The sequence below is a fragment of the Pseudomonas sp. NY5710 genome (assembly GCF_013305665.1).
Lineage (GTDB): Bacteria > Pseudomonadota > Gammaproteobacteria > Pseudomonadales > Pseudomonadaceae > Aquipseudomonas > Aquipseudomonas juntendi.
Genome location: NZ_CP045554.1, coordinates 2,744,996 through 2,856,687, shown reverse-complemented (window position 1 = coordinate 2,856,687; position 111,692 = coordinate 2,744,996). Strand labels below are relative to the sequence as shown.

Sequence of the window (111,692 nt, the reverse complement as noted above, 5' to 3'; positions counted from 1 at the left end):
GTGCCCATGGCGCAGGTGCTGTTCGTGGGCAGTGGCATTGGCGCGATGATCCTGCCGCTGATGCTGTTCCACCAGATCCAGTTGATGGTGTGCGCAGTGCTGGCGCAGCGTTATGCCAGCCGTGAGGAGGGTTTGCCAGAGGCTCTGGCAGGCGCTGAACGTGCTGCGGCGGGCACCCGCCAACCCCCCGCCAACCCGTGATCAGTCGCCCTCCAGCGCGCGTTCGACAAACGCGCGACTGGCGCCAAGCACCTGGCCTTGCACGCTTTCGCTGACCAGCATGCGGCCAACCAGCAGTGCACCCACGCACTGGCTGATCAATACCCAGGCCAACTGCTCATCCTCCAGGGTGGCGCTCCAGGCCTGGTGCAGCTGCAGTAACCAATGCTCGGCCACTTCCCGCACAGGCGCGTCAGCGCGGGCTATCTCCACCCCTAGCGGTGGCAATGGGCAACCCTGCTCGGCGTTGTGCAGGTGCGCCAGGCTAAGGTATTGCTGCAGGCAGCGGGCCAGGCGCTCGCGGCTGGCACCTTGGTTGGCCAGCCGGGCGAGTGGGCTGTTGCAGAGTTCCTGCCGGACCACCTCGGTGAACAGGTCATCCTTGGACGGGAAATGGTTGTAGAACGCCCCCCCGGTCAGGCCAATGGCTTTCATCAAGCCGGCGACGCCCGTGCTGGCAAAGCCTCCACGCTTGGCCAGCGCACCGCTGCTGGCGAGCAACCGTTCACGGGTCTGCTGCTTGTGTTCGTTTGAGTAGCGCATGGGCGTGCCTCTGCAAGACGGCTTGACGAAAGTCGGCATCATAGCATAGCGTTCGTTTACTAAACGATCATTTACCAATAGGTGCAAGCATGTCAGAACAACCGAAGGTCGTGCTGGTGATTGGTGCAGGGGACGCCACCGGCGGCGAGATTGCCAAGCGTTTCGCCCGCGAAGGCTATATCGCCTGTGTCACCCGGCGCCAGGCTGGCAAGCTGCAGCCGTTGCTGGAAGAAATACGCGCTGCCGGTGGCCAGGCCTACGGGTTCGGCTCCGATGCGCGCAAGGAAGACGACGTGGCGGAACTGGTCGAAACCATCGAGCGCGATATCGGCCCGATCGAAGCCTTTGTGTTCAACATCGGTGCCAATGTGTCATGCAGCATTCTGGACGAAACCCCACGCAAGTATTTCAAGATCTGGGAAATGGCTTGCTTCGCGGGCTTTCTGACTGCCCAGGCGGTAGCCCGGCGCATGGTCCGGCGCGAGCGCGGCACGCTGCTGTTCACTGGCGCCACCGCCGCAACCCGTGGCGCGGCCGGTTTTGCCGCCTTCGCCGGCGCCAAGCATGGCTTGCGCGCATTGGCCCAGAGCATGGCCCGCGAGTTGGGGCCGCGCAATATTCATGTCGCCCATGTGGTGGTGGACGGGGCCATCGACACTGCCTTCATTCGCGACAGCTTCCCCGAGCGCTACGCCCTCAAGGATGAGGGTGGCATCCTCAACCCTGCACACATCGCCGACAGCTATTGGTTCCTGCACGCCCAGCCCCGCGACGCCTGGACCTTCGAGCTGGACCTGCGGCCCTGGATGGAAAGCTGGTAAACCCTTTTCCCTGCAAGGACATGACCATGCACAAGCACGTCGATTTCTACTTTGATCTGGGTAGCCCAGCCAGTTACCTGGCCTGGACCCAGCTGCCGGCGCTATGCGCCCGCCACGGCGCAACGCTGCACTACCGGCCAATGCTCCTGGGCGGGGTCTTCCAGGCCACGGGCAACGCCTCGCCAGCGATGATCCCCGCCAAAGGGCGCTACATGTTCGCCGACCTGGCGCGCTTTGCCGCCCGCTACGGGGTGCCGTTTGGGCTGCCGCCGGCTTTTCCGGTCAATACGCTGCACCTGATGCGAGGCGTCATGGGTACGCAGTTGCGTTCGCCGGAGCGTTTCGAGGGGCTGCTGGCGGTGTTGTTCAAGGGTTTGTTTGTCCAGCAGTGCAACCTGAGCGATGTGGCGGTACTGGACGCCACCCTGGCTGAAGGCGGTTTTGACCCACACGCGTTTCACGCACTGGCAGCAGATGACCAAATCAAGGCAGCACTGCGGCAGGCGACCGAGGTAGCGGTGCAGCGGGGGGTATTTGGTGCGCCGACGTGCTTTGTCGGCGAAGACATGTTCTTCGGTCAGGACCGCCTGGACTTCGTCGAGGCAGCGCTGCAGCAGGGGGCGAGCAGCCCTTCCAGCTGAGTGCGTTCCCACTGGCTGAGCAGATCGCAGGGGTTGCTGCCATACCGTTGCCAGGCATCAAGCCCGGCCTGCGCCCCGCACGGGGCCGTGCAGTGGATGCACTGGGCAAGGACCTCGCTGTCCAGCGCGAGGGTCAGTTGCCAGCCGTCGATGATCACGTCCACCAGAGCGTGGTCATGGCGCTGGGCTATCGACAGGGTATGGACACCGAGCGCTGCGTCACGCAGGCGTTGATAGACCACCCGGCTGTTCATGCCGTCAGAAGTTCGCCGGGGTATTGGCGCTGATGATCTCGGCCTCGTCCGGGCCGATGTTCTTGAAGCTGTGCGGCAGCGTGGTGGGGATGTAGTAGCCATCACCCGAGTTGAGCACGCTGACCTGGCCGTCGACCCACAGCTCCACAGTCCCCCGCGTGACCAGCCCGCATTCTTCGCCTTCGGCATGCACGATCGGTTCGCCCGAGTCTGCGCCAGGCGCGTACAGCTCACGCAGCATGCGCATCTGCCGGCCTTCGACACTGGCACCGACCAACAGCATGCGCAAGCCGTTCCGGCCAAGGTCTGGCTGCTCGCCGCCGCGGAACACATAGCGCTCTTCACGTACCGGCTCGTCGAAGCTGAAAAACTCCGCCAGGCTCATGGGAATGCCTTCAAGGAGCTTTTTCAAGGAACTGACCGAAGGGCTCACGCGGTTCTGTTCGATCTGCGAGATCGTCGAGTTGGTCAGCCCGCTACGGCGGGCCAATTCCCGTTGGGAGAGGTTGTTGCGTTCCCGCACCAGTTTGAGTCGCGTCCCCGTGTCCATAGCCGCCTTGTAATCAGAGGTGTTTAAAATAACGAGCGATGCGCATTAAAACATACTCTGCCGCGTTGCGCGCTGTGCTTCTCAACGCCTTTGTTCACGCGGGATTGGCCACAGCCCGACCAGCAACAACAGCGTTGCCACGGCCAGGAAGGGCAAGCGCGGGTCCACGGCATAGACCAAGGTCCCGGCCAGTGGCCCGATGACCGCCCCCATGCCCTGGGCTGCACCTATGGAGCCGGCCGTGGCGCCTTGCTCGCTGGCCTGCATGGCATTGGCGGCCAGGGCCGAAAATGCCGGGAATACAAAACCCATGCCCGCCGCCGCCACAAAGTAGCAGGCCCATAGCCATGGGGCCGTGGTCGCCAGCGCGCCGCTGGCAAAGCCCAGCGCCGAAACCGTGGCACCGACCCGGATCATCTTCAGCGGTGGCCACTGCAGCTGGCGCAGCATGACCTGGGCCAGCATCAGCGCCACACCCACGGTGGTGAGGGCAATGCCGGCAGCCTGGGCGGCCTGGGCTGGCCCCAGCTGCAGGCGGTCAAGGGCGAAGAAGCCGACGGTGATCTGCGACACGGTCACACTCAGCATGGCGCTGAATGCCACCAGCAACGGCCGGCGCAGGCGGGGGTCGTTGAGCCTGACCGGGGTGGGCGGCTGGCTGTGTGCAAGCGCCTGTGGCTTCAGGGCCAATAGCAGCACAACGAAGGCGCTGGCAGGGAGCAGCGACATGACCAGAAACGGCAGGCTCAGGCTATGCCGCGCCAACAGCGCTGCCAGGGCTGGGCCGACCACCAGGCCCACGGCGTTGGCCGCCCCCAGCGAAGCCATGGCCCGTGCCCGCTGCTGCGGCCCGACATGGTCGGCGATCAGGGCGTTGCAGCCGACCGGAATGGCGGCATAGAAGGCACCGATGCAAGCGCGTGCGACCATCAGGCCGATGAAGGCCATTGTTGCACCTGGCATCCAGCGCAGTGCACCTTCGACAAACAGGCACAACAGCCAGTAGGCCAAGGTGAAACCCGCGCTACCCAGCAGCAGTACGCGCCGACGGCCAAGGCGGTCAGCTGCGCGGCCCCACGGGCGGGCCAGCAACACCCAGACCACGCCGGCCACGGTAATGGCGGCGCCGGCTTGCCAGGTGGCCATGCCCAACTGGCGGGCGATCGGGCCGATCAAGGCGACGAAGGCCATCATCGACATCGTACAGGCCATGTTGGCCAGCAGCAGCGGGCGTAGATCAAGGGTGCTGGCTAGGCTGAGCGTTGCAGGATCCTTTGCGAGGGTCATGGGGTTTCCAGGGCAGTAGGGCCGGTGACAGCCGGTCATTGATGGAGGTCGACCGCCCTGGGCTGCCTCAGATCATTGATTGCGGCGCAGGGGGCCAGGCCACATGCTACGCAACACGCCGTCGCGGCGCACCCAGGCATGCATCAGCGCCGCGCCTACATGGACCAATACGGTGGCGAACAGCAAGTAGCCCGCCCAACCATGGGCCTGGCGCAGCACGGCATACAGCTGCAGGTTGTGCGGCGCGATCGCGGGCAGGCCGAGCGGGCGCGGGTAGTCGCCGGCAGACAGCATGGCCCAGCCCAGCAGCGGCATCGCCAGCATCAGGCCATAAAGTGCCAGGTGCGACGCGCCGGCAGCCCAGCGCTGCACGGTTGGCAGGTCTGCAGGCAGTGGCGGGTGGGGTACGGCCAGGCGCACGCCGATACGCAGCACGACCAGCACCAGCAACGCCAGGCCGGTGGCCTTGTGCAGGCTTATCAGTACAGGGTGGCGCAACGACAGGTCGGCAACCATGGTCACGCCGATGAACAGCATGGCCAGGATCAGCACGGCCATCAACCAATGCAGCGCGCGGGCAAGGGGGTGGAAGGCTTCGGGCTTCATGGGCGGGCTCCGGTGCCGAGCGATTCACGGCTGCGGCGGTTGAAAGATTCCGAATAGGCGGCGGAACGGGCGGCGAGGATCGGGTCGTTGGAGGCTTCGATACCTTGCGGCAGGATCAGTGGGTCGAAGTTGATGTCGCGGCAGGCCCCTTGCTCAGGTGCATCGACCTGCTCCAGCACCAGGGTGCCGGCGTCTACGCTGCGCCGCTCCGCAGGCCAGGGGCGGGCCGGGTCATCCACCGCATCGCCCGGTTCCGCCAGCACCAGGCGCAGGGTCCAGCGCAACGGGCCTTGGGCCAGGCGCTGCTGCAAGTCGTGCTGGAGGAACAACTTGTCGTCGACCTGCCCAGGCAACGCGGCGAACGGCGCCTGTGGCTCCAGCTGCCAGCGTACCGGGTGGGCCGCGCCGGCTGCGTCGATCAGGCGGAAGGCATTGATGCTGTGGTACTGCGTGTTGGCGAAGCTGTCACTGGGCTTGTAACTGGCCGCCCATTGCCGAAACGCTGCGCTTTCCGGGTGCGCGGCGAAGAACGCCTGCAGCTTGGCCGGGTCGGGTTTGCCGGTAGCCTTGACCGGTGCGCTGGCCAGCACCTGCTCGTAGAACCCTTGGGGGTTGCTGACGGCAAGCACCGGCGGGTTGTTCATGCCGGTGCGCCAGACCTGGCCGTCATCGGTGCTCAGCTCAATTGCCAGGCTGCGGACTGGTATGCCGGTGTCCGGGGCGAACGGGTTGGCCCCGCCGATGGCGAAACGGCCGATGACCGGCACCCGCGGCTGGCTGAATGCGCGCGCCGTGGACAGGCTGGCCGCCTGGCCGCTGGGCTGGAAGTAACCGCTGACGCACAGCCCCTTGGCGTGGTTCTTGCGGTAGCCGGGGTAGTGCCCGGCCTGGGCCTCGAAGGTGTCGATGATGCGTTGCGGGGTCAACTGCGGTTGGCCCAGCCAGCCTGCGGCATACGCGAAGCCGGCACCTGCTGCCAGCATCACGGCGCCGATGGCGGCCAGGCGCAAGGCCTTGGCCGGGCCGTGCAAAGGTGAGTTCATGGTGTGCGTCCGGTTCAGTGAAGGTGCCAGTACGACGGGGTAGCGCGCTATTTATTCCCTCGGGGGGAATAAAATAGGTCTGCACGCGTCTGCCCATTACACTGACTGCCCCATAGGCCGGACCTGACCATGCACGACCTGGACAACCAGCAGTGGCGCGAGCTGCTCGCCCGCTTGCGCCGCTTTGCCTTATGGCTGACCCGTGAACCGGGCAGCGCCGACGACCTGGTGCAGGCTACCGTCGAGCGCGCCCTGAGCCGACGCGACCAGCAGCGCGACGCGCAGGCGCTGCGTGCCTGGCTGTTCACCATCCTGTATCGCTTGTACCTGGACGGCAAACGCCGCGAACGCCTGCATGCGCGCTGGCTGTCCTGGTTCGGTCGGGCCGAGCGCGATGACGAAGCCGTTGGTGACAACCTTGAAGCGATCATCCTGGCCCAGGCTGACTTGCAAGCGTTTTCCCGGCTGAGCGCCGAGCAGCGTGCCTTGCTGTTGCTGGTCAGCGTCGAGGGCCTGAGCTACAAGGAGGCCGCCCAGGCCCTGGGCATTCCTATCGGCACGGTAATGTCGCGCCTGTCGCGGGCGCGCAATGCCTTGCGTGAACTGACCGAAGGCTCACCCCAGCCACCGGCCTTGCGGAGATTGAAATGACGCGCCTTATCCCCACCGAAGATGAACTGCACGCTTATGTCGATGAGCGCCTGGACCCGGCGCGGCGCGCCGAGGTGCAGGCCTGGCTGGCGGCCAACCCGCAGGCGGCGGCACGTGTGGAAGGCTGGCGCGCCGATGCCCGGCGGCTGCGCACGGCGCTGGCCGGGCTTGGCGAGCCGGCCAGTGCCCCCGCGCTGGAACTGGGCCAGCTGCGGCGGCAACTGCGCCAACGCCGGCAGCGGCGCTGGGCGGCGGCAGCGGCCGTGGTGCTGGCCCTGGGTGTAGGGGGCTTGGGCGGCTGGCAGGCCCGCGATGCTACCCTGGCCAACGCCGAGCTGCCGATGGCCGATGCCGTGCAGGCGCACAAGTTGTTCGCCGCCAGCCAGGCGCTGGATATCCAGGCCAGCGACCCGGGGCAGTTGCGCGATTGGCTGGGCCGGCACTTCAACCGTGTCGGGCAGTTGCCAGACCTGGCGGGCTATGGCTTCAAACCGGTGGGCGCGCGGTTGCTCAGCAACGAGCAAGGGCCCGCAGCCTTGCTGGTGTTCGAGGACGGCAAGGGCCAGCGTATCAGCCTGTTCATGCGTTCACCCAGCGAAGGCTTTCGGCGCATGCCGAACGGGCAACGGGTCGATGGCCAGCTGGAGGCGCGATATTGGTCGCATGGGGCGTACAACTTTGCCTTGGTCAGCGCGGCGGACGATGTGCGCGGGGCGGGGGTAGGCGAGGTGCTGCGCCTGGGGTTGTAACCCAGGCTTTGCCGGCGCGGCCTTGTGTCGCGATCGAGCCGCCCCGGCAGGCATGTTGCGGTCACACGGTCAGCTCAACTCAAGCCAGATCGGTGCATGATCGGACGACTTTTCCATCCCGCGCAGTTCATAATCCACGCCTGCCGCCATGATCCGCGGCACCAGCGCTTGCGAGGCCATGATCAGGTCGATGCGCAGGCCGCGCTTGGGCTCGTCTTCAAAGCCGCGGCTACGGTAGTCGAACCAGCTGAAACGGTCGTTCACGTCTGGGTACAGGTGGCGGAAACTGTCCACCAGGCCCCAGCCTTTCAAGCGCTCCATCCATTCGCGCTCTTCCGGCAGGAAACTGCACTTGCCGGTCTTCAGCCAGCGCTTGGCATTGTCCGGGCCAATGCCGATGTCGCAGTCCTGCGGCGAGATGTTCATGTCGCCCATCACCAGCACTGGCTGGTCGTTGCGAAACTGGCTTTCCAGCAGTGCCTGCAGGTCGCTGTAGAAGCGCTGCTTGGCCGGGAACTTGGTGGGGTGGTCGCGGCTTTCGCCTTGGGGGAAATAGCCATTCATGATGGTGATCGGGTTGCCCTGGGCGTCGGCGAAGGTGCCCCAGATGAAGCGGCGCTGGGCGTCTTCTTCATCGCCGGCAAAGCCTTTGTGCAGGCTGAGCGGCGCCTGGCGGGAGAGCAGGGCGACACCGTAGTGGCCCTTCTGCCCGTGGTAGTGCACGTGGTAACCCAGCGCCTGCACGTCGGCCAACGGGAACTGCTCGTCGCTGACCTTGGTTTCCTGCAGGCCGATCACGTCTGGTTGGTGCTTGTCGATCAGCGCTGCCAGCTGGTGCGGGCGGGCTCGCAGGCCGTTGATGTTGAAACAGACGATCTTCATGGAAAGACAATCCCGGTAAAAGGCGCGATGCTAGCGGACATCGCCGGCGATCACCAGCGTGGCGGGGCCAAAGGCCTGCTGCTAACGTGCTGTAAGGGTGGAACGAAGCGCGGAGCGCAACCTCCAAGGCTCTGAACGCCCATTCCAGGAGGTCTGCCCGCAATGCCCGAAACCACAGCCGCTCCCGCCCGTGTCTGCCTGCTCGATGATGGTTACAGCCGCGAGGTACGGTCGCTGCTGTACAACGCCTACCGCAACGAACCCACTTTTGCCTACATCTTCGAAGCCCAGCGCCCAGGCTATGAGCGCCGCCTGCGGGTGATGGTGCGTGAATGGGTACGCCAGCACTTCTACCTGCAACTGCCTGCGATCGGCTTGTTGGTGGACGATCGCCTGGTGGCTGTGGCCCTGATCGTGCCCCCGCTGCGCCGCTTGGGTGTGGCGGACAGTTGGGCCTGGCGCCTGCGCATGATGCTCGGCACCGGCCTGCGCTGCACGCGGCGCTACATGGACTACCAGGCCGCTTTGTCGACCTGCCTGCCCAGTGATCAGGTGCATGTGCTGCCACTGCTTGGGGTGCACCCGCAGTTTCAAGGCAAGCAGTACGGCGAACAATTGTTACAAGCTGTGCATGACTGGTGCGCCGAAGACCCCGGTACTCAAGGCGTGGTGCTGGACACGGGCAATGAGCACTATCTGGCGTTTTACCAGCGCCAGGGCTACGAAGAAATTGGTGAGGTGGCCATAGGGCCGATCCGGGAACGGGTATTCTTTCACCCAAACCCCGTGGCTTCGACATCCGCTTTGGCCTGAACAGGCCGCAAGGCGGCTCCCTTGAGCGTTCGGGTCTGGTAGCATTCGCCGCATGACGTATTCAGGAAGATTGACCTGGGGCCTGGTTATCTGGGCGGCCAGTTTTGCAGCATGGGGCCAGAGCGAATTGCTGGTGCAGGTGAAACCGGCCAACAAGGCGCTCAAGGCCAATGTCGAAGGCTATATAGGCTCACTGGGTGACCGCGATGAAGAAGCACTGTTGCGCTTCAGTCGTGGTGCAGAGGAGCAGGCGCGCAAAGCCGCGCAGGCACTTGGCTACTATCAGGCGCAGATCGACAGCGAGGTCAAGCCTGCCAGCGATGCCGACCATTCTGCGCAGTTGATCCTCAGCATCAACCCGGGGGAGCCGATTCGGCTGCGCAACGTCACGGTGCGCATCGAGGGCCCGGCCAGTGACATGAAGGCCTTCCGGGTACCCGACAGCCGGGCGCTGCGCCCGGGTGAACAGCTCAACCACGGTACCTACGAGGATGCCAAGCGGCTGATCCAGAACCAGGCGTCGCGTTACGGCTTTTTCAGCGGGCGCTTCAGCCGCCAGCGCCTGGCGGTGGACCCGCAGGCCGGGGTGGCCGATATCGAACTGGTCTACCAAAGTGGCCCGCGCTACCGCCTTGGCGCAGTCACGTTTGGCGGCGACACGCCGCTGGACGAGGACCTGCTGCAGCGCATGGTGTCGTTCAAGCCGGGTACCCCGTACGACTCGGAGCTGATCGCCGAACTGAACAACGACCTGCAGTCGAGCGGTTATTTCGACGGGGTACGGGTGGATGCGGCGCCCACCGCCGCGGTGGGGGAAGACATACCGGTGGACGTGCGCCTGGAAACCCGCAAACCCCGCACCATGGGGCTGGGCCTGGGGTACTCCACCGACGTCGGGCCGCGCGGCAAGGCCAACTGGACCCGTCACTGGGTCAACCCGCAAGGCCACAGCTATGGCTGGGAAACCGAGCTGTCGGCGCCGCGTCAGAACGTGGGGTTGTGGTACGACATACCCCTCGACCCGCCGTTGACCGACAAGTTGCGCTTTGCCGGCGGCTATCAGAATGAAGAGCTTGCCGGTACCGACACCCTCAGCAAGCTGCTGACGGTGGGCCCCGAGTGGCACAGCAAGCTGCCCAGCGGTTGGCAACGGGTCATCTCGCTGAAATACCAACGCGAAGAGTACCGCCTGGGCGACGACAGCGGGTTGAGCAACCTGCTGATGCCCGGCGTTAGCTACTCGTTCCTGCGCAGTGACAACCGCATCGACCCGCACAATGGCTACCGCCTGCAATTCGATGTGCAGGTGGCCAAGGAAGGGCTGGTGTCGGACACCAACTTGCTGCACGGCAACGTGCTGCTCAAGGGCCTGACCACCCTGGGCCACAACCACCGCTTGCTTGGCCGCGTGCAGTTCGGCGGCAGCGCAACCAACGGTTTCAAGAACAATATCCCGCCGTCGCTGCGCTTCTTTGCCGGTGGCGACCAGAGCGTGCGCGGTTACGATTACCAGACCCTGTCGCCGGAAAACAGCGACGGTGACCGTATTGGCGGGCGTTACCTGGTGGCCGGCAGTGTCGAGTACCAGTACTCGCTGACCGAGAAGTGGCGGCTTGCCACGTTCGTCGACCAAGGCAACTCGTTCAACGACCTGGAACTGCCCAGCCTGAAAACCGGGGTCGGTTTTGGTGTGCGCTGGGTGTCGCCGGTGGGGCCGCTGCGCCTGGACCTGGCCAAGGCGCTGGATGACGACGGTGGCATTCGCCTGCACTTTTCCATGGGGCCCGAGTTGTGAAACGCGTAATCAGATATACCTTGCTGGGCCTGGCTGGATTACTGGCGGGCCTGGGCCTGGCCCTAGGCTTGCTGCTGGGTACCGAGGCCGGCAGCCGCTGGGCGCTGGGCAAGGTTCCCGGTTTGCAGGTCACCGACTTCCAGGGCCGCCTGGGGGGCAGTTGGCAAGCCAGCCGGGTGAGCTGGGCCGACGCCGGTAGCACGGTCGAGCTGCAGGCCCCGCAGTTGGCCTGGTCGCCTGCCTGCCTGCTGCGCGCCACCTTGTGCATCGACCGCTTGCAGGCACAGCGCATCGACATGGCCTTTGCCCCAAGCACCGAGCCGGCCGACAGCGGCCCACTGCAATTGCCGGCACTGCGCCTGCCGGTGGCCATCGAACTGGGCGAGGTGAAGGTGGGGCAGTTGCGCCTGGACGGCAGCGACCTGCTGGGCGACGTGCAGCTTGCAGCGCACTGGACCCGCGGCGGGATGCAGATCGACAGCCTGCACCTGCAGCGCGACGACCTGCTGTTGAACCTGCAAGGCCATATCCAGCCCGAAGGCGACTGGCCGACAACGCTGCAGGCGAAACTGCAGCTGCCGGCAGTAGAGGGCAAGCCCTGGCAGCTGGCGTTGAACGCCGAGGGTGAACTGCAAAAGACCTTGAACCTCTCGGGAGCCAGCAGCGGCTACCTGGACGCTACGTTGAGCGGCACGCTGCAGGCCCTGGCCGAGCACCTGCCTGCGACGTTGCAGATCCGTTCCGAAGCGTTCAAGCCGGCCGCTTCCTTGCCTGACACCTTGCAGTTGAACCAGCTCGATCTGGCAGCCAAAGGCGACCTGCTCAAGGGCTATCAGCTGTCGGGTAGCGCCAACCTGCCCGCAGAACAATCGCCGATCGCGCTGGCGTTGTCCGGCCTGGTCGACAGCAAGGGCGCCAGGCTCGACGCCCTCGACCTTACCGCCGGCGACACCCAGCGCGTCAAGCTGCAAGCCACGGCAGACTGGCAGCAAGGCCTGACCGCCGATGCCCAGCTGGACTGGCAGGATTTTCCCTGGCTGCGCCTGTATCCGCTGGAAACGCCGCCACAGGTTACCCTCAAGCGCTTCAATACCCGTGTGCATTACCGTGATGGCAAGTATCAGGGGACCTTTGCCGGTGATCTTGACGGCCCGGCAGGGGCGTTCACCCTGGCCAGCCCTTTCGAAGGCGACCTGGATCAGGTCAGGCTGCCACAATTGGCGCTCACCGCCGGCCAGGGCAAGGCTGCCGGCAGTGTTGCAGTGCGCTTTGCCGATACCCTGGCGTGGGATGTCGACTTGCAACTGTCTGCACTCGACCCGGCCTACTGGCTGGCCGAGCTGCCTGGCACCCTTGCGGGGCCATTGCGGACCAAAGGCGAGCTGAAGGATGACGTGCTGAGCCTGGATGCCCAGCTTGACCTCAAGGGGCGCTTGCGCGGCCAGCCGGCTGTGTTCAAGGCCGAGGCACAAGGGGCCGGGCAGCGCTGGACACTGGGTGCGCTGGCGATCCAGCTGGGGGACAACCGTATCAATGGCAGTGGCAGCCTGCAGCAGCGCCTGGCCGGGCGCATCGACCTCGACTTGCCCCGCCTGGGCCAGCTGTGGCCCCGGCTGCAAGGCCAGGTCAAGGGGCGCGTGGATGTCGCCGGCACGCTGCAGGCGCCGCAAGGCACCCTGACGTTGCAGGGCCAGCGCCTGGCACAGGCTGAGAACCGCCTGCAACAACTGAACCTGGATGCCAAGCTCGACAGCGCCCAGCGTGGGGTGGTCGAGCTCAAGGCCACCGGCATTCACCTGGGTGACACGGCACTGGGCACGTTGCAGGCCAGCGGCAAGGGTGACATTCGCCAGCAGGCCCTGAACCTGGCCCTGAACGGCCCGCAGCTCAAGCTTGACCTGGGGCTGGATGGCCAGTTGAGCAAGGGCGACTGGCGCGGGCGACTGGCCAGCGGGCGAGTCCAGGCCGGTGGCCAGGACTGGCAGTTGCAGGCCCCGGCGCGGTTGCAGCGGCTGGCCAACGGCCAGCTCGATTTCGGTGCCCACTGCTGGCGCTCTGGCCAGGCCAGCCTGTGTGGCGATGACCAACGCCTGGCGCCGGAGCCGCGCTTGCGCTACCACCTCAAGCAGTTCCCGCTGGGCAGCCTGGCGCAGTGGCTGCCCAAGGACTTCGCCTGGCAGGGGCTGCTCAACGCCGACATCAGCCTGGATATACCGGCCAGTGGCCCCAAGGGTAGCGTGGTGGTCGATGCCAGTGGCGGCACCCTGCGCGTGCGCGACAAAGGCCGCTGGATCGACTTCCCGTATCAGGCCCTGCGCCTGGACAGTACCCTGGCACCGCGGCGTATCGACACGCGCCTGGTATTCCGTGGCGAGCGGCTGGGTGAGCTGAACGTCAACACCCGGCTCGACCCGCTGGGCAAGAACAAGCCACTGTCGGGTGATTTCCGCCTGGCGGGCCTGGACCTCTCGGTGGCCCGGCCCTTCGTGCCGATGGTCGAGCGGTTGGCCGGCCAGCTCAATGGCAGCGGCCAGCTCTCGGGTACCTTGCTGGCACCGCAGGTCAACGGCAACCTGGCGCTCAGTGGCGGCGAAATCAGCGGCGCAGAGCTGCCAGCCAGCCTGCAGGCACTGTCTGTGCAGGCGCAGATCGCCGGTGAGCAGGTGCGCCTGGAAGGCGATTGGCGCAGCGGCGAAGCAGGGCGCGGGCAGTTGAGCGGCAACCTCACTTGGGGCCAGGCGCTGGGCATGGACGTGCGCTTGCAAGGCCAGCAACTGCCGATCACGGTGGAGCCCTATGCCACGCTGGAGGTCGCCCCGGACCTGACCTTGCGTTTGATCGACGACAAACTGGCGGTGACCGGCAAAGTGCTGGTGCCCAAAGGCAAGATCACCGTGCGCGAATTACCGCCTTCTACCGTCAAGGTCTCGGACGATACGGTCATCGTTGGCCGCCAGACCGAGGAGGGCAAGCCACCCATGGCGATGGCCATGGACATTGACGTCGAAGTGGGCCAGGACAAGCTGTCGTTCACCGGCTTTGGCCTTACCGCCAACCTGCTTGGCCATGTACACATCGGTGACAACCTCGACACACGGGGTGAGCTGAGCCTGGCCGATGGTCGCTACCGCGCCTACGGCCAGCGCCTGACTATCCGCCGCGCCCGCCTGCTGTTCGCCGGGCCGATCGACCAGCCTTACCTGGACATCGAGGCCATCCGCAAGGTAGACGATGTGATTGCCGGTATTCGCTTGAGTGGCAGTGCCGAACAGCCGACCAGCCAGGTGTTTTCGGAGCCGGCCATGAGCCAGGAGCAGGCATTGTCCTATCTGGTGCTGGGGCGGCCGTTGGGCACCTCCGGCGAGGACAACAACATGCTCGCCGAAGCGGCACTGGGCCTTGGCCTGGCCGGCAGCGCCGGTATCACCGGTAGCTTGGCGTCCAGCCTGGGCATCGACGACTTCCAGCTGGATACCGAAGGCTCGGGCAATACCACCAGCGTGGTGGCCAGTGGCAACCTCACCGAGAAGCTGAGCCTTCGTTACGGGGTAGGGGTGTTCGAGCCAGCGAACACCATTGCTTTGCGTTACAAGTTGAGCAAGAAGGTCTACCTGGAGGCGGCCAGCGGTTTGGCCAGCTCCCTGGATATCTTCTACAAGCGCGACTTCTAGGTTGAACGCAGCGGCGCCGTCAACGGACGGTGGCCGCGTCGATGAACTCATTGCTGTCGGGTGAGGGTGGCGGGGTGGGGGCGCGTACCGGGGTGATCAGGCTGGTGTACTCCTCGATCAGCCGGTTCAGCGCTTCAGGCGGCTCACTGGCCTGGAATTGCATGCGGATCTGCACTTCGTCAGGGTCACGGCTGTCACCCTGGCGACCCTGGCCACCGATGGTGACCTTGAAACTGGCGGCCTTGTTCTCGCTGGTGGGCAGTAGTGCCGGCTGTGCTTCGGTGCCTTTTACGCGCACCGACAGGTCAACCTGCATGCGCTCCAGCGCCAGGCCTTTGGGCGACACCAGGGCGAACAGCGGTACACGCATGATGTGCTGGCCGTCCATGGCCACTTCCACCATCTTGGCTTTCATGGGGGCGCCCAACGCTTCGCTGTCACACTCGAAGAACTGGTCGAACAGGTTGATGTACTGCTGCGCGATCAGGCTGTTGGTGGCACTGGCGGCTTCTTGCAGGCCGCGAGTGATCTCGCGCAGGTCGATTGAAGTCATGGGCGCGGGGGCCTTGTCCATTGCGTGGGTTCCTCAGGCCAGAATGGCCCCTTGTTGCTGATCAAGGGGCCAGGCGGAAGTGAGCGAAAAACATCAAGGTTTGGTTCAACCTTTTTTGTCAGCTTTGTCCGTGGGTTTGTTTGCAGCGCCGGGTGCTTTGTCGTTTTCCACCTTGAGCCCCGGTGTGTCGGCTGCCGGGTTCTTGAGGGTATCGCGCTGCGAGATCTGGTCTGGGCTTTCCAGGGCGGCGTTTTTGACCACCGTAGGTTTGGTCGCAGCGTCGGTGAGGAACTCGATCAAGCGCATGACCGCTTCCGGCGGCTCTTGGCGTTTGAGTGTGGTATTGAATGCATAGCGGGCGCGGGTATCGGTTTTGCGGGTTTGCGTGGATTTGTGGCTGACGCTGCCCCTGACGTTGAGCTTGAACGGCCCCCAGCCGATCGAGCCGCTTGCAGTGGCGTTCATGTCCTTGCTGGTCACGTCCTCCGACATCTGGTTGATGACCAGCTCGAATTCGACATTACCCTCCTCGATGGTAATGTTCGGGTGGGTAATGGCCGCCAGCAGCGGCACCTTCATGGTCTTGCTGACCACACCTTTGTATTCGCCCTGTTCGTCGACGATGGTTTCGTCATAGTCGAACTGGATGGCCACGGCCTTGCCGTTCTGGATGCATACCTGCATCAGGAAGTCGGCGTACGATTTACTCGCGGTAACCTGCGCCTGGACCATTGCTTGCAGGGGGCCGGCGATCATGCGATCCATGGGCAGGGCATTGATGACCGAGCCAATGAGGCTGTTGTCTATCGACATAGTGGGATGCTCTTTCTAGTGGGTTGGCGCCGCCGAGGGTGGTCTGGGCGGCAGGGGGGTTCAGCGGGCGCACGCCTCCTGGCGGCGGATGTTGCCAATCTGGCGCAGGCTCAGGCCGTACTTGTTGGCCAGCAGGCTGCGGGACAGGCCGTTGGCGCTTTCTTTCTGGATTTGCTGGTTACGCAGTTGGCGCAGGAAGTGGTCTGCCTTGGGAATCTCCAGGGCTACCCCGGCAAAGCGCTTTATCAGCGCATCGAGCGCTTCGGGCGGGAGTACGTCGGCGAGCTTGGTGCGCTCGCGGTGCTTGGGGATGTACTTGGGCCTGCCGCCGAACGCGCAGGTCAGCTGGTAGGCGTTGTCGATGCCGATGCAGGTGATCAGTGCCTGCAACGAGTGGGGCAATTGGCTGATATCGATCTGGCTCAAGTCTGGCGTTTGCATGTGGCGCTCCTTCGGGATAAGGGGATATGCGACCCGATCACCCGTGGCGTTATGTCGAAGGGTGTGAGCAAATTCTGTGCGACAGCCAAGGCGTGTCGCTAGGCGGCATATGGGTTGGCGGTTGTAGTTTCGGTGAACAGGTTTTGCAGGCAGCAATATCCGCGGATGTAGGAAATGGCGTTGTCGGTAGGCTGCATCGGGTGATTTCTCGCTCGCTCACTGCCGTTTTTAACGGAAGGGTGCTCAACCCTCAGTCGCAGGGAAAACTGCTCAGCAGACTGGCGCTGTGCAGGTAGGCTTGCGGCGCGGTTCGCATGCCTGCAGGCAACGTTCGCCAATCCACCAGCAGGCACAGGCTGTGCAAGGGCTGCCCATCACGCTGGCCGATCACCTGCCCGTCAAAGCTGCGTCGGTACAGGGCCTGGGACTGGCGTACGGCCTGCACCTGGTCGGCCTGGGCCAGGGTTTCGCGGGCCAGGCGGGGAAGGCGGGTGGTGGGCACGGTGAAGTTCACCGGCCTGTTGTTCCCGTCCAGGTAGCCGGCCTGGCGTACCCGTTGCCACAGCTGCTGCCATTGGCTGCTGCCGGCGTGGGTCGCGAGCTCGCGGCCCAGCTCCAGCAAGTGCTCGGCGGGTACCTGCTGGGTATCCAGGGCATGAACGTAGAAGGGGGAGAAAAACAGCGAAGTGAGGAGCAAGGGTTTGTACACGGTGCCTCCGGCATGGGTGCTTGGAGGTCTCATGCTTTCAGGCTGTCACCGCCTGACCCAGCAGGAAATGCAGCGCCGGGGCCGGTGGCCGTTGTATCATTGCCGCCGCTCATTGCGAGCCATTTGCCCCTGATGTTGCAAGGAACCTTCGATGACACACGTGCAGCGCCTCAAATATTCACTTCTGATCATACTGGTCGTACTGGGCCTGATGCTGGGCCTGTCCCACCTGCAGAAGCAGGGCACTATCAGTGAACAGACGTTCCAGATGCTGGCCATCGCCATTGCCGTGGTGGTGGTGGTGATCAATGGCATCCTGCGGCGCAAGGTCAAGCCTTGACCTGCGCGGGCCGGCCAAGCCTGGCCGGCCAGGCGTTCAGCGCGCGGGCACTTGTTCCAGTATGGCGCGTGCCTGCGGGGCAAGGCTGTAGCACTTGTCGCTGCCCAGCTGGATCACCCCCTCGCTGCACAGGCGCTTGAGCACTTCGCGCACGCTGAGGAACGACAGCGGAATATCCAGTTGCTCCAGTTGCGCATGCACGCCACGCACGCCAATGCTGCGGCCATTGCGGTCGGCGGCGTGCAGGGCGTCGATTACCTTCAGGCGGATCAGGCTGGTGCGCAGGCCGAAGGTACGCAGCAATTCACGGATCTGCTCGTTGCCGGTGCGTTCGTCAGCAAATGCGCCCTGTCCCTTGGGCGCCTTGCCTGGGGCGCGCCCAGCCAGTAATGAGGGTTGCGGGTTGTACATGTGAATGCTCCTTTTCGTGGACGAACCCGAAATGTGGTTGCCTCACTTACTAGGACGAATGAGAGCGCAAAAACTGCAACGCACGCGTTAAAAAAATGCCTGTTTTTCATCAAGACGTTCCATCGCCCTGTAAAACGTAAAATTTTCATCTGGCCATTCGTCTGAACGGGATAACCCGCGACCCCGAGGAATGCCCGTGTTTTCACTGTTCCGCCCCATGACATGCGCCAGCCTGGCGACCGCCCTGGTGGCCTATAGCGCCACTGCGCCGGCGCAGCCTGCTGCAGCCGACGCCAGCGCCCAGATCCGCCGCACCAGCTTCGGCGTGCCGCACATCGTGGCCAAGGACGAGCGCGGCCTGGGCTACGGTGTCGGCTATGCCTACGCCCAGGACAACCTGTGCCTGCTGGCCAATGAAGTGTTGACCGTCAATGGCGAGCGCTCGCGGTACTTCGGCGCCACGGGCAAGACCCTGGAGCAACGCGACAACCTCAGCAGCGACCTGTTCTTCACCTGGCTCAACAGCCCGGCCGCTGTCGGCGCTTTCCTCCAGGCGCAGCCGGCGCCGGTACAGGCACTGCTGGCCGGTTATGCCAGTGGCTATAACCGGGCGCTGGCCGAGCGCCGCCGCCAGGGCTTGCCGGCCGAGTGCGGAACGGGTGAGTGGGTGCGGCCGATCAGCAGCCAGGACCTGGTCAAGCTGACCCGCCGCTTGCTGGCCGAAGGCGGGGTTGGGCAGTTCGTGGAGGCACTGGCGGGGGCGCATCCGCCAGGGGCAAGCAGCCAGCTCGCGGCCGCCGGCTATGCCACCGCCCTGGCCCGGCAGGCGCGGTTTGCCACGGAGCGTGGCAGCAATGCCGTGGCGGTGGGTGCCCAGCGCTCGGCCAATAGCCATGGCCTGTTGCTGGCCAACCCGCATTTCCCGTGGGTGGGTGGCATGCGCTTCTACCAGATGCACTTGACCATCCCCGGCCAGCTTGATGTCATGGGCGCGGCGCTGCCAGGCCTGCCGCTGATCAACATCGGTTTCAATCAACACCTGGCGTGGACCCATACCGTCGATACCTCCAAACACTTCACCCTCTATCGCCTGCAGCTCGATCCCAAGGACCCGACCCGTTACCTGCTCGACGGCGAGTCATTGCCGCTGGCCCGGCAAACCGTCAGCGTGGCAGTCAAGGGTGAGGATGGGCGACTGAGCCAGGTACAGCGTGAGGTCTACAGCTCGCAGTTCGGTCCGGTGGTGCAATGGCCTGGCCGCCTGGACTGGGACGCTCATGCGGCCTACAGCCTGCGTGACGCTAATCTGGACAACACCCGCGTGCTGCAGCAGTGGAACCAGATCAACCGGGCCGAAAGCCTGGCGGCCATGCGCGGCTCGGTCGAGCAATTGCAGGGCATCCCCTGGGTCAACACCATTGCCGTGGACCAGGCGGGCAGGGCCTTGTACCTGAACCAGTCAGTGGTGCCTTATGTGGACCAGCAGATGCTCGACAGTTGCAGCAACCCGCAAGCGCCGGGCAGCCTGGTGGTGCTGGACGGCTCACGCAGCGCCTGCCAGTGGAAGGTCGATGCGCAGGCGGCACAACCGGGTATTTTCCCGGCAAGGTTGCTGCCAAGCCTTGAGCGCGACGATTACGTGCAAAACTCCAACGACCCGGCGTGGCTGGCCAACCCGGCGCAGCCCCTGACCGGGTTTTCGCCGTTGGTCAGCCGCAGTGACCAGCCGTTGGGCATGCGCGGCCGTTTTGCCCTGCAGCGCTTGCAGGGCAAAGCGCGGTTGGGCGTCGATGACCTGCAGCGCATGGTCACTGACGACGAAGTCTATCTGGCCAGCCTGGTGCTGCCGGACTTGCTGCAATGGTGCCAGGGCGCCAGTGCAGACGTGCAGGCCCTATGCACCAGCCTGGCGAACTGGGATGGCAAGGCCGACCTCGAGAGCGGCGTTGGCCTGGTGCATTTCCACAACCTGGTCACGGCCTTGGCTGAGCACCCGGGCAGCTGGCGGGTTGCGTTCGACCCGGCTGACCCGCAACACACCCCGCGCGGGCTGGCCGTGGAGCAGGCGGCCGTGCGCAAGCGGGTGCACGAGGCGGCACTGGCCTCACTGCAGCAGGTGGCCGAGAGCGGTATGGCGCCACAGGTGAAGTGGGGGCAGGTGCAGCAGGCACTCGATGGTACGCCGGTACCGGGTGGCCCGCAGGCCCTGGGCGTGTACAACGCGATGTACAGTGTGCCGCACGGGCAGGGCAAGCGCCTGGTGGTCAGTGGTACCAGTTATCTGCAATTGGTCAGTTTCACCGACAAGGGGCCAGAGGCCCGCGGGTTACTGGCGTTTTCGCAGTCCAGCGAGGCGGCTTCGGCACACGCCAGCGATCAGACCAAGGCCTTTGCGGCCAAGCAGCTGGCGGTAATTCCCTTTACCGAGGCACAGATCAAGGCTGACCCGCAGTACCGCGAAGTGGTGATCAGTGAAGCCGACAAGGGCCCAGTGGCACAGCACTAAGGCAGTTTGGCCCGATCGCCGGCGAGCCAGCGCCCACAAGCTCCCCAGGGTATTGAGGGCCTGGAGGGAATTGGGGGCCGGGTTGCCGGCGACATTGCCTTCAGGAAAAGTCAAACGGCGCCAGCTGGAACCCTTGCTCGTCAACCTGCAAGGCCCAGCCCCGGCGGTCCCAGTCGCCCAGCACGATGCGCCGGGCCGGTTGGCCGTCCACGACCAGCTTGTGAATCGCTGGCCGATGGGTGTGGCCATGCACCAGGGTACGCACGCCATGCGCCGCCATTACCTTGGGCACCTCTTCTGGCGTGACGTCGACGATTTCGGTGGATTTCATCCGCCCCTGGGCGCGGCTTTCGCTGCGCAGCTTGCGTGCCAGTTTGTAGCGAGCCGACAGCGGCAGGTGGCGCAGAACCCACAAACTCAACGGGTTGCGCAGCAAGCGGCGCATTTTCATGTAGCCCACGTCGCGCGTGCACAAGGTGTCGCCGTGCATCAGCAATACCTGCTCACCGCCCAGCTCGATCACGCAGGGGTCGTCGAGCAACGTGCAGCCGGCCGCCTCGCAGAAACGCTGGCCAAGCAGGAAGTCACGGTTGCCATGCATCAGGTAGATGGCCGTGCCGCTGTCGCCAAGCTGCCGCAGGGCACGGCAGATCGACTGCTGGAACGGCGTCATGGCATCGTCGCCTATCCAGGCCTCGAAGAAATCGCCAAGAATGTACAGCGCCTGGGCGTGGCGCGCGCGGCCATCGAGCAGATCAAGAAACGCCCGGGTAATGTCCGGGCGTTCTTCTTGCAGGTGCAGATCAGAGATCAGCAGAATCACTCAATGATCTCGGCTTTCTCGATGATCACGTCGTCTTTCGGCACGTCCTGGTGGCCGGCTTTGGAACCGGTGGCGACTTTCTCGATGGCATCGACCACTTCACGGCCTTCGATCACTTCACCGAACACCGCGTAGCCCCAGCCCTGCACATTCTTGCCGCTGTGGTTGAGGAAGTCGTTGTCGGCAGCGTTGATGAAGAACTGGGCCGAGGCAGAGTGCGGTTCCATGGTGCGGGCCATGGCGATGCTGTACTTGGTGTTCTTCAGGCCGTTGTCAGCTTCGTTCTGGATGCTGGCGCGGGTTTTCTTCTGGCTCATGCCAGGCTCGAAGCCACCGCCCTGGATCATGAAACCTTTGATCACACGGTGGAACACGGTGTTGGTGAAATGGCCGTCTTTGACGTATTGAACGAAGTTCTCAACAGTTTGCGGAGCTTTTTCGGCGTTCAGTTGCAGGACGATATCGCCGTGGTTGGTGCTCAGTTTGACTTTGGACATGCTGAAATTCGCTCTTTCAAGGCATACGGGAATGAGGGCGCGCAGGGCGCGTGCTTACACCTGACGCAGGCTCGGGCGCTCGCGACACATGGCGCGCATTGGCCATTTTGCCACGCCACGGCAAAAAGCCGTGATAAATCACGCCAGTTTATCCGGGCCCGACTGTCGGCAGCTTGACTGCTTCGGCTATGATAGGCCCTTTGATTCAATCGGCCTACCCAGGCCGGACACGTGCATTCAAGGATCCTATGAGCAAGCCCACTGCCGACAACGCGCCCAACGCCGCTGCCAAAGGCGCCCCCGCTGTCCCTGCGAACTTCCTGCGGCCGATCATCCAGGCCGACCTGGATTCGGGCAAGCACAGCAGCATCGTCACCCGCTTCCCGCCGGAGCCCAATGGCTACCTGCACATCGGTCACGCCAAGTCGATCTGCGTCAACTTCGGCCTGGCCAAGGAATTCGGTGGCGCCTGTCACTTGCGTTTCGACGACACCAACCCGGCCAAGGAAGACCAGGAGTACATCGACGCCATCCAGCGCGACGTCAAATGGCTGGGTTTCGACTGGGCCGGTGATGTGCGCTATGCCTCCGACTACTTCGACCAGTTGCACGACTGGGCGGTCGAGCTGATCAAGCGCGGCAAGGCCTATGTCTGCGACCTCACCCCCGAGCAGGCCAAGGAATACCGCGGCAACCTCAAGGAGCCAGGCAAGAACAGCCCGTTCCGCGACCGTAGCGTGGAAGAAAACCTCGACCTGTTCGCCCGTATGAAAGCCGGTGAATTCCAGGACGGCGAGCGCGTGCTGCGGGCCAAGATCGACATGGCCTCGCCGAATATGAACCTGCGCGATCCGATCCTGTACCGCATCCGCCATGCCCACCACCACCAGACCGGTGACAAGTGGTGCATCTACCCCAACTACGACTTCACCCACGGCCAGTCGGACGCCATCGAGGGCATCACCCACTCGATCTGCACCCTGGAATTCGAAGGCCACCGCCCGCTGTACGACTGGTTCCTCGATAACCTGCCCGTGCCGGCACACCCGCGCCAGTACGAGTTCAGCCGGCTGAACCTTAACTACACCATCACTTCCAAGCGCAAGCTCAAGCAGTTGGTGGACGAAAAGCACGTCGACGCCTGGGACGACCCGCGCATGTCGACCTTGTCCGGCTTCCGCCGCCGTGGCTACACCCCAGCCTCGATCCGCAACTTCTGCGAAATGATCGGCACCAACCGGTCCGATGGCGTGGTCGACATGTCGATGCTCGAGTTCAGCATCCGTGACGACCTGGATCGCACCGCACCGCGTGCCATGTGCGTGCTGCGCCCGCTGAAGGTGGTCATTACCAACTACCCGCAGGGCCAGGTCGAGCAACTGGAGCTGCCACGCCACCCGAAGGAAGACATGGGCGTGCGTGTGCTGCCGTTCTCCCGCGAGCTGTACATCGACCGCGACGACTTCATGGAAACGCCGCCCAAGGGCTACAAGCGCCTCGAGCCAGCCGGTGAGGTGCGCCTGCGGGGCAGCTACGTGATCCGTGCCGACGAAGCCATCAAGGACGCCGACGGCAACATCGTCGAGCTGCATTGCTCGTACGACCCGGACACCCTGGGCAAGAACCCGGAAGGCCGCAAGGTCAAAGGCGTGATCCACTGGGTGCCGGCCGAAGGCAGCGTCGAGTGCGAAGTGCGCCTGTACGATCGCCTGTTCCGCTCGGCCAACCCGGAAAAGACCGAAGAGGGCGGCAGCTTCCTCGACAACATCAACCCCGACTCGCTGCAAGTGCTCAGCGGTTGCCGTGCCGAGCCGTCGTTGGCCCAGGCGCAGCCCGAGGACCGCTTCCAGTTCGAGCGCGAAGGCTACTTCTGCGCCGACCTGAAAGACAGCCAGCCGGGCCGCCCGGTGTTCAACCGCACCGTCACCCTGCGTGACTCCTGGGGCAGCTGAGGAACCGCCGTGCTAACCATCTACAACACCCTGACCAAAGCCAAGGAAACCTTCAAGCCGCTGGATGGCAACAAGGTGCGCATGTACGTCTGCGGCATGACCGTCTACGACTACTGCCACCTGGGCCACGGCCGCAGCATGGTGGCGTTCGACCTGGTCACCCGCTGGCTGCGCAAGAGCGGTTACGAACTGACCTATGTGCGCAATATCACCGACATCGATGACAAGATCATCAACCGGGCCAACGAGAACGGCGAAAGCTTCGACGCCCTGACGGCGCGCATGATTGACGCGATGCACGAAGACGAGCGCCGCCTGAACATCCTGCCGCCAGACCAAGAGCCACGGGCCACCGACCATATCGCCGGCATGCACGCGATGATCCAGACCCTGATCGACAAGGGGTATGCCTACGCGCCGGGCAATGGCGACGTGTACTACCGCGTCGGCAAGTTCGTGGGCTACGGCAAGTTGTCGCGCAAGAAGATCGAAGACCTGCGCATCGGCGCCCGCATCGAGGTCGACGAGGCCAAGCAAGACCCGCTCGATTTCGTGCTGTGGAAGGGCGTGAAACCGGGCGAGCCAAGCTGGGAGTCGCCATGGGGCCCGGGCCGTCCGGGCTGGCACATCGAGTGCTCGGTGATGTCCACCTGCTGCCTGGGGGAGAGCTTCGACATTCATGGTGGCGGCAGCGACCTGGAGTTCCCGCACCACGAGAACGAGATTGCCCAGAGCGAGGCGGCCACCGGCAAGCAGTACGCCAACGCCTGGATGCACTGCGGCATGATCCGTATCAATGGCGAGAAGATGTCGAAGTCGCTGAACAACTTCTTCACCATCCGTGATGTGCTCGAGAAGTACCACCCGGAGGTGGTTCGCTACCTGCTGGTGGCCAGCCACTACCGCAGTGCCATCAACTATTCGGAAGACAGCCTGCGCGACGCCAAGGGCGCCCTGGAACGCTTCTACCACGCCTTGCGCGGTCTGCCACGCGTGGCGGCCAAGGGCGGCGAGGCCTTTGTCGAGCGCTTCAGCGTGGCGATGAATGATGACTTTGGCACCCCCGAGGCCTGCGCTGTGCTGTTCGACCTGGTGCGTGAGATCAACCGCCTGCGCGACAGCGATGTAGACGCTGCTGCCGGCCTGGCCGGTCGCCTGCGGGAGCTGGGTGATGTGCTGGGTGTGCTGCAGCTGGACGCCGATGACTTCCTGCGTGCGGGCGCCGAAGGCAAGGTCGACGCGGCCGAGGTCGAGGGCCTGATCCAGGCGCGCCTGCAGGCGCGGGCAGACAAGAACTGGGCCGAGTCCGACCGCATTCGCGACCAGCTGACCGCCATGGGCGTGGTGCTGGAAGACAGCAAGGGTGCCACTACCTGGCGTCTGGCTGACTGATCGGTGCAATGGGGGCCGCTTTGCGGCCCATCGCGACACAAGGCCGCAATGCCGGACTCGAAGATGACACGGTTCTTGTGGGAGCGGGCGTGCCCGCGAACACCGGCGAAGCCGGTGCCAGACACCGCGTCGCCTGCTTCGCGGGCAAGCCCGCTCCCACAATGAATCGCGCAGGCTTTTCAAATTTGGAGAAAGGCCGTTGCGCCTCCAGGTGATTGGATAACCCTAAGCGGCCTTGTTCTTGTGGGAGCGGGCGTGCCCGCGAACACCGGCGCAGCCGGTGCCAGACTCCACATCGCCTGCTTCGCGGGCAAGCCCGCTCCCACAATGAATCGCGCAGGCTTTTCAAATTTGGAGAAAGGCCGTTGCGCCTCCAGGTGATTGGATAACCCTAAGCGGCCCTGTTCTTGTGGGAGCGGGCGTGCCCACGAACACCGGCGCAGCCGGTGCCAGACTCCACGTCGCCTGCTTCGCGGGCAAGCCCGCTCCCACAATGAATCGCGCAGGCTTTTCAAATTTGGAGAAAGGCCGTTGCGCCTCCAGGTGATTGCATAACCCTAAGCGGCCTTGTTCTTGTGGGAGCGGGCTTGCCCGCGAACACCGGCGCAGCCGGTGCCAGGCACCGCGTCGCCTGCTTCGCGGGCAAGCCCGCTCCCATAATGAATCGCGCAGGCTTTTCAAATTTGGAGAAAGGCCGGTGCGCCTCCAGGTGATTGCATAACCCTAAGCGGCCTTGTTCTTGTGGGAGCGGGCTTGCCCGCGAACACCGGCGCAGCCGGTGCCAGAAACCGCGTCGCCTGCTTCGCGGGCAAGCCCGCTTCCACAATGAATCGCACAGGCTTTTCAAATTTTGAGAAAGACAGTTGCGCCTACAGCGCGGCCTTGTGTCGCGATGGGCTGCAAAGCAGCCCCGATGGTTACTTGGCCAGCCCGGCCAATGGGCAATGCAGTACCAGCTTGGCCCCACCCAAAGGGCTCTCGCCAATTTCCAGACCAAACCCATGCAGGTCGACGATCGCCGCAACGATCGACAGCCCCAGGCCGAACCCGGCGTGGCGGTGGCCTTCATCACTGCGGTAGAACCGCTTCAGTACCGCCGTGCGTTCTTCTGCCGGAATACCCGGCCCGCTGTCTTCGATGGCGACGTGCACGCCGGTATCGTCCTGGGTGGCAGCCACGCGCACCTGCCCACCTTCCGGGGTGAACTTGATCGCGTTACCTACCAGGTTGGCCAGCGCCTCGAACAACAGCTCGCGGTCGCCGTGCAGTGCCGGCAAGTGCCCAGGTTGGTGCAGCTCCAGGCGAATGCCACCATCTTCAGCCAGCGGCAGGTAGAAATCGTGCAGCTCTGTCAGTAAACCCTGAGGGTCAAGCTGCACGAAGCCGGCACGGCGTTGGCGGTCTTCCAGTTCGCTGATGCGCAACAACCCACGGAAGCGCGCCATCAGGGTGTCGGTTTCGCCGATGGCCTGGTCCAGTGCCTCGGCTTGCGCGGAATCGTTGTCGCTTTGCTGGCGGATGCGGTACAGCTGGGCGCGCAGGCGGGTCAGTGGGGTGCGCAGGTCGTGGGCAATGTTGTCGCACACGCCCTTGACCTCGTGCATCAACCGCTCGATGCGGTCAAGCATGGCATTGACGATGGCGGCCAGCATGTCCAGTTCGTCGCGCCGGGCCGACAGCGGCAGGCGGTGCGTGAGGTCGCCGGCGACGATCAGCTCGGCCTGGGCCTGAATGGCCCGGATGCGTTTCAGCGGGCGGCGGCGCAGGAGGTACCAGCCGGCGAACCCAGGGATCAGGGTGAAGGAAATACCCCAGAGCAAGGCGTCGAGAATGATCCGCGTGACGACGAACAATGAGCCGTTATCGCGAAAAAGGACCAGCCAGCGACCATCCTGCACCTTGATGGCCACCGCGTCACAGCTGTCGCGGGGCATGCGCGGATCGTCGACGTCCAGGCAACGTTTCAATTCGTGGATCTTGCCATCCAGCCGCAGCCCCGGGGGCAGGGCTCGGACACTGCCGCCCAGCGGGTTGAGTTGTGCATCGAACAGGCCATAGGCGTCGAAGCTGCGTTCCTCGAAAGCCTGGCTGGCGATCAGGGCGTCGTCCAGCTGCTTGCCGCTCATGTGCGCGAACAGGTGCTGGCGCTGCAGCATGGAATGGCGGGTGAGCTTGTTCAGGTAGCTGGAAACCTCGAAGTACAGCACCCCCATGAGGATGCTGCTCCAGGCTACGAACAGAAAGCTGTACAGTGCCAGCAGGCGGCTGGTGGACGAACTCCAGCCTTTAGACGGGTTCAGCAATGGCATAGCCGGAGCCCCGCACCGTACGGATCAGCGGCGACTGGCCGGGTGAGTCGATTTTCTTGCGCAGGCGGCCGATATGCACGTCGATCAGGTTGGTACCCGGGTCGAAGTGGTAGCCCCACACTTCCTCGAAAATCATCATCCGCGTTATGACCTGGCCGCTGTGGCGCATCAGGTACTCCAGCAGTTTGTACTCGGTGGGCAGCAGGTTGAGGGTGTTGTCGCCGCGGCGGGCTTCGTGGCTGATCAGGTCCAGTTGCAGGTCGGCGACCTGCAGGCGGGTCTGGGTCATCGGCACGCTGTTGCGGCGCAGCAGCACCTCGACCCGGGCGGCCATTTCGTCGGAGGCGAATGGCTTGGTCAGGTAGTCGTCACCGCCGGCGCGCAGGCCGCGCACCCGCTCATCGACGTCGGAGAGGGCGCTGATCATCAGGATCGGAGTGGCGATCTTGAGGTTGCGCAGGGTCGTGACGATGGTCAGGCCATCGACCTCGGGCAGCATGCGGTCCAGGGTGATCAGGTCGTAACCACCGGCAATGGCCTTGGCCAGGCCTTCACGACCATTGTCGGCCCACTCCACCTCAAGGCCATGGCTGGTAAGTTCGGCGACGATTTCCTGGCCGGTGACGGCGTCGTCTTCGATGGTCAGTACGCGAGGCATGCTGGTTCCTGGGCATCTAATGGAGACTCGATTGTGCCAAAGAATAGACAACCGGCGATTTAAGAAAAATTCATCTTGCCACAACCCGCCTGGGTTCACCCATTGTGAAGACAGACGAGCATGTCGCAGCAGGCTGTGAGAGGATGTCCGTCAACACAGCCAGGACCCCGAACGCAGCCTGATGAAGACACCCAAAAGAATCGAACCCCTGATCGAAGACGGCCTCGTCGACGAAGTACTGCGGCCGTTGATGAGTGGCAAGGAAGCCGCCGTGTACGTGGTGCGTTGCGGTAGCCAGGTGCGCTGCGCCAAGGTCTATAAAGAAGCCAACAAGCGCAGTTTCCGCCAGGCCGCCGAATACCAGGAAGGCCGTAAGGTGCGCAATAGCCGCCAGGCCCGGGCCATGGCCAAGGGCAGCAAGTACGGCCGCAAAGAGGCCGAGGACGCCTGGCAGAACGCCGAAGTGGCGGCACTGTTCCGCCTGGCCGGCGCCGGGGTCCGGGTGCCCAAGCCCTATGACTTCCAGGACGGCGTGTTGCTGATGGAGCTGGTGACCGACGCCGATGGCGATGCCGCACCCCGGCTCAACGACGTGCACCTGGAGGCCGAGGAGGCGCGGGTGTTCCATGCCTTCGTCATTCGCCAGATCGTGCTCATGCTGTGTGCCGGGCTGGTCCATGGCGACCTGTCCGAATTCAATGTGCTGCTCGGCCCGGACGGGCCGGTGATCATCGACCTGCCGCAGGCAGTGGACGCCGCCGCCAACAACCACGCATTCAGCATGCTGCAGCGTGACGTGGACAACATGGCCCACTACTTCGGGCGCTTTGCCCCAGAGCTGAAGAGCACGCGCTATGCCCAGGAAATGTGGGCGTTGTACGAGGCTGGCAAGTTGCTGCCCGATACCGTGTTGACCGGCGTATTCCAGGACGACGAGCATGAAGCCGACGTTGGCGGGGTGATGCGGGAAATCGACGCCGCCCGGTTGGACGAGGCCCGGCGCCGGGCAGCGCGTGCCGAGGCGGAAAACGGCCCGGCCAAGGCCGAGGAGCCGACACCGCCCTGGCTGCAATAATGTGCTGCCGGTGCAGCCCGCTTCGCAGGTTCCCCCCCGAAGCGGGCGCCACCGGTTCAGCCAGTACCCTGCGCGGCCATTACCTTTGATGCAGGACAATATCTCGTCATCCGGCCTTTTCACTGGCCCCTGACAGGCATAAGGTATACGCCGTTCAAATTCCCTGGAGCAGTCATGTCCAACCAATTCCCCTCTGTTCGTCCTCGCCGCCTGCGCCAGAACGAGTCCCTGCGCACCGTATTCCAGGAAACCGAATTCCGCCTTGAAGACCTGATCCTGCCGATCTTCGTGGAAGAAGGCATCGACGACTTCGTGCCCATCAGCAGCATGCCCGGCGTGAACCGCATCCCTGAGAAGCGGCTGGCCCAGGAAATCGAGCGCTATGCCCGCGCCGGTATCAAATCGGTGATGACCTTCGGTGTGTCTCACCACCTGGATGCCGTTGGCAGCGACACCTGGAACGAAAACGGCCTGGTGGCGCGCATGTCGCGTATCTGCAAGGACACCGTGCCGGAAATGGTAGTGATGTCCGATACCTGTTTCTGCGAATACACCAGCCACGGGCACTGCGGCGTGCTGCATGACCAGGGCGTGGACAACGATGCCACCTTGGCCAACCTGGGCAAGCAGGCGGTGATCGCCGCCGCTGCCGGTGCCGACTTCATCGCACCTTCGGCGGCGATGGACGGCCAGGTCCAGGCCATTCGTAGCGCGCTGGACGGTGCAGGCTTCCACGACACTGCGATCATGGCCTATTCGACCAAGTTCGCCTCGTCGCTGTATGGCCCGTTCCGGGAAGCGGGTGGCACTGCGCTCAAAGGTGACCGCAAAAGCTACCAGATGAACCCGATGAACCGCCGCGAGGCCGTGCGCGAATCGCTGCTTGACGAGCAGGAAGGTGCAGACGTGCTGATGGTCAAGCCGGCCGGTGCCTACCTTGACGTGATTGCCGACATCCGTGCGGCCTCGCGCCTGCCCCTGGCGGCGTACCAGGTCAGCGGTGAGTACGCGATGATCAAGTTCGGTGGCCTGGCCGGTGCCATCGACGAAGGCCGCGTGGTGCGCGAAAGCATTGGTGCTATCAAGCGCGCCGGTGCCGACTTGATCCTGACTTACTTCGCCATGGACCTGGCCCGCGAAGGCATTTGAGCAGCAAAGCAGCTCCCCTGGCCTGGGGGCGGGCTTACCCGCCCCCAGCGCAATTCCCTACAAAAATTCATTAAGCGCTGAATTATTTTGTGTCCCGTTGTATCAGATGCCATAGAGCATTGATCGACAGGGATACAGGCATGAAATCTCGCAGGAAAAGCGTCAAACCTATTGGCCTCAAGGACATCACGATCGTCGACGATGCCAAGATGAAGAAGGCGATCACTGCCGCTGCACTGGGTAACGCCATGGAGTGGTTCGACTTCGGTGTCTATGGCTTTGTCGCCTATGCATTGGGCAAGGTGTTCTTCCCCAACGCCGACCCCAGTGTGCAGATGATCGCGGCGTTGGCCACCTTCTCGGTGCCATTCCTCATTCGCCCCCTGGGCGGGCTGTTCTTCGGCGCCCTCGGCGACAAGTTCGGCCGGCAGAAAATCCTTGCCGCCACCATCGTCATCATGTCCCTCAGCACCTTTGCCATTGGCTTGATACCGTCCTATGCCAGTATCGGCATATGGGCGCCGATACTGCTGTTGTTGGCGAAAATGGCGCAGGGCTTCTCGGTGGGCGGCGAGTACACCGGCGCGTCGATCTTCGTGGCCGAGTATGCGCCTGACCGCAAGCGCGGCTTCCTTGGCAGCTGGCTGGACTTCGGCTCGATCGCTGGCTTCGTGCTGGGCGCCGGGGTAGTGGTGCTCATTTCCACGGTGCTTGGAGAAGAAAGGTTCCTTGAATGGGGCTGGCGCCTGCCGTTCTTCCTGGCCTTGCCGCTGGGCATCATCGGCCTCTACCTGCGTAACGCACTGGAGGAAACCCCCGCGTTCCAGCAGCACGTCGACAAGATGGAGCAGGGTGACCGTGAAGGCCTGGCGTCGGGGCCCAAGGTGTCATTCAAGGAGGTGGCGACCAAGCACTGGCGTAGCCTGGTGACCTGCATTGGCGTGGTGATCGCCACCAACGTCACCTACTACATGCTGCTGACCTACATGCCCAGCTATCTGTCGCACAACCTGCACTACAGCGAAGACCATGGCGTGCTGATCATCATCGCGATCATGGTCGGCATGCTGTTCGTGCAGCCCATCATCGGCCTGCTGAGCGACAAGTTCGGCCGTCGCCCGTTTATCGTGGTCGGCAGTATCGGGCTGTTCGCCCTGGCCATTCCGGCGTTCATGCTGATCAACAGTGGTGTGCTGGGGTTGATCTTCTCCGGGCTGCTGATCATTGCCGTGCTGCTGAACTTCTTCATCGGTGTCATGGCTTCGACGTTGCCGGCGATGTTCCCCACTCACATCCGCTACAGCGCACTGGCCAGTGCCTTCAACATTTCCGTGCTGATCGCCGGCCTGACCCCGACCATCGCCGCCTGGCTGGTGGAAAGCAGCGGCAACCTGTACATGCCCGCCTACTACCTGATGGTGATCGCCGCGGTGGGCCTGGTGACCGGCCTGACCATGAAGGAAACCGCCAACAAACCGTTGCGCGGTGCCGCACCGGCGGCATCGGACATCGACGAGGCGCGGGAGCTGCTGCAGGAGCACCACGACAACATCGAGCAGAAGATCGAGGATATCGACGAGCAGATCGCCGAGCTTGAGGCCAAGCGCAAGTTGTTGGTCCAGCAGCACCCGCGCATCGATTGATCAGCGCGGCATGTAGCCACGCTGCCAGGCACGTGGAATGAACCGCGACACCAGGGCCAGCAGGCACGCCAGCACGCAACTGCCGGCCAGTGCCCGCAGGCCCAGGTGGTGTTGCAGCCAGGCGCCCAACGCGGCGCCCACCAGCATCCCTGCCCACGGCACCAGTTGCACCCGCCAGCCGTGGCGCCGCTCGCCCAGCAACCAGCGCCCAAGGCCGCGGCCGAAGCGTGACAGCGCGCCGGTGACGTAGGTCAGGCCGATGGGCAGGCCGTTCACTTGCTCGACGACCGCGTTGATCATGCCCATGGCCAGGGTCGCGGCCAGCAATGCCGGGAAGGTGGCCGCCAGTGGCCACGCTGCGGCGCCGGCCAGCAACGCCGCCACGACCACCAGCACGGGCCAGGCCCGGCGACGGAAGCCGCGCGCCAGCACTACCCCCAACGTGTTACCCGCGACAAAGCCCAGCAAAGCGCCGCTCAGGCGCAGCACCAGGGCAAGGTCAGCCTTGCTGATCGCCACCGCCAGGCGCGTGGTATTACCGCTCATGAACGAGACGAAGTCGCCCAGGGCCAGCAGGCCAATGGCGTCGGTCATGCCTGCCAGGACCGACAGGCCGGCCACCAGGCCAAGGCCCACGCGGCCACGCAGCACTTGCAGGCGCAAGCGCCTGGCTGTGCGGGTAGTAATGGGATGAGGTAGCACCGGCAGGCCTCAGGGCAACAGGTTTTCGCGGGCCAGGGTGCCTTTGATGGTGCGTTCGACCACATCCACCAGCACCATGGTCTGGTGATCGACCTCGATGTTCAGCAGATCGCCGGCAGCGTAGCTGGCGAACGTGGTCTGGCGCAGGGTTTCCGGGATCAGGTTGATGGTGACCAGGTTGTCTTCCACGTCGGCCACGGTCAGGCTGCAGCCGTTCACCCCGATGAAGCCCCGCGGGAACACGTATTTGCCCCATTGCGGCGGCATGCGAAAGCGGATGAAGGCGCCGGTCTGCTCGATCGCCAGTTCAACTATTTCTGCAGTCGTGGCGATATGGCCAGCCATCAGGTGGCCGCCGACTTCTGCGTTCATCTTCGCCGAACGTTCGATGTTAACCCCCTGGCCGGCCTTGAAATTGCGCAGGTTGGTGCGTTCCAGGGTGGCGGTCATTGCATCGAACCTGACGTGGCTGCCGTCGATCTCGGTGACGGACAAGCACGTGCCCTCGACGCTGACACTGGCGCCGATCTTCAACTCATCGAGCAGTTCCGGGGTGAGGTCGATGGTGAACTGGTTGTGGCCCGGGTAGCTGGTCACATCAAGCAGTGGGCGGACGGCCTGGACGATGCCGGTGTACATGGTGTTGCTCCTGGGCGCGAAAAGAAAACACCCGAACGCTATGCCTGTGCGGCCTCAAAAGCAAGGCGCCAACGCCCAGGTGTTGCCCAGGCAGGCCACCGGGCACACCCAGGGCGGCAACAGGGCGCTGGCCTGCTCACACATGCCCGGTGCTGTTGACGATCCGCAGGCACAGCGCTTCGTACGGGTCCAGGTTCACCAGCAAACGGCCATCCTCGGTCAGGTCGCCTTCGACCGTTTCGTTGATCATGTCCACCACCGGCCCTGGCGTGAAGCCCGTGAGCAGTAGCTCCTCGGCGATCACCTCCTGGCTGAAGTTCAATGCACTGATCTGGATGCCGCGCCCGGCCGGTAGCTCATGCACCATGACTAGCAGCCCGGGGCTGCTGACCTCCGGCACCAGTACCTGGCGGCTGGTGGCAATGCCGTAGGCCTGGCGCACCGCGAGCAGTTTTTTCACCTTGCAGGCGAACGAGTCAGGGTTGTCCAGTTGGCTGTCGAGGCTGCCATACAGCGCCCGCGCCCGCGGCATGCCGCGCACAGACGTGTCCGCTTGCGGGTCGAGCCCGGCCAGGTCGTAGCCGCCGCGGTGAATCCAGCGGGTATCGCCGTCGAGCATGCGCTCGGCCACGGCTTCGCCAGGCAAGGGCAGGGCGCCGACCATGTCCCAGCCCGACAGCGCCACCACACCCGGCTGCATGGCGTTGTACATGACCAGCAGCAGGTGCAGTTTCTGGATCTGCTCGATGTCCGCCGGGCCTATCTGGTCGAGGTCGCGGATGCCCAGTGCCGCAGTGATGAGGCTGGCGGTGGTGCAGGCGATGCCATTGGTGACGAAGCGCAGGTTGTAGGGCGCATGCTCGCCCGACAGGCGTTCGTAGATTTCTTCGCGGATATGCTCGCGCAGGATGTTGCCTGGTAATGTCTGACCCTTGTACAGGTACATGTCATGGGCGTGCAGGGTCCAGAAGTGCACCAGTTCCACGGTCAGTTCGTCGTGGTTCTGCAGGGCATGGATCAGTGAGGCCGGGTCAATGCCGAAGGCGTGCATTTCCTTGAGCATCAGGCGCAGAAACTCGGTGTCGCCGGTCAGCAAGGCATGTTGGTAGGCGGGCCGGGTGATGAAATCGTAGGAAAGGTCGGCACCGCCCTTGGACATTTGCGCAATGTCATCGAGGGTCAGGTTCAGCTCCTGGAAACTGAAACCGCCGGCCTTGCGGATCATGCCACCGATCAATTGGTTGCCGACGAGCGACAGCGGGTGGCTTTCCGACCAGGCGGTGCCGTTGGCGCGGGTTTCCACCCCGAGAAAACCGTTGGCATCCAGGCGCAGGCCACGTGCACCCAGGCAATCCAGGGCGTGCAGCGCGTCGCCGATGATCATCTGCTGGGCGGCAAAGGTGGGGTCCAGCCAGTTCAGCGACGGCTGGCCTTCCTTGAAGTAGTGCAGGTAGACCCAACGCCGGGTCTTGCCGTCGACACCGGTGACCGGTGGTGTGGCGCTCCAGTCAGTTTCCTTGACCCCCGGCTCGAAGAAAATCACCCGCTGCAACTGCCCGACGATGTAATGGCGTGCCTTGAGCTCGTCGCACTGTGCGGGCAGCAGGTTGGCCGAGTCACGTCCGGCTGGCACCTCGGGCAGCAAGTGCCAGTCTTCCTCGCGTATCTCCACCATGTGATACAGGCCCGGGTAGGCGCCATAGGCCATTTCCGCCAGGCGGAAGTCGGCGCCCTTGCCGGTGTGCGAGGGGATCAGGTCGTCGATGGTCACCGCATTGTGCGCGGCGGCCATGCGGCTCATCTGGATCAGCTCCGGCTCGCTGCCATAGAGCGGGTCGATATCGAAGCTGATGCGGTCGAAATTGCCGTCCACGCTGGGCGTGAGCTCGCGGTCGCGAATACCGCCGGACAGCTTGATCGGCCCGGTGTGCAGGCCTTGAATGCCGATTTCCGACAGGCGCTTCCACAAGGCTTCATGGGCCAGGGCACCGAGCACCGAGCAGCCCTCTGGGGCGATGATGGCATCGGGGTAAACGGTCAGCCAGACCGAGGCGATTTCCGTGGCCCGGCGGGGCTGTGCCTCGGCGTAGGGTTGTTGCCACAGGCGCGACTGGCCTGAGTACAGGCTGGCGCGCTCCTGGGAAGCCTTGAGCATGGCGCGCGCTTCGAGCCATTTCACGTATGCAGGGTCGGGCTGGGTCATTTCGCGTCCTCTTTGCGTGTCGGCACCGGCTCAGGTTATGACGGCAGAGCGGTCGGATCGTTCGGCCGGGGGCCAGGCCCTGCACGAAATGCCTGGCACAGCGTGCTCAGCGCCGGGCAGCCAACTGCTGCGGTGCCAGGAAGGCACCGTGGAAGTAATTGCGCAAAGCCTGCATCGCCGGGCTGAACGCCCGCTCGCGGTGCCAGGCCAGCCCCACGCTCATGGGCGCTACCGGGTCGCTGATGGTCACTGTTTCGATGCGCTTGCCCTCCAGCGACCATGGCCGGTGCACCAGGTCTGACAAGATCGCTACGCCACTGCCATTGGCGACCATGCTGCGCACCGCCTCCACCGAACTGGTGCGCACGCGCACGCTGGGCCGTTGCCCGGCCTGCTGCCAATAGCGCATGGCGCTGTGCTCGGCTTCATCCACTGTCAACAAAATGAACGGCTCTGTGGCGACCTCGGCCAGGCTGACGGCCGAGCGTTCGCATAGGGGATGGTGCGCGGGCAGCCATAGGCGGCGCTCGGAGTTGAACAGCGTTTCTGAAACGATAGCCGGGTGGGTCAGGTTGGCGGTCAGCACCACCGCCATGTCGAAACGCCCCTCCAGCAGGCCTTGCTCGATGGCACTGCGCTCCTGTTCGTAAAGTTCCAGGGTCACGTCGGGGTGCCAGTGCTCCAGGCGTTGCAAGTGGTGCGGCAGAAAGTAGCCGATTACCGTGTAACTGGCTGCCAGGCGCAACAGGCCGCTGGCGCGTATGTCCGGCAATGGGCTGTTCAGCGCATCGTCGACGCTGCGCAGGATGACGTAGGCGCGGTTGAGGAAATGCCGGCCGGCTTCGGTCAGGTTCATGCCCTGGGCTGAACGCTGGAACAGCAACACGCCGAGCATGGCCTCCAGCTCTTTGATTGCCGTGGTGACCGCCGACTGGGAAATATTGAGGTGGATGGCAGCTTGAGAGATCTGGCCGATTTCGGCAGTGGCGACAAAGTAGCGCACCTGGCGCAAGGTAAGTGACACGGCAGGCTCCCGGGGTATCTGTTTTTCCGAAGACACCCATTCAGTTTATAGATCTTCCCAAGGGGTAGGGGAGAATCTAACGTGGCTTGCATGCAGCCACAAGCGCCAGGGAGATACGGTCATGCAAGCAGTGGATTTCAACTCGGACATGGGCGAGGGCTTTGGCCCATGGACCATTGGCGACGGCGTGGATGACGAGCTGATGGGCTACATCAGCAGCGCCAATATCGCCACCGGTTTTCATGCCGGCGACCCCGGCACCATGCGCCGTACGGTCGAGCGGGCCAAGGCCCTGGGGGTTGCCGTGGGGGCACACCCGGGGTTCCGCGACCTGGTCGGTTTCGGTCGCCGGCACATCAACGCATCGGCGCAGGAACTGGTCGACGACATGCTCTACCAGCTCGGGGCGCTGCGTGAAATCGCCCGGGCCCAGGGCGTGAACCTGCAGCACATCAAACCCCACGGGGCGCTTTACATGCACCTGGCCCGGGACGAGCAAGCTGCACGCTTGCTGGTGGAAAACCTGCGGCTGATCGAACCGCAGTTATTGCTGTTCTGCATGCCCGGCTCGGTGATCTGCCGCATTGCCCAGGAGCTTGGTCAGCCGGTGGTGCGCGAGTTCTATGCCGACCGCGAGTACGACCTGAGCGGCTCGATCGTGTTCACCCGTAACGTAAGGGGCTACCAGCCTTTGGCGGTCGCCGAGCGCGTACTGCGGGCTTGTCGGCAAGGTGTGGTGCGCACTGTCGAGGGCCAGGACCTGGCCATCGAGTTCGACTCCATTTGCCTGCACAGTGACACGCCGGGCGCCCTCGACCTGGTCGAGGCCACGCGCAAGGCGCTGGACCAGGCTGGCATCGTGGTGCGTTCACCACGCTGACGCTGGCATCCGGCAGCCACAGGCCGGAGCCTGATCCTGTTGTTTTCGCCTGCCTTTCTATAAAGATTTCAAGAAAAGGAACAGTCATGGCCGAATCGCTTGCTACAACGCCTATTCGCTACAGCTTCGGCGCCGACGAGCACCTGTTTGCCGAGGTCAGCGAGAGCATGTCGCTGGAAGCCTTCTTCAAAGGTATGGCCGTCACCCGTGCGGTAGAGCGCCTGGCGCTGGACGGCGTGCTGGATGTGTGCCTGGCCAATGCGTCGTTCCAGGTGCGTTTCGACCCCGACCGCATCGCCCCCGATGCCCTGCTGGCAGCGGTGCGCGGTGCCGAAGCGCAGGCGGTGGCCGAGCGTTCGTTGCATACCCGCATCATCGAGATTCCGGTGCTGTACAACGACCCCTGGACCCACGAAACCTTGATGCGCTTCCGTGACCGCCACCAGGACCCGGCCAGCACCGACCTGGAGTACGCGGCCCGCATCAATGGCCTGGCCGATGTCGACGCGTTCATTGCGGCGCACAGCGGTGCACCGTGGTTCGTTTCCATGGTCGGCTTCGTCGCCGGCCTGCCGTTCATGTTCCAGATGGTCGAGCGCCAGCGGCAGTTGCAGGTGCCCAAGTACCTGCGGCCGCGTACCGACACGCCCCGCCTGACCCTGGGCCATGGCGGTTGTTTCGGTTGCATCTATTCGGTGCGCGGCGCGGGCGGTTACCAGATGTTCGGCGTCACCCCGGCACCGATCTACGACCCGCAACAGACCTTGAACTACCTCAAGGAGCACATGGTGTTCTTCCGCCCAGGTGACATCGTGCAATTCAAACCCATCGACCGCCGCGCTTATGACCAGGCAGTGGCTGAGGTGGAGGAGGGCCGTTTCGATCTGCGCATTCGCCCGGTGGTGTTTTCCCTGGACGCATTCCTTGCCGACCCGGTCGGCTACCCGAAATCGCTGCAGGAGGTGCTGGTATGATCAAGGTACTCAAACCGGGCCTGGCGACCTCCGTGCAGGACCTGGGGCGCGAAGGCTATTACCACCTGGGCATTCCGCCATCTGGCGCGCTCGACCAGTATGCCCTGAGCGCAGCCAACTACCTGGTGGGCAACCCGCCGGGCGCTGCCGGGCTGGAATGTGCGCTGGTCGGCCCTGAACTTGAGTTCCAGGCAGATGCGCTGGTGGCAGTGTGCGGTGCGCAGATGCCCGCCTTGCTCGATGGCCGCGGGCAGCGGCCGGACACGGCATTTGCCGTGCGCGCCGGGCAGGTGCTGCGTTTCAGCTTCCCGACGGCGGGCGCGCGGGCCTACCTGGCAGTGGCGGGGGGTATTGATGTGGCCGAGGTGCTGGGGAGCCGATCGACCTACGCGCTAGGGGCCTTGGGTGGCTTCCAGGGGCGCAAGTTGCTGGCCGGTGACCTGTTGCCGGTCGGTACGCCCACCGGCAACGGCCGCGCCGGCGCAAGCCTGCCGATGGCACTGCGTCAGGCCCTGGGCGGCGAAGTGGTGCTGCGGGTGGTGCCGGGGTTGTATTTTCACCGGCTGACCGAGGCTGCTGCGCAAAGCTTCTTCACCGAAGCCTGGACGGTAGGCTCCGAGGCGGATCGCATCGGCTACCGCTACAAAGGTGGCAGTGCCTTGAGTTTCCAGCCACGGGAGCAACCGTTCGGTGCTGGTTCGGACCCTTCCAACATCGTCGACAGCTGTTACCCCATCGGCTCGATCCAAGTACCGGCCGGGCTGGAGCCGATCATCCTGCACCGGGATGCCGTATCGGGCGGTGGCTACGCCATGATTGGCACGGTGATCAGCGCCGACCTCGACCTTATCGGGCAGATGCAGCCGAATCAGCAGGCACGCTTTCTGAAAGTCAGCCTGGAGCAGGCGTTGGAGGCACGCCGCTCTTACAAGAAGAAGCTGGCGTGCCTGGCCCGGTTGTTCAGCTGAACGGATGACAACTTGCCGATGCGGGGGGCAAGGGCCGCCAACCCCGCTCGGCCATTTACGCAGGTTGCTCGGCCAAGCCGTTACTGACGTTGCGCCCCAGCACCAGAACGGTGACGAAGCCACAGCCCACTAGCGCCGTGGCCAGGCTCAAGAGCACCGCAGTGCCCATATGGTCCACCACTTGCCCGCCAAAGAACGAGCCCACGGCAATGATCACCTGGAACAAGGCAACGAACAGCGGCATGCCCCGCTCGACATCTTTGGGTGCGACCACGAACATCCAGATATTGGCGCAGGCCGGGAACGCGCCGAAGGCAAACCCCCATAGCGCAATCAGCATCGCCGCGCCGGTCAGGCCGGTGGCGAAGTACGGAAACAGCGCTGTGCTGGCGGCGATCAGCAGTGCCATCAGCATCAGCGAATGGCGCACACTGCGGTTGGCTGCGAAGCCGGCGAAGATATTGCCCATGAACCCGGCCACGCCATACAGCAGCAACAATGAGCCGATGGTCGGGCCGTCGAAGCCGGCGTTCTGTTTGAAGAACGGCGCTACATAGGTGTAGGCGGCAAAGTGCGCCAGGCCAATCAACAGCACGGCGATCAGGCCAACGCGCGCTTGCGGGTTGATGAACAGCGCCGGCAGGTCGCGCACGGCAATGGCTTTTTCGGGCAACAGCCGCGGCAGCAGCAACACCTGCGCCAAGAGCACGGGCACGCCCACCAATGCAGTCACCAGGAAGGTCATTCGCCAACCCAGTAGGCCACTCAGCCAGGTGCCTACCGGCACGCCCACCACCGTCGCCAGGGTCACCCCGGCCATGATGATCGAGTTGGCCTTGGCCACGCCGACGCCCTCAGGTGCCAGGCGCCCGCTGAGGGCGATGGCCGTGGCCCAGAAGCCGCCGATGCTGACACCCAACAGTACCCGGCCGACCAGTAGCAGGCTGAAGTCGCCCGCATAGGCGACGATGCCGTTGGCGATGATCATGATCAGCGTCAGGCCGATCAGGAGGTAGCGCCGGTCCAGCGCGCCAACGCCCACGGAAATGGCCGGGGCGGCCAGCGCGGCCATGATGCCGGGCAGGGTGACCATCAGGCCGGCGAAGCCTGCACTGATACCCAGGTCGCTGGCGACATCGTTGAGAACGCCCACTGGCAGAAATTCGCTGGTGACCAGGGCGAAGGCGCCAATGGCGACCGAGAGGATCGCCAGCCACTGCTGGGTCACGCTCTGTTGATTATGTTCAGGACGGCCCCGTGGGGCCTGGCTGGCACTTGGCATGGTGGTGAATTCCAAGGAGGGATGACGCCTGTAGCAGGCGCGGGAGGGGGGATTGGCCGGGGATTATAGGGATGGGTGTGGGCGGCCGACAGGCGAACGGCGTGATAGTGAACATTAGCGCCATCGATGAAACGCTGGGCGCAGAGCGGTTGCTGGCGAATGACGCGTTGGCATGCAGACCGCCGACCCAAAATATTGCATGAGTCGTCTTGATGCTTTCACATAGCGGTACTAATACTAAACCACGGCCGCAGAGGGATGATCATGCAAACACGCTTCGTTGTGGTTCCCGCAGTGCCGCTGAAGAAAGAGTTTCAGCCTCGGCGGCTTGGTTTTCCGACTGCATTGGGCGAGGGTTACGACCTCTACGATACGCAAGACAAGGTGCGTTTGAGCTTGAACTTTGGCACCCGAGCCCAGGCGGAATTCGAGTGTGACTGCCGCAACCGCTGCCCGGATGCCGACGCTGCGGAGATCGCCGGCATGGTTTGATCACGTACGGCTGGCCCTCACCAAGCGGTGAGGGGGCAATCAGCCGTGCTTGCGCAGGGCTGCGACCAGTTCGGCCTTGGTCATCCTGGAGCGGCCTTTTATCGCTTTGCCACGGGCTTCCTTCAGCAGGCTTTCCTTTGTCTGGCTTTCCAGCGAGCTGCCAGATGAACGCGCCTGCCCCTGGCGGGTGTGTGCTGCCCGCCTGGCCGAATCGGCGCGGGCGGTTTTCTTCTCGCTGGCAGAGGTGCTGCTCCCCGAACCGCCTTGCTTTTCACCGCCGCCGGATTGCTTGTTGACCGTGGCCCAGGCGCGCGCTTCGGCTTCCTCTTTGGGCAGGCCTTTATCCTCGTAGCCGTGCTCGATGTGCTCGGCCTTGCGCTTCTGTTTTTCGGTGTACTTGCCTTTGTCGCCGCGTGGCATGGTGTTCACTCCTGCAGTTATACCTGAACGGTTGAGACGCTCCCCGCCAGAGAGTGCCGGTCACTGGACGAGCGGCAGCGCGGCCGTGCATCGACGACAACCGCCCCTGTGGGAGATTCTCTGGTTTCGGGCAAGGGTAGCCGCAGCATTTTTAGCGCCTGTGAGATCGAGCGCCGCCCGCGCGGCGCATCGCGAGCTGCGCTCGATCGCACAGGCGCTGCATACCTTGTGGCATACACCTGTCCGAATCGGGATCAACGAACGGCCTGCCTTTCAATGGTCACAAAGCTGTAACACAGCTGATGCAAAGTGTGCCGGCCATCACAAGGAGCGCTTTTCGATGATTCGCCTGATGAAGTCTGCTGCACTCGCCGTTGCCGTTTCGCTTTGCGCCACTTCTGCTGCATTTGCTGCTGAAAACGTACGCCTGACCGGTTCCGGCGCCAGCTTCCCGGCACCGATCTACCTGACCTGGTTCAAAGATTTCAGCAAGAACACAGCGGGCGTTACCGTTGATTACCAGTCCAAGGGGAGTGGCGCGGGCGTTCAGGACTTCCTGAACAAGACCGTCGACTTCGCCGCCAGCGACTCGGCCATGAGCGAGGCCGACATCGCCAAGGTTGCCGAAGGCGTCCAGTTGCTGCCGATGACCGCCGGCGAAATCGTCCTGGCTTACAACCTGCCCGGCAACCCCAAGGGCCTGAAGTTGCCGCGCGATGTGTACTCGAACATCTTCCTCGGCAAGATCACACAGTGGAACGACCCGAAAATTGCCGCTGCCAACCCACAGATGAAGCTGCCTGACCTGCCCATCACCGTAGTGGTACGTGCCGACTCCAGTGGCACCAACGCCGTATTCACCAAGCACCTGTCGGCCATCAACGCCGACTTCAAGAGCACCTTGGGTGAGGGCAACACGGTCAACTGGCCAGCGACCGACAAGTTCATCAAATCGCCGAAGAACGACGGGGTGACCGCTACCGTTCGCCAGACCCCAGGTGCCATTGGCTACATCGAGTACGGCTTCGCCAAGCTGGCCAAGGTGGACTTCGCTGCCCTGGAAAACAAGGCTGGCCAGTACGTGGTGCCGAATGCCGAAAGCGGTGCCGAGGCCCTGGCAGCGGTGAAACTGCCGGAAAACCTGGTCGCCAACCTGCCCGACCCGGAAGGCGCCAAGTCCTACCCGATCACCTCCTATACCTGGATGATCTTCCGCAAGGACAACGGCAACCCGGCAAAGGCCAAGGCCATGCGTGAGATGGTCGAGTACGGCCTGACCCAGGGCCAGAAGATTGCCGACTCCATGGGCTACATCCCGCTGCCGCCATCGGTTGTCGACCAGGTGCGCAAAGCGTCTGCAAACATCCAGTAACACCCAGGCGCTCCCGGCAGCGGCATGAAGCCATGCCGGGGGTGTTTGTCCCTTGTCCCGGAATACGCCATGAACACACCTTTTGCCATACCGGATAATCCCGATTCCGCGTGCCAGCCGCCGTCTACGAAAGACTTTCTGGTCGACCGCACCTTCCGTGCGCTTGCCCGTATCGGGGTGGTGCTGGTACTGGCGCTGGTTTTCGCGCTGGTCTACGAAGTGGGCCGCAAGGCACTGCCCGGCATTGAAAAGCACGGTTTCGACGTGCTCCTGGGCACTGTCTGGGATGTAAACCAAGGCAAGTACGGTATTCTGCCGGCGATCTGGGGTACGCTCTACAGCGCGTTCATCGCCCTGTTGATTGCCGGTTTCTTCGGCGTCAGCATGGCCATTTTCCTCACCCAGGATTTCCTTCCGGCCAGGCTTGCCGCGGTGTTCCGCACCATCGTCGAGCTGCTCGCCGCCATCCCCAGCGTGGTCTATGGCCTCTGGGGCATCTATGTGGTCATCCCGGCCATTCGCCCCCTGACCACCTGGTTGAACAGCGAGCTGGGCTGGATCCCGTTTTTTGGCACCTCCCTCAGCGGGCCCGGCCTGCTGCCGGCCGCACTGGTTCTGGCGATCATGATCCTGCCGACCATTGCTGCCGTTTCGCAAGACGCGCTGACCAGCGTGCCGATGAAAACCAAGCAGGCCGCCTACGGCATGGGCACCACGCACTGGGAGGCCATCCTGAAAGTGATGGTGCCTTCTGCGGCCACCGGTATCTTTGGCTCGCTGGTGCTGGGCCTTGGCCGGGCACTGGGCGAAACCATGGCGCTGGCCATGCTGGTGGGCAATGCCAACACCATTTCCGTGTCCTTGTTCGCCCCGGCCAATACCTTGGCGGCGCTGCTGGCGCTGAACTTCCCGGAAGCCGGCCCGAACGAGATCGAAGTGCTGATGTATGCGGCACTGGTACTGATGTTCATCACCCTGCTGGTGAACGTGCTTGGCTCGATGATCATGCTCTACGCCCAGCGGGGGAATAAACAATGACCAACCTGACAACCCCTGCCGCCGCGTTGCCCAGCTTGCAGCGCCGGCTCGAAGGCCGCGCCCTGCGCAGCCTGGTATTGACCATCCTGGCCTGGTTGGCCGCGTTGCTGGCCAGTGTGCCGCTGATTTCCGTGCTGTACATGCTGATCACCCGCGGCGGCGCCCGCCTGAACCTGGAAGTGTTTACCGAACTGCCGCCGACGGGGTTCGAGATGGGCGGCGGCTTCGGCAACGCCATGGCCGGTACCTTCGTCATGGTCGGCATCGCTGCCGCCATCGCGGTACCGGTGGGTATCCTGGCCGCGGTGTTCCTTGCCGAGCTGGGCCCGGACAGCAAGCTGGCCAACACTGCAAGGTTTGCCGCCAAGATGCTCACCGGCCTGCCATCGATCCTGGCCGGTGTGTTTGCCTACGCTCTGGTGGTAATGACTACCGGCACCTATTCGGCACCGGCAGGCGGGGTAGCACTGGCGGTGCTGATGCTGCCGATTGTGGTACTGACCGCCGAAGAGGCGATGAAGATGGTACCCAAGATCATGAAGGACGCTGCCTACGGCATGGGCTGCACCCGTGCCCAGGTCATCTGCAAGATCGTGCTGCCCACCGGCTTGCCGGCCATTCTCACCGGCGTGATGCTGGCCGTGGCCCGCGCCGCAGGTGAAACCGCGCCATTGCTGTTCACCGCGCTGTTCAGCAACTACTGGATCTACCACAACGGTGACCTGGCAGTGATGAACCCCACTGCCTCGCTGGCGGTGCTGATCTACAACTTCTCTGGCATGCCGTTCGACAACCAGCTGGAGCTCGCCTGGGCGGCCTCGCTGGTGCTGGTCATGATCGTGCTGGTCATTAACATCCTTAGCCGTGTATTCGGCAAGCCCAAGTATTGAGAACAGGGAGCATCCATCTTGAACGTATCCACCGCACAACGTGCCGCTCCCGTGGCCAGCGAAGCCACACCCATCGTCATGGACTGCAAGCTGGACAAGATCTTCTACGGCAACTTCATGGCCGTGCGCGACAGCCATGTGCCGATCCGCAAGAACGAGATTACCGGCTTCATCGGCCCGTCCGGCTGCGGCAAGAGTACCGTGCTGCGTAGCCTGAACCGCATGAACGACCTGGTGAAAGGCTTCCGCTTCGAGGGCCACGTGCACTTCCTGGGCCAGGATGTGTATGGCAAGGGCGTAGACCCGGTAGTGGTGCGCCGCTACATCGGCATGGTGTTTCAGCAGCCCAATCCGTTTTCCATGAGCATTTTCGACAACGTTGCCTTTGGCCTGCGCCTGAACCGCTACAAGGGCGACCTGGGCGACCGCGTGAAACACGCCCTGCAAGGCGCGGCGCTGTGGGACGAAGTGAAGGACAAGCTCAAGGTCAGCGGCCTGTCGTTGTCCGGCGGCCAGCAGCAGCGCCTGTGTATCGCTCGGGCCATTGCCACCGAGCCGGAAGTGCTGCTGCTGGACGAGCCGTGCTCGGCACTTGACCCCATTGCCACCCGCCGCGTGGAAGAGCTGATGGTCGAGCTGAAGAAGGACTACACCATCGCCCTGGTGACCCACAACATGCAGCAGGCGATTCGCGTTGCCGACACCACGGCGTTCTTCTCGGTCGATATCTCGCAGGGTACCCGTACCGGCTACCTGGTCGAGATGGGGCCGACCGCGCAGATCTTCCAGAACCCACGTGAACAACTGACCAGTGATTACATCAGCGGCAAGTTCAGCTGACCCATCGCTGCACAAGGGGGCGGTGCTGCAACCAGGGAGGTTGCGGCAGTGCCCGCACAACCTTTGGTTAAAGTGTTACCCAGGATTTCCAATGCAACCGATGCGTCGATTAGATCTGTCTGCGGTAGAGCGCGCACTGCGCGAGGTGCAGGGCCATTTTGCCGAGCTGAGCCAACATTTTACCGAACCGCGGGACCCGTTCACCGACGAGGTGCTGCTGAATGTGGTTGAAGGCTACGCGCTGATTGACGACTATGTCGCTCGCGGAATAGACCTGTTCGACCTGCAACAGCTGAACCTGATGCTGGAAATCAACGCCACGGTGCTGTGCGGCCGTGACCCGGCCCGGCGCGAGGAGTTCGCGGCGCACCTGGCCGCAACCGAAGCGCATTTTTTCAACAATGTGGAAGGTGGCATCAAGGACTTGCACAACTGGTATTGCGCCTACCGCAGCGATTCGATCTGGAAGCGGGCAGCCGGTGTGTATGTACGTATCCTCAGCAAGCCACAGCTGTTCATCGAAGGTAACAACCGCACCGGCTCGCTCATTGTCAGTTACCTGCTGATGCGAGCCGGGCTGCCGCCATTCGTGCTGTCGCTGGACAACGCCGAGGGCTACTTCAACCCGTCCTCGGTCATACGTAATTCCGCCAAACACGGTGTCAAGGCTTTGTACGAACTGCCCAAGATCAAGAAAAAGTACGCCGCGTTCCTCGAAGCCAAGGCGCCTGCGCCCGGCAAGTTCTTCCTGGGCGCCACCCCGGTGCCTGTTTGCGCGGGAGGGCGCTGATGCAACCGTTCACCCTGATAGAGCGCGGGCGGCAGGCCATCGAGCGCAAGCTCAAGCGTGGCCAGGTGCGCATTTCGTTCGATATCGACGACACCCTGGCCTGCCAGCCTGAGCACGCGGCCGCCGAGCACAGCAGGTTGCCGGGCTTCGTCCACCGTTGGCTCGGTGAGCCCCTGCGCAGCGGTACCCGCGAGCTGATTCGCGACCTGCGCCGCCAGGGCTGCAGCATCTGGATCTATACCTCGTCCGGGCGCACCCCAGCGTACATCCGCCGTTGGTTGCTGCTGTACGGCATTCATGTCGACGGGGTGGTCAACAGTGACCGCCACCAGCACATATTGGCCCAGAATGGCCTGGAGCATTCCCCGTCAAAATTGCCTTCGGCGTTCGATATCGACCTGCATGTGGATGACTCCGAAGGCGTGCGGCTGGAAGGCGTGGACCATGGTTTCCGCGTTGTGGTGGTGTGCCCGCAGGACCAGCACTGGGCGCAGAAGGTCAGGGCCGCAGCGGTGGACGTGCAGGCCCGCCTGGCCCGGCAGCAGCCACACCGCTACGAGATGCCCGCGTGCCCGCGTTCGCAGGCACTGGCTTCCTGAACCGTCGTGTAATTGGGGCTGCCCTGCAGCCCATCGCCGGCAAGCCAGCTCCCACAGGGACCGCATCAGGGCTGACAGGTGTTTGTCAGAAGATATGCAGCGCCTGTGAGATCGAGCGCCGCGCGGGCGGCGCTCGATCTCACAGGCGCTGAAGATGCTGCGGCTACCCTTGCCAGAAACCATAGAATCTCCCACAGGGACCCCAGGCCCCGGTTCATTCAGGCGTATTGATACCCGCCTGCCACGCCTGCCTACACCCTAAGTCTTGCCACCCCGACCCCAGCAGGTCCCAAGACCAAATCACCGCGCCACACCCTCCGCCCCAAAGCACCCGCCAACCCACGCCAAAGCAGCGTTCCGGGTGGCCTGCCGGCTTCTGATAATCGCCTCCGACATCCTGTCCCCCGTTTGGAGCGCGCCATGCACAACAACAAAAAGCACCTGCCGCCTCGTTTTCTCGCTGCTGCCTTCGCCAGTGTTTCCGCCTTGGGCCTGAGCGGTGTCGCCGAGGCCGAGATCATGCTGTACGACAAGGACCAGACGACATTCTCCACCGATGGCTACATCAACGCCTTCTATGTCAACAGCAAGGTCGACCGCGAGGGCGAGCAGTTCGACCGGCGCCAGTCGCGGGTGAAGATGGGCTTTTTGCCCAACTACATCGGGTTCAACATGGGCAAGCAGGTAGACGACTTGAAACTCGGCGCGCGGGCGTCGTTCTGGGTCACCATCAACGACAGCGAAACCAACGGCACCGATACCGCCATCGACGTGCGCCAGTTCTACGGCACCGTGGCCAACCCTGAGTGGGGCGAAGTACTGATCGGCAAGGACTTTGGCCTGTTCGCGCGCTCCAACATCCTGCTGGACGAGCTGCTGGCCGGTTATGGCCAGGTCAGTGACACGCTGGGCTTGGTAGATGGCGGCGGGGTGTCGTTCGGCAACATCGGCAGCGGTTACCCCTATCCGTTCCCCACCTCGCAGATCACCTACCGCACGCCGGTGATGGACGGCCTGCGCGTGGCGGTGGGCATCATGGACCCCGTGGATACCAACGACAGCAGCCCGACCGGCAAGGCCTACCAGGAAAACCCACGCACCGAGAGCGAAATCACCTACCAGTTCGACCTGGCGGGGGCGCAGATCTACAGCTGGGTCAACGGTAGCTACCAGACCTCGGACAACACCGACTCGACGGTCAAGTCCGTCACCTCCAAAGGGGTTGGCTATGGGGTGCAGGCGAAGCTGGGCGGCTGGTCATTGACCGGCTCGGGGTTCCAGGCCAAAGGCATCAACCCGTTCTTCACCAATAACGCGGGCGAGCCGGTGTTGCGTAATGTGGACAGCGACGGCTACCTGTTGCAGGGCTCCTACAGGTTCGGCAAAAACCGCGTGGCGCTGTCGTATGGCAAGACCAAGGACGATGGCAACGGTGCGGTGGGCAGCGGTGCCGACTACAAGACCCGTGGTGTGGCATTGTTCCATGACGTCAACGACAACCTCAAGCTGGTGGCCGAGTACAACCAGTTCTCCATCGATGGGCATGAGGGCAGTGCGCAGAACGAAGACACCGATACCTTGGCTGTGGGCGCAGTGCTGACCTGGTAATCACGGGGCGGCGAGGGAGGCGCGGGTGAAGCTGGCATTTACACCCTTGGGCCCGCCCACCCGCTACCCAAGTAGCATTCGCCCCACGCACCCGGCTTCGTACACTGCACCCTCAGCCGCCCAGCGCCGGAGACTTTGATGCAACAGGCCCTCAACGACGGTGTGCTCAGCGCCATGTCCCAGGCCACCGATGCCCGGTTGGCCGCCCAGGACCTGGCGCGACAGCTCCTGCACCCCCACCTGGGCCTGGTGCTGTTTTTCTGTTCCGCCGAATACAACCTGCAGGAACTGGCCCAGGCGTTGGAACAGGGGTTTGGCGGCATCCGCCTGGTGGGCTGCACCAGTGCCGGCGAAATCACCCCGCAGGGGTACGGCCGCAACTGCGTGACCGCGCTGGGCTTCGATCACCGGCACTTTTCCATCGCCACCGGGCTGATCGACGAAATGGAGCACTTCAGCCTCATCGATGCGCAACAGATGGTCGAGCGGCTGGTCGGCACCTGCCGCAGCAATTCGTTGGCGCCGATCAAAGGCCACAGCTTTGCCCTGACCCTGCTCGACGGGCTGTCCAGCCGGGAGGAGATGGTCCTCGCTGCCCTGAGCGCGGCGTTGGGCGACATCCCGCACTTCGGCGGTTCGGCCGGCGACGACAACTACCTCAACCGCACGCATGTCTACCACGGCGGCGCCTTCCACAGCGGCGCAGCGGTGGTGGTGCTGGTCAACACCTGGCTCGACTTTGAAGTGTTCACCACCCATCACATTCAGCCGCGCCAGGAAAAACTGGTGGTCACCGGCGCCGACAGCGGCCAGCGCCGGGTATTCGAGTTGAATGCCGAACCCGCTGCCGAGGAATACGCCCGCCTTATCGGTGTGCCGGTGGCGGCGCTCGATTACCGGGTATTCGCCGCGCACCCGTTGGCCGTGCGCATTCACGACCAGTACTACATGCGCGCCGTCCAGCGTGTGCACGGTGACTTGAGCCTGAGTTTCTACTGTGCCGTGGAGAACGGCATCGTGCTCACGGCCATGACCCCAGGGCCGTTTCTGCCGAACCTGCATCAGCTGTTCGACGGCCTGCACCAGCGCCTGGGCCCGCTGTTGTTGACCATTGGTTGCGACTGCTTCCTGCGGCGTCTGGAACTGGAGGGGCAACACAGCCTGGAACCGGTGGGGGCGTTTCTGCGCGAGCAACGGGTGGTCGGGTTCAACACCTACGGAGAACAGTTCAATGGCATGCATATCAACCAGACCTTCACCGGCGTCGCCATTGCCCGCAACCGGCCTCCTGTCGGTCGCTGACCTGCAGGCCGAGGTGACCCGGCTGCAGCAGCAGAACCACAAGCTGCAGCGCATCAATGGCGCGCTGATCGAACGTGTCGAGTCCGGGGTTACCCGCGGCAACGACCCGTACGCGGCATTCCAGCATTCGGTGGTGCTGGCCGAGCAGGTCCGCGAGCGCACCGATGCGCTGAGCCAGGCCATGGCCGAGCTGAAGGCGGTGAACCACCTGCTCAGCGAGGCCCGGCAGCGGGCCGAGACCGCGCACCAGCACCAGATTCGACTGATTACCGACAACGTTCCGGCGTTGATCGCCTACCTCAATGCCGACCTGGTCTATGAATTCACCAACAAGGTGTATGAGGAATGGTACTGCTGGCCGCGTGGCGTGATGCTGGGGCAGAGCCTGCGCGAGGCGCACAGCGAACAGCATTACCAGCGCCTTGAGAGCTATGTGGCGCGGGCGTTGGCGGGGGAGAGCGTGACCTTCGAGTTTGCCGAAACCAACATCAAGGGGCAGGAGCGCTACATGCTGCGCTCCTATGTACCCAACCGCCTGGCCAGCGGCGAGGTGGTGGGTATCTTCGTGTTGATCCGCGATATCACCGAGCGGCGCAATACCGCGCAGGCATTGCACCAGGCCTATCAGCACCTGGAGCAGCGGGTGCGTGAGCGCACGGCGGAGCTGACCAGCCTCAACGACCAGTTGCTGCGGGAAATCGAAGAGCGCAGCCAGGCAGAAGCGCGGCTGCGCGAAGCCAAGCGCGAGGCCGAACAGGCCAACCTGTCGAAAACCAAGTTTCTGGCTGCAGTCAGCCATGATTTGCTGCAACCGCTGAATGCGGCGCGGCTGTTCACCAGCGCGTTGCTGGAAAGCCGCGAACCGCAGCACAGTGCCCAGTTGGTCCGCAATGTCAGCAACTCGCTGGAGGATGTGGAGAGCCTGCTGGGCACTCTGGTCGACATCTCCAAACTTGATGCGGGCGTGATCAAGGCCGATATCGCGCCTTTCGCGCTCAGCGAGCTGATGGACAACCTGGCGGCCGAATATGCCCAGGTCGCGCGTAGTGAGGGCCTGGCCCTGCATTTCGTGGGGTGTTCGGCGGTGGTGCGCAGTGATATCCAGCTGTTGGCGCGCATTCTGCGCAACCTGCTCAGCAATGCCATCCGTTACACCCGCAGCGGGCGGGTGGTGCTGGGTTGCCGGCGCCTGCGTGGCGGCCTGCGGATCGAGGTGTGGGACAGCGGCATCGGCATCGCCGAGGAACACCTGGAGGAAATGTTCCAGGAGTTCCGGCGCGGTGATGTGCAGCGCCCCGAGCAGGATCGCGGGCTGGGCCTGGGCCTGGCGATCGTGGAGAAGATCGCCGGTATCCTGGGCCATCGCATCCGCGTGCGGTCATGGCTTGGCAAGGGATCGGTGTTTGCCGTCGAGGTACCGTTGAGCACCGTTGCGCCCAAGGCCCAGCCAAGCCAGCCCGTGTGCGAACCGATGTTCGAACGCCTGCGTGGGGCGCAAGTCTGGGTGCTGGACAACGATGCGGCCATTTGTGCCGGCATGCGCACGCTGCTCGAAGGCTGGGGGTGCAAGGTGATCACCGCGCTGTCGGAGGAAGACCTGGCGCGCCAGGTGGACAATTACCACGCCGAGGCCAACCTGCTGATTGCCGACTACCACCTGGACAATGACTGCACCGGCCTCGACGCGGTGGCGCGGATCAATGCCCGCCGCACCCAGCCGCTACCGGCGCTGATGATCACGGCCAATTACAGCAACGACCTCAAGCAGCAGATACGTGAGCTGGGCCATACCCTGATGCACAAGCCGGTGCGGCCGTTGAAATTGAAGACTGCGATGAGCCATTTGCTGGGCATCCAAGGCTAGGGCCTGTGCTATTGGGGCCGCAAAGCGGCCCCCATGAAGCTGCAGGCGGTCAGCGCCGCAGGTAGTCAGCGAAATCGATATCGCCCGCACTGAGAATGGCCTGTACGCGGTTGTGCACATTGAGCTTGCGCAAGATCGCCGACACATGCGCCTTGACCGTGGTCTCGGCGATATCCAGGGTGTAGGCGATCTGCTTGTTCGATTCCCCCTTGGTCATGCGTTCCAGTACCAGCAACTGCTTGCGGGTCAGGGCCTGGAGCATTTCCGGCGGGAAGCTCGGCGCATCGTTCTGGCGCCGGCTGGTGCTGCTTTTCTGCGCGCGGATGATGTCGGGCGGCAGGTAGACATTACCGTTGAGGATCTGCTCGATCGCCTCGATCATCTGTGAGCGCGGCGAGGACTTGGTAATGAAACCCACCGCGCCGTAGGTGATGGCCTGCAGCACGATCTGTTTCTCCTGTTCGGCCGACACGATCACCACCGGCGTGGTCGGTGCTTCGTTGCGCAGGGTGATCAGGCCGTTGAGGCCGTGCATGCCGGGCATGTTCAGGTCGAGCAGGATCAGGTCGAGGTCGTCATGCGCCTGGGTCAGTGCCAGGGCGCTGTCCAGGTCGGCGGTTTCCATGACCTCGCTGCCTGGGAACCCATCGCTGATGACGTTGTGGATGGCTTCGCGAAACAGGGGGTGATCGTCGGCAATCAGAATTTTGTACATGGCCTTTTCACCTTGTTTTTATTGGATGGAGCAGGGCACGCAGTGGCAGTTGAACAGATCAGGGCAAAGGCACCGGTTGCGCCGGCTGCAGCGGCAGGTTGGCCTGCTGCCACGCGTCAATGCCGTCGCGGTACCAGTACAGGTTGTGGTAACCCAGGGCTTTAGCGCGTTTTACCGCGTTCCAGCTCAGCCAGCAATCGGCGCGGCAGTAGAACACCACAGGCTGGTCGGGGTGCCCGGCGGTGGCGCTTTGCAGGTTTTGCGCGAAGTACGCCTGCCAGGCCGGGCTCAGCTCGCCATCGCCGGTGTTGGCCAGCCACAGGCTGCCGGGAAGGTTGGCGTGCGGCTCGTCTTCGATGAAGCGGCCCTGCAGCCACTGGCGGCGGTACACGTCGATCAGTACCGGCCGCGGCTGCTGGCTGAGCAGGCGTTGCAATGTGGCGGTGTCTACCACCTGGCCGCCCTCGACCTGCGCCGGGGTCGGGCTGCGGTAAAGGGTGATGCGGTAACCGTCGGCAGAGAACAGCGGCGCCGTGTCGGCCTGGGCAATGCCCAGCGTCAGGCTCAGTGAAAGTGCCGCCAGCAAGGGGCGTGGCAGCCGGGGCAGGGCACGTGGCATGGGGTTCTTCCTTTTTGTTATGAGCCCATTACATGCCAGTAGCGGTGCTTTGTGAATGCGACGATAGACAGTAAATGCAGTACTAAAGTAGTAGGTGGCTTAGCGCTGCCCGTAAGGGCTGCGCCAGGCCACGGGATCATCGCGGCTTGCGCAACGCTGCGTGCTGGGGGTTGAAGGTGGCGATCGCCAGCAGCGTGAACAGCACCGTCAAGCCCAGGCACACCAGCAGCGCCAACAGGTTCAGGCGCTGGTACAAGGCAAACCTTACCAGCTCCACGGCATGGGTGAACGGGTTCACCGCGCACAGCCAGTACAGCCACTCGCTGGCTTCGCGCATCTTCCACAACGGATACAGCGCCGAAGACAGGAAAAACAGCGGGAAGATCACGAAATTCATCACCCCGGCAAAGTTCTCCAATTGGCGGATGGCGTTAGACAGCAGCAGCCCCAGGGCACTGAGCATGAACGCCACCAGCAGCAGCGCCGGCAGTGCCAGCAGCAACCCCGCCGCCGGCGGTTGCACACCGTACACCCAGGCAATGGCGAGGAACGCGTACACCTGCAGCAAGGAAATGAGCGAGGTCGCCAGCAACTTGCTGGCCAACAGAAACGGCCGCGGCAGGGGACTGGTCAGCAGCACGCGCATGCTGCCCATTTCCCGGTCATAGACCATCGACAGCGACCCTTGCATGCCGTTGAACAGCAGGATCATGCAGGCCAGCCCCGGGATGATGTACACCTCGTAGGGGATGTAGGTGTCGTACGGCTCAATGATGGCAATGCCCAGCGCTGCCCGAAAACCGGCAGCGAACACCAGCAACCACAGCAACGGGCGCACCAGGGCACTGAGCAGGCGCGTGCGCTGCAATACGAAGCGCAGCCATTCGCGCAGCATGATGCCGTTGAAACACTGCCAGTAGGCGTTCATCGGGTGTGGGCTCCTGAAGGCTGCCGGGTCAGGTGGGCAAAGGCATGGTCCAGGTCGCCGCCGTGCTGCAAGCTCAGGGCATCGGCGGTACCGCTGGCCACCAGGCGCCCTTGATGGAGAATCAGCAGGTCGTCGCTAGGCTGCACTTCGTCCAGCAGGTGGGTGGTCCACAGCACACTCAACTGCTGCTGGCGGCACAGCTGCCGCACGTGCTGGTTGAGCGCCAGGCGGCTGGCCGGGTCGAGGCCGACGCTGGCCTCGTCGAGCAGCAGCAGGCGTGGCTCGTGCAGCAGCGCACGGGCGATTTCTACCCGCCGGCGGTGGCCGATATTCAGCTCGCGCACGCTGTCGTGGCGGCGCTCGCCCAGGCCCTGGCGCGCCAGCTCGGCCTCTACCCGCTGGTTGCCCTGGCGCCGTGACAGGCCATGCAGCGCGGCGTGGTAGCGCAGGTTCTGCTCCACGCTCAGGTCCAGGTCCAGGGTACTCTGCTGGAACACCACGCCCATCTGCCGCAGTGCCGGGCGCGGGGCGTCGCGCAACGAGCAGCCGCACACCCGGATATCGCCGTGCTGCAGGTCGTACAGGCGGGTCAGCAGGGCGATCAGGGTCGACTTGCCGGCGCCATTGGGGCCCAGCAACGCGGCAAAACGGCCCGGTGCCAGGCTGAAACCGACCTGCCGCAGCGCCTCGCGCTGGCCGTAGGCGAAGCTCACATCGGCCACCTCGAGGGCGTTCATGGGGTGACCACCACGCCCCAGGGGTAGCGCCCGACTTTCACCGATTTGAGCACCTTGAGGTTCTGCGTATCGATTACCGATACATCGCCGCTGACCCCGTTGGTGGCCAGCAAGCGGCGCTGGTCGGGGGAGAACGCCAACTGCCAGACCCGCCGCCCGACCAGCAGGTAATCGAGCACCTCGTAGGTCTTGGCATCGATCACCGCCACATGGTTGGCCGGGCCCAGGGCGACGAAGGCATACTTGCCGTCCGCGCTGAGCTTGATGCCCACCGGCTGGACCTTGTCCGGGTGCACGCCCTTGATCTGGAAGTTCAGGGTTTTCAGCACCTGGCGCGTGGCAACGTCAAGGACAGTCACCGTGCCGCCGATTTCCGCCGAGGCCCACAGCCTGGAACCGTCCTGGCTGAATTCGACGAAGCGCGGGCGCTGGTCGACCAGGGTGCTGTCGGCCAGGGTCTGGGTGCTGGTGTCGATCCAGTGCAACATGTTGGTGGTTTCGCTGGTGTTGACCGCCCATTTGCCATCGGGGCTGACGGCCATGCCTTCAGGTTCGATACCAACATCGATCTGCCCCAGTACCTGGTCGGTCACGGTGTCGATCACGGTCACCAGCGCATCGTCTTCGTTGGAAACGTACAGCCAGCGGTCGTTGGGGTGCAGGGCGAACTGCTCGGGGTCCTTGCCGGAGGGCAGTTCCTTGATGATCTTGCGGGTGGCCACGTCCATCACCTGTACCCGGTCGGAATCGCTGGCGCAGATGTACAGCAACTTGTTGTCATGCGACAGCAGCAGCCCCCGAGGGCGTTGGCCGACCGCAAGGGTTTCAATGACCTCCAGGGTCTGCAGGTCGATCAGGCTGAGGCTGTTGTCCTTTTCGTTGGACACCCAGGCAGTGGCGGCCACCGCATGCCCGCAGGCCAGCGCCAGGGCGCCCGTCAGCAGGCTGGGGTAGAGCAGGGCGCGGGAAAGCAGAGGGCGGCGCATGGCGTATTCCTTGTTGTTGTGGTTGTCGGCTCAGGGGTACGTGCAGGTCACTTCGGGCTTGTCGTAGCCCAGGCTGTCCATTTCGTTGAAGGGGTGCAGGAAGCCCTCTTGTGGCGACGTGCTGACCAGTGCGCGAGGCTGTACCAGCGCAATCGGTTGGCGCAGCTCGCCGTTCCAGGGCCGGTAGCTGAGCTTGCGGCCTTTGAAACCGTCCAGGGGCAGTTGCTCGCTGAGCAGCAGCTGTTGCAGCGCCCGTGGGTCGGCCTGGCGCAGTTTGCTGACCGTGCTGGCAATGCTGCGCACGGCCATCCAGGCGGCGAAGTCACGGTCGTTCATCCAGCGCCCGGCCTGGGCCTCGAAACGTTTTTGCAGTTGCGCCGCGCCGAAGGTTTCCACGGTCTTGTGCCAACCGGTGGGGGTCAACCCCTGGGTGCCCGCCACTGGCCGCGGGTACCAGGTCTGGTAGGGCAGGTATTCGCCAAAGTCACCGCGCTCATCGGCCACCAGCACCACATCGTATTCGGCGGTTTGCGTGAACAGCGGCATGTCGGCCTGGGCGCTGCGGCGCTGGTCGTTGTCGAAGGTCCAGGCTTTTTCCGCGACCAGCTGCACGCCGAAGCGTTTCGCCGAGCGGCGCAGGGCGGCGGCGTAGGCCTGGTCATCTGCGGTCTGGCCGACCACCAGCAGCGCGCGTTGCCATTTGCGCAGCACCAGGAACTGCACCAGCGCATCGGCGAGCATTGCCCGGCCCGGCAGGCTGTGCAGCACGTTACCCAGGCACTGGCTGCTGCGCAGGCTGTCGTCGGGGCTGCCGGCATTGAACAGCAGGCTGTCGGGCAGCGCCGCGGCCAACGCGCGCAGGCTGGTGGCCGGGGCGTTGACCACGAACAGGCGCAGGCCTTGCTCGTGTTGTGCTTGGGCCGCCTGCAACAGCGCCTCGGGGCTGTCCACGTTGGCGCTGGCCAGCTGGAACTGTTGCTTGAGAAAACGGCCGGTGCTGTTGCTGTCGACGATCGCCAGCTCGGCGCCCTGCAGGCCAGCGTCGGCCGGTTCGGGGATGATATTGGACAGCAGCGGGCCCGGGTCGGGCCGGTAACCCAGATAGCCGATGCCCACGTGCAGTAGGGCGTCGGCCTGGCCCGCAGCGGCCGACGCAAGGGGCGCGGACAACACGGCGACCAAGGCCAGCAGGCAGGACAAGGCAAGGTGGGCAGGCTGGCGCATGACACACTCCACGGCAGATGGCGCCAGCATAGGAACCCCACCGGGCGCGGGAAATATGCAGAAAGTAGCGCTCGGCTGGTACCAAGGTAGTAATTTCCCGCGCCACCTACGGTTTTACGATGGGCCTCGGCACCCCTGAAGAGAGCTCCCATGCGCCTGTTCAACTTGTCTGCGCTGTGGCGCATCAACCTTTGGGTCACCGGCTGCTTCGCCCTGGTGACGGTGGCTTGTGCCGGGGTGCTGCTGCACCAGGCTGTGGCCGACGTGGAGCGTGAGCTGCAGTCTGCCGAAGCCGTGGTGACCTACCTTGCCGAGACTGCCGAGCGTGACCCGGCCAGTTTGCAGCCGGGCCTGACCCAGAACCTGCGCCATGTACGGGTGCATTGGCTGGCAGCTGGCGATGCCGCCCTGTTGCCGGGGGATGCCGGTGTGGATGCCTGGCTGGGCCGCCAGCTGTTCGGTCAACACCACCCAGGTGGCCGTTTACTGACACTGAGCGATGGCCGGCGGGTGCTGATTGCCGTGGATGCCCGCGATGAAATCGACGAAGTCTGGGAGTCGCTGGTGCAATTGCTGAGCTTGTGCGGCCTGGCGCTGGTATTGAGCCTGGTGACCATCCGTTGGGCGGTCGGGCGGGCCATGGGGCTGCTGGCTGAATTGCTGGGGGCGCTGCGGCAGGTGTCGGCGGGGCACCTGGCCGTGCGGTTGCGCGAGGCCAACCTGCCGGAGGCACGCCAGTTGGCTGCGCACTTCAACGCGATGGTGGCAAACCTGGAGCAGGCCCGGGCCGACAATACGCAGCTGACCCAGGCCCTGCTGGCGGTGCAGGAGCAGGAGCGCACCCGGCTGGCGCAGGCCCTGCACGATGACCTTGGGCAATACCTGGCCGGGATTCGCGCCCAGGGCTGCCTGTTGCGCATGGCGGCCGACCAGCCCGCCGTGGTCAAGCAGACCACACAGCAGCTGGAACTCAATTGCGAACATTTGCAGCAAGGGTTTCGTGCCCTGGTACAAGACCTGTATCCGGTGGCGCTGCAACACATGCCGCTGGCGCAGGCCGTTGGCCTGCTGGTGAGCCAGTGGCAGGCCAGCCAGGGCATCGATTGCCGGCTGCGGGTTGGCGAGCATTTGCCAGACTTGCCCGCGCCGAGCAGGACGCACTTGTACCGGCTGCTGCAGGAGGCGTTGACCAATGTCGCCCGGCATGCCGGCGCCAGCCAGGTGCGGGTGCGCCTGCAGCGCAGCGCCAAAGGGTTGCGCTTGTTCGTGCGCGACAACGGGTGCGGCGCGCGCCAACCGCGCCGGCCTGGGGTTGGCCTGCACTCGATGGCCGAACGCGCGCGCAGCCTGGGGGGTGAATTACGCATTTTCAGCCGCCCGGGTGGCGGTTGGGCGTTGGCGCTGAACATCCCCAAGGAGGTGTGATGAATATCGTACTGGTCGACGACCATGCTGTGGTCCGCCAAGGCTATGCCAGCCTGCTGCGGGCGGTATTGCCAGACATCCAGGTGCGCGAAGCGGCCAGTGGCGAAGAGGCGCTGGCCCTGGTGCACGAGCAGGTGCCCAACCTGGTGGTCATGGACTTCGGCCTGCCGGGCATCAGCGGCCTGGAAGCCACCCGCCGGCTGCGTCAGCGCCTGCCCCAGCTGCGAGTGCTGTTCTTCAGCATGCACGACGAGTTGCCCCTGGTGCGGCAGGCGCTGGAGGCCGGGGCGTCGGGCTACCTGACCAAGAATTCGGCGCCCGAGGTGCTGATCGAGGCGGTGCAGCGTGTGTTGGCCGGGCATGCCTACATTGAACAGCCGCTGGCCACGCAATTGGCCTGCACCACCCCGCACAATGAAAGCGACCCGCGCCTGCAGCGCATGACCCAGCGCGAGCTGGAGATTTTCGTCATGCTTGCCAAGGGCACCCCGGCGCGGCTGATTGCCGAGCAACTGTGCATCAGTGGCAAGACCGTGTCCAACCATTTGACCTTGCTCAAGAGCAAGCTGCAGGTCAGCTCGCATGCCGAGCTGGTGCACCTGGGGATTGACCTGGGGCTGGTGCGGGTAGCGGGGTAGGCCTTGTGTCGGGATGGGCTGCCTGTAGGAGCGGCCTTGTGTCGCGATGGGCTGCAAAGCAGCCCCAGGGTTTCAGCATGGTGCACAAATTGCCGGGGCTGCTTTGCAGCCCATCGCGACACAAGGCCGCTCCTACAGGCAGGGGCAATCAGTCATTTGTCCCAGGTTTCGGGGCAGCCTGTGCATCCCTCCATGTTGGCCTCCTGGAAATTCCCGTAATGCTGCCGTGCGCCGCGCAGGTCGGCGCGCGCCAGGTTGCTCTGGCCGAACTTGGCCTCCTGCAGGTTGGCATCGGCCAGCCTGGCCTCCTGCAGGTCGGCCTTGCTGAGCCAGGCCATTTCCAGGTCGGCAGCCTGCAGGTTGGCTTTGTGCAACTTGGCCCCGGACAACCGGGCGAACTGCAGATAGGCCGCGCTGAGGTCGGCGTTCTCGAACTGCGCGCCTTGGGCGAACAAGCCCCAGCCCTGAATGGCCACCAGGTGGCTATTGCTCAGGTCGGCCAGGCGCAGGTTGCTCTGCTGCAGGCTGGCGCGGGTGAGGTTGGCGCCTTGCAGGCGGGCTTTTTCCAGGTTGGCCAGGTCCAGTTGGGCGTGGCGCAGGTCGGCGTCGCGCAAGTCGGCGCCGGCCAGGTTCATCTTGCGCAGGTCCTGGTTGGCCAGGTTGGCGCCGCGCAGGTTGGCACCCGGGCACTGGCTGGCTTCGGCGATGACGCAGCCGTTGATGGTCAGTGGGGCATCGTCGCCCGCGTCTTCGGCCTGTGCGGCCAGGGCAGGCGAGAGCGCCAACAGCAGGGCAATGGGCAGGTAGTTCATGGCGAATGGCTCTCGTGGGTATAAGCACCAGGGGAAGGGGCCGCAACGCGGCCCCGGGTACACGCCACCTCAGGCGATTACCGCTGGGCGGTCTTGTTGTCCCAGCTCGGGATCTTGAACACCCAGAACGAGCCACCCTGGGCAACGGGCTTGGTCAGTTCGGCCATGTCGCCACCCCACAGCGGCACCGCACCGCCGTAGCCGACCGTCACGCCGATGTACTGCTCGCCATCCTGCTCCCAGGTGATGGGCGGGGACACGATGCCGCTGCCGGTCTGGAACTTCCACAGCTCCTTGCCCGTCTTGGCGTCGAAGGCCTTGAAGAAACCATCGCCGGTGCCGGTGAACACCAGGTTGCCCTTGGTTGCCAGCACGCCTGCCCACAGTGGCAGGTGCTCTTTGTGTTCCCACACCAGTTTGCCGGTGGTCGGATCCATCGCACGCAAAGTGCCGACGTGGTCGTCGTACATGCGCTTGATGCGGAAACCCATGCCGAGGTAGGCCGAGCCTTTCTTGTAGTTCACTTCCTCGGTCCAGTATTCCTCCTTCCACTGGTTGCCGGGGATGTAGAACAGGCCGGTGTCCTGGCTGTAGGCCATGGGGTTCCAGTTCTTGCCGCCGAGGAATGGCGGTGAAACCTCGACTGGCTTGCCTTTGGTTTCACCCGGCAGCGGCTTGGCCGGGCGCTGGCCGGGGTTTTCCACCGGGCGCCCGGTCTTCAGATCGATATGGCTGGCCCAGGTGATGTTGTCGACGAAGGGGAAGGCGTTCTGCAACTTGCCATTGTTGCGGTCGACCACATAGAAGAAGCCGTTGCGGTCGGCGTGGCCGGTGGCCTTGACCACCTTGCCGTCCTTGCCTTTGTAGTCGAACAGCACCAGTTCGTTGTTGCCGGAGAAGTCCCAGGCGTCGTTGGGGGTGTGCTGGTAGAACCACTTGACCTCGCCGGTGCTCGGGTCTACACCGACCTGGCCGGAGGTATACAGGCTGTCGTAGTCGTGCGGGTTGCCGTCTTTCGAGGTACGCGCCCAGGTGTTCCAAGGCCCCGGGTTGCCTGCCCCGACTATGATGGTATTGGTTTGCGGATCGAAGCTGGCGCTTTGCCAAGGGGCGCCGCCACCATGGCTCCAGGCTTCGACCTTGCCGGTTTCGGTGGTGGGGTCATCTGGCCAGGACGGTGCCTTGACGTCGCCGGTCGGGGTGCTGTCCTTGCCATTCAGGCGGCCCATGTGGCCCTCGACGAAAGGCCGCATCCACACTTCTTCCCCGGTGTCCGGGTCGCGTGCGAACAATTGCCCGACCACGCCGAATTCATCCCCCGAGCTGCCGTGGATCAGCAGGACCTTGCCACTGGTTTTGTCCTTGATCAGCACCGGCGCGCCGGTCATGGTGTAGCCGGCACTGTGGTCGCCGAACTTCTTGTTCCAAACCACCTTGCCGGTGTGCTTGTCCAGGGCCACGACCCGCGCGTCGAGGGTGCCGAAGTAGATCTTGTCGCCGTAGATGGCGGCGCCCCGGTTGACCACGTCGCAGCAGGGGCGAATGTTGTCGGGCAGGCGGTGGTTATAGGTCCACAGGCGTTTGCCGGTTTTGGCATCGAGGGCAAATACCCGTGAGTACGACCCTGTCACATAGACCACACCGTCGCTGACGATGGCCTGCGATTCCTGGCCGCGCTGCTTCTCGTCGCCGAACGAGTAGGACCACGCCGGGGTGAGCTTGAACACGTTCTTGTCGTTGACCTGGGCCAACGGGCTCCAGCGCTGGGCATTGGTGCCCATGCCGTACTGCAGCACGTCGTTGGTGGTGAGGTGGTCGTTGGCGATGTCTTCCCAGGTGACGTTCTTGGTGGCAGTTGCCGCAGGGGGGGTGGCCGCTGTTGCCACGCTGCCCAAGGCCAGGCTACCGGCCATCAGCAGCACGCGCACGCTCAAGGCCAGCGGGGAAAGGGCGGGTAGCGATCTTATTGTCATGGTTGCAGTTCCCAGTGGAGGTTTTGGCCTGCACAGGGTGGGCCGCCGGGGCGTTCGCCGGATACGGAAAAAATCCCGCCATTGCCGGGAAGAGTTCCCGGCCGGCACCTCATTTGGCCGTTCGCCACAAGCCCTACTACCAAGGGAGTAAGGCGCGACCACCAAAGCAGCATTCGGCCGGGTGGCGGGTGTTTTTAAGATGGCGACACGGCCTCTGTGGTTGAGGCTTTGCGTGCAATGGTGAGGGCATAACAATGACAACAAAACGCAATGTGTGGCTTGCTGCAGCCTTGTTGGCCGGCGCGGTAATGACCGGTACGGCCTGGGCCCATGGCAATGTAGTCCCACAGGCGGTAGAGACCAAGGGGCTGACCCCGGTCAAGGACGCTGGGGTGAGCCTGGACGCAGACGGCTGGGCGGCGGTCAACCCTTACCGCAGCTCGCCGGAACACGACAAGGCAGTCGAGATCGGCGCCTCGGCCTATAACCAGAACTGCGCGGCCTGCCATGGCCTGGAAGCCAAGTCTGGCGGCATTGCCCCGGACCTGCGGCTGCTCGATGCCGGCGACGCCGGCGATGAATGGTTCGTCGAGCGTGTGCGCCATGGCGCGGTGCGCGACGGCCGCGTGTACATGCCGAAAATGGCCGACTACCTGAGCCAGGAGGCCTTGTGGGCGGTGCGCACATACCTGGACAGCGTGCACGTCGAGGAGTAACGGCCATGCGCCTGATGGCGGTGCTGTTCGGTGCCCTGTTGCTGTGCTGTGCGGCGGCCCAGGCGCAAGTGCGCAACTACGACACGATCATCGCTGCCGGGGAGCTGAAGGTCGCGGTGTACAAGGACTTTGCGCCATACAGTTTCCAGGACCACGGCCAGCCGCGGGGCGTGGATGTGGACCTGGCGCAGGCACTGGCCGAGGCGATGGGCGTGCGCCTGAAACTGATCTGGGCGCCGCCTGGGGAAAAGCTCGACGACGACCTGCGGGACTACATCTGGCGCGGCAGCCCGCTGCGCCATCAGCAATTGGCAGACCTGATGCTGCGAGTGCCCTACGACCACGACTATGCGCAGAAGCGCAACGAGCTGGGCGAGCTGGAAAACGCCCAGGTGGTGATGTTCGGCCCGTATCAGCAAGAACGTTGGCAGGTGGCCTATGACCGCCGCCGCTTGGCTACGGTGGCCAGTGTCGCGGTGTTCCAGCAGCATCCAATCGGGGTAGAGGTCGACAGCGTGCCGTCGTTCTACCTAACCTCGGTGTTCAACGGCATGCTCAGCGCCAAGACCCACCATTACCCCGGCGTGCAGCAAGCCTTCGCCGCCATGCAGGCCGGTGAGGTAGACGCGGTGATGGCCATGCGCGGCGAGGTCGACTGGCAACTGCATGAGGCCGCGAACCCACAGCTGGCGTTGGCGGAAAATGCGTACCCCAACCTGGGCAAGCAGGCCTGGGACATCGGCATGGCCGTGCATGAAAGCAACCGGCAGTTGGCCTATGCGGTCGAGGAGGCGCTAGAGGTGTTGATACGGGAGGGGCGCATGCAGGCGATCTATGCCCAGTACGGCCTGCGTTACCAGGTGCCGGAAATGTACCAGTAGCCTGGGCTCGGCAGCCCGGTAAATGGGAGCGGATCATGAACCTCAAAGCAACCTTGCTGCTGGCCTGCTGGCTACCTTGGGCAAGCCAGGCCCTGGCCAGCGAGCCGCGTGCCAGCCAGGACCCGGTGCCCTCGGTGATGTGGGACTTCTACCACAAGCAACTGCTCGACCAGGCAGCGTTCGTCTTCGATGAGCGGGTCAAGCTGCTGGCTCCCCCTTTTGCCGAGGACGCACGCCAGGTGCCGTTGGAAATCGATGCCCGCGCGTTCACTGGCGAGGTGGTGCGCATCATTGCCTGGGCCGAACTCAACCCGCTGCCGCGCATTGTCGACTTCCAGCCCGGCGAACGGGTACTGCCGTGGTTATCGCTGCGTATCCGTATCGAGCAGGCCACACCACTTCGCGCGGCGGTGCTCACGCGCGACGGCCTGTGGCACGTGGGCTCGACCCTGATCGATGCTGCCGGCGGTGGTTGTACCGCCCCCAGCGTGGTGCGCACCCAGCCCGGCTGGGAAGAGCACCTCGGCGAGGTGCTGGGGGGCCGCTACCCGCGTGGCGACAGCAGCCGCCTGCGCCTGCAGGTGGCGCACCCGATGGACAACGGCCTGGTCAGTGGCATTCCCGAGTTCTACCTCAACCATGCCGAGTTGCAAGGCGCCGATGGCCAGCGCCTGGCCAGCCTGACGCTGTACCCGGCAGTCAGCGAGAACCCGAACCTGAGTTTCGATATCCAGGGCCCCGGGCCGACCCGGCTGTTGTTGCAGGACAACAGCGGTAACCAGTTCGAAGCGGCAGTGCCTTGAGCGCGGTCGCCATCCACCCCTGAACCGAGGCGCCTGCCATGCGTTGGATCCTGCTGTTGCTGTTGTGCCTGGGCCTTGCGGCCCAGGCCAACCTGGATTACCGGCTCGCCCCCCGGCAGATTGCCGAGGGTACCTGGCTGCTGGAGGGCAGTACCGACAACTTCGCCAAGGCCAATGGCGGCAACGTGGTCAACACGGCCTTCATCGTGACCGACGAGGGGGTGGTGGTGATCGACAGCGGGCCGTCCAGACGCTATGGCGAGGCCTTGCGCCAGGCGATTGCCACGGTGACCGACAAGCCGGTGCTGGAAGTGCTGCTGACCCATCATCACCCGGACCATGTGCTGGGCAACCAGGCGTTCACCGACGTGCCCATCGGCGCCCTGGCCGGCACCGCAGCGTTGCTGCGCGAGCAAGGCGATGCCATGGCGGAAAACATGTACCGCCTGGTTGGTGACTGGATGCGAGGCACCGAGGTGGTGCTGCGGACCCGGGTCGTGGAGCCGGGTGTGCGCGAGGTGGGCGGGCACCGCCTGCGCCTGCTCGGGCTACGCGGGCATACCGGTGCGGACCTGGCGATCCTCGATGAAACGACCGGGGTGCTGTTTGCCGGCGACCTGCTGTTTTATCAGCGTGCCCTGACCACCCCCAACAGCCCGGGCCTCGATGTGTGGCTGCACGACCTCGACACCTTGCAGGCGCTGCCCTGGAAGCAGCTGGTAGCCGGCCACGGGCCGCTGGCCAGTGATGCGCAACCCTTTGTGCAGATGCGCGACTACCTCACCTGGCTGGACAACCTGCTGCGCGACGGCGCCGCCCGTGGCGACGATATGGCCGAAATGATCCGCAGCCCGATACCCGAGCGCTTTGCTGGCCTGAGCCTGACGCGTTACGAGCTTATTCGCAGTGTCAGCCACCTATACCCGTGGTACGAACGCCAGCAACTTCGGCGGGTAGATAGTACGCCCTGAGCCAGACACTACGGCGTGGGAGCGGCCATGCGCCCCGAAAGGGCGGCGCAGCAGCGCCGGCAATTTCCGCTGACACCAACCCAGGGGCCGCTTTGCGCCCCTTTCGTTTAAAAGGCAGCTGCTACCAAGGAACTAGAAATCTCCACACTGCGAGCAATTGTTGGCAAACACCCCGGGACCAAGAATTCCCGGCACACCGGGAAAATTTCCCGGGCACAACAAAAAAACCAAAGGTAGCCGACATGACCCGATCCCCACGTCGTCCCGCGTTCGCCGTGAGCCTGGTGCTCAGCGCCATGTTGCTGGCCGGCGCTGCCCACGCCGCCGTCAGCACTGAAGACATCCTCCAGGACCCGAAGAACCCCCAGCAGATCGTGACCAATGGCCTGGGCGTGCAGGGCCAGCGTTATAGCCCGCTGGACATGCTCAACACCAACAACGTGAAGGAACTGCGCCCGGTCTGGGCGTTTTCCTTCGGCGGTGAGAAGCAGCGCGGCCAACAGGCGCAGCCGCTGATCAAGGATGGGGTGATGTACCTGACCGGCTCCTACTCGCGGGTATTCGCCGTGGACGCGCGCACCGGCAAGAAACTGTGGCAGTACGATGCGCGCCTGCCCGATGACATCCGCCCATGCTGCGACGTGATCAACCGGGGCGTGGCGTTGTACGGCAACCTGGTGTTCTTCGGCACCCTCGACGCCAAGCTGGTGGCGCTGAACAAGGACACCGGCAAGGTGGTGTGGAGCAAGAAGGTGGCCGACCACAAGGAAGGCTATTCGATCAGCGCCGCGCCAATGATCGTCAACGGCAAGCTGATTACCGGCGTGGCTGGCGGCGAGTTCGGTGTGGTGGGCAAGATCCAGGCCTACAACCCGGAAAACGGTGAGCTGCTGTGGATGCGTCCTACCGTGGAAGGCCACATGGGGTATGTGTACAAGGACGGCAAGGCCATCGAAAACGGTATTTCCGGTGGCGAAGCCGGCAAGACCTGGCCGGGCGACCTGTGGAAGACCGGCGGTGCAGCGCCGTGGCTGGGCGGCTACTACGACCCGGAAACCAACCTGATCCTGTTCGGCACTGGCAACCCGGCGCCGTGGAACTCCCACCTGCGCCCAGGGGACAACCTGTATTCCTCATCGCGCCTGGCACTGAACCCGGACGATGGCACGATCAAATGGCATTTCCAGAGCACGCCACACGACGGTTGGGACTTTGACGGCGTCAACGAGCTGATCTCGTTCAACTACAAGGACGGCGGCAAAGAGGTCAAGGCCGCCGCCACTGCCGACCGCAACGGCTTCTTCTACGTGCTGGACCGCACCAACGGCAAGTTCATCCGCGGCTTCCCCTTCGTCGACAAAATCACCTGGGCCACTGGCCTGGACAAGAACGGCCGGCCGATCTACAACGAGGCCAGCCGCCCGGGGGCACCGGGTAGCGAAGCCAAGGGCAGCTCGGTGTTCGTTGCCCCGGCGTTCCTCGGTGCGAAAAACTGGATGCCGATGGCCTATAACCAGGACACCGGTCTGTTCTACGTGCCCTCCAACGAGTGGGGCATGGACATCTGGAACGAGGGCATTGCCTACAAGAAAGGGGCGGCGTTCCTGGGCGCCGGCTTCACCATCAAGCCGCTCAACGAAGATTACATCGGTGTGCTACGTGCCATCGACCCGGTCAGCGGCAAGGAAGTGTGGCGCCACAAGAACTATGCACCGCTGTGGGGTGGGGTACTGACCACCAAGGGCAACCTGGTGTTCACCGGTACCCCGGAAGGCTTCCTGCAGGCGTTCAACGCCAAGACCGGCGACAAGGTCTGGGAGTTCCAGACCGGCTCTGGCGTGCTCGGTTCGCCGGTGACCTGGGAAATGGACGGCGAGCAGTACGTGTCGGTGGTGTCCGGCTGGGGCGGCGCGGTGCCGCTGTGGGGCGGCGAAGTGGCCAAGCGGGTCAAGGACTTCAACCAGGGCGGCATGCTCTGGACCTTCAAGTTGCCCAAGCAGTTGCAGCAGACCGCCAGCGCCAAACCTTGACCCCTACTACCAAATGACGAGAGCCCCGCTGCCAACGATGCATTCGCCTGGCAGGCGGGGCTTCTTACCATCGGCATATCGCCTGTCGTGGGACAGGCATTGACCTGCAGAGGCTCAGCATGATCTACGCACAACCCGGAACCCCAGGCGCCGTCGTCTCCTTCAAGCCGCGCTATGGCAACTTCATCAATGGCGAGTTCGTGGCGCCTTTGGCTGGCCAGTACTTCACCAACAGCTCGCCGGTCAACGGCCAACCGATTGCCGAATTCCCACGCTCTACCGCGCAGGATATCGAGCGCGCACTGGACGCTGCACATGCCGCGGCTGACGCGTGGGGCAAGACCTCGGTGCAGGAGCGTGCCCGGGCACTGCTGAAAATCGCCGACCGAATCGAGCAGAACCTCGAAGTGCTGGCGGTTACCGAAAGCTGGGACAACGGCAAGGCCGTACGCGAAACCCTGAATGCCGACGTGCCGCTGGCGGCGGATCACTTCCGTTATTTTGCCGGCTGCATTCGTGCCCAGGAAGGTGGCGCGGCGGAAATCAACGAGACCACCGTGGCGTATCACCTGCACGAACCGCTGGGTGTGGTCGGGCAGATTATCCCGTGGAACTTCCCGTTGCTGATGGCCGCCTGGAAACTCGCCCCGGCGTTGGCGGCGGGTAACTGCGTGGTGCTGAAACCGGCCGAGCAGACGCCGCTGTCGATCACCATTTTTGCCGAGCTGATCGCCGACCTGCTGCCGGCCGGGGTGCTGAACATCGTCCAGGGCTATGGCCGTGAGGCTGGAGAGGCGCTGGCCACCAGCAAGCGTATTGCCAAGATCGCCTTCACCGGGTCCACCCCGGTGGGCTCGCACATCATGAAGTGCGCGGCCGAGAACATCATCCCGTCGACTGTCGAACTGGGTGGCAAGTCGCCGAACATCTTCTTTGAAGACATCATGCAGGCGGAGCCGGCGTTCATCGAGAAAGCCGCCGAGGGCCTGGTCTTGGCGTTCTTCAACCAGGGCGAGGTGTGCACCTGCCCGTCGCGCGCGCTGATCCAGGAGTCGATCTACGAACCGTTCATGGCCGAGGTGATGAAGAAGATCGCCAAGATCAGCCGTGGTAACCCGCTGGACACCGAAACCATGGTCGGCGCTCAGGCGTCGGAGCAGCAGTACGACAAGATCCTCTCGTACCTGCAGATTGCTCGGGAGGAGGGTGCCGAATTGCTCACTGGCGGTGCTGCCGAGCGCCTGCAGGGTGATCTGGCCAGCGGCTATTACATTCAGCCGACCCTGCTCAAGGGCCACAACCAGATGCGCGTGTTCCAGGAAGAGATCTTCGGCCCGGTGGTGGGGGTGACCACCTTCAAGGACGAAGCCGAGGCCCTGGCGATCGCCAACGACAGCGAGTTCGGCCTAGGTGCCGGCCTGTGGACCCGCGACATCAACCGCGCCTACCGCATGGGCCGCGGCATCAAGGCCGGGCGGGTGTGGACCAACTGCTACCACCTTTACCCCGCGCATGCGGCATTCGGTGGCTACAAGAAGTCGGGTGTGGGCCGCGAGACGCACAAGATGATGCTCGACCATTACCAGCAGACCAAGAACCTGCTGGTGAGCTACGACATCAACCCGTTGGGCTTCTTCTGACCCCCTGATGAACCTGCGCGGTTGGAGCAGCGGCTTTGTGTCGCGGCCCGGCTGCGCAGCCACCCTCATTGCTGTAGCGGTGCAACGAATGCCGGGCCGCCTCCCCAGGCGCCCTGGCTGGCCTGACGGCAATGTGGGGCAACCCCGTTGCTACCAATGCACCCGGCAAACTCGTTCCAAAGTAGCATTCGCCCGCACCACCGCCCATGCATTAATGCCTCTACCGGAATCGCCCGGCACAAGAAGAGGACATGCCCCATGTGGACCAAACCCGCCTACACCGACCTGCGCATTGGCTTTGAAGTGACGATGTACTTCGCCAATCGCTGACGTCTACCGGCCACCGTCAAGGTGGCCGGATCCCCACGCCCGGTGCCTGACGTGAAACTGATCGACCGCCAGCAGACACTGGCCCTGGCCAAGGGCTTGCGGCTACGCTGGGACCCGTTGCAGGCATGCCATGTGCTGCTGTACCCGGGGGGCGTCATCGAGCTCAACGCCAGCGCTGGCTGGGTGCTGGAGTTGCTGGACGGCCAGCGCAGTACGGCAGCGATCATCGACCAGCTGGCACAGCGTTTTCCCGAGGTTCCCGGCCTTGGCGAGGACGTACTGGCGTTCCTGGAGGTGGCCCGCGCCAAGGCGTGGATCGAATGATGCCTGTGCCGCTTTGGTCTGGTTGCTTTCGCCGCGGGATGCTTTACGCTGGCGGTTATCTTCCAGAACAATAAGAACAGGCTTTACGATGAGCCAGAGTTTCAGCCCCCTTCGCAAGTTCGTTTCGCCTGAAATCATCTTTGGTGCCGGCTGCCGCCACAATGTGGCCAACTACGCCAAGACCTTTGGTGCGCGCAAGGTCCTGGTGGTCAGCGACCCTGGGGTGATTGCCGCTGGCTGGGTGGCCGACGTCGAGGCCAGCCTGCAGGCGCAGGGTATCGACTATTGCCTGTACACGGCCGTTTCGCCCAACCCCCGGGTCGAGGAGGTGATGCTCGGCGCCGAGATCTACCGGCAGAACCACTGCGATGTGATCGTCGCGGTCGGTGGTGGCAGCCCGATGGATTGCGGCAAGGCCATTGGTATCGTGGTCGCCCACGGGCGCAGCATCCTCGAGTTCGAGGGCGTGGACATGATTCGCGTGCCCAGCCCGCCGTTGATCCTGATCCCAACCACCGCCGGTACCTCGGCCGACGTGTCGCAGTTCGTGATCATCTCCAATCAGCAGGAGCGCATGAAGTTCTCCATCGTCAGCAAGGCGGTGGTGCCCGACGTGTCGCTGATCGACCCGCAAACCACGTTGAGCATGGACCCGTTCCTGTCGGCCTGTACCGGCATCGATGCGCTGGTGCATGCCATCGAGGCGTTCGTGTCTACCGGTCATGGCCCGCTGACCGACCCCCATGCGCTGGAAGCCATGCGCCTGATCAACGGCAACCTGGTAGAAATGATCGCCAACCCCGGCGACATCGCCCTGCGCGAGAAGATCATGCTTGGCAGCATGCAGGCGGGGCTGGCGTTCTCCAACGCGATCCTGGGCGCGGTGCATGCCATGTCGCACAGCCTCGGCGGTTTCCTCGACCTGCCTCATGGCCTGTGCAATGCGGTGCTGGTCGAGCACGTGGTGGCGTTCAACTACAGTTCGGCGCCCGAGCGTTTCAAGGTCATTGCCGAGGTCTTCGGCATCGACTGCCGCGGCCTCAACCACCGGCAGATCTGCGGCCGCCTGGTGGAACACCTGATTGCCCTGAAGCACGCCATCGGCTTCCATGAAACCTTGGGCCTGCACGGGGTGCGCACGGCCGATATTCCGTTCCTGTCGCAACATGCGATGGATGACCCGTGCATCCTCACCAACCCGCGCGCGTCGAGCCAGCGAGATGTCGAGGTGGTCTATGGCGAGGCCCTCTGACGAGCAGCAGCGCGCGCTGGCAGGGCTGTTGGGCCTGGGCGACCACTCGGCGCGCAAAAGCCATTACCCGGAATTGTCTGCCCGGCTGGATGAACTGGAAGCTGAGCGCAACCGTTACAAATGGCTGTTCGAGAACGCCGTACACGGCATTTTCCAGGCCAGCCTGCAGGACGGCATGCGTGCTGCCAACCCGGCACTGGCCCGCATGCTCGGCTATGACGACCCACAGCAAGTGCTGTTTTCCCTGACCGACCTGGCGACCCACCTGTTCGATGGCGGTGCGCAAGAGCTACAGGCGATTACCGCGATTCTCGCCAGGGAGCACAGCCTGCATGGCTATGAAACCCGGCTGCGGCGCAAGGATGGCAGCCACCTCGATGTGCTGATGAACTTGCTGCTCAAGCCCGGTCACGAAGGCCTGGTTGAAGGGTTCGTGGCCGATATCACCGAGCGCAAGCAGGCCCAGCAGCGCCTGCAACAGCTCAATGATGAACTGGAGCAACGGGTTGCTGCACGTACCGATGAGCTGATCGAGGCGCGCGATGCTGCCCAAGCCGCCAACCGCAGCAAGGACAAGTACCTGGCCGCTGCCAGCCATGACCTGCTGCAACCGCTGAACGCCGCGCGCCTGTTGATCTCCACCTTGCGTGAGCGGCCGCTGCCAGACGCCGAACATGTGCTGGTGGAGCGTACCCACCAGGCGCTGGAGGGCGCCGAAGACCTGCTGACCGATTTGCTGGATATCTCGCGGCTCGACCAGGCTGCGGTCAGGCCCGATGTGGCGGTTTATCGCCTGGACGAGCTGTTTGCGCCTTTGATTTCAGAATTCCGCTCGGTGGCCGATGCCGCGGGCCTGAAATTTCACGCCAGGGTTGCCGATTATGCCGTCAGCACGGATCTGCGCTTGCTGACGCGCATTCTGCGCAACTTCCTCAGCAACGCCTGCCGCTACACCGACGAGGGCCGGGTTCTGTTGGGCGCGAGGCGCCGCGGCGAACACTTGCGCCTGGAGGTATGGGACAGCGGGCGCGGCATTGCCCAGGACCGTTTGCAAGCCATATTCCTGGAGTTCAACCAACTGGACGTTGGCCGCGCGGCGGACCGCAAGGGGGTAGGCCTGGGGTTGGCCATCGTCGAGCGGATCGCCAAGATTCTCGGCTACCGAATCGAAGTGCGTTCGTGGCCTGGGCGTGGGTCGGTGTTCAGCATCGAGGTGCCGCTTGGCCAGGCGCTGCCGCCGCCCCTGCAGCCCGCGCTGCCCCCGCCCACTGCCGGCAACCCGCTGCCGGGCCGTCGCCTGCTCGTGCTGGACAACGAAGTGAGCATTCTCGAAAGCATGGGCGCGTTGCTGGGGCAGTGGGGCTGCGAGGTGGTTACCGCCACCGACCAGCAGGGTGCCTTGCAGGCGCTTGAAGGCCGCGCTCCGGAGCTGATCCTGGCTGACCTTCATCTGGATCACGGCGTGGTGGGGTGTGAGGTGGTGCGGCAGTTGCGCGAACATTTCGCCACCGCCATACCGGCGGTCATCATCACTGCCGACCGCAGTGACCAGTGCCGGCGCTCGTTGCGCAAGCTTGGCGCACCGTTGCTGAACAAACCGGTGAAACCAGGCAAGTTGCGTGCGGTATTGAGCCAGTTGCTTGGCTGAGGGGGGTGAAGCGTATTGGGGGCGGCACGGCCCGTTGAGGGTGCGGGCTCATCCGCGAAGAAGCCGGACCTGCTGGCGGGATTTCCCGGCCATTCGCCGTTGCAGCCGCCACCGCATTCGCGGGTAAACCCGCTCCTACACTGGTCGGTGATGACTACATATCTGCGGATCGGCACCGCCCGTTGTAGGAGCGGGTTCACCCGCGAAGAGGCCGGGCCTGCTGGCGGGATTTCCTGGCCACTCGCCGTTGCAGCCGCCGCCGCATTCGCTGGTTGTTGATGGCTACGTAATGCGGATAGGCACCGCCCGTTGTAGGAGCGGGTTCACCCGCGAAGAGGCCGGGCCTGCTGGCGAAATTCCTGACCATTCACCGTTGCAGCCGCCACCGCATTCGCGGGTAAATCCGCTCCTACGCTGGTCTGTGGTGACTGCGTGTCCGCGGACCGACGAGGCCTTTTGTGGGGGCAACCGCAATGAGGGCGGGGCTGCTGGCTAGTTTTTCAGCCATACGGCGGCGCCGGCAGCTCGGCCAGCAAGGTTTTCAGGCCTTCGCCCCACTGCCGGCGGATCTGCTGGTAATAGGCATCGTCGCTGGCGATGCGGATGGGCTGCGGTGCCTCCAGGGCATCGGCACGGTACACCAGCAAATCCAGGGGCATGCCCACCGACAGGTTGCTGCGGATGGTGGAGTCGAACGAGATCAGGCCACAGCGCAACGCCTCATCCAGCGGGGTGCGATAGTCAAGGTTGCGGTCGAGTATGGGCCGCCCGTATTTGCTTTCCCCCAACTGCAGGAAAGGCGTGTCGCGCGTGGCCTGGAAAAAGTTGCCCTGGGCATAGACGTTGTGGATCGCCATCGGCCCGCCCGCAATCTGGCCACCGACGATGAACGAGCTGCTCAGGTCGATACCGGCAGTCAGCTTGCTGCGGTCGCGGCACACCACTTCGCGCAGGGTATCGGCCACCAGCACCGTGGCATCATAGAGCGTGGCGACATTCAGCAGGTGCGGGCCGCTGCCCTGGCTGCGCTGCTGCAGCAGGTTGACCACTGACTGCGAGGTTGCCAGGTTGCCCGCCGTCTGCAGCACGATCAGGCGCTCACCCGGTACGCTGAAGACGAACAACTTGGCAAAGGTGGAGATCTGGTCGATACCGGCATTGGTGCGTGAGTCGCTGATGAAAACCAGCCCGTCTTGCAGGTGCATGGCGACACAGTAAGTCATGCAAGTTCCCTTGTGTGGCAGAGGTAGTGGCCTTGCTGCAGGCGCGCAGCAAGGCTGGCTTGAGGGCCAGGCGTCACTGGCGATGCACGTGGACGCTGGCTTGCATGGACTCGGTGCCACCCCCACGGCGCACGCCCCTGACCGGGCAGGCATCGAGGTAGTCCAGGCCCACGGCCAGCTTCAGGTGCCGCTCGGGCCGGGTCAGGCGGTTGGTGATGTCGAAGCTGTACCAGGCGTCGTCGACCCAGGCTTCGGCCCATGCATGGCTGGCCAGGTGCTGTTCATCCTCGGTGCACAGGTAGCCGGAAACATAGCGGGCCGGTACCCCCAGGCTACGGGCGCAGGCCAGGAAGGCATGGGTATGGTCTTGGCACACGCCCGCACCGGCATTGAACGCTTCGCTGGCCGTAGTGCCGACGCAGGTCGACCCTGGGCTGTAGGGCATGCGCTCGGCCAGCCCCTGCATCAGGTCGATCAATGCGGCGCGGTCACGGTGCGTGCCGCATTGCTGGGCGGCGAAGGCCACCAGCGCATCGTCGGCCAGGGTCAGGTGGCTGCCGCGCAAGAACGGCAGGGGTGACTGGCAGGCTGCCTCCTGTTCGCAGCCCGGGTCGATCTCGACCTGGCCGCTGGCAGTGAGGGCCAGATGCCCATGGGGTTTGTCCAGCGTCAGCACATGCAGGATGTTGCCATACGGGTCGATCTGGCCCTTCACCTTGCAAGGCAGGTCCAGTTGCCATTCGACGATGCGCTGGCGTTCGCTGCTGCGCGGGGTCAGGCGCAGGAACTGAATGCTGTTGGACACATCGCTGGCGTAGCTGTAGGTGGTGTCGTGGCGGATGGACAGTTTCATACAACCTCCAGGTAGGAGTGATGGACCGCCTGGCCCAGTTGGTTGACGCGGCCGATGAAATCGCTGAGCCAGGGATGCAGCCCGGCGTCGAGGATTTCGTCGATGGCGGTGTAGCGCAGCCGCGCGTTGAGTTCCGCAGCCAGCCGCTGGGCCGCTCGCCCGGTACTGCCAGGCAGGCCGGCCAGGATCTGGTCCAACTCCTCGATACAGGCATGCAGCGAGCGCGGCACGTCGACGCGCAGCAACAGCAATTCTGACACCGGCCGGGCACTGGGCGCGGCGCGGTAGATTTCATTGAAGGCTTCGTAGGAGGTCAGGGCGCGCAGCAAGGCGCTCCACTGGTAAAACCCCCGGGCCGAGTCGTCGCTGACCTCGTCGGAGGCCTCGCCGAACATTTCATAGCGCGCATCGAGCAGGCGCAGGGTGTTGTCGGCCCGTTCCAGGAAGGTGCCCAGGCGAATGAAGCTGTAGGCATCGTTGCGCATGATGGTACCGGAGGTGGCGCCGCGGAACAGGTGCGAGCGCTCCTTGACCCAGTCACAGAACTGGCTGATGCCGTAGCGGCCCAGCCCGTTGCTGGCAATGTTGCGCATTTCGATCCAGGTGGCGTTGATGTTCTCCCACATGTCGGCCGTTATCCGCCCGCGCACTGCATGGGCGTTGGTCCTGGCCGCCTGCAGGCAGCAGTAGATGCTGCCGGGGTTGGTGGCATCAAGGGCGAAGAAGTGCAGCATGCGCTCGGTGTCGAGCTCGGCGTGGCGACGGATGTAGTCGTCGAGCGTGCCCGAGGCCAACAGTGACATGGCCAGTTCGGCATGGCCGTCGCTGCGCCCCGCCTGCGGCATCAGTGACAGCGAGTAGCTGACCTCGAGCATGCGCGCCAGGTTTTCCGCACGTTCCAGGTAGCGGGACATCCAGTACAGATCGGAAGCAGTTCGCGAAAGCATGGTTCAGTCCTCCACCACCCAGGTGTCTTTGGTGCCGCCGCCTTGCGACGAGTTGACCACCAGCGAGCCTTCCTTCAGCGCCACGCGGGTCAGGCCGCCTGGCACCAGGCGGGTTTCGCCGCCCGACAGTACGAACGGGCGCAGGTCGATATGCCGCGGCGCGATGCCGCTGTCGACAAAGGTCGGGCAGGTGGACAGGCACAAGGTCGGTTGCGCGATATAGGCATGTGGGCGCGCTTTGATGCGGGCGCGGAAGTCCTCGATCTGCGCGGCAGTGGCGGCGGGCCCGACCAGCATGCCGTAGCCGCCGGAGCCCTGGGTTTCCTTGACCACCAGCTCGGGCAGGTTGGCCAGTACATGGGACAGGTCGGCCGGCTTGCGGCATTGCCAGGTCGGTACGTTGTTGAGGATCGGCTCCTCGCTTAGGTAAAAGCGGATCATGTCGGCGACATAAGGGTAGATCGACTTGTCGTCGGCTACGCCGGTGCCCACCGCGTTGGCCAGCACTACGTTGCCGGCGCGGTACACCGAAATCAGCCCGGGCACGCCCAGCATCGAGTCGGGGTTGAATGAGAGGGGGTCGAGGTAGTCGTCGTCCAGCCTGCGGTAAATCACATCGACCCGTTGCGGGCCGGCGGTCGTGCGCATGTACACATGCTCGTCGCGCACGAACAGATCGGCGCCTTCGACCAGCTCGATGCCCATTTCGCGGGCGAGGAAGGCATGCTCGAAATAGGCACTGTTGAAGCGTCCTGGGGTAAGCAGCACAGCAGTGGGGTTATCCAGCGGGCTGGCGCTTTTGAGCGTGTCCAGCAGCAGGTTGGGGTAGTGGTCGATGGGCGCGATGCGCTGGGCGGCGAACAGCTCGGGGAACAGGCGCATCATCATCTTGCGGTCTTCGAGCATGTAGCTGACACCACTGGGGGTGCGCAGGTTGTCTTCCAGCACGAAATAGCTGCCATCGCCATCGCGCACCAGGTCCACGCCGGCGATGTGCGCATACAGGCCCCGGTGCAGGTCCAGGCCCTGCATGGCGATCTGATAACCCTCGTTGGCCAGGACCTGCTCTGGCGGGATGATCCCGGCCTTGAGGATGCGCTGGTCATGGTAGATGTCTTCCAGGAACAGGTTCAGGGCCTGCACGCGCTGGATACAGCCGCGCTCGACCGTACGCCACTCGCTGGCGCGGATGCTGCGCGGGATGATATCGAAGGGGATCAGCCGCTCGGTGTCCTGTTTGTCGCCATACAAGGTAAAGGTGATACCGGCGCGGTGGAACAGCAGGTCGGCCTCGCGCCGGCGCTGCTCCAGCAGCTCCAGCGGGGTGTTCGCCAGCCAGCGGGCGAACTCCTGGTAGTGCGGGCGGCAGCTGCCGTTCGCGTCGTACATTTCATTGAAAAAAGCCCGGGACATACCCACTCCTTGCCGCCGTTACCGGCAGCTTCATTGCCGTTCATCTGCGTCTTTCAGGGTGCTGCCTTGCTGGTAAGTGGGGGTGTCGTCAGCCTCGGTCGCGTTGGGTTGCGGGTGCATTCCGTTCACCAACCAGCATTGCAATGAAAGTGCCGGAAACCCGGTGCAGTGCCGGGCAGGCCAGGGAATGGGCGGTGGGCAGCGGATTTGCTGGGCGGCGCCTGGCCCAGGCGTGGTGAGGTGGCGGCCGGCTGACCGGCCGGCGTGCATCAAAACAGGGCGCCTGGTGTGCAGCCGCGTTTTTTGAACCGCGTTGGTGCGTACCGCCATGCCGGCCAGGCCAAGCAGGCGGTTCAATACCCTCAACCCGCGTTGGCGGTCAGTTCCTGGCGAACGATGGCAGCCCCGGCGCTCAACGCCTTGAGCTTGCCGCTGGCGACCGCGCGCGGCAGTGGGGCCATGCCGCAGTTGGTGCAGGGGTAGAGCTTGTCGGCGTCGACGAACTGCAACGCCTTGCGCAGGGTGTCGGCCACGGCTTCGGGCGTTTCGATGGCAGGGTTGGCGACATCGATGGCACCGACCATGACCTTCTTGCCCCGAATCAGCTCAAGCAGTTCCATCGGCACATGGGCGTTGTGGCACTCCAGCGAAATGATATCGATGCTCGACTGCTGCAACGTCGGGAACACCTGCTCATATTGCCGCCATTGCGCCCCCAGGGTCTGTTTCCAATCGGTGTTGGCCTTGATCCCGTAGCCATAGCAGATGTGTACCGCCGTTTCGCACTTGAGCCCTTGAACGGCGCGCTCCAGGGCGGCCACGCCCCAGTCGTTGACCTCATCGAAGAACACATTGAACGCCGGTTCGTCGAACTGGATGATATCGACGCCCGCCGCTTCCAGTTCCAGGGCTTCCTGGTTGAGTAGCCTGGCAAATTCCCAGGCCAGTTTTTCCCGGCTTTTGTAATGGCTGTCATACAGCGTGTCGATCATGGTCATGGGGCCCGGCAGCGCCCACTTTATTGGCTGGGCAGTTTGCTGGCGGAGGAACCTGGCATCGTCGACGAACACAGGTGCCTGTCGCGCGACAGCACCCACCACCGAGGGCACGCTGGCGTCGTAGCGATCGCGAATGCGCACGGTCTGGCGTTGCTGGAAATCGACCCCGCTCAAGTGTTCGATGAACGTGGTCACGAAATGTTGGCGGGTCTGTTCGCCGTCACTGACGATATCGATGCCCGCGTGCTGCTGTTCCTGCAAGGCCAGGCGCAAGGCGTCCTGTTTGCCTTCGGCCAGCTGCGCGCCCTGCAACTTCCAGGGTGACCAGAGTGTTTCAGGCTCCGCCAGCCAGGAAGGCTTGGGCAAACTGCCGGCAGTGGAGGTGGGAAGTAGCGTGTTCATCAGCGGTTACCTTGTGCGTTGAGGTGATCAGCCGGCGTATTGAGCGGACCATTGCTCCAGGGTTGCCTGGTACGGTTTGACGAAGCGCTCCTCGGCAAACCTGCCTTGTTCGAGCGCCAGGCGGCTGCGCTCTTCGCGGTCGTAGACAATGCGTGTAAGCGAATAGTCCTGGTGCTGGAGGCTCGGTTGGTAGGCCATTGCGGCTGCCGCATTGGCGTTGTAGATCTCGGGGCGGTAGATCTTCTGAAAGGTTTCCATGGTGCTGATGGTGCTGATCAGCTCCAGGTTGCTGTAGTCGGCCAACAGGTCACCGGCAAAGTAGAAGGCCAATGGCGCCACACTGCCGGGCGGCATGAAGTAGCGCACCTTGAGCCCCATCCTGCTGAAGTATTCGTCGGTCAGCGAGTGGTCGTTCTGGTGATACTCGACGCCCAACACCGGGTGCTGGTTTTCAGTGCGGTGGTAAACCCTGCTGCTCGACACACTCAGGCAGATGACCGGCGGCTTGTCGAAGTGCGCCTTGTAGGTGGCCGAGTTGATGAAGCACTTGAACAGCTTGCCATGCAGTTCGCCAAAGTTGTCCGGCGTGCTGAAGCTTGGCCGACCCTTGTTGTGTTCCAGCAACAAGACACTGAAGTCGTAGTCCCGCACGTACGAGGAAAAGTTGTTACCGACCATGCCGTCGATACGGCGGTTGGTGGTGTGGTCGACGATATGGGTCTGCAACAGCTCGATCAGCGGCAGGCCGCTGCTGCGCTGTTCACTGTGCAGGTGCAGTTCTACCGAAATGATATCCAGCTCTACGCTGTAACGGTCTGCACAATCATTGTCCCAGTGGGCCAGGGCGTTGAAGCGGTTGTCGATCATCTGCAGGGTGTTGCGCAGGTTTTCCTGGCGGTTTTTTCCCCGCGCCAGGTTGGCGAAATTGGTGGTGATGCGAGTGTTTTCGCCGGGCTGGTAGTGTTCGTCGAAAGCGATGCGCTGCACAGTGAATTGCGGTGCGTAAGCCATGTTGTGCGGTGTCCTGATGCCTGGCTAGCGCCGTTGGGTAGTGCAAGCAGGCAACTATTGCCGTGGCGCGAGCGACGTGATGTCCGTGTTCAGGCCGTATTCTAGGCAGGGTCTTGCATGAATGATATTGAAGATAAATCACTAATGATTTAGCAGCGCTCATGATAGTGGGGTGTCGAGCGTAGGCAACGGCTGGGAAAGACTGTGCTTGCGGTCGAGCGCGGGCGGTTTGCCGCTGTGATCTTGCTCGCAATTTTCCAGACTAAAGGTACGGAATTTTCAAGTTGGCATGAATATCCCATGTCAGTCAGGAGTCCAGTCTCCACCTACTGCACTACCTCCATCACCTCCACGGAAGAACAAGAAAGGGGGCTAACATGAGTTGTCTGATTTGCGCAGGGCATGCGGAATCCGTCGAATGCAACCTTGGATGGGAGGAGCGGCGCTGTTCCCAATGCGGGTGTTACCGAATGTCCCAGTCGCTCATCCTGGCGATGATGGATGAGGGGCAGATATTCGACACCGAGCGCATGCGCGAGTGGCTGGTCGAGCAGCGCGGGCAGGTGCCTGTGCCCGACATCGACCATAACCACGCCATACTGCGCTAACGGCCTGCAGCGGTGTAGCGCCACAGGCCATCGTCGTGCCTGGGTCAGTGCGCGCTGGCCACGCTCTGTGGTTGCCAGCCGCCCCCCAGCGCTTTGTAGATCGACACGATACCGCGGTACAGCTCGACCTCGCCCTGCGCCTGCGCATCTTCGGCGCTCAGCCGTTCGCGTTCGGCATCGAGCAGCACCAGGTAGTCCACGGTACCCTCGCGGTAGCGAATCGAGGCCAGCTGCGCCGCCTTGCGGCTGGCTTCGCTCTGGCGCATCAACGACAGCAGCCGTTGTTGGGTCTTGGCGTAGTCGCTGAAGGCGTTGGCCGACTCTTCCAGTGCCAGCAACACCTGCTGCTCGTAATTGGCCATGGCGCCTTCGGCGTCGGCCTTGGCCCCGCGCAGGCGGGCCCGTACGCTGCCCAAGTCGAACGCCGCCCAGGTGATGCTGGGGCCCAAGGCCCAGGCGTTGGCTGCCGACGAGCCGAGCTGCGATCCGCGCGCGGCGGTAAAGCCCAGGAAGCCGCTGAGGCTGACCCGCGGGAACAGGTCGGCGGTGGCGACGCCGACGTTGGCCGTGGCGGCGGCCAGTTGGCGTTCGGCGCTGCGAATGTCCGGGCGGCGGCGCAACAGTTCACCGGGGTCGCCCACCGGCAGCGCCTTGGCGATGGCCGGCAGCGCCTTGGGCGACAAGTCAACGCTGAGGGCGTCGGGGCGCTGGCCGAGGAGGGTGGCGATACGGTGCCGCGCCCGGGCCTGTTCGGCCTGCAGTTGCGGCACCGTCGCTTCGACCCCGGCCAGGCGGGCATCGGCGCGCACCACGTCGAGGTCGTTGCCGACCCCGGCGTCGCGCAGGGTTTCGGTGATGCTACGCGATTGCTGCTGGGTCTTGAGGTTGGCCAGGGCAATCTTCTCGCGCAGCTGTGCACCGCGCAATTGCCCATAGGCATCGACCAGTTCGGCGATCAGGCTGACCTGCAACTGCTGCAGGTCGGCGGCAGCGGCCGCTTCCTGCGCTTCACTGGCTTCGATCTGGCGCTGGATGCGGCCGAACAGGTCCAGCTCCCAGGCCATGTCCAGGCCAAGGTCATAGCGTTCGCTGTTCACCCGTTGCTCGGTCTGGCCAGGAACCTGGCCTTTGCCGATATCGCTGCTGGCACGGCTGGTGACCACCGGGAACGGGTCGTTCTCGGCGTCTTCACGGATCGAGCGGGCCGACTTCAGGCGGGCAAAGGCCACGCGCAGATCCCGGTTGCCGGTCAACGAAGCCTGCACCAGCTGGTTCAGTACCGGGTCGTCGAACTGCTTCCACCACAAGCTTTCAAAGTGGCTGCGGTCATAGGCCTTGGCTTGCGCATCAGCGCCCAGCTGGGCAGGTGCGGTGGCGGGGGCCTGGTAGTCCGGGCCGACCGCGCAGGCGGCCAGGGCCAGGGCCAGCAGGCTTGGCGTCAGGGGTTTGAGCAGGTTCATGCGTTGTTCTCCAGCACTTGCACGCGGTCGGCCTTGCGGGCCTGGCGACGCTCGACGAAACGGCGGATCAGGAAGAAGAACACCGGGGTGAGGAACAAGCCGAATACGGTCACGCCGATCATCCCGGAGAACACCGCCACACCCATGGCATGGCGCATTTCCGAGCCTGCACCCGAGCTGAAGACCAGCGGCACCACACCCATGATGAAGGCGATGGAGGTCATCAGGATCGGCCGCAGGCGCAGGCGGCACGCTTCGAGCACGGCAGCCAGCGGGTCGAGGCCCTTGGCCTGTTCGTCCTTGGCGAACTCGACGATCAGGATCGCGTTCTTGCACGCCAGGCCCACCAGTACGATCAGGCCGATCTGGGTGAAGATGTTGTTGTCGCCACCCGATACGATCACACCGGTGATCGCCGACAGCAGGGTCATCGGCACGATCAGGATCACTGCCAGCGGCAGGCTCCAGCTTTCGTACTGGGCAGCCAGTACCAGGAAGGCCAGCAGCACGCACAGCGGGAACACGAACAGCGCGGTATTGCCCGACAGGATCTGCTGATAGGTCAGGTCGGTCCACTCGAAGGTCATGCCGTTGGGCAGTTCCGCTTTCAGCAGTTTTTCGATGGCCGCCTCGGCCTGGCCGGAGCTGTAGCCGGGCGCTGCGGCACCGTTGATTTCAGCGGTGATGAAACCGTTGTAGTGCATCACACGGTCCGGCCCGGAGGTATCGCTGACCTTGAGGAAGGTCGCCAACGGTATCATCTCCCCCAGGTTGTTGCGCACCTTCAATTGGCCGATTTGCTCGGCATCGAGGCGGAACTGCTGCTCAGCCTGGACGTTGACCTGGTAAGTGCGGCCGAAGCGGTTGAAGTCGTTGGTGTACAGCGAGCCCAGGTAGACCTGCAGGGTGTCAAAGATGTCGTTGATCGCCACGCCGTGGGTCTTGGCCTTTTCCCGGTCGATGGCGGCATCGACCTGCGGCACGTTGACCTGGTAGCTGGTGAACAGGCCCGCCAGCTCCGGCACCTCGTGGCTTTTGGCGATGATGTTCTGGGTTTCCTTGTACAGGGCTTCATAGCCCAGGTTGCCGCGGTCTTCGATCTGCAGGCGGAAGCCGCCGATGGTGCCCAGGCCTTGTACGGGCGGTGGCGGGAAGATCGCGATGTAGGCGTCCTGGATGTCGGCGAACTGCGCATTGAGCGCGGCAGCGATGGCGGCAGCCGACTGGCTTGGGTCCTTGCGCTCGTCAAACGGCTTGAGTGGGGTGAACACGATGCCGCTGTTCGGGCTGTTGGTGAAACCGTTGATCGACAGGCCAGGGAAGGCGACCGAGTCGGCCACGCCAGGTTGCTTGAGGGCGATTTCGCTCATGCGCTTGATCACCGCCTCGGTGCGGTCGAGGCTGGCGGCGTCGGGCAACTGGGCGAAGGCCACCAGGTATTGCTTGTCCTGGGCCGGTACGAAGCCGGTGGGGGTAGACGAGAAACCCAGGTAGGTCAGGCCCATCAGGCCGGCGTACACGAACAGGGCGATGCCGCTGGAGCGAATGACCCGGCGCACGCCGCCCACATAGCGGTGCGAGGCACGGTCGAAAAAGCGGTTGAACGGGGCGAACAGCCAGCTGCCCAGGAGTTTTTCCAGCAACCGCGAGAAACGGTCCTTGGGCGCATGGTGTTCCTTGAGCAGCACGGCAGCCAACGCCGGTGACAGGGTCAGCGAGTTGAATGCCGAGATCACCGTGGAAATGGCGATGGTCAGCGCGAACTGCTTGTAGAACTGCCCGGTCAGGCCAGAAATGAAGGCAGCAGGCACGAACACCGCACACAGGACCAAGGCGGTGGCGATGATCGGGCCGGTCACTTCGGCCATGGCCTTCTGCGTCGCCTCCAGGGGTTTGAGGCCCAACCCGATATTACGCTCGACGTTTTCCACCACCACGATGGCGTCGTCCACCACGATACCGATGGCCAGCACCAGGCCGAACAATGACAGCGCGTTGAGCGAGAAGCCGAACAGGTGCATGACCGCAAAGGTGCCGATCAGCGATACCGGTACTGCCAGCAACGGGATGATCGAGGCGCGCCAGGTTTGCAGGAACAGGATGACCACCAGCACCACCAGCACCAGCGCTTCGAACAGGGTGTGCACCACCGCCTCGATGGAGCCACGCACGAACACGGTCGGGTCATAGACGATGCTGTAGTCCATGCCTTCGGGGAAGTCCTTCTTCAGTTCGGCCATTTTTGCCCGTACTTCGTCGGAGATCTCGATGGCGTTCGAGCCTGGGCGCTGGAAGATCGGCAGTGCCACTGCCGGCTGGTTGTTCAGCAACGAGCGCAGGGCATATTGGCTGGAGCCGAGCTCGACCCGGGCGATGTCTTTCAGCCGGGTGATTTCGCCGTCGGCGCCGGCGCGGATGATGATGTTCTCGAACTCTTCCTCGTTGACCAGGCGGCCCTGGGTGTTGATCGACAGCTGGAAGCTGGTCGAACCCGGGGCGGGCGGGGCGCCCAACTGGCCGGCGGCGACCTGGCGGTTCTGTTCACGAATGGCCGCGACCACGTCACTGGCGGTGAGGTTGCGCGAGGCGGTTTTATTCGGGTCGAGCCAGACGCGCAGCGAGTAGTCGCCCATGCCGAACAGCTGCACATCACCCACGCCGCCAAGGCGTGCCAACTCGTCCTTGATATTGAGGATGGCATAGTTGGAGAGGTAGAGCATGTCGTAGCGGTTGTCCGGCGAGGTCAGGTGCACGACCATGGTCAGGTCGGGCGAGGCCTTGTCAACGGTGATACCGATGCGGGTCACTTCTTCGGGCAGTTTGGGCTGGGTGCGGGTGACGCGGTTCTGCACCTGCACCTGGGCGTTGTCCAGGTCGGTGCCCAGGGCGAAGGTGATGGTGAGCGTCAGTTTGCCGTCAGCGGTGGACTGGGAAGACATGTACAGCATGTTCTCCACACCGGTAATGGCTTGCTCCAGCGGCGCAGCCACGGTTTCGCCGATGACTTTCGGGTTAGCGCCCGGGAAGTTGGCGCGTACCACCACGGTTGGCGGCACCACCTCGGGGTATTCGCTGATGGGTAACTGGAACAGCGAGATCGAGCCGGCAATCAGCAGCACCAGCGACAGCACGGCGGCGAAGATCGGCCGGGTTATGAAGAATTTGGAGAGGTTCATCGGTCTGGTCCCTTAACCGCGTGGCGCCTGGGCGCTGGCGTTTTTCACGTTGTTGCCCGCCACTTTGGGCGCCGGGTTGCTGGCCTCCAGGGCCTGGCGCTGCTGGGCGAGGGCGGCGAGGGTCTGCTCGCTGGCCATCTGGGTTTCCTGCGGCGTCACCGGCGAACCCGGGCGTACGCGCTGCAGGCCCTTGACCACGATGCGGTCGTCCTTGCCCAAGCCGCTGCGCACGATGCGCAGGCCTTCGAGTTTCGGCCCCAGTTCCACGGCGCGGTAGGCGGCCTTGTTGTCCTTGTCCATGACCAGCACGAACTTCTTGCCAAGGTCGGTGCCCACGGCCTCGTCGTTGATCAGTACCGCGTCGTACTGGGCACTGCCCACCAGCTTCAGCCGGGCATACAGGCCGGGGGTGAACTGGCCGTCGCGGTTGTCGAACACGGCGCGGCCACGGATGGTGCCCGTGCGCGGGTTGACTTGGTTGTCGACGAAGTTCATCTGGCCCAGGTGAGGGGTGCCGGTTTCATTGGTCAGGCCGAGATATACCGGGGTGCTCTGGCCGCGTTGGCCCTCGCGCGCCAGCTGGGTGTACTTGAGGTACACGCGCTCGTCGGCGTCGAAGTAGGCGTAGACCTTGTCGGTGGAGACCACGCTGGTCAGCGGGGTCACGTCGGCGCTGACGATGTTGCCGGCCGTGAACGCGGCGCGGCTGACCCGTCCGCTGATCGGCGCGGTAACCCGGGTAAAGCTGAGGTTCAGGCGGGCGAGGTCCAGTTGTGCCTGGATGGCGTCGACCCCGGCCCGGGCTTCGGCGGCGGCGCTGCTGCGCGATTCGGCCAGCTCCGCGGAAATGGCGTTGCTGTCGCGCAGGCGCTCACCACGGCGGGCTTCATTGGCGCTGCGGATGGCGGTGGCCTTGGCCTGTTGCAACTGCGCTTCGAGGCGGCGGACTTCTGCCTGGAACGGACGCGGATCGATCTGGAACAGCAGGTCGCCTTTCTTGACCTGGGCGCCCTCGGTGAAGGCGACCTGGTCGATCTGGCCGGACACCCGCGGGCGCACCTCGACGGTTTCCGGGGCTTCGAGACGCCCGGTGAACTCGTCCCATTCATTGATCGGTTGCTCGATCACCTTGGCCACGGTGACCTTCGGCGCGGCGGGAGCCTGCACGGCGTCGGGGGTTCGGCCGCAAGCGCTGATCACCACCACAGCCAAGGCCGCAAGGGGAAAGCGCAAGGGTTTAAGTGATTGTTCCATGGAGAACTCCGCCAATGTATTAGTGATGGGCGGAGTGTGAGTGTCTTGCGCGAGAGGCACGAATCGAACGGGCCGAAATCTATTATCACGCTGAATGATAGGTCGGGATCAGCGTGTGGTGAATCGGGGGTGCGGGCCTGCACCCGAAGCCGGTGCCAAGGCCCGCTGCCACGGGCTTAGCGTTGGCTGCCGCCAGCGCCGCCTGCGTCGGCACCACCGGTCCCTTCGGACCCTGTACCGTCCATGCCTGGCAAGTCACGATTGTCGTTCTGCTGGGCGGGCGGGCTGTCCGGGTCATTGCCCTTGATGCGCGGGTCGGTATCCCGCGGCATGGGTTTTTCGATCGGGTTGAGGGTGCTGTCCACGCCGGGCTGCGGGGCGTTGTTGTGCGGGTCGTCGGGGTAGGTCGGGCCAGTGCCGGCGGCAAGCGCCAGTGGCGAGGCGAGCAGGGCAATCAGCAGCACGCTTGAGCGGTTCATGGCAGTCTCCGTTGCGTCGGGTGGGGCTTACTCCCTTTTGGCCCCACCCGTGACGCTAACGTGCCATTGTTACGCTCATCGTTCCGATCAGCGGTTACACCACCAGCGACAACAACATGATGAAGATGATGCCGACGATGGAAAGAATCGTCTCCATCATGCTCCAGGTCTTGAAGGTTTCAGCCACGGTCATGTTGAAGTACTGCTTCACCAGCCAGAAGCCGGCGTCGTTCACATGCGACAGGATCAGCGACCCGGCGCCGGTGGCCAGCACCAGCAACTCACGGTTCACGCCCGGCACCAGGTCGATCACCGGTGCCACGATACCCGCGCCGGTGATGGTCGCGACGGTGGCCGAACCGGTGGCGATACGGATCACCGCCGCCACCAGCCAGGCCAGCAGGATCGGCGAAATTTCCGCTTGCACGGCCATTTGCCCGATCACGTTGCCCACCCCGGTGTCCACCAGCATTTGCTTGAAACCACCGCCGGCACCGACGATCAGCACGATCGCAGCGGTTGGCGCCAGGCTCTGGTCGAGCATTTTCATGATTTGCTGGCGGTTGAAACCGCGGGCCGAGCCAAAGGTGTAGAAGGCCAGCAGCAAGGCAGCGAGCAGGGCGGTGATCGGGTGGCCGATCAGGTCCATCCACTGGCGCACGATGTGCTCGGCAGGCAGCACCACGTCGGCGAAGGTTTTCAGCAGCATCAAGGCCACCGGCAGCAGCACGGTGATCAGGGTGATGCTGAAGCTCGGCAGGTTGCCCTGGTCGGACTCCTTGGCGATCTGGTCCATCAGCTCCTGCGACGGGTTGCCGGGAATGTAGCGGGAGATGAAGTTACCGAACAGCGGCCCGGCGATGATGGCGGTAGGCAGCGCCACGATCAGGCCGTAGAAAATGGTCTTGCCGATGTCGGCGTGGAAGATGCCGATTGCCAGCAACGGGCCCGGGTGCGGCGGTACCAGGCCGTGCACGACCGACAGGCCCGCCAGCAATGGAATGCCGATTTTCACCAGCGAAACCCCGGAGCGCCGGGCCACGATGAACACCAGTGGAATCAGCAGCACGAAGCCGATTTCGAAGAACAGCGGAATGCCCACCAGGAAAGCGGCGAACATCATGGCCCAGTGCACGTTCTTCTTGCCGAAGGCGCGGATGAGGGTTTGCGCGATCTGGTCGGCACCGCCGGAGTCGGCCATCAGTTTGCCAAGCATGGTGCCCAGGGCTAGCACGATGCCGACAAAGCCCAGTACACCGCCAAAGCCGTCCTGGAACGACTTCATCACCTTGGCCACCGGCATGCCGGAGGTCAGGCCCAAAAAGCCAGCCGCCAGGGTGAGGGCGACGAAGGGGTGAACCTTGAAGTGGGTGATCAGCAGGATCAGCCCGACGATCGTCACGAGCGCGTCGAGCAACAGGAAGGTATCAGTAGCCAGTCCGAACATGGTTTTAAGGCCTCGGTCTTATCGTTGTTTTGGGCGTAGCGTTGTGGGAACTTTTCGCGCTTTCGCGGGGTCGGGTAGCGCTGTCTTTGGTGAGCCGGGAAACCGCTGGGTCAAGCGGTCTGCGCCAGGCCCCGCTCACCGCAGCGCTTTAGCCAGCGGTCTACCGCTTCGGCCAGGGCTTCGATGGGCTGGGTAGCGTCCAGGGCCAGGGTCAGGGGCTCGCCACGCGGCGATTCCAGTGCGGCGAACTGGCTGTCGATCAGACTGGCCGGCATGAAATGCCCAGGGCGCGCCAGCACGCGCTTTTCGGCTTCGGCAGGCGACAGTTCGAGGAAAACGAACACCAGCCCAGGCATGGCCTCGCGCAGGGTGTCGCGGTAGCGGCGCTTGAGTGCCGAGCAGGTCAGGATCGGGCGTTCGCCGGCCTGGCTGATGGCTTGCAACTCTTCGCCCAGGCGCACCAGCCAGCCGGCGCGGTCGGCGTCGTCCAGGGGGGTGCCCGCGCTCATCTTGCGGATGTTTTCGGCAGGGTGGAAAGCGTCGCCTTCGATCAGGCGACCGCCGCTTCGGGCAGCGATGGCAGCACCGATGCAGCTTTTGCCGCAACCGGCCACGCCCATCACCACGATGGCGGACAGGGGAGAATTCATCAGTACCTCCTGCGGGGTGAGGTAGCGCTGTCTCGTCGCTGACGAACAGCCACCTCCCCGGTGTTATTGGTCTTGTCCTTACGCAGTATGGACGCCTGGCAGCACGCGTGTAGCGGCAGCTACCAAAGATTACATTGCCTGCATCCTGAGACAGCGCTACCTTAGTGGCCGTTCCCCATCCTTGCAAGTAGTAAAATTACAACATCCATGTCCCGCACCGGCTCCCGTACCACAGGTCGTCCTACCCTGGCTGAAGTGGCCAGGCTTTCCGGGGTTTCCCCGATCACCGCGTCGCGCGCGCTGCGCGGCGTGAGCACGGTTGCGCCAGAGCTGGCCGCAAAGGTCATGGCTGCCGCAGCCAGCCTGGGCTACGTGGCCAACCCTGCGGCCCGGGCGTTGGCCTCGGCGCGCAGCCAGTCCATCGTGGTGCTGATCCCGTCGTTGTCCAACCAGCTGTTCATCGATACCCTGGAGGCCATCCACGAGGTCATGCGCCCGCGTGGGCTCGAGGTGCTGATCGGCAACTATCACTATGACCTGGCCGAAGAAGAGAACCTGATCCGCAATTACCTGGCCTATCAGCCTTGCGGCATGTTGCTGACCGGGTTTGAGCGCAGTGATGCGGCCCGCCAGCTGCTGGCGGCCAGCGGCGTACCCTGCGTGCACATGATGGAGCTCAAGGGCGAGCCGGGGGCAGTATCGGTCGGTTTTTCCCAGGAGCAGGCGGGGCGGGCTGCAGCGCGGCACCTGATCGAGCGCGGGCGCAAGCGCCTGGCATTCATTGCCGCGCAACTCGACCCGCGGGTGATGCAGCGGGCCGAGGGCTTCCGTCAGGCCCTGGCCGAGGCGGGCCTGCACGCTGCTGAACTGGAAGTGTTGGCCCCGGAGCCTTCTTCTATTGCCTTGGGCAGCACACTGTTCAGCCGCCTGATGCAGCAGGCCCCGGATGTGGACGGCATCTTCTTCTGCAACGACGACCTGGCCCAGGGCGCTGTCTTGCAGGCGTTGCGCCAAGGTGTGGAGGTGCCTCGCCAGGTGGCCATGGTGGGCTTCAACGACCTGCCGGCTTCGGCGCACATGGTGCCGCGCCTCACGTCTATCCGTACCCCGCGGGCTGCCGTCGGTCGGGGCGCAGCCCAAGCCTTGCTCGCGTTGCTGGATGGCAAGCGGGTGGCCAGTGCACAGCAGGACCTGGGCTTTGAGCTGATGGTGCGGGAAAGTACCTGATTCGCTCGCCTGTGCAATGGCGTTGACCACCCCCTGGCGGCGTGCCGGCCTAACAAAAATGGAATAATCACAAAGCGATGGCACTGTGCTTGCACCGCGCATACGGCCATCTATGCTCATGAAACCGCGCATAAAGGAGGCCCGGCGTCATGTTCGATTTCCATCGCAAATCCGATTTGGTCGAGATCCAACGCAGCCATCAGGCGTTGGCCGACGTACAGGCCAAACTGGCTGCCATCAGTCGCTCCATGGCAATGATCGAATTCGCCCCCGATGGCACCATTCTCGACGCCAATGAACGCTTCTGCCAGGCCATGGGTTACAGCGCTGAAGAGCTGCGCGGCAAGCACCACCGGCTGTTCTGTGAGCCGGGCTATGCCCAGAGCGCCGAGTACCAGCAACTGTGGCATGAGCTTGGCCAGGGCAAGGCCATCAGCGGCACGTTCGAGCGCGTCGACAAGGCCGGGCGTGAAGTCTGGCTGGAGGCCAGCTACATGCCCGTGCTGGATGCCCAGCGCCAGGTCAGCAGTGTGATCAAGGTGGCGTCCGACATCAGTCAGCGCGTCGCCCTGGAGCATGAAAGCGAAAGCCTGCTGAAGGCGATCAGCCGCGCCATGGCAGTGATCGAGTTCACCCCGCAAGGGCGGGTGATCAAGGCCAACAAGAACTTCCTGGACACCATGGGTTACCGGCTCGACGAGGTGGTAGGCCGCCACCATGGCCTGTTCTGCCTGCCGCGCGAGCGTGAGTCGGCCGATTACCGCCAGTTCTGGGCCTCGCTTAACCGTGGCGAATACCACTCGCACCGCTTCGAGCGGGTGAACAAGCAAGGCCAGACGGTGTACCTGGAAGCCTCCTACAACCCGATCTTCGACAGCAAGGGCCGCCTGTACAAGGTGGTCAAGTTCGCCAGCGACATCACCCACCAGGTCTGTACCCAGCAAAGTGCCGCCGATGCGGCCCATGCCAGTTCGGTGCAGACCGATGCCTGCGCGCGCAAAGGCACCGAAGTGGTACAGCAGACCGTACAGGTGATCGAGCAGATTTCCGTGGAGCTCAACGACGCAGCGCGCAGCATCGATGCGGTGAGCAAACAGTCGGATGTGATCGGGCAGATTGTGCTGACCATTCGTGGTATCGCCGACCAGACCAACTTGCTGGCGCTGAATGCGGCCATCGAAGCCGCCCGTGCCGGCGAACACGGGCGCGGCTTTGCCGTGGTCGCCGATGAGGTGCGCAACCTGGCCGCGCGCACCAGCAAGGCCACCCTGGAGATCGTCGATGTGGTGCGGCAGAACCACGACCTGTCGCTGCTGGCTGTGGCCAGCATGCAGTCAAGCCTGAACCGGACCGGCCATGGCGTGGCGCTGGCCAATGAAGCCGGCACCGTGATCATGGAGATTCAGCAGGGCTCAAGGCACGTGGTCGATGCCATTAGCCAGATCAGTTCGACCCTGCAATTGCATTGAGCGCAGCGCGCATATCGTCCAGCAGCGCCTGCAGGCTGGCTTGCAGCCGTGCACATGGCTCGTCGGTCGGCGAGCCTTGCGCCTGGGCCGCTTCGATCGCTTCGCAATCCTGGACCACGGCGCGTACCCTGATCATCTTGGCACCGCCCTTGATGCGGTGGGCCAAGGCACGCAGCGCCTCTTCGGGCGCGTCCGCCGCCAGCGCGCGCAGGGCCGCCAGGTCTTCACCAACGCTGATCGACAGTTGCTCGAGCAAATGCTTTGTGAGCTGCGCGTCGTCCTGAGTCAGGTGGCGTAGCTCATCCAGGTTCAAGCCGCCCGCGCGCGCTGCTGGCGCGGGTGGGCGGGCCTGGGGTAGGTGAGCTTTGAGGGTTCGCAAGCCTATCGGCTTGAACAGGCACACGTCCATTCCGCTGGCCAGGCAGCGGGTACGTTCCTCGGCCTGGGCATTGGCGGTGATGCCAACAATCCGGCACCTGGGCAGGCCTTGCTCGGCCTCGAACTGGCGAATGCGCCGGGTGAGTTCATGGCCGTCCATGACCGGCATGCTGCAATCGGTGATCACCACATCGAAACGCGCCGCTTGCCACCGGCCCCAGGCGGCATCACCGTTCTGCGCCAGGCTTACCTGGTGCCCAAGGGTGTGCAATTGCCGCTCCAGCAATAGCAGGTTGGCAGGGTAGTCATCGACGATCAGCACGCTCAAAGGACCGTCGCTGTTTTCCAGTTGGGCCGCGTCCTCGGGCATGGTGGCCGGGGGGGCGCAGGTGGGCAGTTGCAGGTTCACTTGCACCCGGGTGCCGACGCCTTGAACGCTTTGCAGGTTCAGCGTGCCGCCCATAAGCTCGGCAAGCGTACGGCTGATGACCAGGCCCAGGCCTGCGCCCTGGCGGGCCCTGGGGCCGTCGGCCTGGACAAAGGCGTTGAACAGGCGGGCCTGGTCGGCAGGGCTGATACCGATGCCGGTGTCGCGCACATCCAGCTCCACCGGCAACACGTCATGGCCGGCGATAACCGGCAGAACGAGGCTGGCCTGCACCTCGCCACGGTCAGTGAACTTGATGGCGTTGCTGATCAGGTTCGAGAGGATCTGCTTGAGCCGCAGCGGGTCCGCCAGCACCCAGGCAGGTTCGGCGGGCAGTTCGCCGTGCAGGTGCAGGCCTTTGGCCCGGGCGTTGCCTTCGAACACGCGCAGGGTGGCGCGCACCAGTTCGCGCAGGTCCGTGGGCACGGGTTGCAGGGTGATGTGCCCGGACTCGATCCGGGAAATATCGAGAATGTCGCCAATCAGTTCCAGCAGGCCAAGCGCTGAATCATGTGCCGTCTGCAGCGTATGGATATCGCTGCGGCCGCTACGGCAGTCCTCCAGCGCCAGTTCCAGCAACCCGATCACGGCATTCATCGGGGTACGGATTTCATGGCTCATGGTGGCCAGGAACGTGCTTTTGGTCTGGCTGGCCTGTTCAGCGTCGTCCTTGGCCTGGCGTAGTTGCTCCAGCAGCCCGCGGCTCAGTGCCAGCTGGTCCTGCAGGGCGTGTTGCGCCTCGGTGCGCTGGTTGATCAGCTTGCGCAGGTAGCTGTTCCAGAACACCACGCCGGCCAGCAGCAGCGCCGACAGCACCAGCACTTGCAGGGCGAGGGTGCGGTAGTCGCGCCACGGGCTGTCGCTGACCAGTGAGCTGGTGCGCCAGCGGTTGATCAACTGGGCCAGTTCTTCAGGCGGAATGCTCAGCAGCGCCTTGTCGAGAATGGCCTGTAGCTGGGGTTGGTCGGCGGCTACGGCGAAGGCGGCGAGGGCAGGGTCTTCATCGAGCACACTGGCAATGCGCAGGCGGTCCTTGAAAACATGGCTGATGTAGTAGGCCGCATTGATGTGGTTGCTCAGGGCGACGTCGGCACGGCCATTGGCCACGGCCTCCATCAGGCCCAGCGGGTTGTCCACTTCGACCAGGCGGGCCTGCGGGTAGCGTTGCTGCAGCAAGGCCCGTTGCGGCGAGCCTTTGACCACCGCGATACGCTGGCCGTCCAGGGCCTTCACCTGGGCGGGCGCGGTAGTGTCGCTGCGGGTGACCAACACCCTTGGGCTGACCAGGTAGGGCCGGGTGTAGCGCAGTTGCCTGGCGCGGTCGGCGCCGTAGCCCAAGGCGCCGATCATCAGCGCGTCACCATGCTTGAGCCGCTCGACCATGTGGTAGGCCGATGTGCTTTCAACGGTCTTGAACTGCAGCCCGGTGCGCAAGCCGATCTGCTTGAGCAGATCCAGGGTGATGCCGTTGGCGTTGTCCTGGGCGTCGTTGAAAGTCAATGGCGCCAGGGATGTGTTGATCAGCACGTTGACCACGGGGTGCTCGGCGATCCAGGTTTCCTCTTCGGCACTGAGGGCCGTCAGGTGGCGCTGTAACAACAGGCTGGTATTGCCACCGCTCCAGCGGCGCAGGATGTTCAGCCGCTCGCTTTCACTGATGCGGGCCAATGCCTTGTCGACCAGCTGGCGCAAGTGCAGGTTGTCGCTGGACAGGGCGAACGCGAACGCTTCGGGGGCGGCCGGGGAAAAGTGGTCGATCTTCAACGTGCCCTGGAAGCTTTTGCCGATCATGAAGTCGGTACTGATGGCATCGCCCAGGTAGGCGTCGGCCTCGCCCAGTTCGACAGCGGCAAGCCCGGCCAGGGTGGAGCGGTACAGGCTCAGTTGCGCCTTGGGGTACAGGCTGCGTACGGTGTTGGCGGGCAGGTAGTGATCAACCATGGCCAGGCGCAAGCCGGCCAGGTCGGGCGTGCCCTTCAGGCTGCGCCCCTCCCGGGTCACGACCACCGGCAGGTCGTCGGCATAAGGTGTGCTCAGGCTGAGGTGGGCGTCTGCTGCCTCGAAGGCGTTGGAGCTGCCCAGCAGGTCGATGCGCCCCTCATGCAGGGCAGTGATGGCCTCGTGGCGGCTGGCGAAGCGGCGCACTTCGATGCCAATGCCAAGCTGCTCGCTGATGAGGCCGGCGTAATCGGCGCTCAGGCCTTCGTAATCACGGGGGCTGACATTGATCTCGAAGGGCGGGTAGTCCGGCCGCGAACTGCCCAGCACCAGTTGCCGGTGCTGCTGCAGCCACTGGCGGTCTTCGGCCGAGAGCACCAGCGGCGCGGCAGCACTGACCGAGCGGGCCAACAACTGCCGGGGTTCGCTGCTGGCCTGCAACCCGCTGGCGTTGGCCAGGCCGATGATCATGAAGGCGCTCGCCAGCAGGAACTTCATGCTCGCCAGCCGCTCAGTAGACGCTATTGCGCTTGGCCAGGTCGACCATCTCGACCAGCGATTCGGTTTTGAGTTTTTCCATGATGCGGCCCCGGTAGGTACTGATGGTCTTGGCGCTCAGGTTCATGCAGGTCCCAATATTCTTGTTGTTCTCCCCGCGTGCCAGGCGCCGGAGCACTTCCATCTCACGGTTGGAAAGGCTGGCCAGGCGCACCGGTTCGCTCTCCAGGGAGTTGCTGTTGACCGACATCTGCGGAAACGTCGAATAACCCTTTACCAACGCCTTGAGGGCGAACAGCAGGGCCTCGTAGTCCTCTTCCTTGGTGACGAACGCGCCGATACCGGCATCCAGGCAACGGCGCACGTACAGGTCGGTGGCCTGGCCGGTGAGCACCATGATCTTGGGGGTTGGCTCCAGGCACTGGAGGCGCTTGATGACCTCCATGCCGTCCAGGCCAGGCAGGCCTATATCCAGCACCACCACGTCCGGGCGCAGTTCACGGGCCACCTGCGCCACCTCGCTGCCATTGCCGACTTCGCCGACGACATGAAAGCGCTCACGCTCGAGCAGTAGGCGCAACGACAACCGCACGATAGGGTGGTCGTCGACGATCAGCACGGTTGTCATGGGGAAAACTCCTGTCAGGATGTGGTCCGCTTCCTGGAACACTCAGGAATACGTTTGCAAGCGGGTTAATCGGAAGCGCAGCACCATACGACCAAACCTGACGTTTGGTAATCCCGAGTATAGAAGTGTTGATAGTTTCCCGACTACTTGTCGAAAATTCCTACAAATAATGGAAAAACATCACCACTGCCATAGTGGTGATGTCGGACAGGAGAGGGCGCTCAGGCGCAGGCAGCGGGAGTTTTGATCATGCGCAGGGGCAAGCCCGGGCGTGCTCAGTCGCCAGGCCGATACAGGTGGGCGTGACCGGCACGGTACAAGGCAGATTCGGCGAACGGCGCATCCCCCAGGACATGGCCTACCAGGATCAGTGCCGTGCGCCGGAAGTGCTTGGCCGCGCTGCGCTCGACGATGTTGCCCAGCGTGCCGCGCACCCAGTCCTGGTCTGGCCAGGTGGCGCGGTGCACCACGGCCACCGGGCACTCGGTGCCGTAGTGGGGCAGCAGCGCTTCAACGATCCGTGGCAGGTGCTTGACCCCCAGGTGAATCGCCAGGGTGCTGCCGTGGCGGGCCAGGTCTGACAGCTGTTCCCCGGGTGGCATGGGCGAACTGTCGCCGTAGCGGGTCAGAATCACGGTCTGCGCCACTTGCGGCAGGGTCAGTTCACAGCCGAGCAATGCAGCGCTGGCGGCGGTGGCAGTGACCCCGGGGATGATCTGATAGTCGATACCCAGTGCCTTGAGGTGGCGGATCTGCTCGCCGATGGCGCCGTAGAGGCTGGGGTCGCCGCTGTGTACGCGGGCGACATCCTGCCCGTGTTCGTGGGCGGTGCGCATGGCGGCGATGATCTGCTCCAGGTGCAGTTCGGCGCTGTTGATGACGGTACTGGCCTGGTGGCCTTCGAGCACGGCAGCGGGCACCAGCGAGCCCGCGTAGATGATCACCGGGCATTGGCGGATCAGCCGCTGGCCCTTGACCGTGATCAGTTCGGGGTCGCCGGGGCCGGCGCCGATGAAGTAGACGGTCATGCAATGTCCTTGCAAAAAAAGGGTATGGAGCGTTCAGCAGGCCAGGGCGAGTGTCGCCGGGCCGAGCACCTGGCGCTTGAGCAACAGCCGTGGGCTGCCTTGTTGCCGATCGGCCAGGGCCAGTGCGGTGCTCTCGGCCACGCCCCAGCACCCGGTGTGGGCATGGGCGGCGGCGGAGCGGTGGCTGAGCAGTGGCTGGTAAGCTTGCAGGTGCTGGCTATGGTACAGCACCAACGGCACACCCAGGTGCTCGGCCAGCTGCTGCAAACCCGGCTCGTCAGCCTTCAGGCTGATGCTGGCGATGCCGCGCAGGTCTGCCAGTGCCAGGCCGTGGTTGGCCAGGGCCTGGCGCAACAGGGTGTGCAGGGTGGCCGCCGGGCAACCCCGGCGGCAGCCAAAGCCGGCATAGAAAGTGCCCATCAGGCCTGGCTGGAACGGCGGAACAACCAGGCGCTGAGCAGGCCCAAGGCCAGCCAGAAGGCCGCATTGGTCAGCCACGAGGCCAGCTTGAACTGGGTTTCCAGGGCTTGCGGGGCCAGGCTTTGGTGAACCTCGGGCTGCGGAGCACCGAGCACATGCGGGATCACCAGCAGCACCGCGCCCAGCAGTTTCAGCAGCCCGTGCCGGGCGAACACCAACAAGGCCAGGCCGAGCGCGGTGGCGCTGGCGGTGCCGACCCACCACGCCTGGCGTTGACCCAGGTCTGCTGCAGCGGTGCCTGGCAGCTCGGGCGGCAAGCCCAAGGTTGGGGCCAGGCAGAACACGGCGAACCCGGCCAGCCCCCACAAGGCACCGGTACTGGCGCGCGTGGGTGCGCGCAAGCTGTAAAGCGCGGCGAGAACAAGGGCGAAGCCGACGGCAACCACCAGGTTGCCGCCCGTGGTGGCGAGCACCCGTTGCCAGCCATCTTCCGGCGACCAGGCCTCGGCGCTGTGTTCATGGGCAGGCACTTCACTGCCATGCTCATGGTGCGCGGCAGGTGCCGAGGACTCGTAGGTTTCCGCCTGAAGAATCAGCGGGGCCACCCAGAAGCTTTGCAGCAAGGTCAGCAGCAGGGCGGCGAGCAGCCCGCTGAAACCCGCGGTGCGGGCAATGCGCATGATCATGGGGGCGTACTCAGTGGCAGGGGAAGGCGGCGCTGTGGCGCGTGTCGTGGGCGGCGTTATGCACCGCCTCGATGTGCGAGAACCCGGCGAAGTAGACCAGGCACAGGCCCAGCAAGCTGGCACCGACGGCAATGATGACGCGCTGGCTGAGAGTAGCGGGGGTGGCAAGGCTGTGTGGCTTGGTGCTGGCGACGGGCATGACGCGTTCCTCTGCTTTTTGTGGGCAATGGGCAAGCGCGGCAGCCCCGGGCGCGGTTACCCAGGGGAATGCAACAGCGCCCGCCCACCGCGGGTTGTTCATGAACGCCAGGCCGGTCTCCGGGCTTGCGAGGAGGAGCAGGGCTCCTGGCAAGCGTCACCTTCCCATGCCGCACTACATGGCACAGTGGTACAGACGCTTCGCTCGCTTACCGTTGCGGGGGCAGCACCGGCATTGTCGGGCCCTGGTCAGGGCCTGCGACGCACCGGTTTCCCGTTTCACCCCATGAAGGGGCACCTGAACGTGAGGCGTAAGGAGAGCATGGGGCGGCCCTGGCGTCAATTGCCCGGTAGGGCGCGCATGTGCCCATGCTGGCTGAAGCAACCGTTACCCCCGCGCGAATGCCGCCAGCTTGTCCCCGTCCAGGCGGTAGCGTACCCACTCATCCTGGGCCTCGGCGCCCAGCTTCTGATAAAAGCCGATTGCCGGTTCGTTCCAGTCCAGCACGCTCCACTCCAGGCGCCCACAGTTGTTGGCCACCGCCTCGCGGGCGATGTGCTGAAGCAACTGGCGGCCAGCCCCGTCACCGCGCTGTTCGGGGGTGATGTACAGGTCTTCCAGGTAGATGCCGTTGCGCCCCAGCCAGGTGGAATAGCTGTAGAAATACACGGCAAAGCCGATCGCCTGGCCATCGCGTTCGCAGACCAGGCTGTGCACGGTACTGCCTGCACCGAACAGGCTGTGCTGGATATCGGCCAGGGTCGCGACCACCTCGTGGCGCGCGCGCTCGTACTCGGCCAGCTCGGTGATGAAGTTGAGGATCTGCGCGGCATCGGTAGGCGCGGCAGGGCGAATGAGAAGGCTCATGAGGCGGCTTCCTTGATCCAGAATGGCAGTACAGTAAAGTGTATCTGCATAATTTGTTTTAACTGTAGTGGTCGCCGAGGAGGACGACTCAGGTAGTGTGGCAGCACCTTCGATGAAAGTGGAATGCCCGCCATGCTTGCCTCTGTCGACCTGCTGAGCGCCTTCGTGCTGTTCGCCTTTGTGTCTTCGATCACGCCAGGTCCAAACAACACCATGCTGCTGGCCTCGGGCGTGAATTTTGGCGTGCGCCGCTCGGTTCCCCATGCCCTGGGTATCAGTTGCGGTTTCATGGTCATGGTGCTGGCGGTCGGCCTGGGCCTGGGTGAAGTGTTCAAGGCCTGGCCGCCGCTGTACACGGTATTGCGCTACACAGGTGCGGCTTACTTGCTGTACCTGGCCTGGAAAATTGCCACTTCAGGGCCTGTGGATGCTGCCTCGCCTGGCGCGCGCAAGCCGCTGGGCTTCTGGGGCGCAGCCGCATTTCAATGGGTCAACCCCAAGGCCTGGGTCATGGCGGTGGGGGCCATTACCACCTACACCCCGGCGCAAGGCTACGTGACCAATGTAATGGTCATTGCCGCAGTGTTCGCGTTGGTCAACCTGCCGAGCGTGGGCGTGTGGGTGATGTTCGGCAGCGCCTTGCGCAACCTGCTGCAGAACCCGCGCTGGCTGATGCTGTTCAATGTCCTGATGGCCCTGCTGCTGGTGATTTCACTGTACCCGCTGCTGTTTGTAGAATCGGTGTTCCCCTAGCGTTGCGAGTGCCGTAAACCCATGCAGTTGATTCCCTGGTCCCATCAATGCGCCGAAGGCTTCACCTTGCGTGGTTGGCGAACCCCGGCCAGCGGCAAGCCACTGCTGCATTTCTTGCATGGCAACGGTTTTTGCTGTTTGGCCTACCAGCCGTTGCTGATGCGCCTGGGTGAACATTTCGACCTGTGGCTGTGTGATGTGCAAGGGCACGGTGATAGTGACCATGGCGGGGCGTTTCTGGGTTGGAACCGTACGGCGGCGCTGGCCGTGGAAGCCTTCGAAGCGGGCCGTGGCGAATACGGCGAGGTGGCCCGGTTTGCCGTGGGCCACAGCTTCGGCGGCGTGTTGACCGGGTTGATGTTGGCCAGTGACCCGCAGTTGTTCGCCCGTGCTGTGCTGCTCGATCCGGTGTTGTTCAGCCGCCGCATGCTCGGCGTGATGGGCGCGGCGGCGCTGGTTGGCCTGCACCAGCGTCATGCCTTGGCGCGCAAGGCCGCCAGCCGCCGCAGCCATTGGCCTGATCGCACAGCGGCGCTGGCTTCGCTGCAGGGCCGGGGCATCTTCAAAGGCTGGGCCGATGCGGCGTTGCAGGCGTATGTCGAGCATGCCATCGGCGATTGCGGCGAGGCCGTGGTGCTCAAGTGCCGACCCAGCCGCGAAGTGGAAATCTTCAGCTCGTTCCCCAAGCGCATGTGGGCCAGCCTGTGTGCAATCAATACACCGACCCACGTGATTTATGGCAAGCACACCTATCCATTTGTGCCCCGCTCGGTGCAGCGCCTGGTGTCGCTGAATGCCAGCATCAGCGCGCAGGAGGTCGCCGGTGGGCACTGCTTCATGCAGGAAGACCCGGCGATGGCAGCCGAGCAGGTGCTGGCTTTCTTGCAGCGGTGATTGTTCTGGTGGTGGAACGATGTGGGCCGTTAATGTCCTCTACCGGCTGATTGTCATCATTGATAAGGTGATCCAAACCGAAACAGGAGCCTTCTCATGAAAACCATTCTGGGTATCCACCACAGCCCCCACCCCCATTGGGTGGGTGATGGCTTCCCGGTCCGCAGCCTGTTCACCTATGACCATCTGGCCAGCCACATCAGCCCGTTCCTGCTGCTGGACTATGCCGGCCCGCATGCGTTCACCCCAACCCAGGCCCGGCGCGGCGTTGGTCAGCACCCGCACCGTGGTTTCGAGACAGTGACCATTGTTTACCAGGGCGAGCTGGAGCACCGCGATTCCACGGGTGCCGGTGGCCTGATCGGGCCGGGTGACGTGCAGTGGATGACCGCCGCCAACGGCATCATCCATGAAGAATTCCATTCGCCAGCCTTTGCCGAGCGGGGCGGCATGCTGGAGATGGTGCAGCTGTGGGTCAACCTGCCCGCTCGCGACAAACGTGCGGCGGCGGGCTACCAGACGCTGCTGGCCAGCGATATCCCGGTGGTGGCGCTGGATGATGGGGCCGGCAGTGTGCGGGTGATCGCCGGGCATTACCACGGTCACCAGGGGCCGGCGCGCACTTTCACGACCATGGACGTCTGGGACCTGCGCCTGAACAATGGCGCTGCCTTGGCGTTGCCGGTGGCCGCCGGGCGTAACGCGGCGCTGGTGGTATTGCGCGGCCGCGTGCGGGTCAATGGTGAGCGCGAAGCCGGGCCGTCCAGCCTGGTGCTGTTCGACCGCGAGCAGGCGGATGTCCGGGTTGAAGCCCTCGAAGGTGCCAGCGTGTTGCTGCTGAGCGGTGAGCCGATCGACGAGCCGATCGTGGGCTACGGCCCGTTCGTGATGAACAGCCAGGCGGAGATCGCCGAGTCGTTCGACGACTTTCATGCTGGGCGGTTTGGCCAGCTTCGGCCGTAGAAGGGCATGGGGCTGGGTGCCAGCCCCTGTTGAAGCTTGCGTAACCATTCGTCGTTAAGTGCATCGCTGCGATCGAACACCCGGCTGGCGCAGACGATCTTCCACTAAGGTGCTAGAGAATTACCCGCATCATCATTGCCCCGGCGCATGGACGGCCGCCGTGGCATGCGCAATATCAATTGGCACCCAGCCCCACGAGGGCGTACTTCCTCACAACAGGCCATCCAACGGAGAGGGTCGTACCATGTCGTTGATAGGAGTTTCCACGCTTGAGCTGCGCCAGATGATCGAGCAGGCTTGCCTACCAGATCGCTGTGAAACCAGCTGCCCGGACGGCGCCAACCTGACCATCCGCCTGGGTCAGGGCCAGAGCCTCGATGAGGGCTGCACCCTCAGCGGGGTGCCATTGCGCAGCCTCAATACCTGCCGCGATTTGCGGAACCTGGTGGAGCAATTGCGTACCCTGCGTGACAGCCGGCCAGTACTGCTCAAGTCCATCGCTTGATGGCAATGCGCGCCCCCCGCCCAGCCTTGGCTGGCGGGGGAAGGCCCGCGCGCAGTCGCCAGCCGTTGATCGCCTACTGCAGCTCCACCAGCAGGTTCAACCCGCCATCGCCACACTTGCCCTTGTCGCGAACGACCCCATGGTAGCTGCGACCATCCCACATGAACGCCACGCTATGGGCGCGCTCGACCTTGTGTGGGAGCGGTGGGCAGATGTGCACACGCAGCGCCGGGCGGCCCTGCAGATTCAAGGGTGCAAGTTGGCATTGGCATTCCACGGACTGAGCGACCGGCCCGAACAGGGTATCGCGAACGTAGTCCAGTTGCAGTGAGGCATTGGGCGCGCGACCGGGCATCCTCATAGGGAGTCGACTCGGTAATTACGGCAAGGGCGGCAGGTCTGGCAGGGCATGACGGACTCCTGGCGGGCGGCACTGTAATTATTCTGTGAACCCTGGGGTGCGCAGTCGTTCAACCTATTTAATGCCTGTGTTGCACAGGCCCGACAAAGCCTAGCCGCCCGCCTTGCGCAACGTGAGGTTGACGCGCCGCTCGCCCATGCGCGGGTGCACGCCGGGCTTGATCGGCAGTACGCCATGAAAGCGCAGGCGGTCTTCGCCGCCCCACACCAGCACATCGCCGTGGCTGAGGGCTATGCGCTGGGTTTTGTCGCCCCGCTGCAACCCGCCGAACAGGAACACCGCCGGCAGGCCCAGCGACAGTGAAACGATCGGTTGGCCGAAATCGTGCTCGTCACGGTCCTGGTGCAGGCTCAACCGTGTGCCCGGCAGGTAGTGGTTGATCAGGCAGGCGTCCGGGGTGAAACCGTCGAAACCGGCCATGGCGGCAGCGCGGTTGGCCAGGGTAAGCAATATCGGCGGCAAGGCAGGCCAGGGCTGGCCGGTAAGCGGGTCCGAACGGCTGTAGCGGTAACCCTGTGCATCACTGACCCAGCCCAATGTGCCGCAATTGCTCAGCGCCACCGCCATGCGCAGCCCGCCGGGCGTGTGCATGTGCCGAAACGGTGCGGCACGCAGCACCGGGCGCAACGCGTCGAGCAGTGGTTCGACTTCGCCCAGGGCAAACCCGGGCAACAGCACGGTTTCGCTTGCCAGGCGTTGTGGCTGAGGGCCGAACAGGTCGAGGTCGGACTGAATCATGGCCTGGGTATCGAATGAGGTAGGCCTATTGTAATGGGCTTCGTCGCCCAGGCCTATGCGCGGGCGAGTACACGTGGTCGCAATGTCAAGACTGAAACCGGTTTCAAAAGATTTCTGAACGCGCTAGATTACTCGGCTGTCTTTTTGAAGGCCTAACAAGACTCGCCCGCACACCACCAGATGGCGCTTATAAGGCCGCCCGCAGCCGATGAGGATTCACCATGCCCGAGCATGCCCCCGACAACCCGCGTAGGGACTTTCTGCGCAAGACCTTGACCTTGATCCCAGTGGTTACCATCGCCAGCACCGGGCTTGGGGCAGGTGCCAGCCAGCTGCTGGCCGCGCCGCAGCAGGAACCGAAGGTGCCGGTGGCGCCACCGGCGGGCAAGTACCAGCCAACTTTCTTCAGTGCCGAGGAATGGGCCTTCGTGCAGGCCGCCGTAGCGCGCATCATCCCTGCTGATGCCCTCGGGCCCGGTGCGCTCGAAGCCGGGGCCGCCGAGTTCATAGACCGGCAGATGAATACCCCCTACGCGACCGGGGCCCAGTGGTACATGCAAGGCCCGTTCAACGCCGACGCTCCACCCGAACTGGGCTATCAACTGCAGTTGAACCCGCAACAGATCTACCGCTTGGGTATCGCCGCAGTGGATGGCTGGTGCAAGGCCAACAGTGGGCAAGTGTTCGCTGCGCAAGACAGCGCTACCCAGGACCGGATACTCGGTAAAGTCGAGGCCGGTGAGCTGGCGTTCGAGGCAGTACCGGCCACGGTATTCTTCAGCCTGCTGGTGCAGAACACCCGTGAAGGGTTCTTCTGCGACCCGATTCATGGCGGCAACAAGGGCATGGTCGGTTGGACCCAGATCGGCTTCCCGGGCGCGCGCGCCGACTTCATGGACTGGGTCGAGCGCAACGAGCCGTACCCGTTCCCGGCTGTATCGATCCGCGGCGAGAGGGCCTGAGGCATGGCGACTGTTTTGAAAAAAGTGGATGCCGTCATTGTCGGCTTCGGCTGGTCGGGTGCGATCATGGCCAAGGAGTTGACCGAAGCCGGCCTGCAGGTGGTGGCCCTGGAGCGTGGGCCGATGCAGGACACCTATCCGGAGGGTAGCTACCCGCAGGTAATCGACGAGCTGACCTACAGCGTGCGCAAGAAGCTGTTCGTAGACGTGTCGAAAGAAACCGTCACCATTCGCCATAGCGTGAACGACGTGGCACTGCCCAACCGCCAACTGGGCGCCTTCCTGCCTGGCAAGGGCGTGGGGGGGGCAGGCTTGCACTGGTCGGGTGTGCATTTCCGGGTAGACCCGGTGGAGTTGCGCCTGCGCAGCCATTACGAGGAGCGCTACGGGCGCAAGTTCATCCCCGAAGGCATGACGATCCAGGACTTCGGCGTCAGCTACGAAGAGCTGGAACCGTATTTCGATTTTGCCGAAAAGGTGTTCGGCACGTCCGGTCAGGCCTGGACGGTCAAGGGCCAACTGGTAGGTGAGGGGCGGGGTGGCAACCCTTATGCACCCGACCGTTCCAACCCGTTCCCACTGCCGGCGCAGAAGAACGTGGTATCGGCCAGGTTGTTCGAAAAGGCCGCCAGCAGCCTGGGCTACAAACCCTACAACCTGCCCTCGGCCAACACGTCAGGGCCGTACACCAACCCCTACGGCGCGCAAATGGGGCCGTGCAACTTCTGTGGTTTCTGCAGCGGCTACGTGTGCTACATGTATTCCAAGGCATCGCCGAATGTGAATATTCTGCCGGCGCTGCGCCAAGTGCCGAATTTCGAGTTGCGGGCCAACGCTCATGTGCTGCGGGTGAACCTGGACGACAGCAAGCGCAAGGCTACCGGCGTGACCTACATCGATGCCCAGGGGCGCGAGGTGGAGCAGCCGGCCGACCTGGTGATCCTGGCGGCGTTCCAGTTCAACAACGTGCGGTTGATGCTGCTCTCCGGTATCGGCAAACCGTACGACCCGGTGAGCAACGAGGGTGTGGTCGGGCGTAACTTTGCCTACCAGAACATGGGCACGGTCAAGGCGTTCTTCGACAAAGACACCTACACCAACAACTTCATCGGCGCCGGTGGCAATGGCATCGCCATCGATGACTTCAACGCCGACAACTTCGACCATGGCCCGCATGGCTTCGTCGGTGGCTCGCCAATGTGGGTGAACCAGGCTGGCAGCCGGCCGATCGCCGGTACTGCCAACCCGCCTGGCACCCCGGCCTGGGGCAGCGCCTGGAAGAAGGCCACGGCCGACTATTACACCCATCAGGTGTCGATGGACGCCCACGGCGCCCACCAGTCCTACCGCGGCAATTACCTGGACCTGGACCCGACCTACCGGGACGCCTACGGCCAGCCACTGTTGCGCATGACCTTCGACTGGCAGGAAAACGACATCAGGATGAACCAGTTCATGGTCGACAAGCTGAGCAAGATTGCCCAGGCGATGAACCCCAAGGCGATTGCCGTGCTGGGCAAGAAGGTCAAGGACCACTTCAACACCGCCAGCTACCAGACCACCCACTTGAACGGCGGCGCGATAATGGGCACAGACCCGAAAACCAGCGCGCTCAACCGCTACCTGCAGTGCTGGGATGTCCACAATGTGTTCGTTCCGGGGGCGTCTGCATTCCCCCAGGGGCTGGGTTACAACCCCACCGGGCTGGTAGCAGCGTTGACCTACTGGTCGGCTCGGGCCATTCGCGAGCAGTACCTGAAAAACCCCGGCCCGCTGGTCCAGGCTTGAGGAGCGATGAGCATGAAAACAATGTTGATCGCAACCCTGCTGCTGGGCGCCGGCGTGGCTGGCCAGGCCGTTGCCGCTGAAGATGCGCAGGTGCGCCAGGGTGAATATTTGGCCCGCGCCGGTGACTGTGTGGCCTGCCACACCGCCAAGGGGGGCAAGCCCTTCGCCGGCGGCCTGCCGATGCAAACACCTATCGGCACGGTGTACTCCACCAATATCACCCCGTCCGCCAGTGGCATTGGCCATTACAGCTTCGAAGACTTCGACCAGGCTGTACGCAAAGGCATCGGCAAGGACGGCAGCACCCTGTACCCGGCCATGCCATACCCTTCGTACGCGCGGATCACCGAGCAGGACATGCAGGCGCTGTACGCCTATTTCATGAAGGGTGTCGAGCCGGTGGAGCAGCCTAACCAGGCCACCGATATTCCCTGGCCGCTGAGCATGCGCTGGCCGTTGGCAATCTGGCGTGGCCTGTTCGCGCCTGCGGCAACGCCCTGGCAAGCCTCGGCAGCGGCTGACCCGGTGGTCGACCGTGGCGCGTACCTGGTCGAAGGCCTGGGGCATTGTGGTGCCTGCCACACCCCGCGGGCGCTGACCATGCAGGAAAAGGCGCTGAACCCGGCCGAGGGCAAACAGTTCCTTGCCGGCAGCGCGCCGCTGGAGGGCTGGATCGCCAAGAACCTGCGGGGCGATCACAAGGACGGCCTGGGCAGTTGGAGCGAAGCCGAGCTGGTGCAGTTTCTCAAGACCGGGCGCAGTGACCGCAGTGCGGTGTTCGGCGGCATGAGCGACGTGGTCGAGCACAGCATGCAGTACATGACCGATGCCGACCTGACGGCGATTGCCCGTTACCTGAAGACCCTGCCGCCCAGCGACCCGAACGACCAGCCGCATGTCTACGACAAGCAGGTGGCCGACGCTCTCTGGCGCGGTGACGACAGCAAACCTGGCGCCGCGGTGTACATCGACAACTGTGCGGCTTGCCACCGAACCGATGGCCAGGGCTACACCCGTGTGTTCCCGGCCCTGGCCGGCAACCCGGTGGTGCAGACGGCGGACGCCACCTCGCTGATCCATGTGGTGCTGGCAGGCGGTACGGTGCCGGCGACGCACACCGCACCGTCGAACTTCACCATGCCAGCGTTTGGCTGGCGCCTGAGCGACCAGGAAGTTGCCGAGGTGGTGAACTTCATCAGGACCAGCTGGGGTAACCAGGCAGGGGCGGTTACCGCGGGGGATGTGAAGGCATTGCGCTGAGAGGGATTGCCTCAGGTTCGGCGAGGGCATTGTGTCGCCGAACCTGGCCTTGCCCGGCTGGCCAGCCCGATCGCTTCGGCCGACCAACGGCATATTGACGAAAGCACCAAGTTTTGGTGTATTGAAACCGGTTTCATCGTCCACCTAATAATCATAAGGACAGCCATGACCGACGCGCCTGCCCATGCCCGCGAACGGGTCACCATCAGCGAAGTCGCGCGTGTCGCGGGCGTTTCCAAAGCCACCGTCTCGCGCTACATCGGTGGTGATCGCCAGTTGTTGGCCGACGCCACCGCCAAGCGCCTGGCCGAGGTCATCGAACGCCTTGGCTACCGCCCCAACCAAATGGCCCGTGGCCTCAAGCGCGGGCAGACGCGCCTGATCGGTATGTTGGTTGCCGATATTCTCAACCCCTATTCCGTAGCCGTGATGCATGGCGTGGAAACCGCCTGCCGCCAGCATGGCTACAGCCTGGTTGTGTGCAACACCAACCGTGACGACGACCAAGAGCGCCACCACCTGGTCGCCCTGCAGAGCTACAACGTCGAAGGCCTGATCGTGAACACGCTGGGGCACCACCCGGGCGAACTGCTCAACCTCCAGCGCGACCTGCCCATGGTGCTGGTCGACCGTCAACTCCCTGAACTGAATGCCGACCTGGTCGGCCTGGATAATGCCGACGCCGTCGAGCAGGCCCTGGACCACCTGCAGGCACGCGGCTACCGGGATATCCTGGCGGTCAGCGAGCCGCTCGATGGCACCAGCTCGCGCCTGGAGCGGGTGCAGGCCTTCGGGGCCTCGGTCAGCCGCCGCCCAGGCATGCGCCAGCAGGTGCTGGAAACCGGCGCTGGCCTGGCAGGGCGGTTGGCCGCCTTCCTGGCTGACCGGGGTCATGGCCCGCAGGCCATTTTTACCTGTAACGGTGTTGCCACGCTGGCCGTGACCCGGGCCCTGCATGACGCCGGGTGCAATCTGTTTGCCGATGTCGGCCTGGTCGCACTCGACGATCTTGACTGGTACCCCCTGGTCGGCACTGGCATCACGGCATTGGCCCAGCCTACCGAACGCATCGGCGTAGCAGCCTTTGAAAGCCTGCTCGGCCGGCTTCGTGGCGATGGTGCAGCGGCACGGCGCATCGAATTCAAGGCCAGCCTGATCATCCGCGGCTCGACCCAACCACAGTAAGCAACGGCAGGCCTTGAGCCTGACGCTGCCGGATAAAAATGAAACCGGTTTCAAAAGGATAAAAACAATGTACCCGAACCCCGTTTCCATCAGCCTCTCCAGCTATGGCGCCGACTTTGTCCGGCAACGTGGCCAGGAGCAGTTTCTTGACATTTTGGCCGCCGCAGGCGTCAGCCGGGTGGAGTTGCGTGAAGAATTGTTCGCCAGTGCACCCGATGCCGCGGCACTGGGCGCCGTGATTGCCGGGTTGGGCATGGAATGCCTTTATTCGACCCCGCTGGAGCTGTGGACGGCGCAGGGCGTACCCGACCCATCGCTGGTGCACAAACTGGACACCGCGCGGGCGCTGGGCGCGGTGGCGCTTAAGGTTTCCCTGGGCCATTTCAATGAACACTGCGACCTTTCGGCCTTGGCGGCGCTGCTGCCCGCGCAGGGGCCGTTGCTGTTGGTGGAAAACGACCAGACCCTGCAAGGCGGCAGAATCGAGCCCCTGCAGCGCTTCTTCGAGCAGGCCGATGCATACGGCCTGAACCTGGGCATGACGTTCGATATCGGTAATTGGCACTGGCAGGGCGAGGTGGCGTTGCACGCTGCCCGCCAACTTGGTCGGTGGGTGCGCTATGTGCATTGCAAGGGCGTACAGCGCCGTGCCGACGGCCGCCTGGTCGCCGTACCGCCGCAAGCACCAGACCTGCGCGCCTGGGCCGAGCAACTGGCCGAATTCGCCCCTGGGGTGGTACGCGCCGTCGAGTATCCCCTGGTCGGCGACGACCTGTTGGCGCTGACCCGGGCCCAGGTGCACAGCCTGTCGCTGCTGGGTGCTGACCAGGAGGTGGCCCATGCATGAGCATGACGTGCTGTGCTTTGGCGAAACCATGGCCATGTTCGTCGCCGAGCACTGCGGCGACCTGGCCAGTGTCGGGCAGTTCGGCAAGCGTATCGCCGGCGCGGACAGTAACGTGGCCATCGGCCTTGCGCGGCTGGGCTTCAAGGTGCGCTGGCTGAGCCGGGTAGGTGACGACTCACTGGGGCGCTTCGTGCTCGACAGCCTGCGCCGTGAAGGGCTGGACTGTTCGGCGGTTGAAATAGATGGCCACTGCGCCACCGGCTTCCAGCTCAAGGCCCGTTGCGATGATGGCAGCGACCCCGCGGTCGAGTACTTCCGCCGGGGTTCGGCAGCCAGCCGGCTGTCGCCTGCGCTGCTGCAACCTGGCTTGCTCCAAGCGCGCCACCTGCATGCCACGGGCATCCCGCCGGCGCTGTCGGAAAGCTGCCGGGCACTGTCGCACGGGCTGCTCGACGCCATGCGTGCAGCCGGGCGCAGCATCTCGTTCGACCCCAACCTGCGGCCCTCGCTATGGCCGGACCAGGCCAGCATGGTGCGCGAAATCAATGCCCTGGCGAGCAAAGCCGACTGGGTCTTGCCTGGCCTGGAAGAGGGCCGCCTGCTGACGGGCCAGCACAGCCCCGCCGATATCGCAGCGTTCTACCTCGACCAAGGCGTGGAACTGGTGGTGATCAAGCTGGGCGACGCCGGGGCCTACTGGCGTAGTGGCAAAGGTGAGGGCCAGGTCGCCCCTGTAGCCGTCAGCCGAGTCGTGGACACCGTCGGCGCCGGTGATGCGTTTGCCGTGGGCGTGCTCAGCGCGCTGCTCGAGGGGCGCCCAGTGGCAGAGGCGGTGGCGCGTGGCAACTGGTGCGGCAGCCGCGCCGTGCAATCGCGCGGCGACATGGAAGGGCTGCCGCTGCGTCACGAACTGGAGGCCTACGACCTGCGCAGAAGTGCCTGAATGCTCTAACCGGAATCACCTGTTGCCACAAAAACAACAAGCTCAGGAGTCAAAGACCATGCAAAGCCAAAAACTGGCACCGCGTCGCTGGTGGTACATCATCCCGATCGTGTTCTTCACCTACAGCCTGGCTTATCTGGACCGCGCCAACTACGGCTTCGCCGCCGCCTCGGGCATGGCCGAAGACCTGCACATCACGCCCGTGCTGTCGTCCTTGCTGGGGGCGTTGTTCTTCCTTGGCTACTTCTTCTTCCAGGTACCTGGGGCCATCTACGCTGAAAAACGCAGCGTGAAGAAGCTGATATTCGTCTGCCTGATCCTCTGGGGCGGTTTGGCCACGCTTACCGGGATGGTCAGCAATGTCTACATGCTGATCGGCATCCGCTTCCTGCTGGGCGTGGTCGAGGCCGCAGTGATGCCCGCCATGCTGGTGTACTTGTGCCACTGGTTCACCCGTGCCGAGCGCTCCCGCGCCAACACCTTCCTGATGCTCGGTAACCCGGTCACCATCCTGTGGATGTCGGTGGTGTCGGGTTACCTGATCAAGCATTACGACTGGCGCTGGATGTTCATCATCGAGGGCCTGCCGGCGGTGATCTGGGCGTTCTTCTGGTGGCGCCTGGTGGATGACCGCCCAGCCCAGGTCAGCTGGCTGAGCGCCCAGGAAAAAGCAGACCTGCAACAGGCGCTGGCGGCCGAGCAACAGGGCATCAAGCCGGTCAAGAACTACCGCGAGGCATTCCGCTCGCCGCAGGTGATCATCCTGGCGCTGCAGTACTTCTGCTGGAGCATTGGCGTGTACGGCTTCGTGCTGTGGTTGCCGTCGATCCTCAAGCAGGCGGCCAACGTCGACATTGTGCAGGCCGGCTGGCTGGCCTCGGTGCCCTACCTGGCGGCGGTTGTGGCCATGGTGGGCGTGTCCTGGGCGTCTGACCGCGTGCAAAAGCGCAAGCGCTTCGTGTGGCCGCCGCTGCTGATCGCCGCCGTGGCGTTCTATGGCTCTTATGCCCTGGGCACCGATCACTTCTGGTGGTCGTACGCGCTGCTGGTGGTCGCTGGCGCCTGCATGTACGCACCCTATGGCCCGTTCTTCGCCATCGTGCCCGAGATACTGCCGGCCAACGTCGCCGGGGGTGCCATGGCGCTGATCAACAGCATGGGGGCGCTGGGCTCTTTCGGCGGCTCCTGGCTGGTGGGCTACCTCAATGGCGCCACGGGTGGGCCTGGCGCCTCGTACCTGTTCATGTGCGGTGCGCTGCTGACTGCCGTGGCGCTGACGGCCGCCCTCAATACCTCCCAGACCTCCGGCCGGGCCAAACGCAATGGCACGCGCCTGGCGCTGAACCCTTAGGAATGACTGCAATGAAAAAACGAATCGTCTTGTACAAGCGCCTTTCCGATGACCTGATGGCGCGCCTGCACGCCCAGGTGGACGTGACCTGGGTGGACATTGCCCAGCCCGATGGCCTGGCGCGCCTGCGCGATGCCTTGCCAGGGGCGCACGGGTTGCTGGGCGCCAGCCTGCGCCTGGACGCCAGCCTGCTCGATCTGGCGCCGCAGCTGGAGGTTGTGTCCAGCGTTTCGGTCGGGGTGGACAACTACGACGTTGCGCAGCTCAGCCGCCGTGGCGTGATGCTGACCAATACCCCGGACGTGCTGACCGAAACCACGGCGGACACCGGTTTCGCCCTGATCCTGGCGACCGCCAGGCGGGTGGTGGAGCTGGCCAACTGGGTGCGTGAAGGCCATTGGCAGGCCAACCTGGGGCCGGCGCATTTTGGCTGTGATGTGCATGGCAAAACGCTGGGCATCGTCGGCATGGGCCGTATTGGCGAAGCGTTGGCCCGGCGTGCTGCCGCAGGCTTTGGCATGCGCGTGCTGTACCACAGCCAGCGCGCCAAGCCGGAAGTAGAAGCACGCCATGCTGCGCGCCGGTGCAGCCTGGACGCGCTATTGCAGCAAGCGGACTTCGTCTGCCTGACGGTGCCGCTCAGTGCCAGTACTGAAGGGCTGATCGGTGCGCGTGAGCTGGGGTTGATGAAGCCCGAGGCGATTCTGGTGAACATTTCCCGCGGGCGGGTGGTAGACGAGGCTGCGCTGATCGACGCGTTGCGCGCCAGGCGTATCCGTGGTGCAGGGCTGGATGTGTTCGTGCAGGAGCCGTTGGCGGTTGACTCGCCACTGCTGCAGCTGGACAACGTGGTGGCAACCCCGCACATCGGTTCTGCGACACAAGAGACTCGTCAGGCCATGGCGCGCTGTGCAGTGGACAACCTGCTCAGCGCGCTGGCGGGGGAGCGGCCTGCGAACCTGGTCAACGGCTGATCACAGGCGGCGCCGTCAGCGGCAGTTACCGGCCTTGCGGTAACCTGCCGCCTGCGCCTCACCTTCATTGGCGAAGCTGACCTGGTT

General features: G+C 64.0%; 107 protein-coding genes, 1 pseudogene and 1 riboswitch (2 of these 109 running past the window's edge). Of the genes and pseudogenes, 56 read left to right on the top strand and 52 right to left on the bottom strand.

Going from position 1 to position 111,692, the window contains the following annotated elements; genetic code table 11:
- A protein-coding gene (locus GEV39_RS12830) for a bile acid:sodium symporter family protein (RefSeq protein ID WP_173889464.1) crosses the window boundary here: on the top strand, positions 1 to 201 show its end. Its footprint begins 834 nt before the window's first position; 201 of the gene's 1,035 nt are visible here — the last part of the coding sequence; the start codon falls outside the window, past its left edge; it ends in the stop codon at positions 199 to 201.
- On the opposite strand, the gene GEV39_RS12825 is transcribed toward GEV39_RS12830, so the two are convergent.
- A complete protein-coding gene (locus GEV39_RS12825) occupies positions 202 to 762 on the bottom strand; it encodes a TetR/AcrR family transcriptional regulator (protein WP_173889462.1) in 561 nt (186 codons plus the stop codon).
- A gap of 89 nt (positions 763 to 851) precedes the next feature.
- Here GEV39_RS12825 and GEV39_RS12820 point away from each other — a divergent pair, with 89 nt between their 5' ends.
- Positions 852 to 1,583: an SDR family NAD(P)-dependent oxidoreductase gene (locus GEV39_RS12820; protein ID WP_173889460.1), complete on the top strand. Its 732-nt coding sequence runs from the start codon at positions 852 to 854 to the stop codon at positions 1,581 to 1,583.
- A 26-nt stretch (positions 1,584 to 1,609) separates the two neighbouring features.
- On the top strand, positions 1,610 to 2,224 hold the full coding sequence (locus tag GEV39_RS12815) for a 2-hydroxychromene-2-carboxylate isomerase (RefSeq protein ID WP_173889458.1): 615 nt from the start codon (positions 1,610 to 1,612) through the stop codon (positions 2,222 to 2,224).
- Here the strand turns inward: GEV39_RS12815 and GEV39_RS12810 are convergent.
- From GEV39_RS12810 to GEV39_RS12790, 5 genes are all read right to left on the bottom strand, one after another.
- Positions 2,161 to 2,478, bottom strand: coding sequence for a DUF7693 family protein (locus GEV39_RS12810; RefSeq protein WP_173889456.1), 318 nt, complete (start codon positions 2,476 to 2,478; stop codon positions 2,161 to 2,163). The genes GEV39_RS12815 and GEV39_RS12810 overlap by 64 nt on opposite strands.
- A 4-nt stretch (positions 2,479 to 2,482) precedes the next feature.
- Positions 2,483 to 3,028, bottom strand: coding sequence for a cupin domain-containing protein (locus GEV39_RS12805; protein ID WP_003248033.1), 546 nt, complete (start codon positions 3,026 to 3,028; stop codon positions 2,483 to 2,485).
- Positions 3,029 to 3,109: 81 nt separating this feature from the next.
- On the bottom strand, positions 3,110 to 4,315 hold the full coding sequence (locus GEV39_RS12800; RefSeq protein ID WP_173889454.1) for an MFS transporter: 1,206 nt from the start codon (positions 4,313 to 4,315) through the stop codon (positions 3,110 to 3,112).
- 72 nt (positions 4,316 to 4,387) lie between these two features.
- The gene (locus GEV39_RS12795) at positions 4,388 to 4,921 is read right to left on the bottom strand and encodes a cytochrome b (RefSeq protein ID WP_009685430.1); all 534 of its coding nucleotides are present in this window, start codon (positions 4,919 to 4,921) and stop codon (positions 4,388 to 4,390) included.
- On the bottom strand, positions 4,918 to 5,964 hold the full coding sequence (locus tag GEV39_RS12790; protein ID WP_173889452.1) for a catalase family peroxidase: 1,047 nt from the start codon (positions 5,962 to 5,964) through the stop codon (positions 4,918 to 4,920). The genes GEV39_RS12795 and GEV39_RS12790 overlap by 4 nt, the downstream gene beginning before the upstream one ends.
- A 129-nt stretch (positions 5,965 to 6,093) precedes the next feature.
- On the opposite strand from GEV39_RS12790, the gene GEV39_RS12785 reads away from it, so the two are divergent.
- Complete coding sequence (locus GEV39_RS12785) at positions 6,094 to 6,615, top strand: sigma-70 family RNA polymerase sigma factor (RefSeq protein WP_173889451.1); 522 nt, start codon at positions 6,094 to 6,096, stop codon at positions 6,613 to 6,615.
- Positions 6,612 to 7,364 carry an anti-sigma factor family protein gene (locus GEV39_RS12780; RefSeq protein WP_173889449.1) on the top strand — a complete coding sequence of 251 codons (753 nt, stop codon included), beginning with the start codon at positions 6,612 to 6,614 and terminating at the stop codon, positions 7,362 to 7,364. Before GEV39_RS12785 ends, GEV39_RS12780 begins: the two co-directional genes overlap by 4 nt.
- A 69-nt stretch (positions 7,365 to 7,433) precedes the next feature.
- Here GEV39_RS12780 and xthA read toward each other — a convergent pair whose 3' ends face one another.
- Entirely contained in the window at positions 7,434 to 8,246 is an 813-nt protein-coding gene (gene xthA / locus GEV39_RS12775; RefSeq protein ID WP_173889447.1) for an exodeoxyribonuclease III, read from the bottom strand.
- Positions 8,247 to 8,408: 162 nt separating this feature from the next.
- Here xthA and GEV39_RS12770 point away from each other — a divergent pair, with 162 nt between their 5' ends.
- The 3 genes from GEV39_RS12770 to GEV39_RS12760 are packed head-to-tail and all read left to right on the top strand — an operon-like array spanning position 8,409 to position 14,525.
- Positions 8,409 to 9,059 carry a GNAT family N-acetyltransferase gene (locus tag GEV39_RS12770; protein ID WP_173889445.1) on the top strand — a complete coding sequence of 217 codons (651 nt, stop codon included), beginning with the start codon at positions 8,409 to 8,411 and terminating at the stop codon, positions 9,057 to 9,059.
- Positions 9,060 to 9,111: 52 nt separating this feature from the next.
- Positions 9,112 to 10,854 carry an autotransporter assembly complex protein TamA gene (locus GEV39_RS12765; protein ID WP_173889444.1) on the top strand — a complete coding sequence of 581 codons (1,743 nt, stop codon included), beginning with the start codon at positions 9,112 to 9,114 and terminating at the stop codon, positions 10,852 to 10,854.
- The gene (locus GEV39_RS12760) at positions 10,851 to 14,525 is read left to right on the top strand and encodes a translocation/assembly module TamB domain-containing protein (protein ID WP_173889442.1); all 3,675 of its coding nucleotides are present in this window, start codon (positions 10,851 to 10,853) and stop codon (positions 14,523 to 14,525) included. Before GEV39_RS12765 ends, GEV39_RS12760 begins: the two co-directional genes overlap by 4 nt.
- A 19-nt stretch (positions 14,526 to 14,544) precedes the next feature.
- Here GEV39_RS12760 and GEV39_RS12755 read toward each other — a convergent pair whose 3' ends face one another.
- From GEV39_RS12755 to GEV39_RS12740, 4 genes are all read right to left on the bottom strand, one after another.
- On the bottom strand, positions 14,545 to 15,099 hold the full coding sequence (locus GEV39_RS12755) for a DUF2589 domain-containing protein (RefSeq protein WP_009682168.1): 555 nt from the start codon (positions 15,097 to 15,099) through the stop codon (positions 14,545 to 14,547).
- An 84-nt stretch (positions 15,100 to 15,183) separates the two neighbouring features.
- Positions 15,184 to 15,891, bottom strand: a complete 708-nt coding sequence (locus tag GEV39_RS12750) for a DUF2589 domain-containing protein (protein ID WP_054904393.1) — start codon at positions 15,889 to 15,891, stop codon at positions 15,184 to 15,186.
- A 60-nt stretch (positions 15,892 to 15,951) separates the two neighbouring features.
- A complete protein-coding gene (locus tag GEV39_RS12745; protein ID WP_029884845.1) occupies positions 15,952 to 16,332 on the bottom strand; it encodes a Mor transcription activator family protein in 381 nt (126 codons plus the stop codon).
- A gap of 250 nt (positions 16,333 to 16,582) precedes the next feature.
- A complete protein-coding gene (locus tag GEV39_RS12740) occupies positions 16,583 to 17,041 on the bottom strand; it encodes a hypothetical protein (protein ID WP_173889440.1) in 459 nt (152 codons plus the stop codon).
- A 151-nt stretch (positions 17,042 to 17,192) separates the two neighbouring features.
- Between GEV39_RS12740 and GEV39_RS12735 the strand changes: the two genes are divergently transcribed.
- Positions 17,193 to 17,381, top strand: coding sequence for a hypothetical protein (locus GEV39_RS12735; RefSeq protein WP_003248064.1), 189 nt, complete (start codon positions 17,193 to 17,195; stop codon positions 17,379 to 17,381).
- A gap of 36 nt (positions 17,382 to 17,417) precedes the next feature.
- Here the strand turns inward: GEV39_RS12735 and GEV39_RS12730 are convergent, their stop codons facing one another.
- Positions 17,418 to 17,792 (bottom strand): fe2+ zn2+ uptake regulation protein, encoded by a 375-nt coding sequence (locus GEV39_RS12730; RefSeq protein WP_173889439.1) that lies wholly within the window; start codon positions 17,790 to 17,792, stop codon positions 17,418 to 17,420.
- 196 nt (positions 17,793 to 17,988) lie between these two features.
- Between GEV39_RS12730 and pvdQ the strand changes: the two genes are divergently transcribed.
- Positions 17,989 to 20,298, top strand: coding sequence for a bifunctional acylase PvdQ (pvdQ, locus tag GEV39_RS12725; protein WP_173889437.1), 2,310 nt, complete (start codon positions 17,989 to 17,991; stop codon positions 20,296 to 20,298).
- Positions 20,299 to 20,398: 100 nt separating this feature from the next.
- Here pvdQ and GEV39_RS12720 read toward each other — a convergent pair whose 3' ends face one another.
- The gene (locus GEV39_RS12720) at positions 20,399 to 21,121 is read right to left on the bottom strand and encodes a UDP-2,3-diacylglucosamine diphosphatase (RefSeq protein WP_173889435.1); all 723 of its coding nucleotides are present in this window, start codon (positions 21,119 to 21,121) and stop codon (positions 20,399 to 20,401) included.
- Positions 21,118 to 21,618, bottom strand: a complete 501-nt coding sequence (locus GEV39_RS12715) for a peptidylprolyl isomerase (RefSeq protein WP_173889433.1) — start codon at positions 21,616 to 21,618, stop codon at positions 21,118 to 21,120. The genes GEV39_RS12720 and GEV39_RS12715 overlap by 4 nt, the downstream gene beginning before the upstream one ends.
- A gap of 248 nt (positions 21,619 to 21,866) precedes the next feature.
- On the opposite strand from GEV39_RS12715, the gene GEV39_RS12710 reads away from it, so the two are divergent.
- Both GEV39_RS12710 and cysS read left to right on the top strand, forming a co-directional pair.
- Entirely contained in the window at positions 21,867 to 23,570 is a 1,704-nt protein-coding gene (locus GEV39_RS12710) for a glutamine--tRNA ligase/YqeY domain fusion protein (RefSeq protein ID WP_009682158.1), read from the top strand.
- Positions 23,571 to 23,579: 9 nt separating this feature from the next.
- Entirely contained in the window at positions 23,580 to 24,962 is a 1,383-nt protein-coding gene (cysS, locus tag GEV39_RS12705) for a cysteine--tRNA ligase (RefSeq protein ID WP_009682157.1), read from the top strand.
- Between the two features lie 917 nt (positions 24,963 to 25,879).
- Here the strand turns inward: cysS and GEV39_RS12700 are convergent.
- Positions 25,880 to 27,271 (bottom strand): sensor histidine kinase, encoded by a 1,392-nt coding sequence (locus tag GEV39_RS12700; RefSeq protein WP_173889431.1) that lies wholly within the window; start codon positions 27,269 to 27,271, stop codon positions 25,880 to 25,882.
- On the bottom strand, positions 27,249 to 27,929 hold the full coding sequence (locus GEV39_RS12695; protein WP_047149773.1) for a response regulator transcription factor: 681 nt from the start codon (positions 27,927 to 27,929) through the stop codon (positions 27,249 to 27,251). The genes GEV39_RS12700 and GEV39_RS12695 overlap by 23 nt, the downstream gene beginning before the upstream one ends.
- Before the next feature lie 181 nt (positions 27,930 to 28,110).
- On the opposite strand from GEV39_RS12695, the gene GEV39_RS12690 reads away from it, so the two are divergent.
- The 3 genes from GEV39_RS12690 (at position 28,111) to proP (ending at position 31,796) form a co-directional block, all read left to right on the top strand.
- Complete coding sequence (locus GEV39_RS12690; protein WP_029887702.1) at positions 28,111 to 29,004, top strand: PA4780 family RIO1-like protein kinase; 894 nt, start codon at positions 28,111 to 28,113, stop codon at positions 29,002 to 29,004.
- Positions 29,005 to 29,178: 174 nt separating this feature from the next.
- Positions 29,179 to 30,153 (top strand): porphobilinogen synthase, encoded by a 975-nt coding sequence (hemB, locus tag GEV39_RS12685; protein WP_173889429.1) that lies wholly within the window; start codon positions 29,179 to 29,181, stop codon positions 30,151 to 30,153.
- Between the two features lie 140 nt (positions 30,154 to 30,293).
- Positions 30,294 to 31,796 carry a glycine betaine/L-proline transporter ProP gene (proP, locus tag GEV39_RS12680; protein ID WP_009682151.1) on the top strand — a complete coding sequence of 501 codons (1,503 nt, stop codon included), beginning with the start codon at positions 30,294 to 30,296 and terminating at the stop codon, positions 31,794 to 31,796.
- Here the strand turns inward: proP and GEV39_RS12675 are convergent, their stop codons facing one another.
- From GEV39_RS12675 to GEV39_RS12660, 4 genes are all read right to left on the bottom strand, one after another.
- Complete coding sequence (locus GEV39_RS12675; RefSeq protein ID WP_457254750.1) at positions 31,797 to 32,459, bottom strand: YoaK family protein; 663 nt, start codon at positions 32,457 to 32,459, stop codon at positions 31,797 to 31,799.
- A gap of 48 nt (positions 32,460 to 32,507) precedes the next feature.
- Positions 32,508 to 33,137 (bottom strand): riboflavin synthase subunit alpha, encoded by a 630-nt coding sequence (locus tag GEV39_RS12670; RefSeq protein WP_173889425.1) that lies wholly within the window; start codon positions 33,135 to 33,137, stop codon positions 32,508 to 32,510.
- A gap of 136 nt (positions 33,138 to 33,273) precedes the next feature.
- On the bottom strand, positions 33,274 to 35,340 hold the full coding sequence (treS, locus tag GEV39_RS12665; RefSeq protein WP_173889424.1) for a maltose alpha-D-glucosyltransferase: 2,067 nt from the start codon (positions 35,338 to 35,340) through the stop codon (positions 33,274 to 33,276).
- A gap of 106 nt (positions 35,341 to 35,446) precedes the next feature.
- On the bottom strand, positions 35,447 to 36,364 hold the full coding sequence (locus GEV39_RS12660) for a LysR family transcriptional regulator (protein ID WP_173889422.1): 918 nt from the start codon (positions 36,362 to 36,364) through the stop codon (positions 35,447 to 35,449).
- A gap of 121 nt (positions 36,365 to 36,485) precedes the next feature.
- On the opposite strand from GEV39_RS12660, the gene GEV39_RS12655 reads away from it, so the two are divergent.
- The 3 genes from GEV39_RS12655 to GEV39_RS12645 all read left to right on the top strand — a co-directional run bounded on the left by GEV39_RS12655 (position 36,486) and on the right by GEV39_RS12645 (position 39,186).
- Positions 36,486 to 37,244, top strand: a complete 759-nt coding sequence (locus tag GEV39_RS12655; protein ID WP_173889420.1) for a 5-oxoprolinase subunit PxpA — start codon at positions 36,486 to 36,488, stop codon at positions 37,242 to 37,244.
- 86 nt (positions 37,245 to 37,330) lie between these two features.
- Positions 37,331 to 38,218 (top strand): 5-oxoprolinase subunit B family protein, encoded by an 888-nt coding sequence (locus GEV39_RS12650; protein WP_173889418.1) that lies wholly within the window; start codon positions 37,331 to 37,333, stop codon positions 38,216 to 38,218.
- On the top strand, positions 38,215 to 39,186 hold the full coding sequence (locus GEV39_RS12645; protein WP_173889416.1) for a 5-oxoprolinase subunit C family protein: 972 nt from the start codon (positions 38,215 to 38,217) through the stop codon (positions 39,184 to 39,186). The genes GEV39_RS12650 and GEV39_RS12645 overlap by 4 nt, the downstream gene beginning before the upstream one ends.
- 55 nt (positions 39,187 to 39,241) lie before the next feature.
- On the opposite strand, the gene GEV39_RS12640 is transcribed toward GEV39_RS12645, so the two are convergent.
- Positions 39,242 to 40,468 (bottom strand): MFS transporter, encoded by a 1,227-nt coding sequence (locus GEV39_RS12640; protein ID WP_173891701.1) that lies wholly within the window; start codon positions 40,466 to 40,468, stop codon positions 39,242 to 39,244.
- A gap of 258 nt (positions 40,469 to 40,726) precedes the next feature.
- On the opposite strand from GEV39_RS12640, the gene GEV39_RS12635 reads away from it, so the two are divergent.
- Positions 40,727 to 40,960, top strand: coding sequence for a hypothetical protein (locus tag GEV39_RS12635; protein ID WP_173889414.1), 234 nt, complete (start codon positions 40,727 to 40,729; stop codon positions 40,958 to 40,960).
- 39 nt (positions 40,961 to 40,999) lie between these two features.
- Here the strand turns inward: GEV39_RS12635 and GEV39_RS12630 are convergent, their stop codons facing one another.
- On the bottom strand, positions 41,000 to 41,380 hold the full coding sequence (locus tag GEV39_RS12630) for a termination factor Rho (protein WP_173889413.1): 381 nt from the start codon (positions 41,378 to 41,380) through the stop codon (positions 41,000 to 41,002).
- A gap of 340 nt (positions 41,381 to 41,720) precedes the next feature.
- On the opposite strand from GEV39_RS12630, the gene pstS reads away from it, so the two are divergent.
- The 9 genes from pstS to GEV39_RS12585 all read left to right on the top strand — a co-directional run bounded on the left by pstS (position 41,721) and on the right by GEV39_RS12585 (position 51,683).
- A complete protein-coding gene (pstS, locus tag GEV39_RS12625) occupies positions 41,721 to 42,752 on the top strand; it encodes a phosphate ABC transporter substrate-binding protein PstS (protein WP_009681759.1) in 1,032 nt (343 codons plus the stop codon).
- A gap of 69 nt (positions 42,753 to 42,821) precedes the next feature.
- Entirely contained in the window at positions 42,822 to 43,790 is a 969-nt protein-coding gene (gene pstC / locus GEV39_RS12620) for a phosphate ABC transporter permease subunit PstC (RefSeq protein ID WP_173889411.1), read from the top strand.
- A complete protein-coding gene (gene pstA, locus GEV39_RS12615; protein WP_173889409.1) occupies positions 43,787 to 44,680 on the top strand; it encodes a phosphate ABC transporter permease PstA in 894 nt (297 codons plus the stop codon). The genes pstC and pstA overlap by 4 nt, the downstream gene beginning before the upstream one ends.
- 78 nt (positions 44,681 to 44,758) lie before the next feature.
- Positions 44,759 to 45,520 (top strand): phosphate ABC transporter ATP-binding protein PstB, encoded by a 762-nt coding sequence (gene pstB / locus GEV39_RS12610; RefSeq protein ID WP_017148287.1) that lies wholly within the window; start codon positions 44,759 to 44,761, stop codon positions 45,518 to 45,520.
- A 91-nt stretch (positions 45,521 to 45,611) separates the two neighbouring features.
- Entirely contained in the window at positions 45,612 to 46,310 is a 699-nt protein-coding gene (locus GEV39_RS12605) for a Fic family protein (RefSeq protein WP_173889407.1), read from the top strand.
- Positions 46,310 to 46,909 (top strand): HAD family hydrolase, encoded by a 600-nt coding sequence (locus tag GEV39_RS12600; protein ID WP_173889405.1) that lies wholly within the window; start codon positions 46,310 to 46,312, stop codon positions 46,907 to 46,909. The genes GEV39_RS12605 and GEV39_RS12600 overlap by 1 nt, the downstream gene beginning before the upstream one ends.
- A 420-nt stretch (positions 46,910 to 47,329) precedes the next feature.
- On the top strand, positions 47,330 to 48,517 hold the full coding sequence (locus GEV39_RS12595) for a porin (protein WP_173889403.1): 1,188 nt from the start codon (positions 47,330 to 47,332) through the stop codon (positions 48,515 to 48,517).
- Positions 48,518 to 48,655: 138 nt separating this feature from the next.
- Positions 48,656 to 49,819 carry a nitric oxide-sensing protein NosP gene (gene nosP, locus GEV39_RS12590; RefSeq protein WP_173889401.1) on the top strand — a complete coding sequence of 388 codons (1,164 nt, stop codon included), beginning with the start codon at positions 48,656 to 48,658 and terminating at the stop codon, positions 49,817 to 49,819.
- Positions 49,788 to 51,683: a PAS domain-containing hybrid sensor histidine kinase/response regulator gene (locus GEV39_RS12585; protein WP_173889399.1), complete on the top strand. Its 1,896-nt coding sequence runs from the start codon at positions 49,788 to 49,790 to the stop codon at positions 51,681 to 51,683. Before nosP ends, GEV39_RS12585 begins: the two co-directional genes overlap by 32 nt.
- A 49-nt stretch (positions 51,684 to 51,732) precedes the next feature.
- On the opposite strand, the gene GEV39_RS12580 is transcribed toward GEV39_RS12585, so the two are convergent.
- The 6 genes from GEV39_RS12580 to GEV39_RS12555 all read right to left on the bottom strand — a co-directional run bounded on the left by GEV39_RS12580 (position 51,733) and on the right by GEV39_RS12555 (position 56,892).
- Positions 51,733 to 52,398 (bottom strand): response regulator transcription factor, encoded by a 666-nt coding sequence (locus tag GEV39_RS12580; protein WP_173889397.1) that lies wholly within the window; start codon positions 52,396 to 52,398, stop codon positions 51,733 to 51,735.
- Positions 52,399 to 52,456: 58 nt separating this feature from the next.
- Positions 52,457 to 53,017, bottom strand: a complete 561-nt coding sequence (locus tag GEV39_RS12575) for a PQQ-dependent catabolism-associated CXXCW motif protein (RefSeq protein WP_173889395.1) — start codon at positions 53,015 to 53,017, stop codon at positions 52,457 to 52,459.
- A gap of 136 nt (positions 53,018 to 53,153) precedes the next feature.
- Complete coding sequence (locus tag GEV39_RS12570; protein WP_173889393.1) at positions 53,154 to 53,945, bottom strand: lanthanide ABC transporter permease protein PedC; 792 nt, start codon at positions 53,943 to 53,945, stop codon at positions 53,154 to 53,156.
- Positions 53,942 to 54,682, bottom strand: coding sequence for a lanthanide ABC transporter ATP-binding protein PedB/LutE (locus GEV39_RS12565; protein WP_173889391.1), 741 nt, complete (start codon positions 54,680 to 54,682; stop codon positions 53,942 to 53,944). Before GEV39_RS12565 ends, GEV39_RS12570 begins: the two co-directional genes overlap by 4 nt.
- On the bottom strand, positions 54,679 to 55,668 hold the full coding sequence (locus tag GEV39_RS12560; protein WP_173889389.1) for a YVTN family beta-propeller repeat protein: 990 nt from the start codon (positions 55,666 to 55,668) through the stop codon (positions 54,679 to 54,681). The genes GEV39_RS12565 and GEV39_RS12560 overlap by 4 nt, the downstream gene beginning before the upstream one ends.
- Before the next feature lie 30 nt (positions 55,669 to 55,698).
- Positions 55,699 to 56,892, bottom strand: coding sequence for a lanthanide ABC transporter ABC transporter substrate-binding protein PedA1 (locus tag GEV39_RS12555; RefSeq protein ID WP_173889387.1), 1,194 nt, complete (start codon positions 56,890 to 56,892; stop codon positions 55,699 to 55,701).
- Between the two features lie 150 nt (positions 56,893 to 57,042).
- Between GEV39_RS12555 and GEV39_RS12550 the strand changes: the two genes are divergently transcribed.
- Both GEV39_RS12550 and GEV39_RS12545 read left to right on the top strand, forming a co-directional pair.
- Entirely contained in the window at positions 57,043 to 58,317 is a 1,275-nt protein-coding gene (locus GEV39_RS12550) for a sensor histidine kinase (protein WP_173889385.1), read from the top strand.
- Complete coding sequence (locus tag GEV39_RS12545) at positions 58,317 to 58,955, top strand: response regulator (RefSeq protein WP_054913003.1); 639 nt, start codon at positions 58,317 to 58,319, stop codon at positions 58,953 to 58,955. The genes GEV39_RS12550 and GEV39_RS12545 overlap by 1 nt, the downstream gene beginning before the upstream one ends.
- A 152-nt stretch (positions 58,956 to 59,107) precedes the next feature.
- Here the strand turns inward: GEV39_RS12545 and GEV39_RS12540 are convergent, their stop codons facing one another.
- Together GEV39_RS12540 and exaA are read right to left on the bottom strand one after the other, a co-directional pair.
- Positions 59,108 to 59,767 carry a pentapeptide repeat-containing protein gene (locus GEV39_RS12540; RefSeq protein ID WP_173889383.1) on the bottom strand — a complete coding sequence of 220 codons (660 nt, stop codon included), beginning with the start codon at positions 59,765 to 59,767 and terminating at the stop codon, positions 59,108 to 59,110.
- Between the two features lie 77 nt (positions 59,768 to 59,844).
- Entirely contained in the window at positions 59,845 to 61,740 is a 1,896-nt protein-coding gene (exaA, locus tag GEV39_RS12535) for a quinoprotein ethanol dehydrogenase (protein WP_173889381.1), read from the bottom strand.
- A 254-nt stretch (positions 61,741 to 61,994) separates the two neighbouring features.
- Here exaA and pedF point away from each other — a divergent pair, with 254 nt between their 5' ends.
- The 10 genes from pedF to GEV39_RS12485 all read left to right on the top strand — a co-directional run bounded on the left by pedF (position 61,995) and on the right by GEV39_RS12485 (position 72,335).
- Entirely contained in the window at positions 61,995 to 62,456 is a 462-nt protein-coding gene (gene pedF, locus GEV39_RS12530; protein ID WP_173889379.1) for a cytochrome c-550 PedF, read from the top strand.
- A gap of 5 nt (positions 62,457 to 62,461) precedes the next feature.
- The gene (locus GEV39_RS12525) at positions 62,462 to 63,337 is read left to right on the top strand and encodes a substrate-binding periplasmic protein (RefSeq protein ID WP_173889377.1); all 876 of its coding nucleotides are present in this window, start codon (positions 62,462 to 62,464) and stop codon (positions 63,335 to 63,337) included.
- Positions 63,338 to 63,372: 35 nt separating this feature from the next.
- Positions 63,373 to 64,140 (top strand): quinoprotein dehydrogenase-associated SoxYZ-like carrier, encoded by a 768-nt coding sequence (locus GEV39_RS12520; protein ID WP_054913001.1) that lies wholly within the window; start codon positions 63,373 to 63,375, stop codon positions 64,138 to 64,140.
- Between the two features lie 38 nt (positions 64,141 to 64,178).
- The gene (locus GEV39_RS12515) at positions 64,179 to 65,111 is read left to right on the top strand and encodes a quinoprotein relay system zinc metallohydrolase 1 (RefSeq protein ID WP_173889375.1); all 933 of its coding nucleotides are present in this window, start codon (positions 64,179 to 64,181) and stop codon (positions 65,109 to 65,111) included.
- 242 nt (positions 65,112 to 65,353) lie between these two features.
- Entirely contained in the window at positions 65,354 to 67,141 is a 1,788-nt protein-coding gene (gene pedH, locus GEV39_RS12510; protein WP_173889374.1) for a PQQ-dependent alcohol dehydrogenase PedH, read from the top strand.
- A gap of 119 nt (positions 67,142 to 67,260) precedes the next feature.
- Complete coding sequence (exaC, locus tag GEV39_RS12505; RefSeq protein ID WP_173889372.1) at positions 67,261 to 68,781, top strand: acetaldehyde dehydrogenase ExaC; 1,521 nt, start codon at positions 67,261 to 67,263, stop codon at positions 68,779 to 68,781.
- 258 nt (positions 68,782 to 69,039) lie between these two features.
- Positions 69,040 to 69,111 (top strand): pyrroloquinoline quinone precursor peptide PqqA, encoded by a 72-nt coding sequence (gene pqqA, locus GEV39_RS12500; RefSeq protein WP_003243383.1) that lies wholly within the window; start codon positions 69,040 to 69,042, stop codon positions 69,109 to 69,111.
- 51 nt (positions 69,112 to 69,162) lie between these two features.
- Positions 69,163 to 69,435 (top strand): pyrroloquinoline quinone biosynthesis peptide chaperone PqqD, encoded by a 273-nt coding sequence (gene pqqD, locus GEV39_RS12495; protein WP_173889370.1) that lies wholly within the window; start codon positions 69,163 to 69,165, stop codon positions 69,433 to 69,435.
- Between the two features lie 88 nt (positions 69,436 to 69,523).
- Positions 69,524 to 70,687, top strand: coding sequence for an alcohol dehydrogenase-like regulatory protein ErcA (gene ercA / locus GEV39_RS12490; RefSeq protein WP_009682320.1), 1,164 nt, complete (start codon positions 69,524 to 69,526; stop codon positions 70,685 to 70,687).
- Entirely contained in the window at positions 70,671 to 72,335 is a 1,665-nt protein-coding gene (locus GEV39_RS12485; protein ID WP_173889368.1) for a PAS domain-containing hybrid sensor histidine kinase/response regulator, read from the top strand. Before ercA ends, GEV39_RS12485 begins: the two co-directional genes overlap by 17 nt.
- Before the next feature lie 500 nt (positions 72,336 to 72,835).
- Here GEV39_RS12485 and GEV39_RS12480 read toward each other — a convergent pair whose 3' ends face one another.
- From GEV39_RS12480 to GEV39_RS12455, 6 genes are all read right to left on the bottom strand, one after another.
- A complete protein-coding gene (locus tag GEV39_RS12480; protein ID WP_173889366.1) occupies positions 72,836 to 73,558 on the bottom strand; it encodes a proteasome-type protease in 723 nt (240 codons plus the stop codon).
- Between the two features lie 73 nt (positions 73,559 to 73,631).
- Complete coding sequence (locus tag GEV39_RS12475; protein WP_173889365.1) at positions 73,632 to 74,411, bottom strand: transglutaminase family protein; 780 nt, start codon at positions 74,409 to 74,411, stop codon at positions 73,632 to 73,634.
- Positions 74,408 to 75,358, bottom strand: a complete 951-nt coding sequence (locus tag GEV39_RS12470) for an alpha-E domain-containing protein (RefSeq protein ID WP_173889363.1) — start codon at positions 75,356 to 75,358, stop codon at positions 74,408 to 74,410. The genes GEV39_RS12475 and GEV39_RS12470 overlap by 4 nt, the downstream gene beginning before the upstream one ends.
- A gap of 3 nt (positions 75,359 to 75,361) precedes the next feature.
- Positions 75,362 to 76,771, bottom strand: a complete 1,410-nt coding sequence (locus GEV39_RS12465) for a circularly permuted type 2 ATP-grasp protein (RefSeq protein ID WP_173889361.1) — start codon at positions 76,769 to 76,771, stop codon at positions 75,362 to 75,364.
- 362 nt (positions 76,772 to 77,133) lie between these two features.
- On the bottom strand, positions 77,134 to 78,171 hold the full coding sequence (locus GEV39_RS12460; RefSeq protein WP_173889359.1) for a methionine synthase: 1,038 nt from the start codon (positions 78,169 to 78,171) through the stop codon (positions 77,134 to 77,136).
- Between the two features lie 27 nt (positions 78,172 to 78,198).
- Complete coding sequence (locus GEV39_RS12455; protein WP_173889357.1) at positions 78,199 to 79,182, bottom strand: DUF1852 domain-containing protein; 984 nt, start codon at positions 79,180 to 79,182, stop codon at positions 78,199 to 78,201.
- 470 nt (positions 79,183 to 79,652) lie between these two features.
- Between GEV39_RS12455 and GEV39_RS12450 the strand changes: the two genes are divergently transcribed.
- The gene (locus tag GEV39_RS12450; protein ID WP_173889355.1) at positions 79,653 to 79,790 is read left to right on the top strand and encodes a hypothetical protein; all 138 of its coding nucleotides are present in this window, start codon (positions 79,653 to 79,655) and stop codon (positions 79,788 to 79,790) included.
- A gap of 44 nt (positions 79,791 to 79,834) precedes the next feature.
- Here GEV39_RS12450 and GEV39_RS12445 read toward each other — a convergent pair whose 3' ends face one another.
- The 6 genes from GEV39_RS12445 to GEV39_RS12420 form a co-directional block, all read right to left on the bottom strand.
- Positions 79,835 to 81,250, bottom strand: a complete 1,416-nt coding sequence (locus GEV39_RS12445; protein ID WP_173889353.1) for an efflux transporter outer membrane subunit — start codon at positions 81,248 to 81,250, stop codon at positions 79,835 to 79,837.
- Positions 81,247 to 84,426, bottom strand: coding sequence for an efflux RND transporter permease subunit (locus GEV39_RS12440; RefSeq protein ID WP_173889351.1), 3,180 nt, complete (start codon positions 84,424 to 84,426; stop codon positions 81,247 to 81,249). Before GEV39_RS12440 ends, GEV39_RS12445 begins: the two co-directional genes overlap by 4 nt.
- 12 nt (positions 84,427 to 84,438) lie before the next feature.
- Positions 84,439 to 85,680, bottom strand: a complete 1,242-nt coding sequence (gene mexE / locus GEV39_RS12435) for a multidrug efflux RND transporter periplasmic adaptor subunit MexE (protein ID WP_173889349.1) — start codon at positions 85,678 to 85,680, stop codon at positions 84,439 to 84,441.
- Between the two features lie 176 nt (positions 85,681 to 85,856).
- Positions 85,857 to 86,159: a hypothetical protein gene (locus GEV39_RS12430; RefSeq protein ID WP_054905445.1), complete on the bottom strand. Its 303-nt coding sequence runs from the start codon at positions 86,157 to 86,159 to the stop codon at positions 85,857 to 85,859.
- 94 nt (positions 86,160 to 86,253) lie between these two features.
- Positions 86,254 to 87,606 carry a GntP family permease gene (locus GEV39_RS12425; protein WP_054905444.1) on the bottom strand — a complete coding sequence of 451 codons (1,353 nt, stop codon included), beginning with the start codon at positions 87,604 to 87,606 and terminating at the stop codon, positions 86,254 to 86,256.
- Positions 87,607 to 87,716: 110 nt separating this feature from the next.
- On the bottom strand, positions 87,717 to 88,256 hold the full coding sequence (locus tag GEV39_RS12420) for a gluconokinase (protein WP_173889347.1): 540 nt from the start codon (positions 88,254 to 88,256) through the stop codon (positions 87,717 to 87,719).
- A gap of 207 nt (positions 88,257 to 88,463) precedes the next feature.
- On the opposite strand from GEV39_RS12420, the gene gnuR reads away from it, so the two are divergent.
- The 3 genes and pseudogenes from gnuR (at position 88,464) to GEV39_RS26535 (ending at position 90,952) form a co-directional block, all read left to right on the top strand.
- Positions 88,464 to 89,483, top strand: coding sequence for a transcriptional regulator GnuR (gnuR, locus tag GEV39_RS12415; RefSeq protein WP_173889346.1), 1,020 nt, complete (start codon positions 88,464 to 88,466; stop codon positions 89,481 to 89,483).
- Between the two features lie 149 nt (positions 89,484 to 89,632).
- Positions 89,633 to 90,415, top strand: a pseudogene (locus tag GEV39_RS26540) (PAS domain-containing protein); the annotation flags it as partial.
- A 42-nt stretch (positions 90,416 to 90,457) separates the two neighbouring features.
- Complete coding sequence (locus GEV39_RS26535) at positions 90,458 to 90,952, top strand: methyl-accepting chemotaxis protein (RefSeq protein WP_370593812.1); 495 nt, start codon at positions 90,458 to 90,460, stop codon at positions 90,950 to 90,952.
- On the opposite strand, the gene GEV39_RS12405 is transcribed toward GEV39_RS26535, so the two are convergent.
- The 7 genes from GEV39_RS12405 to GEV39_RS12375 all read right to left on the bottom strand — a co-directional run bounded on the left by GEV39_RS12405 (position 90,927) and on the right by GEV39_RS12375 (position 98,021).
- Positions 90,927 to 94,193 carry a transporter substrate-binding domain-containing protein gene (locus GEV39_RS12405; RefSeq protein ID WP_173889342.1) on the bottom strand — a complete coding sequence of 1,089 codons (3,267 nt, stop codon included), beginning with the start codon at positions 94,191 to 94,193 and terminating at the stop codon, positions 90,927 to 90,929. The genes GEV39_RS26535 and GEV39_RS12405 overlap by 26 nt on opposite strands.
- A 13-nt stretch (positions 94,194 to 94,206) precedes the next feature.
- Positions 94,207 to 94,821: a response regulator transcription factor gene (locus GEV39_RS12400; protein WP_173889340.1), complete on the bottom strand. Its 615-nt coding sequence runs from the start codon at positions 94,819 to 94,821 to the stop codon at positions 94,207 to 94,209.
- Between the two features lie 275 nt (positions 94,822 to 95,096).
- A complete protein-coding gene (gene cobM / locus GEV39_RS12395) occupies positions 95,097 to 95,849 on the bottom strand; it encodes a precorrin-4 C(11)-methyltransferase (RefSeq protein ID WP_173889338.1) in 753 nt (250 codons plus the stop codon).
- A 33-nt stretch (positions 95,850 to 95,882) separates the two neighbouring features.
- A complete protein-coding gene (locus tag GEV39_RS12390) occupies positions 95,883 to 96,269 on the bottom strand; it encodes a cobalamin biosynthesis protein (RefSeq protein ID WP_173889335.1) in 387 nt (128 codons plus the stop codon).
- On the bottom strand, positions 96,269 to 96,955 hold the full coding sequence (locus GEV39_RS12385; RefSeq protein ID WP_173889333.1) for a CbtA family protein: 687 nt from the start codon (positions 96,953 to 96,955) through the stop codon (positions 96,269 to 96,271). The genes GEV39_RS12390 and GEV39_RS12385 overlap by 1 nt, the downstream gene beginning before the upstream one ends.
- Before the next feature lie 10 nt (positions 96,956 to 96,965).
- Positions 96,966 to 97,154: a CbtB domain-containing protein gene (locus GEV39_RS12380; protein ID WP_009682288.1), complete on the bottom strand. Its 189-nt coding sequence runs from the start codon at positions 97,152 to 97,154 to the stop codon at positions 96,966 to 96,968.
- Between the two features lie 93 nt (positions 97,155 to 97,247).
- Positions 97,248 to 97,470: riboswitch (cobalamin riboswitch) on the bottom strand.
- 71 nt (positions 97,471 to 97,541) lie between these two features.
- Positions 97,542 to 98,021, bottom strand: a complete 480-nt coding sequence (locus GEV39_RS12375; protein ID WP_173889331.1) for a GNAT family N-acetyltransferase — start codon at positions 98,019 to 98,021, stop codon at positions 97,542 to 97,544.
- 123 nt (positions 98,022 to 98,144) lie between these two features.
- Between GEV39_RS12375 and GEV39_RS12370 the strand changes: the two genes are divergently transcribed.
- The 4 genes from GEV39_RS12370 to GEV39_RS12355 all read left to right on the top strand — a co-directional run bounded on the left by GEV39_RS12370 (position 98,145) and on the right by GEV39_RS12355 (position 101,136).
- Complete coding sequence (locus GEV39_RS12370; RefSeq protein WP_009682286.1) at positions 98,145 to 98,774, top strand: LysE family translocator; 630 nt, start codon at positions 98,145 to 98,147, stop codon at positions 98,772 to 98,774.
- Between the two features lie 21 nt (positions 98,775 to 98,795).
- Positions 98,796 to 99,668, top strand: coding sequence for an alpha/beta fold hydrolase (locus GEV39_RS12365; protein WP_173889330.1), 873 nt, complete (start codon positions 98,796 to 98,798; stop codon positions 99,666 to 99,668).
- Positions 99,669 to 99,764: 96 nt separating this feature from the next.
- The gene (locus GEV39_RS12360; RefSeq protein WP_173889328.1) at positions 99,765 to 100,631 is read left to right on the top strand and encodes a pirin family protein; all 867 of its coding nucleotides are present in this window, start codon (positions 99,765 to 99,767) and stop codon (positions 100,629 to 100,631) included.
- A gap of 244 nt (positions 100,632 to 100,875) precedes the next feature.
- Positions 100,876 to 101,136: a DUF1652 domain-containing protein gene (locus GEV39_RS12355; RefSeq protein ID WP_173889326.1), complete on the top strand. Its 261-nt coding sequence runs from the start codon at positions 100,876 to 100,878 to the stop codon at positions 101,134 to 101,136.
- Between the two features lie 73 nt (positions 101,137 to 101,209).
- On the opposite strand, the gene GEV39_RS12350 is transcribed toward GEV39_RS12355, so the two are convergent.
- Together GEV39_RS12350 and alkB are read right to left on the bottom strand one after the other, a co-directional pair.
- Positions 101,210 to 101,497: a hypothetical protein gene (locus tag GEV39_RS12350; RefSeq protein WP_173889325.1), complete on the bottom strand. Its 288-nt coding sequence runs from the start codon at positions 101,495 to 101,497 to the stop codon at positions 101,210 to 101,212.
- A gap of 150 nt (positions 101,498 to 101,647) precedes the next feature.
- Entirely contained in the window at positions 101,648 to 102,295 is a 648-nt protein-coding gene (gene alkB / locus GEV39_RS12345; protein ID WP_173889323.1) for a DNA oxidative demethylase AlkB, read from the bottom strand.
- A gap of 221 nt (positions 102,296 to 102,516) precedes the next feature.
- On the opposite strand from alkB, the gene GEV39_RS12340 reads away from it, so the two are divergent.
- The 8 genes from GEV39_RS12340 to GEV39_RS12305 all read left to right on the top strand — a co-directional run bounded on the left by GEV39_RS12340 (position 102,517) and on the right by GEV39_RS12305 (position 111,605).
- Complete coding sequence (locus GEV39_RS12340) at positions 102,517 to 103,257, top strand: gluconate 2-dehydrogenase subunit 3 family protein (RefSeq protein WP_173889321.1); 741 nt, start codon at positions 102,517 to 102,519, stop codon at positions 103,255 to 103,257.
- Positions 103,258 to 103,260: 3 nt separating this feature from the next.
- On the top strand, positions 103,261 to 105,045 hold the full coding sequence (locus GEV39_RS12335; protein ID WP_009682279.1) for a GMC family oxidoreductase: 1,785 nt from the start codon (positions 103,261 to 103,263) through the stop codon (positions 105,043 to 105,045).
- A 12-nt stretch (positions 105,046 to 105,057) separates the two neighbouring features.
- A complete protein-coding gene (locus tag GEV39_RS12330) occupies positions 105,058 to 106,305 on the top strand; it encodes a cytochrome c (protein ID WP_173889319.1) in 1,248 nt (415 codons plus the stop codon).
- Positions 106,306 to 106,470: 165 nt separating this feature from the next.
- Positions 106,471 to 107,490, top strand: a complete 1,020-nt coding sequence (locus GEV39_RS12325; RefSeq protein ID WP_173889317.1) for a LacI family DNA-binding transcriptional regulator — start codon at positions 106,471 to 106,473, stop codon at positions 107,488 to 107,490.
- A gap of 67 nt (positions 107,491 to 107,557) precedes the next feature.
- Positions 107,558 to 108,337: a sugar phosphate isomerase/epimerase family protein gene (locus tag GEV39_RS12320; RefSeq protein ID WP_173889315.1), complete on the top strand. Its 780-nt coding sequence runs from the start codon at positions 107,558 to 107,560 to the stop codon at positions 108,335 to 108,337.
- Positions 108,330 to 109,280, top strand: a complete 951-nt coding sequence (locus tag GEV39_RS12315; protein ID WP_173889313.1) for a sugar kinase — start codon at positions 108,330 to 108,332, stop codon at positions 109,278 to 109,280. Before GEV39_RS12320 ends, GEV39_RS12315 begins: the two co-directional genes overlap by 8 nt.
- Positions 109,281 to 109,338: 58 nt before the next feature.
- Positions 109,339 to 110,631: an MFS transporter gene (locus GEV39_RS12310; protein WP_009682274.1), complete on the top strand. Its 1,293-nt coding sequence runs from the start codon at positions 109,339 to 109,341 to the stop codon at positions 110,629 to 110,631.
- Between the two features lie 11 nt (positions 110,632 to 110,642).
- Complete coding sequence (locus GEV39_RS12305) at positions 110,643 to 111,605, top strand: 2-hydroxyacid dehydrogenase (RefSeq protein WP_173889311.1); 963 nt, start codon at positions 110,643 to 110,645, stop codon at positions 111,603 to 111,605.
- 15 nt (positions 111,606 to 111,620) lie between these two features.
- Here the strand turns inward: GEV39_RS12305 and GEV39_RS12300 are convergent, their stop codons facing one another.
- Positions 111,621 to 111,692 carry the 3' portion of an endonuclease gene (locus tag GEV39_RS12300; protein WP_054913492.1) on the bottom strand. 885 nt of this gene lie beyond the right edge of the window, so only the last 72 of its 957 coding nucleotides appear in the window; its start codon lies off the right edge, out of view; it ends in the stop codon at positions 111,621 to 111,623.

Bases quoted from the DNA above. Each gene is read 5' to 3' on its own strand.
- GEV39_RS12825 (WP_173889462.1), bottom strand. From the start codon at position 762: ATGCGCTACTCAAACGAACACAAGCAGCAGACCCGTGAACGGTTGCTC.
- GEV39_RS12820 (WP_173889460.1), top strand. From the start codon at position 852: ATGTCAGAACAACCGAAGGTCGTGCTGGTGATTGGTGCAGGGGACGCC.
- GEV39_RS12815 (WP_173889458.1), top strand. From the start codon at position 1,610: ATGCACAAGCACGTCGATTTCTACTTTGATCTGGGTAGCCCAGCCAGT.
- GEV39_RS12810 (WP_173889456.1), bottom strand. From the start codon at position 2,478: ATGAACAGCCGGGTGGTCTATCAACGCCTGCGTGACGCAGCGCTCGGT.
- GEV39_RS12805 (WP_003248033.1), bottom strand. From the start codon at position 3,028: ATGGACACGGGGACGCGACTCAAACTGGTGCGGGAACGCAACAACCTC.
- GEV39_RS12800 (WP_173889454.1), bottom strand. From the start codon at position 4,315: ATGACCCTCGCAAAGGATCCTGCAACGCTCAGCCTAGCCAGCACCCTT.
- GEV39_RS12795 (WP_009685430.1), bottom strand. From the start codon at position 4,921: ATGAAGCCCGAAGCCTTCCACCCCCTTGCCCGCGCGCTGCATTGGTTG.
- GEV39_RS12790 (WP_173889452.1), bottom strand. From the start codon at position 5,964: ATGAACTCACCTTTGCACGGCCCGGCCAAGGCCTTGCGCCTGGCCGCC.
- GEV39_RS12785 (WP_173889451.1), top strand. From the start codon at position 6,094: ATGCACGACCTGGACAACCAGCAGTGGCGCGAGCTGCTCGCCCGCTTG.
- GEV39_RS12780 (WP_173889449.1), top strand. From the start codon at position 6,612: ATGACGCGCCTTATCCCCACCGAAGATGAACTGCACGCTTATGTCGAT.
- xthA (WP_173889447.1), bottom strand. From the start codon at position 8,246: ATGAAGATCGTCTGTTTCAACATCAACGGCCTGCGAGCCCGCCCGCAC.
- GEV39_RS12770 (WP_173889445.1), top strand. From the start codon at position 8,409: ATGCCCGAAACCACAGCCGCTCCCGCCCGTGTCTGCCTGCTCGATGAT.
- GEV39_RS12765 (WP_173889444.1), top strand. From the start codon at position 9,112: ATGACGTATTCAGGAAGATTGACCTGGGGCCTGGTTATCTGGGCGGCC.
- GEV39_RS12755 (WP_009682168.1), bottom strand. From the start codon at position 15,099: ATGGACAAGGCCCCCGCGCCCATGACTTCAATCGACCTGCGCGAGATC.
- GEV39_RS12750 (WP_054904393.1), bottom strand. From the start codon at position 15,891: ATGTCGATAGACAACAGCCTCATTGGCTCGGTCATCAATGCCCTGCCC.
- GEV39_RS12745 (WP_029884845.1), bottom strand. From the start codon at position 16,332: ATGCAAACGCCAGACTTGAGCCAGATCGATATCAGCCAATTGCCCCAC.
- GEV39_RS12735 (WP_003248064.1), top strand. From the start codon at position 17,193: ATGACACACGTGCAGCGCCTCAAATATTCACTTCTGATCATACTGGTC.
- GEV39_RS12730 (WP_173889439.1), bottom strand. From the start codon at position 17,792: ATGTACAACCCGCAACCCTCATTACTGGCTGGGCGCGCCCCAGGCAAG.
- GEV39_RS12715 (WP_173889433.1), bottom strand. From the start codon at position 21,618: ATGTCCAAAGTCAAACTGAGCACCAACCACGGCGATATCGTCCTGCAA.
- GEV39_RS12710 (WP_009682158.1), top strand. From the start codon at position 21,867: ATGAGCAAGCCCACTGCCGACAACGCGCCCAACGCCGCTGCCAAAGGC.
- GEV39_RS12700 (WP_173889431.1), bottom strand. From the start codon at position 27,271: ATGCCATTGCTGAACCCGTCTAAAGGCTGGAGTTCGTCCACCAGCCGC.
- GEV39_RS12695 (WP_047149773.1), bottom strand. From the start codon at position 27,929: ATGCCTCGCGTACTGACCATCGAAGACGACGCCGTCACCGGCCAGGAA.
- GEV39_RS12690 (WP_029887702.1), top strand. From the start codon at position 28,111: ATGAAGACACCCAAAAGAATCGAACCCCTGATCGAAGACGGCCTCGTC.
- hemB (WP_173889429.1), top strand. From the start codon at position 29,179: ATGTCCAACCAATTCCCCTCTGTTCGTCCTCGCCGCCTGCGCCAGAAC.
- proP (WP_009682151.1), top strand. From the start codon at position 30,294: ATGAAATCTCGCAGGAAAAGCGTCAAACCTATTGGCCTCAAGGACATC.
- GEV39_RS12670 (WP_173889425.1), bottom strand. From the start codon at position 33,137: ATGTACACCGGCATCGTCCAGGCCGTCCGCCCACTGCTTGATGTGACC.
- treS (WP_173889424.1), bottom strand. From the start codon at position 35,340: ATGACCCAGCCCGACCCTGCATACGTGAAATGGCTCGAAGCGCGCGCC.
- GEV39_RS12655 (WP_173889420.1), top strand. From the start codon at position 36,486: ATGCAAGCAGTGGATTTCAACTCGGACATGGGCGAGGGCTTTGGCCCA.
- GEV39_RS12650 (WP_173889418.1), top strand. From the start codon at position 37,331: ATGGCCGAATCGCTTGCTACAACGCCTATTCGCTACAGCTTCGGCGCC.
- GEV39_RS12645 (WP_173889416.1), top strand. From the start codon at position 38,215: ATGATCAAGGTACTCAAACCGGGCCTGGCGACCTCCGTGCAGGACCTG.
- GEV39_RS12640 (WP_173891701.1), bottom strand. From the start codon at position 40,468: ATGCCAAGTGCCAGCCAGGCCCCACGGGGCCGTCCTGAACATAATCAA.
- GEV39_RS12635 (WP_173889414.1), top strand. From the start codon at position 40,727: ATGATCATGCAAACACGCTTCGTTGTGGTTCCCGCAGTGCCGCTGAAG.
- GEV39_RS12630 (WP_173889413.1), bottom strand. From the start codon at position 41,380: ATGCCACGCGGCGACAAAGGCAAGTACACCGAAAAACAGAAGCGCAAG.
- pstS (WP_009681759.1), top strand. From the start codon at position 41,721: ATGATTCGCCTGATGAAGTCTGCTGCACTCGCCGTTGCCGTTTCGCTT.
- pstC (WP_173889411.1), top strand. From the start codon at position 42,822: ATGAACACACCTTTTGCCATACCGGATAATCCCGATTCCGCGTGCCAG.
- pstA (WP_173889409.1), top strand. From the start codon at position 43,787: ATGACCAACCTGACAACCCCTGCCGCCGCGTTGCCCAGCTTGCAGCGC.
- pstB (WP_017148287.1), top strand. From the start codon at position 44,759: ATGGACTGCAAGCTGGACAAGATCTTCTACGGCAACTTCATGGCCGTG.
- GEV39_RS12605 (WP_173889407.1), top strand. From the start codon at position 45,612: ATGCAACCGATGCGTCGATTAGATCTGTCTGCGGTAGAGCGCGCACTG.
- GEV39_RS12600 (WP_173889405.1), top strand. From the start codon at position 46,310: ATGCAACCGTTCACCCTGATAGAGCGCGGGCGGCAGGCCATCGAGCGC.
- GEV39_RS12595 (WP_173889403.1), top strand. From the start codon at position 47,330: ATGCACAACAACAAAAAGCACCTGCCGCCTCGTTTTCTCGCTGCTGCC.
- nosP (WP_173889401.1), top strand. From the start codon at position 48,656: ATGCAACAGGCCCTCAACGACGGTGTGCTCAGCGCCATGTCCCAGGCC.
- GEV39_RS12580 (WP_173889397.1), bottom strand. From the start codon at position 52,398: ATGTACAAAATTCTGATTGCCGACGATCACCCCCTGTTTCGCGAAGCC.
- GEV39_RS12575 (WP_173889395.1), bottom strand. From the start codon at position 53,017: ATGCCACGTGCCCTGCCCCGGCTGCCACGCCCCTTGCTGGCGGCACTT.
- GEV39_RS12570 (WP_173889393.1), bottom strand. From the start codon at position 53,945: ATGAACGCCTACTGGCAGTGTTTCAACGGCATCATGCTGCGCGAATGG.
- GEV39_RS12565 (WP_173889391.1), bottom strand. From the start codon at position 54,682: ATGAACGCCCTCGAGGTGGCCGATGTGAGCTTCGCCTACGGCCAGCGC.
- GEV39_RS12560 (WP_173889389.1), bottom strand. From the start codon at position 55,668: ATGCGCCGCCCTCTGCTTTCCCGCGCCCTGCTCTACCCCAGCCTGCTG.
- GEV39_RS12555 (WP_173889387.1), bottom strand. From the start codon at position 56,892: ATGCGCCAGCCTGCCCACCTTGCCTTGTCCTGCCTGCTGGCCTTGGTC.
- GEV39_RS12550 (WP_173889385.1), top strand. From the start codon at position 57,043: ATGCGCCTGTTCAACTTGTCTGCGCTGTGGCGCATCAACCTTTGGGTC.
- GEV39_RS12545 (WP_054913003.1), top strand. From the start codon at position 58,317: ATGAATATCGTACTGGTCGACGACCATGCTGTGGTCCGCCAAGGCTAT.
- GEV39_RS12540 (WP_173889383.1), bottom strand. From the start codon at position 59,767: ATGAACTACCTGCCCATTGCCCTGCTGTTGGCGCTCTCGCCTGCCCTG.
- exaA (WP_173889381.1), bottom strand. From the start codon at position 61,740: ATGACAATAAGATCGCTACCCGCCCTTTCCCCGCTGGCCTTGAGCGTG.
- pedF (WP_173889379.1), top strand. From the start codon at position 61,995: ATGACAACAAAACGCAATGTGTGGCTTGCTGCAGCCTTGTTGGCCGGC.
- GEV39_RS12525 (WP_173889377.1), top strand. From the start codon at position 62,462: ATGCGCCTGATGGCGGTGCTGTTCGGTGCCCTGTTGCTGTGCTGTGCG.
- GEV39_RS12520 (WP_054913001.1), top strand. From the start codon at position 63,373: ATGAACCTCAAAGCAACCTTGCTGCTGGCCTGCTGGCTACCTTGGGCA.
- GEV39_RS12515 (WP_173889375.1), top strand. From the start codon at position 64,179: ATGCGTTGGATCCTGCTGTTGCTGTTGTGCCTGGGCCTTGCGGCCCAG.
- pedH (WP_173889374.1), top strand. From the start codon at position 65,354: ATGACCCGATCCCCACGTCGTCCCGCGTTCGCCGTGAGCCTGGTGCTC.
- exaC (WP_173889372.1), top strand. From the start codon at position 67,261: ATGATCTACGCACAACCCGGAACCCCAGGCGCCGTCGTCTCCTTCAAG.
- ercA (WP_009682320.1), top strand. From the start codon at position 69,524: ATGAGCCAGAGTTTCAGCCCCCTTCGCAAGTTCGTTTCGCCTGAAATC.
- GEV39_RS12485 (WP_173889368.1), top strand. From the start codon at position 70,671: ATGGCGAGGCCCTCTGACGAGCAGCAGCGCGCGCTGGCAGGGCTGTTG.
- GEV39_RS12480 (WP_173889366.1), bottom strand. From the start codon at position 73,558: ATGACTTACTGTGTCGCCATGCACCTGCAAGACGGGCTGGTTTTCATC.
- GEV39_RS12475 (WP_173889365.1), bottom strand. From the start codon at position 74,411: ATGAAACTGTCCATCCGCCACGACACCACCTACAGCTACGCCAGCGAT.
- GEV39_RS12470 (WP_173889363.1), bottom strand. From the start codon at position 75,358: ATGCTTTCGCGAACTGCTTCCGATCTGTACTGGATGTCCCGCTACCTG.
- GEV39_RS12465 (WP_173889361.1), bottom strand. From the start codon at position 76,771: ATGTCCCGGGCTTTTTTCAATGAAATGTACGACGCGAACGGCAGCTGC.
- GEV39_RS12460 (WP_173889359.1), bottom strand. From the start codon at position 78,171: ATGAACACGCTACTTCCCACCTCCACTGCCGGCAGTTTGCCCAAGCCT.
- GEV39_RS12455 (WP_173889357.1), bottom strand. From the start codon at position 79,182: ATGGCTTACGCACCGCAATTCACTGTGCAGCGCATCGCTTTCGACGAA.
- GEV39_RS12450 (WP_173889355.1), top strand. From the start codon at position 79,653: ATGTCCCAGTCGCTCATCCTGGCGATGATGGATGAGGGGCAGATATTC.
- GEV39_RS12445 (WP_173889353.1), bottom strand. From the start codon at position 81,250: ATGAACCTGCTCAAACCCCTGACGCCAAGCCTGCTGGCCCTGGCCCTG.
- GEV39_RS12440 (WP_173889351.1), bottom strand. From the start codon at position 84,426: ATGAACCTCTCCAAATTCTTCATAACCCGGCCGATCTTCGCCGCCGTG.
- mexE (WP_173889349.1), bottom strand. From the start codon at position 85,680: ATGGAACAATCACTTAAACCCTTGCGCTTTCCCCTTGCGGCCTTGGCT.
- GEV39_RS12430 (WP_054905445.1), bottom strand. From the start codon at position 86,159: ATGAACCGCTCAAGCGTGCTGCTGATTGCCCTGCTCGCCTCGCCACTG.
- GEV39_RS12425 (WP_054905444.1), bottom strand. From the start codon at position 87,606: ATGTTCGGACTGGCTACTGATACCTTCCTGTTGCTCGACGCGCTCGTG.
- GEV39_RS12420 (WP_173889347.1), bottom strand. From the start codon at position 88,256: ATGAATTCTCCCCTGTCCGCCATCGTGGTGATGGGCGTGGCCGGTTGC.
- gnuR (WP_173889346.1), top strand. From the start codon at position 88,464: ATGTCCCGCACCGGCTCCCGTACCACAGGTCGTCCTACCCTGGCTGAA.
- GEV39_RS12405 (WP_173889342.1), bottom strand. From the start codon at position 94,193: ATGAAGTTCCTGCTGGCGAGCGCCTTCATGATCATCGGCCTGGCCAAC.
- GEV39_RS12400 (WP_173889340.1), bottom strand. From the start codon at position 94,821: ATGACAACCGTGCTGATCGTCGACGACCACCCTATCGTGCGGTTGTCG.
- cobM (WP_173889338.1), bottom strand. From the start codon at position 95,849: ATGACCGTCTACTTCATCGGCGCCGGCCCCGGCGACCCCGAACTGATC.
- GEV39_RS12390 (WP_173889335.1), bottom strand. From the start codon at position 96,269: ATGGGCACTTTCTATGCCGGCTTTGGCTGCCGCCGGGGTTGCCCGGCG.
- GEV39_RS12385 (WP_173889333.1), bottom strand. From the start codon at position 96,955: ATGATCATGCGCATTGCCCGCACCGCGGGTTTCAGCGGGCTGCTCGCC.
- GEV39_RS12380 (WP_009682288.1), bottom strand. From the start codon at position 97,154: ATGCCCGTCGCCAGCACCAAGCCACACAGCCTTGCCACCCCCGCTACT.
- GEV39_RS12375 (WP_173889331.1), bottom strand. From the start codon at position 98,021: ATGAGCCTTCTCATTCGCCCTGCCGCGCCTACCGATGCCGCGCAGATC.
- GEV39_RS12370 (WP_009682286.1), top strand. From the start codon at position 98,145: ATGCCCGCCATGCTTGCCTCTGTCGACCTGCTGAGCGCCTTCGTGCTG.
- GEV39_RS12365 (WP_173889330.1), top strand. From the start codon at position 98,796: ATGCAGTTGATTCCCTGGTCCCATCAATGCGCCGAAGGCTTCACCTTG.
- GEV39_RS12360 (WP_173889328.1), top strand. From the start codon at position 99,765: ATGAAAACCATTCTGGGTATCCACCACAGCCCCCACCCCCATTGGGTG.
- GEV39_RS12355 (WP_173889326.1), top strand. From the start codon at position 100,876: ATGTCGTTGATAGGAGTTTCCACGCTTGAGCTGCGCCAGATGATCGAG.
- GEV39_RS12350 (WP_173889325.1), bottom strand. From the start codon at position 101,497: ATGAGGATGCCCGGTCGCGCGCCCAATGCCTCACTGCAACTGGACTAC.
- alkB (WP_173889323.1), bottom strand. From the start codon at position 102,295: ATGATTCAGTCCGACCTCGACCTGTTCGGCCCTCAGCCACAACGCCTG.
- GEV39_RS12340 (WP_173889321.1), top strand. From the start codon at position 102,517: ATGCCCGAGCATGCCCCCGACAACCCGCGTAGGGACTTTCTGCGCAAG.
- GEV39_RS12335 (WP_009682279.1), top strand. From the start codon at position 103,261: ATGGCGACTGTTTTGAAAAAAGTGGATGCCGTCATTGTCGGCTTCGGC.
- GEV39_RS12330 (WP_173889319.1), top strand. From the start codon at position 105,058: ATGAAAACAATGTTGATCGCAACCCTGCTGCTGGGCGCCGGCGTGGCT.
- GEV39_RS12325 (WP_173889317.1), top strand. From the start codon at position 106,471: ATGACCGACGCGCCTGCCCATGCCCGCGAACGGGTCACCATCAGCGAA.
- GEV39_RS12320 (WP_173889315.1), top strand. From the start codon at position 107,558: ATGTACCCGAACCCCGTTTCCATCAGCCTCTCCAGCTATGGCGCCGAC.
- GEV39_RS12315 (WP_173889313.1), top strand. From the start codon at position 108,330: ATGCATGAGCATGACGTGCTGTGCTTTGGCGAAACCATGGCCATGTTC.
- GEV39_RS12310 (WP_009682274.1), top strand. From the start codon at position 109,339: ATGCAAAGCCAAAAACTGGCACCGCGTCGCTGGTGGTACATCATCCCG.
- GEV39_RS12305 (WP_173889311.1), top strand. From the start codon at position 110,643: ATGAAAAAACGAATCGTCTTGTACAAGCGCCTTTCCGATGACCTGATG.